This is a genomic window from Bradyrhizobium canariense (genome assembly GCF_018130465.1).
GTDB classification, from domain to species: domain Bacteria; phylum Pseudomonadota; class Alphaproteobacteria; order Rhizobiales; family Xanthobacteraceae; genus Bradyrhizobium; species Bradyrhizobium canariense_C.
This window is the reverse complement of sequence record NZ_JAFCKJ010000004.1, coordinates 1-112,993: the sequence shown is the minus strand read 5'-3', so window position 1 is coordinate 112,993 and position 112,993 is coordinate 1. Positions and strand designations below refer to the sequence as shown.

The window sequence follows — 112,993 nt, the reverse complement described above, 5'->3', positions numbered from 1 at the left end:
CGCCGTCACAATTTGCCGTTCGCGATCCGATCGCCCGAGGTGTCTCTACGGGTCCAATGACGGGTGCGAATGACTGGCGGAATACCCGTCGACCACGCCAAACTCCACAACTGGCATCATCCAATAGACCAGCTGCGATCCGGCAAACGCCGTCCTCAGCCGGACGAGCAGTTGCTCGGCGCCCACCTTCTTGAGGACGATCCGTACCAGCACCTGATCGGCATGACCCTTCACGCGTTCCGCCGGCGTCAATAATCGCACCGTCTCGCCGTGTCCGGCGGCATCGGATGCGGTGAAGCCGGGCACCAGATCGCTTTGCGCGGTGAGATAATCGAATAGTTCCTGGCGAAACTGGCGCGATGCAATCAGGGTCAGACAAACGAGTTCAGCAGTCATTTGGCAGCCTTCGCGACGCCGCCAAAGCGGCGATAGAGGATCGGCAGCAGAATGAGGGTCAACGCCGTCGACGACAGCAGCCCGCCGATCACCACGATCGCCAGCGGCTTCTGGATTTCGGATCCGGGTCCGGTCGCAAACAGCAGCGGGATTAGTCCGAGCGCTGTGATGCTGGCGGTCATCAGCACCGGCCGCAGCCGGCGCCTGGCGCCTTGGGTGACGATATCGTCTTGCGGCAGGCCGTGAGCGCGCAGCTGGTTGAAATAGGAGACCAGCACGACGCCGTTCAATACGGCGATGCCGAGCAGTGCGATGAATCCGACCGAGGCTGGAACGGAAAGATACTCGCCGGCCAGGACAAGGGCAAAGACGCCGCCGATCAGCGCGAAGGGAATATTGACCAGCACCAGCAGCGCCTGACGGATCGAACCAAAAGTGGTGAAGAGCAGAACGAAGATAAGCCCGATGGCGACCGGCACGACAATCGACAGACGCGCGGCGGCGCGCTGTTGGTTTTCGAACTGGCCGCCCCATGTGAGCCGATAGCCCTGCGGCAGCGTGATCTCCGCCGTCACCTTCTGCCGCGCTGCCTCGACGAAGCCCACCATGTCGCGGCCGCGGACATTGGCCCGAACCACGCTCATCCGGCTGCCGTCCTCGCGGTCGATCTTGACGGGGCCGTCGACCCGATGGATGCGGGCAACCTGCGACAGCGCGACGTGCTGTCCGGATGCCAGCGTCAGCGGCAGGCTGCCCAAGAGCGTCGGAGCCTCGCGGGTCTGCTCGCTGCCGCGGACCAGGATCGGCGTGCGGCGGCCATCTTCCAATGCGGTACCGATCGTTCGGCCCTCGATCTGGGTACGCAACGCGTTGGCAACCGCGTCCACGGTCAGGCCGAGGCGCCCGGCCTCCATCCGGTTGATCGCGATCGTATAATATTGCGCGCCTTCATTCAGCGTCGTGTACACGTCCTCGGCGCCGTCAATCCCGGACAGGATCGCCGACAGCCTGGCCGCGATCTCGTTCAGTTTTGCAATGTCGGGGCCGAAGAGCTTGACCGCTACGTCGCCACGCACGCCGCTGATCATCTCCTGCACGCGCATGTCGATCGGTTGGGTAAAGCTCAGCGACACGCCCGGAAACTCGGCGAGCACCTCGCGGAGTTGCTGCAGTAGTACCGACTTGTTCGACGTCTTCCGCTCCTCGACGGGTTTCAAGACCAGGAACGTGTCGCTCTGGTTGGGCCCCATCGGATCGAGGCCAAGTTCATCCGAGCCCGTGCGCGCGACGATGCCGGTGACATCGGGCACCTTGGCCAGGATCGCCGATTGAATTCTCGCATTGAGGGCGAGCGCTTCGTCGAGATTGACCGAGGGCAGGGTCTCGACGCTGACGATGATGTCGCCCTCGTCCATCGTCGGCATGAAGGTCTTGCCGAGCTGAGTATAGGCAAGGCCCGCCGCGACGAGAGCCACCCCGGCCGCGATCATCACCTTGCGCTCGTTGGCGAGTGCCCAGACCAACGCCGGTGCATAGAGGCGCGAGGCGGACCGGATCAGCCACGGCTCGTGATGCGGGACTGATTTGAGGAGAAACGAGGTCGCGACCGGAATCACGGTGAGCGACAACAATAGCGAGCCGGCCAGCGCAAAGATGATGGCCAGCGCTACCGGGATGAACAATTTGCCCTCGAGCCCCTGCAGCGTGAGCAGCGGAACGAAGACGATGATGATGATCAACACACCCGAAGCGACCGGCTCCAGTACCTCGCACACGGATCGAAACACGGTATGGACCAGCGGCGGCGGCGCACCGCTGGTCGCCTTGCTGAGGTTGCCGACGATGTTCTCGACCACGACCACCAGCGCGTCGATCAGCAGGCCGATTGCGATCGCAAGCCCGCCGAGGCTCATCAAATTGGCGGACATGCCGACGGCGCGCATGGCGATCAGCGCCATGACGATGGCGAGCGGCAGGCTGAGTGCGATCACCAGCGACGCCCGCCAGTTGCCGAGGAACAGCAGCAGCAGGACGACGACGAGGACGGTGGCTTCGCCTAGGGCGCGAACGACGGTGCCGACGGCACGGCCGACCAGCCGACTCCGATCGTAGAAGACGTTGATGGAAACGCTTTTCGGCAGCGAGGGCTGTAGTTCCTCCAGCCGCTGGCGGACGTCGTGCACGAGCTGGCCGGCGTTGGCGCCGCGCAGGCTCAGCACCAGTCCTTCGACCGTCTCGCCGCGGCCATCGATCGTGACGGCGCCATAGCGCGTCAGCGAGCCGACCTGGACCCGAGCGACGTCGTTGACCCGGATCGGGATGCCGTCGCGGGTGTCGACCACGATCGCGCGAATGTCGTCGATGGAGCGGATACTGCCCTCGATCCGGACCAGCGCGCTGTCTTCGCCCTGGTTGACGCGGCCGGCGCCGTCGTTACGGCTATTGGCCTCCACGGCGCGGCGAAACAATTCAGACGAAATGCCGCGCGCCGCCAGCGCATCGTTGAGCGGTACGATCTCGAAGGCCCGGACATAACCGCCGAGCGCGTTGACGTCGGCGACGCCCGGCACTGTCCGCAGCGCCGGGCGGATCACCCAATCGAGCAGCGTGCGCCGTTCCGCCAGCGACAGCTCGGGGCTGTCGATCGTGAACATGAACATTTCGCCGAGCGGGCTCGTGATCGGCGTCAGGCCGCCGTTGACGCCCTCAGGCAGATCGCGCGCAATGTTGGAGAGACGTTCGGTGACCTGATTGCGCGCCCAGTAGATGTCGGTGCCGTCCTCGAAATCGACAGTGATATCGGCAAGCGCGTATTTGGTCGACGAGCGCAGGATCTTCTTGTTCGGCAGGCCCAGCAATTCCAGTTCGATCGGAACAGTGATGCGCTGTTCGACCTCCTCCGGGGTGAGGCCCGGCGCCTTCATGATGATTTTCACTTGAACAGGCGAGACGTCGGGGAAGGCGTCGATCGGCAGGCCCGGTAGAACGACGAAGCCGGCTCCGATCAGCAACAGCACGCTCAAGCCGACAAACAGGCGCTGCGACAGCGCAAAGCCGACCAGACGTTCGAGCATCAATTGCCAGCTCCAAGGCCCACCAGAATGCCGCGCAGCGCGGAAATACCGCTGATCGCCACCTCGTTCTTGTCGCTGAGCTCGCCCGCGACCACCATGTGGTTCTGGTCCTCGGCAAGCAGCGTGACCGGGATCAGCCGGAAGCCGCCGTCGATGGCGACAAAGATCGAGGCGGCCTCGCCGCGCCGAACCACCGCGCTGTAGGGAACTTCCCAGGCGCTTTCGCCGGGGGAAAGAAAATTGATCCGTACCGCAGCGGTCTGTCCCGGACGCAGTTCACCATTATTGGGCAGTTCCGCCCGCACCAGCACCGTCTGGGTCGCAGCGTCGGTCGTTTCCGATACCAGCACGACGTGGCCCGGCGTCGCGTAACCTTCGACTTCCACTTTGGCACCCGTGCGAATGGCGCGGATGCTCGACCCGGGAATCGCAATCTCGGCCCATAGCGGCGACAGCCGCGCGAGCTTGACGAGCGGCGCCGATTGCTCCACCCGCTGGCCGGGTGAGATCGCAAGTTCAACGACCGTCGCCGGCTCGGGCGCCGCGACGGAAAGTGTCGCCGTGATCGCCACTTCATCGGTCAGGCGCGAAACATCCGCATCCGAGAGGCCGCTGAGCCTCAGCATCTGCCGGCGTTCGGCAACAGCAATGCTGGCCTGCCGCGCCTCGGTCTGGCTGGCCTCCACCACGCGCTGTGGCACCGCCTTGCCTTCGAACAATTCGGTGTTTCGTCGCAACTGCTGCGCAGCCAGAACGTCCTGCGCGATGGCATGCAGATAGTCGCGCTGCAGCGACACGAAGCTCGGGCTTTGCAGGGTGACGAGTCGCTGGCCCGAGGTGACCCGGTCGCCACGGGCCACCGATAGACCTGCGATCATACCGGCCGCCGGAGCACTAACGACCCACAATTGCGGCGTGGGGATCACAATCTGGGCCGGATAAGGCAGCGTCTGATCGGTTCGGCTGGAGACCGGATGCGTGACGCGCACGCCGAGGCTTCGCATTTGCGCCGGACTGACCTTTACCACGTCTTCCGCAAACGACGTGGTGACGTGGCCAGCCAGCGCGAGGCAGAGTATGGCGCAAGCCAACCGCCGTGGGTACGGATTCAGGATCACCTGGCAAAGATGCATCGGCAGAAAACTCAGCAAGAGATCATGTAGGCCGGCGGCGTCACGAAGTCGCGCGGCCACCCCCGTTCAGATATTCCGTGCACGCTCCCGCGGCTTGATTTCCATCAAACCGTCCTGATCCGTCGTGAGCAGTTGCGACTGGTTCGCGCCTGGTAGCTCCTCAAGCGTTGTCGAGTTGATCTGCGTCAATCACCGTTCGCCGCGGATGCGCGAAAAAGAACGTCGATGCCTTCAGACTCGGGAAGCAAGCCGTGAAGCCGGGTAAATTCGTTTCGACGATTGCAATTGCGCTGATGGGCCTGGCGGGCATGCTTCAGCCTGCATTGCCCCATGGCGGGGTGGCCGAGAATCGCTGGAATCCCGCGCATCTGCAAAATCTGGCGCCTGAAATTCGCGCCAAAGTGCAGAAATGGGAGGCCGCCTGCGGCGAGCCGCTCGCTGCCGCCCGGCAATTTGCGCTGTATCTGACTGTTCCCGGAGCGCGGTTCGTCGCCCTGCATTTCGATGATTTTCGATGCGGCAACAAATCGGTGCATTGCGACGCCACCGGCTGCCTGCACGAAGTGTACGTCGCGACCCATGGACGCTATCGGCGGGTGCTCGCCGTGCACGCCCGCGACATCCGCCTGATCAGCGATCAGGACACTGCCGCGGTCGAAATATCCGGCGTGAGCGGCAAGATCAGATCGCTCCGGTGGAATGGCGGCCGATTTGCCGAGTGATGGAGGTACACAGCTGACGACGCGTTACGTCGCACCTGTCTGATCTGACATAATCTTTGCGGCGCGGTCAGCTGACCCAAGATCGGCATAGACGATCTGCGCGGTCGCCGACGTCAGTTGCTGGCGACTTCTCGATCCAAGTCAACGAATCCTGATCACGTCCAAGCAAACTTCTAAAGAGGGGCCGACATGCAGCTCTCCAATTCAACGAAAGACTACGGCGCGATTCCGCAAGCTTTGCATTGGCTGACGGTCTTCCTCGTTGCTCTCGCTTGGGGGCTTGGAATTTTCGGCGACGTGCTGCCGAAAGGAGGCCCCCGTGATGCCGGCCTCTTTGTTCACATTTCCGCCGGGGTCGCGATCCTCGCTTTTCTGGTGGCGCGTGTGATCTGGCGACTGGTCGATCCGCCTCCGCCGCTGGAAGCGACCGAATTTGGCGCATGGATGGGCAAGTGGCTGGATTCCGCTTCCCGGATCGCGCACTTGGCCCTTTATGCGTTGTTGGTCGCCGTCCCAGTCGTTGGGATCATATTGCAATTTGCGCGTGGTGATGCGCTCTCGCTATTTGGCCTGGCTGAAGTTCCATCGCCATGGCTTAAAGATCGCGCCTTCGCCCACAATGTGAAGGAGGTCCATGAAATTCTTGCTCACGCACTGGTGATCCTCGCAGCCTTCCATGCGGCCGCTGCGCTAATCCATCACTTGGTGTTTCGTGATCGCACGCTGGTTCGCATGCTGCCCCGGAACGTCCGGCCCAGCTGATGGATTGGGACGCCGCCGCCGAACGTCCAATGATCGATGAGTTGCTTCTCGGAGTTGACCTGCCGGCGATGCGCGTGCGCAGTTCGCACGGCTCGGTGCGGGCGTTCTCTTACGCGATCGTGCCGTCGATCGAGCGGCGGATCACCCGCTGTACTTCTGCATTCGACAGAAACAGATCGTGGTTGATGATGCCCCAGCCTTCCGCTGACGCATCGACCACGCGTACGCCGAGCCGCGCGATGACGGCTTTTTCGGCGGCGCCTACCCTGGTCATTCCACCTGCGATCTGTCCCGACAGCGCCAGGGCGCGATCGTTCGTTGCGGCGATCACGGTGATTTTGCCCGCAAGCGGACCGATGCGCTGGATCGCTGACGAGAACACATCCATGTCGATATCAGGCGCGGCAAACACCACCGCGCCGATCTTGCTCGTCACTGTGTCGCCGTATCGCGCATAGAGCTGACGCAGGCTTTCGAGCGACAGCATGGTTCCCATGCTGTGCGCAACGATGTTCACGCGGCCGGTGCCTGGCGCCGACACGAGTGCGGTGAGCACGCGCTCGAACTCGTCGCGGGACCACATCGCACTGTCGCGGTCATAGGCATAGTCGAACAGTCCTGCCTTGGAAGGCCAGGAGAACACCATGGTCCGGCCGCGGAACTTGATCCCATCGGAGAGATGGGCGCCATCCAGCACCGCCGTCTCGAACGTCTGCTTGAAGCCGTGCACGTAGATCAGCACGTCTCCTCCGCCGGCCTGCGCGACGAGATCGCCAACGTCGGCCGACACCGGTTCGACCCGGTCAAGGCGCCAATCGCCAAGTCCAACTGAGGCCAGAGAAAGGCGGCTCTCGTCCGGCGCCACCAGCTTCGCCCGCGCGACTGTCATGGTCGTCGCGCGCTCCGGCCCGAACCAGGGCTTCGTGCGACCGCCGTTCACCGGCTTGCGCGTGGTGGTGACGAGCAATGTGGGGTCAAGGGATAGCGATGACGCGTCGAAACGCGCCCCGGTCGCACCCAAGCCGGCGCATCCGCCGAGCGCGAGGGCGGTCCCTGCCGACATAAATCCGCCGAGGAGAGCGCGGCGCGAAATAGAATGACGAGGGTCGCGTTGCAGATGACGTCGAGCGATCACACGAAACCTTTGGGAACTTTGTCCACCGTAGCGCCCCATCTAACTTCCTGAATGACAATGGGGGCGAGAAGACGGCGGAGCTGCTTCGCGGTGCATTGTATGGCCTTGGGTCCATCACCTCCGCGGGTCCGTCTAGAGTTACGTCGATTGGACCAATCGCCCGTCGGGCAAAACAGCTTCAACTCGACGTCAATCCCCTCCCGCAAAAATATTCCACTTTACCGAAATTCGGATTTGTCGTATGTGTCGGCCATCCCAGCCCACAAAAGGGGCGGTCGTACGTCGTCACGAACGCGGGCTGGGTTGCGGTGGACGCGGGCGGCGTTAAAGGCGGGATTGTTGCGTGCAGGGCGAGATGAACCTCGTGAGCGCGCTACGGACCGCATCGACGGACGGCGCCCAAGCTTTGCGGAGCCTTTGACGGAGCAGGGCCGTGCCCTGCGAAGCCTCTTGGCGAAGCAGGGTCAGCTCGCGTACGGCGAAACCGTGTGGTCCTGGCCGTCGTTGCTACGGTCAAGCCTTTGCGAAGGCGTCATTGCGTCAACCGGCGCGGTGCCGTGTATTTCGCGGAGGTGACGGAGGCAAGAAGGAACTCGTCTCCGGGGAGAGCGCGGCATAGGCCGTCAAACCATCGCGCAGGGAAGGCCTGGTCTCGGCTGCCCTGTGTCTCCCCTGTGCATTGCGTGTGCAATCAGTTCGCATGGGGGTTTTTATGGGTGCCAGCCGGCGCCCGGTCTTCCCTGCGCCCTTTCTTTGGAGAGGGTGTCGACAGAAGCATAGCTCGGGCAAAACTTGCCGCGAGACTGCAAGCGGCTGTCCACAATTTACCAGCGAAATGATCTTCCGTGCGAGCATGATGCGTCGGCTTCGGTGGAGGTGGTCGTACCTCCCGGAATCTGCCTTGATGCGAATTCAGCGCGGAGGAGTTTTGATATGAGCGGTTTGGTGATCTCTGGCGGCCGGGTGGTGGATCCCGCCAGCGGAATGGACGCCATCGGCGACATAGCGGTGGTGGACGGCAAGGTCGCCGCCGTCGGAACGGGGCTCGGAAGCGCGGAGCGGACGATCGACGCCACCGGGCTCGTGGTCGCGCCCGGCTTCATCGACCTTCATGCGCATGGCCAGTCGCTGCCTGCGGATCGCATGCAGGCGTTCGACGGCGTCACGACGACGCTCGATCTCGAAGCCGGCGTGCTGCCCGTCGGGTCCTGGTATGAGCGCCAGGCGCGGAAGGGGCGCGTGCTGAACTACGGCGCCGCCACCAACTGGGCTTTCGCGCGCATTGGCGCGATGACCGGCTCCAATGCGGAGAGCTCGCTGGAGGCGTTCGGCAATGCCATGCGCGATCGCCGCTGGATGGACAACGTGGCGAGCGATTCGGAGGTCGCCGGCATTCTCGATCGCCTTTCGCGCGGCCTGAACGAGGGCGGCATCGGCATCGGCATCTTGAACGCCTATGCGCCGGGCGCCGGCGTGCAGGAGCTGACCGCGGTCTGCCAGCTCGCGGCCGCGCAGGACGTGCCGACCTTCACCCATGTCGCCTACATGTCGCGCGTCGACCCCGAGAGCGCGGCGGAAGCCTATATCCGCCTGATCGGCTATGCCGGCGCCACCGGTGCGCACATGCACATCTGCCATTTCAACTCGTCGAGCAAGACCGACGTCGAGCGCTGCCGCGTGCTGATCGCGAAGGCGCAGGCGCAGGGCCTGCCCATCACGGTCGAGGCCTATCCCTACGGCACCGGCTCGACCGTGCTGGCGGCTGCCTTCTTCAGCGACCCCGAATTCGTCGAGCGCAACGGCACCGGCTACGATTCCGTGCAGCGGGTGACCGATGGCCATCGCTTCAGCGATCGCGAGGAGCTCTTGAAGGCGCAGGCCGAAGAACCGTCGTCGCTGGTGCTGTGGCACATCCTCGACACCGAGAACAATGCGCATCATCGCGACCTGCTCGACATGTCGGTGCTCTATCCCGGCGGCGCGATCGCCTCCGACGCGATGCCGTGGACGACGTCGGACGGCAAGACCTACACCGGCGACGCCTGGCCGCTGCCGGATGACGCCACCTCGCATCCGCGCTCGGCGGGCTGCTTCACGAAATTCATCCGCGAATGGGTGCGCGAGCGCAAGACCGTGTCGCTGCTCGAAGGCGTGCGCAAATGCGCGCTGATCCCGGCGGAGATCCTGTCGCAGAGCACACCCGCGATGCGCGCCAAGGGCCGGCTCACGAAGGACGCCGATGCGGACATCGTCGTGTTCGACTACGAGAAGCTCAGCGATCGCGCGACCTTCACGGCGATGAACCGCCCCTCCGAAGGCGTGCGGCATCTCATCGTCAGCGGCCAACCGTTGATCAGCGACGGCGTGCTGGATGTGGCGGCGCGGCCCGGCCGTCCCGTGCGCCGCCCCGTCGTCGGGGGCTGATCCATGCCGGTCCCCATTCTCCTGGTGACGGGCTTTCTGGGGGCCGGCAAGACCACTGTCGTGAACCATCTGCTGGCGCATGCGGAGGGGCGGCGGATCGCCGCAATCGTCAACGATTTCGGCGCGATCAACATCGATGCCGAGCTGATCGCGGGCGCGAGCGACGGCGTGGTCAGCCTCGCCAATGGCTGCATCTGCTGCTCGCTCGAAGGCGACCTCCTGCGCACGCTCTCGACGCTGCTGCGGCGTGATCCGAAGCCGGAGTACATCGTCATCGAGACCAGCGGCGTCGCCGATCCCGCCGACATCGTCCGTAACCTGATGGACCCCGTGATCCTGCGCGAGGCGCCGCTTGAGACCGTGCTCTGCGTGATCGACGCGGCGACATCGCCGGCCGCCCTTGAGGACGCGCTGCACCGTTCGCAGCTGCGCGTCGCCGACATCGTGGCGTTGAGCAAGCTGGATCTGGCGGACGAGGGCGCGGGCGCGCGGATGCGGCAGGCCATCCGCGCGCAGCGCGTCCCGGCCGCGGTGGTCGATGCGCAGCACGGCGAGATTCCGTCCGCGCTGCTGTTCCCCGCGACCGCCGATCGCGCCCCCGCGCTACGCGAGCCCGGACCGAAACGTCCGGCGGAGCAACGCTTCGAAACGCTGAGCTGGACGTCGGACCAGCCGATCTCGCTGCCGCGCCTGCAGCAGGCGATCGGTCGGCTGGCGCCAAAGCTGGCGCGGGCAAAAGGCCTGTTCGAGACCGTCGAGCAGCCCGGGCGCCAGATGGTGTTTCAATTCGCCGCCGGCCGCGCCACGCTCGCCCCCGGCGAAGCGCCGACGCCGGGCGTGCCGCGCGCACGCATCGTCTTCATCGCCGAGCTCGGGGTGCTCTCGAAGGCGGAGCTCGATGGGATCATGGAGACGTGCGTTGCGGATCGGTGAAGCTGCCGCCTCACGCAAATTGCGCGATGCCGTGGCCGACGGACCAGTTTTCCGCGGGCGCATCGAGCACGTTGATGAACACGTCCTCGGGGCGGATGCCCGGGTTTTCGCCGAGCAGGTCGGCGATCCGCCGGTACAGGGCCTGCTTCTGCTCAGGGGTGCGCGAGGCGAACACGGTGATCTGGATCAGCACGGCGTCGTCGCTGCGGTTGACGCCGTAGGCATTGCCGCAGCGGAAGTTCGCAGGCAAGAGCTCGCTGATGGTCATGAACTCGTCGCCTTCAGGGACGTTCAGTGCCTCGCGCATGGCGCGGTAAAGGCCGTCGAGGATTGCCTGCCGGTAGGCCTCCGGCTTTCCGGCGCGCATCGAGATGTGAAGGAAAGGCATCGCGAATTCCCCGTTGACGAAAGGAGGCGTCGGCCCCAATTTGTTTTTGACACAGCGTCTAGAAAACATGTTTTTGACACCGTGTCAAATATTCCCGACAGGAGCAGAGCTTGAGGCCGCGCGAGTTCAACCATGACGACGTTCTGCGCATCGCGTTCGACCAGTTCTGGCGCAAGGGCGTGCGCGGCACCTCGCTGTCGGACATCGCGCGCGACGCCGGTGTCCAGCGCGGCAGCCTCTACAACGCCTTCGGCAGCAAGGAGGCGCTGTTCCTCCAGGCTTATGAGCGCTACGCCGGCGACTATCTCGTCGCCCTGCAAAAGGCGCTCGGTGCCGGCTCATTGCGCAAGCGCCTCACCGCCTTCTTCGACCTCACCATCACGAATTTCCGCTCCGGCTCGCCGCCGCGGGGATGCCCGACCACGCGCGGATTGATGGAGCTCGGCGCGGCCGAAGGCGAGGGGCTGGATGAGGAGGCGCGCCAGGCCTTCGCGAACCTCGTCTCGCGCATCACCGCTCTGGTTCGGGATACATTGTCGGCGGGCGCCGCGCGCGGCGAATTCAGCGGCAATTCAGCGGCCGCGGCGCTGCACATCGTCACGGTGACGCGCGGCCTCGCGGTGCTCGAACGCGCCTTCGGCGACGAGCCGCAGCTGCGCAAGATCGCCGCCCACACCATCGATCTCGTGCTCGACAAGAAGGACCGCTAGCCGTCAGCAGAACGCGAGCGCGTTGACTGCCCTCGTTGTCGCAATCCCGTTCTCGTTGCCCACGAACTGGCTGACGGCAGACAAGAGCTCACCCGGCCGATTGCCGCGCGCCACCGCCAGCAGTCGCATCAATTCTGCCTCGTCCTTCGACAGGCGCCGGCATGAGGGCGGCATGAAGCACAATTGGCATGGCCGGCCGCTGCGCAGGATTCTGACGAGCGCGGCAACGCGTGCGACCAGCAGCGGGCTGTCGGCGATATCAGGTGCCTCGTCGGCAAAGCGATAGGCCGCCTCCCAGCAATCGGACGCGCCGGTGGCATAGGCCGCGCCGATGAACCGGAACAGCGAGAGCGTGACGCGGCAGAAATCATCGTAGCTTTCGACGCAGGGCCGCGTCGCAAGCGCGGCCTGGAGCGGACACAGCCGCGCCTGGCCGGCTTCGGTGACGGGCACAGAGCCACAGCTATCCTGCATCATGAACGATCTCGTCAGTGCAACGTCGGGCTTCCGACCAGCCAGGTCTTCATCGCCGTCGTCCGGTCATGGTCGAAAGACGGGACGTGTCGGTCGGGCAGGATGAGACCGGCCATGCGAAAGATCGTCGCAAGCCCCCGCACGGGTGCAAGAGCCCAATCGGCGCCGACCGGCGGCAGCCAGCATTCGAACTGCTCGCGCGCGATATCGTCGCGCTCCTTCTGTGCGGCGGCGATAGCCCGCAACATGCCGTGCTCGCTGTCGGACATGCGCGGGCAGGTCGGGCAATGTACGGCGATGGCCGTATGCGCCGTGCACGCAAAGATCTCGACGATGGATTCCAGCGAAGGCACGGCGTCGCCGACGCGAAAGTGGTCGTACACTTGCTGGATGTCAGCCGCGGTCGGAACGGCGCCTCCGCTGCGTGCCTTGGCCCGAAATCCCCAAATGAAGAGCCGCTCCGCTGCGCTCAGCGCGGGAGGGTCGAGGGACCCTGTCGATGTCGATTGATGCATTGAGCCTCTGGCCTCTGGCTGCGCCCACGCCACTTCCGGCGTTGCTGATCTGCGCTGATCGTTCCGCCAGGGCCTCCTGCAAGTCAACGCTCGCAGGGGCGATATCGAGGTCTTCTAGTTTTGAAGAACTTGCATCTCGGACACGGCCCACGCGGTTTTGGGGGGGATTTGGGGGAACCCGAATGCTTAAAGCTTTGCTAAGGGGCGCGGGATAAACTGGCATATCAGCCCTTCCAAATCTTGCGAGCACCGATGTTTTTCTCCCGCATCAGTTTCAAGCTGGTCCTGATTGTCGGCATCAGCCTCCTCGGCATGATCGCACTGGTGCCGATCGCGCTCTCGACCCTGCGCGCGCAGATGATCGCGGATCGCCAGACCAAGACGCAGCACATGGTCGACGTCGGCTACGGCATCCTGGCGCACTACCAGAATCTCGAGAGCGAAGGAAAGCTGCCCCGCGAGCAGGCGCAGGCCGCCGCGACGGCAGAGATCAAGAGCCTTCGCTACGACAAGGTCGAGTATTTCTGGCTCAACGACATGGCCGCGAAGATGATCATGCATCCGATCAAGCCCGAGCTTGACGGCAAGGATCTCTCCGAGATGAAGGACCCCACCGGCAACCGGCTGTTCTCGGGCTTTGTTGACGTCGTCAACAAGCAGGGTGCGGGCTTCTACAGCTACCTCTGGCCGAAGCCCGGCTTCGACCAGCCGGTCGGGAAAATCTCCTATGTGAAGGGCTTTGCGCCCTGGGGCTGGATCATCGGCACCGGTATCTATCTCGACGACGTCGACGCCGTCTTCCGCCAGAATGCGATGACCTTCGCCCTGGTGTGCCTCGTCGTGCTCGCGCTCGTGCTCGGCGTCTCCTTCGTGATCGGCCGCAGCGTGACCCGGCCGCTGGCGAAGATCACCGCGCTGACCGAGCGCCTCGCCGCCGGCGACAGTGCGTTCGATGTGCCCCATACCGACCGTCGCGACGAGATCGGTGGGCTCGCCAAGGCGCTCGCCGTGTTCAAGGACAATGCGTCGGCGGTCGGCCGGATGCACGCCGAACAGCAGGAGACGAAGCAGAAGGCCGACGAGGAGAAGCGCAAGACGATGACCGACCTCGCCGGCAAGTTCGAGGCGAACGTTCAGGCCGTCGTCCGCGACGTCTTCAACGAGGCGCGCGCGATGCAGCAGGCCGCGCAGGGCATGTCCGAGACCGCCAACAAGGCGACCGACCGTGCGAGCCTCGTCGCCACCGCCTGCCAGCAGGCTTCGAGCAACGTGCAGACGGTGGCCTCCGCTGCCGGGCAGCTGTCGTCCTCGATCACCGAGATCAGCCAGCGCGTCGCGCAGGCTGCAACCGTGGCCGACAAGGCCGCCGCCGACGGTCAGCGCACCAACGACACCGTGCAGGGGCTGGCTGCGGCTGCGCACAAGATCGGCGAGGTCATCGACCTCATCAACCAGATCGCCTCGCAGACCAATCTGCTCGCGCTCAACGCCACTATCGAGGCGGCGCGCGCCGGCGAGGCCGGCAAGGGCTTTGCCGTGGTGGCAAGCGAAGTGAAGTCGCTGGCGAGCCAGACCGCGAAGGCGACCGACGAGATCGGCGCGCAGATCTCGGCGATCCAGGCCGAGACCAACCAGGTTGTCGGCAACATCGAGAGCATTCGCGCCACCATCATGGAGGTCAACGAGATCTCCTCGTCGATCGCAGCCGCCGTCGAGGAGCAGGGTGCCGCGACCGCGGCGATCGCCCACAGCGTACGGGAGGCCGCCTCCGGCACCGACCAGGTTTCGCAGAACATCTCGGGCGTCACCGACGCGACGGCGGAGACCGGCCAGGCCGCCGGCCTCGTGCTGCAATCGAGCGGCCGGCTGTCACAGAAGCTGCAATCGCTGGAAGACGAGGTCAGCGCCTTCGTTGCGGGGGTGCGGGCGGCCTAGTATAGCAGGGGATGATCCAGAATTCCGATCGGCGCGCGCGCATCCTTCTGATCAATCCGAACAGTTCTGTGGCGACCACAGCGATGATGGTCGCCATCGCGAGGTCGACCGCCGTGGACGGCTTCGACATCGACGGCGCGACCGCAACGCGCGCGCCACACATGATCGTGACGCCGGATGCGCTGGATGCAGCCTCGGCCGAAGTTCTGGAGATCGCGCAGTCGGATCGGCATGCATGCGACGGCGTCATCGTCGCGGCGTTCGGCGATCCTGGATTGGCCGGGATCAAGGCCGCGATAAGACTGCCCGCGGTCGGCATCGGTGAGTCCTCGATGCTGGCAGCCGCCGAGAACGGCCGCCGCTTCGGCGTCGCAACCACGACGCCGCTACTGAAAGCGAAGATCGACGCATTGCCGGACGCGTTGGGATTGCGCTCGCGCTACACCGGCACGCGCTTCGCCGATGGCGATCCGCAGGAGCTGATGCGCGATCCGGCACGATTGCGCGCAGCGCTCGCCGGCGCCGTCGAGGCCTGCATCGCGCAGGATGGCGCGGAGGCGGTCATCATCGGTGGCGGGCCGCTGGGCGAAGCCGCGCGCGAGCTTCAGCCGATGTTCACCGTGCCGGTCATCGCGCCGATCCCCTCTGCCGTGGCGCGGATTATTCGCCTCATCACGGCGCGCGCGGCCGACTGATATTCCGGCCCGCGGGAACGGTCGTCGCGACCGGTGTCCTTGCCCTTGACGGCCTCGATTAAAGTGACGAAGCAGAACCATCGGGCCTGCCGACCCGCGCTTGGGCACGCGGGCATGGAGACGCTGCATGTCGTTCAAGAAGCTCCTGATCGCCAATCGCGGCGAGATCGCCATCCGCATCGCGCGCGCGGCAGCCGACGCCGGCCTCGCGACGGTCGCGATCTATCCCGCGGACGATGCGCTGTCGCTGCATGTGCGTGTTGCCGATGAGGCGGCGGAAATCCCCGGCCGCGGCGCGCGGGCCTATCTCGACATCGAGGCTGTGGTGAAGGCGGCGATGGCGTCCGGCTGCGACGCCGTGCATCCCGGCTACGGCTTCCTGAGCGAGAACGCCGCTTTCGCCAAGGCCTGCGCCGACGCAGGCATCGCCTTCGTCGGGCCGAAGGCCGCGGCACTCGAACTGTTCGGCGACAAGGTTGCGGCACGGCAACTGGCGAAGCGCTGCGGCGTGCCGATCATCGCCGGCACCAGCGGGCCGTCCTCGCTGGAGGACATCGCGGCGTTCTTTACCTCGCTCGGCAGCAACGCGGCGATTGTGATCAAGGCGATGGCGGGCGGCGGGGGGCGCGGCATGCGCGTGGTCGAGGGCGCTGCCGATCTCGCGGAGGCCTACGCGCGCTGCCAGTCCGAGGCCAAGGCCGCGTTCGGCTTCGACGGCGTCTATGCCGAGCGGCTGATCCGGCAGGCGCGCCATATCGAGGTGCAGATCATCGGCGACCGCCGCGGCGCGATCTCCCACCTCTGGGAGCGCGAATGCACCATTCAGCGCCGGCACCAGAAGCTGATCGAGGTGGCGCCGAGCCCGTCGCTCAGCGACGGCTTGCGTGGCCGTATCATCGAGGCGGCGAAGCAACTCGCTGTGGCCGCGTCTTACGACAATCTCGGCACGTTCGAGTTCCTGGTTGACGGCGCTGCCGAAGACAGTTTTGCCTTCATCGAGGCCAACCCGCGGCTCCAGGTCGAGCACACCGTGACGGAAGAAGTGCTCGGCCTCGATCTCGTCCGCGCCCAGCTCGCGGTCGCTGCCGGCGCCTCGCTTGCCTCGCTCGGCCTGGCGCAAGGCTCGATCCCGAAACCGCGCGGCTATGCCATGCAGCTCCGCGTCAACATGGAGACGCTGGACGAGCTAGGCGCGACGCACCCGACCGGCGGCGTGCTTACCGTGTTCGAGCCGCCGTCGGGCCCCGGCGTCCGCGTCGATAGTTTCGGCTATGCCGGCTACAAGACCAGCGCCGCCTTCGACTCGCTCCTGGCAAAGGTCATCGTGCATACGCCGGGTGAAGCCTGGCATGACGTCGTCGCCAAGGCCTCGCGCGCCTTGCGCGAGTTTCGGATCGACGGCGTCATCACCAACATCGCCTTCCTCCAGGCCGTGCTGGCGCATCCCGATTTCAGGGCCAACCGCATCGCGACAGACTTCATCGATCGCAACATCGGCAAGCTCGTCGAAGCCGCGGATGGCGCGGCTAAACCTCTCTATTTTGCGGCGACGGAGCGAAGCGGCGGCCCCGGCACCGAGGCGCATGCTGCACAGATCGTGCCCGAAGGCACGGTGATGGTCGCGGCGCCCCTGCAAGGTACCATCGTCACTATTCAGGTGAAGGAAGGCGAGGTCGTGCGCCCGGGCCAGCAACTCGCCGTGATCGAATCCATGAAAATGGAGCATCTCGTCATGGCCGAGCAGGGCGGCCGCGTCATGAAGCTCGTCGCCGGCGACGGTGTCACGCTGATGCATGGCGAGCCGATCATGTATCTGGAGCCGCTCGAGGTTGCGGCTGATGCGTCGGCAACGGAAACCGATATCGATCTCGACCATATCCGTCCCGATCTCGCCGAACTGATCGCGCGCCAGGCCAACACGCTCGACGCAAATCGCCCTGCCTCGGTCGAGCGCCGCCGCAACACCAATCAGCGCACCGCGCGCGAGAATGTCGCGCAGCTCGTCGACGACGGCTCGTTCATGGAGTACGGCAGCCTTGCGATCGCGGCGCAGCGGCGCCGGCGCAAGCTCGACGATCTCGTCAAGAACACGCCGGCCGACGGCCTCGTCATGGGCGTCGCGACCGTCAACGCCGAGAAATTCGGCCCCGAGGGTGGGCGCTGCATCGTCGTGGCCTACGACTACACCGTGCTGGCGGGCACGCAGGGCCACATGAACCACAAGAAGATCGACCGCATGCTGACGCTCGCGGAAGACTGGCGCGTGCCGCTGGTGTTTTATGCCGAGGGCGGCGGCGGCCGGCCCGGCGATACCGACCGGCTCGGCATGACCGGGCTCGATGGTCCGTCCTTCGTGCAGTTCGCAAGACTCTCGGGTCTCGTGCCGGTTATCGGCGTAGTCTCCGGCTATTGCTTCGCCGGCAATGCCGCGATGCTCGGATGCTGCGATGTCATCATCGCCACCAGGAACGCCTCGATCGGCATGGGCGGCCCCGCCATGATCGAGGGCGGCGGGCTCGGCGTCTATCACCCGGCCGAGGTCGGTCCTGTTACGTTCCAGTCGCCGAACGGCGTCATCGACATCCTCGTCGAGGACGAAGAGGAGGCGACGCGCGTTGCGCAAAAATACCTGTCCTATTTCCAGGGCGCCGTGACGGACTGGCAGGCCGCCGACCAGCGCCTGCTGCGCCGCGCGATCCCCGAGAACCGCCTGCGCGTCTACGACATCCGCAGCGTGATCGACCTCGTCGCAGACAAGGAGTCCGTGCTGGAGCTGCGCCGCGACTACGGTGTCGGAATGATCACCGCGTTGATCCGCATCGAGGGCAGGCCGTTCGGCCTGATCGCCAACAATCCGCGCCATCTCGGTGGCGCGATCGACGCCGATGCCGGCGACAAGGCCGCGCGCTTTCTCCAGCTCTGCGACGCCTTCGATCTGCCGATCGTCTCGCTGTGCGACACGCCCGGCTTCATGGTTGGCCCCGAAGCCGAGAAGACGGCGATCGTGCGCCACGTCTCGCGCATGTTCGTGACTGGGGCGAGCCTCACAGTGCCGCTGTTCGGCATCGTGCTGCGCAAGGGCTATGGGCTCGGGGCGCAGTCGATGATCGGCGGCGGCTTCCACGCCTCATTCTTCACCGCGGCCTGGCCCACCGGCGAGTTCGGCGGCATGGGCCTGGAGGGTTACGTCCGCCTCGGCTTTCGCAAGGAAATGGAGGCCATCGCCGACCCCGTCGAGCGCGAGACCTATTACCGCAACAAGGTCGCCGAGCTCTACGCCAACGGCAAGGCGGTCTCGATCGCCTCCGTATTCGAGATCGACAACGTCATCGACCCCTCTGAGACGCGGCGGTGGATCATGGCAGGCCTGCGGTCGGTGCCGAAGCCGCCGGCGCGGACTGCGAAAAAGCGGCCGTGCATCGATACGTGGTGAGGGCGGTGCAGCAATTCTGATTGCGCTTCGCCGCGTTCCCGGTTCCCGATTGACATCCCCGCCCGCGGTGCCAGACTTTGCACAATAATACAGGGTGGAGACGTCCGCGATGGCCAGCCTTTCGGCCTCGAACCATGTCGCCCGTGTCTTGTCCGTCGCCAATCAGGTTACAGACCGCTTGGCCGACGTCGATGCCTCTTCGCGCATTGCCAATTCCTGGCGGCGCTGCCTGGTCAGTCACAAGCTCGATCCCGCCCGTCAGGGGCCGCCGCAGACGCTCACCGAAGCCGAGATCCGGCACGTCGCCGAACCGATGGAAGAGACGATCCGGCTCGCAACACCGGAGCTCGACGATCTCGCCCGTGTGCTGCGCGATGCCGGCTATTGCGTCAATCTGGCTGACGTGAACGCAACCATGCTGTTCAGCCGCCTGCCCGGCGAAGCCGACGCAAGACTGTTTATGGACTGGAAGATCTACACCGGCTCGAATTTTTCCGAGGCCTTTGAAGGCACCAATGGGCTCGGCACCGCGCTTGCCGAGCAGAAGCCGATCCTGGTGCATCGCGACGAGCATTTTCGCGCGCAGTGGCACATGTTTTCCTGCGCCGTGACGCCGCTGTTCGACCAGGCCGGACGGCTCGCAGGCGCCGTGAACATCACCTCCTGCCGCGAGGACCTCGAACGCACCGCGCATCAGCTTGCGCTCGCGGTGACGATGGAGGCGACGCGGCGCATGGAGGGTGCAATCTTCCGCGGTCATTTCCGCAACGCCTGGATCGCGACCGTGCCGGGCGATGGCGGCAGCGGCCTGCTCGCCTATGACGACGATCGCCGTATCGTCGGCGCTTGCCGTTCGGCGCGCGCGCTGCTGGGTCTCACCGACGGCTTGATCGCATCTGGCATCGATCTGTCGCGCTACATCAAGTTCGACCATCCCGCCGCGCGCGACGCAGACGGCATCGTCGAGCTGCGTCGGGGCGATGGCAGTTCGTTGGGGCATGGCCATGTCACGCCGCCGCTGCGGGCGAGGGCATCGACCCGTCCGCTCGCGCCGCGCCGCGACGCACCCGTCGATCGCTTTGATGCGCTGCAGCGCCTCGCTGGCCGCGACCCCGGCCTGATCAAGAGCGTGAAGCGACTTAAGAGCATCGGCGATCACAATCTGCCGGTGCTGCTGCATGGCGAGACCGGCGTCGGCAAGGATGTGTTCGCTCGTGCCATTCACGCAGCCGGCAATCGCGCGCGCCACAACTATGTCGCGCTGAACTGCGCGGCGATGCCGGAAAGCCTGATCGATGCCGAGCTGTTCGGTTACGAGGCCGGCGCCTTCACCGGCGCGCGCCGCGACGGCTCGAAGGGCCTGATCGTGCAGGCCGACGGCGGGACGCTGTTCCTCGACGAGATCGGCGACATGCCGATCGCGCTGCAGACGCGGCTGCTGCGCGTGCTGGAGAACCGCGAAGTCTGGCCGCTCGGCGCGCTGAAGCCCGTGCCGGTCGACATTCGCCTGATCAGCGCCACCCATCGCGATCTCAGCCGCATGGCCGAGGAGGGCGCCTTTCGCACCGATCTTTATTTCCGTCTGCGCGGCATGGAGGTGCGGCTGCCGGCCTTGCGCGAGCGCGCCGACCGCGACGACGTCATACGCCGGATCGCGAACGAGGAAGCGCCGAACTGCCGGTTCTCGGTCGAGGCCTGGGCGCAGCTCGCGGCCTATCCCTATCCCGGCAACATGCGCCAGCTCCGGCATGTGCTGCGGCTCGCCGGCTGCACGGCGGAGGACGGCGTCATCACCGATGCCGACCTCGATCTGCCGCCGTTTGGTGGAAGGGCGGCGGAGCCGGATCTGGCAGCGGCCGAACGCGCCACGATCGTGGAGGCGCTACGCAAGCATGGCGGTCGTGTGACTGACGCGGCGCGCGCGCTGAGACTCAGCCGGGCCACGCTCTACCGCAAGATCAAGCAGTTGAAGATCGAGACGGCGCAGTAGGGTGTCGGTGGGAGTTCGCTCGCGCAGCGAACTCCACCTTCGAGGCGCGCGATCATCCGCGCCGCAGGCGATTCGGTGGATGGCGGCAGAGCCGAAGGGGTGAGCAACGGAACTAGCGTTCCTTCTGTCACACGAAGGAAGTGCTGATCGGCTCGCGGGCCAGCAGCAGCAGCCTGCGACCAGCGACATGCACAGGTGGCGGAATGAGTCAGCTTCAGCGGAGAGGGCGGCGGACCAACGACTGGGGTCGGCAGGGAGATAGTATGATCTGAATCAATGCTGATGCTCGGCTACCGCCAAAAATGGCCCATGTCATTCAATCCAAAGCGGGCTTTCAACATTCAAGTTACCGGAATTGCCGCTCTTGCCGTCAGCGTGGCCGCGCTCGCCTATTTGTTGTACTTCGTTTGGTGAAGGCCCTGTCAGGACACCGCACAAGAAACTCTTTCGGTTATTTGGTTTTGGCATAAGTTACTTGCCTGGGCAACGCATGTGCTTCCGGCCGATACAGTTTCGACTTTGTTGCAGCCGGCCTTTGCTGGCTGCGTTGACATTGGCATTTCTGCTTGCGGCGCTCACCGGCAGTCAAGCGGCTGATCCCGAGGTCAAACGCATTCTGATGCTGCAATCGTTCGGCCTTCGCTTCAAGCCATGGACCGATTTCGCAGAATATTTTCGGTCCGAAATGAGCAAACAATCGAAGGGCCCGTTAGACTTTCAAGACCACTCGCTTTTGACGGCTCGGCTGGATGATGACAAAGCCCTCGCGCCGTTTGTCGAATATCTGCACGCATTGTACGGGGCAAAGCCTCCCGACCTCGTTGTGGCCCTTGGTGCGCCAGCCGCCGAGTTCGTGCAGAGGTATCGCCCTCAGCTTTTTCCCAAAACACCAATGATGTTTACTTCCGTCGAGGCGCGCCGGGTCCAATACGACAAGCTGACCGAGTACGACACCGTGGCCGCTGCGGCTCATGATTTTCCGGCGGCCATCGAAACTATCCTGAAAGTTTTGCCCGATACGAAAGTGATCGCGGTGGTCAATGGGGCTTCTCCCAATGAAGCGTTTTGGCAACGGGTGTTCGAGCGAGAACTCGCACCATTCGCAGGGCGTGTTGAACTGCGATGGTACAATAGGCTTTCATTTGAAGACATCCTGAGAGACGCGGCACATCTTCCGCCTCACAGCGCTATCTTCTGGCATCTAATGAGCGTTGATGCGGCCGGTGTTACGCACGAGGGCACTACGTCCTTACACAGGCTCTCCGCTGCCGCCAGCGCCCCAATCTTTTCTTATCTTGATGGATTTTTCGATGGCTCGATCGTCGGCGGCTCCATGCATTCTGTCGAGAAGGGAATGGCCGTCGCAGCCACAGCCGCAATTCGCATTTTGAACGGTGAAAAGGCCGGCGACGTGAGGGTTGCGCCCAGCCAATTCGAGCTGCCAAGGTTCGACTGGCGACAAATGCAGCGCTTTGGGATCAGCGACAGCCACCTGCCGCCGGGCAGCGCGGTCTACTTCCGCGAACCATCCGTGTGGGAGCGATATTCGTGGCAAATCACATTCATTTTCGCAGTGCTTTTGATGCAAGCGGGGCTCATTTTGGTGCTCCTCCGCGAGCATCGGCGGCGGCAATTTGCTGAAGTGCAGTCACGACAGCGCATGGCGGAACTTGCCCATGTCAATCGTTTCTCGACCGCAGGGGAGCTGACCGCTTCGATTGCGCATGAAATTAACCAGCCGCTTGGCGCTATTCTCACCAATACCGAAACCGCGCGGGCGATTTTGAAGTCTCCAAAACCAGACATCAACGAACTGAACGAAATCTTGGGTGATATTCTTAAGGATGATCAGCGCGCCACCGAAGTTATCCGTCGGTTGCGAAGTCTACTGAAAAGGGCGCCGTTCGAACTGAAGAAATTCGACCTCAATGAAATCGTCCAAGAGACGATTGGCTTTCTATCGGCGCTAACCGTGGGTCGGAAATTCGGAATGGTCGACGTGATCACGCCGGATGCGCTACCGATTGTCGGAGACCGCGTCCAACTTCAGCAAGTCATTCTGAACCTCGTCATGAACGGGATCGAGGCCATGAAGGATGCGCCGAGCGAGAATCGCATCATCAGCATCCGGACTTCGCGCATCGATAAATTTTCCGAGCTATCCGTGTCGGATCGTGGACCCGGTATTCCGGAAGACAGGTTGAAACAGGTATTCGAGCCGTTCTACACCAGCAAGGCGGAAGGCATGGGCATGGGACTTTCCATCGTGCGTACCATTATCGAGGCGCACAATGGGGTCGTGTGGGCCGAAAACCGCGATCACGGCGGTGCGTCGTTCCGAATCAGGATTCCTCTATCCGGCGATGGTGCCGGGCCGACGTAGCCGCGTGTGGCTGTCCGCCCCTGCCGCTTGACGGGCAAAGATAAGAGGAAGCAACGACAACGATAAAATCTCGGGTCTATGCAACGTCGAAACCGTGAGCAGCCAATTTTAGCCGGCGCCCCTCTTGGCGAGGCGCGTTACTCTCGAAGTAAGCCGGACGGGCTCAGCGCGCAGCCCGAGCTCTATTACCAGCCGCGGTCCACTGCAGCAGCACCGAAACGTGTGCGCCGCAGTCGTGTCATGGAGCCTTCCCCGTGGCGCTAGGCAGACACTCGGTTGATCTATGTCAACATCAGCGATCCTTTAGCGCACACGCTGCGCGCTGCCGCATCTGACACGGCGCCCGTGCATCTGCTCCGCAGGCACGAATAAGGGAGGTCCGCCATGCGTCCAGTCAAGCGTGTTTCGATCAAGTCAGTGACTGTTTCCGGGATTGCTGCGAGCGCCCTGCTAGGCCTTGCAGGTCTCGCTCTCAGTCCGGCCCCGGCCAATGCGGTCGTATACTGCCAATACGTTGAGTATCCGGTGGGTTGCGTGGCCCGGGCAGGCGTCGTGCTCAGGCCCCGTCCGGTGGCGCGCGCTGCAGTCCGTCATAACGCTGGTGGCAATGCAAATGGTGGCGTCAATCGCGTTGGGGCGCGGCGGTAAATCGACTTGATTGCGGGTTGCCAGGAGAGGTCCCACACCGAGGGACGAGCAGTGCGCTCGCCGACTCTCTACGAAAAGTCACTCCAGCTCAGATGACGCGAGTCGAGATCGCCGACTGTGACGGTGCCGCGGATTTCGTGAGGGACGTGGAAGCTGCTGCGCAGATATACGAGCGGCGCCGCCCCGTCGGAGTGCGATGCGCCGCGCACCTCGCCGACAAAGATCGAATGCGTCGTCGTCTCGAATTCCTGTGCCAGCACGCAGTCGAACGCGGCGACCGCATCCGTCAGCACCGGCGCGCCGGTCACCCCGCGCGTCCACTCCCCGAACGCAAAACGGTCGTCGCCATTGACGCCCTTCTGGCCACTGAAAGTGAGCGCCAGGAGCGCGTGGTCCTCGTGCAGGAAGTTGATCGCGAAGGCGCCTTCCTCGCGGATGCGCGCATGGGCGCTGGCGTTGCGGTTGACGCAGACGATCAGGGAGGGCGGTGAGTCCGACAGTGAGCAGGCCGAGGTCACCGTCAAGCCCGTGCGCTTGCCGTGCTCGGCGCCGACCGTCACCAGAGCGACGGCGCCGGCGCACTGGCGCATCGCCTGCTTGAAATCCTTTGCGTCCACGCTCACGCGATGGTCTCCAGAAAGAACAGGTGCGGCACGATCGCGCCGCACCCGCGTCGGGTCAAGCCGCCTTCTGCGCGGAGCCGAGATGCTTCAGGCGCGGCATCACCTCGTTCCTCAGCAGCGACAGCGAGTGATGCCAGGCTTCAGCCTTGTGCTTGTAGTCGAAGCCGAACACCAGCAGCACGCCGAAGCCGCCGACCTCCTCGTAGATCTTCTCGATTTTCTCGGCGACGGTCGCGGGCGAGCCGACGATCCAGTTCCGTTTGGCGCAATATTCGACGGTGACGTCGCTATCGGGCACGTCGGGCGCGTGCTTCAGATAGTCCTTGAAGCCGAAATGGCCGAGCAGCGGCAGGAAGTACTCGCCCATCATCCGGCCCATCATGTCGCCGGTCGAGAGCCTCCACGCTTTCTCGTCGGTATCGGCGACGAACACCTCGCGCACCAGTCGCCAATCCGCGCGGTTCGGCTTGCGTCCGGTCTTGGCGGCACCTGCGACGACCGAATCCCAATGGCTGCCGACATAGGCCGGGTTGAGGTTGAGGCTCATCGGGATGAAGCCGCGCTCGCCGGCGAGCTTCAGTGTGTCCGAGTTCTTCGAGAGCCCGGCGACGCCGATCGGCGGATGCGGTGTCTGCAACGGCTTGATGTGGGGCTTGAGGAAGTCGAACATCGTGTCCGGCTTGGTCACCGTCCAGAATTTGCCCTTGTAGGTCCAGGGCGCGGGATCGCTCCACATCTTCAGAATGATCTCCAGCGCCTCGCGCGTCATGTCGCGGTTCTGTCCGCTCATGCCGTCGACGTTGAACATGGCCCAGTCGCTCGGCAGGCCGCTAGCCGCGACGCCGAAATTGAGCCGACCCTCGGAAAGATGATCGAGCATGGCGACGCGGTTGGCGAGCTCGGCCGGGTGGTGATAGGGCAGCAGGAAGCCGCCCGGCCCGATGCGAATATTCTTGGTCTGCATCAGCGCCTGTGCGATCAGCAGATCCGGCGTGGGATTGGGTTCCCAGGGCGCGGTGTGGTGCTCGCCGACCCAGGCTTCCTGATAGCCAAGCTCGTCGAGCCAGCGCATGACCTGCAGGTCCCAGTCGTTCCCTTCCTTCAGGCCGCACTCCGGCGGGTGCGAAGGCATCGTGAAATAGCCGATCTCCATGGGTTTCCTCATCTGATGTTGACGCGTCTTGTTGCGCGGTTCACGGACGTGAGCGGGAACGCTTTAGCAAGCTGTGTGCCACCGCTTCGCAAGCGGTGTGCCAGCGCGAGCGGCACCTCAGACCTGCGAGAAAAGGCTGGTTTGGGGCAACAATAGCCGATATCCCGGGGCGGACTTGCGGGGCCTCGTCTCATTGTCGCGAGACGGCGTCTTGGCGGTGAGACGAGGATACGCGTTGAGATGACTGAACCTGCCTATGTCGCGGTAGACTGGGGCACCAGCAGTTTCCGGCTCTGGCTGATCGACCGCGCCGGCGAGGTGCTGACCGAGCGCCGCAGCGATGAAGGCATGCTGGTGGCCGCGAAGGCCGGCTTTCCCGCAGTGCTGCAATCGCATCTTGCGGCAGTCGAGGCTCCCGACCATCTTCCTGTGCTCGTCTGCGGCATGGCCGGCGCGCGGCAAGGCTGGATCGAGGCCGGCTATGTCGACACGCCGGCGCGGTTGTCGGCGATCCTGAAGCAGGCCGCGCGCGTGTCCGGCGAAGTGCGCGACATCCGCATCCTGCCGGGTATCGCGCAGCGCGATACAAAAGCGCCGGACGTGATGCGCGGCGAGGAGACGCAGCTGCTCGGCGCGCTCGGTCTCGATGCCGCAGGTGAAGCGCTGGTCTGCATGCCCGGCACGCATTCGAAATGGGTGCGGGTGAAGGACGGCACGGTCGCGCATTTCTCCACCTTCATGACCGGCGAGCTCTTCAGCGTGGTGTCGCGCGAGACGATTTTGTCGCTTGCAATCGCAGGCGCCGAAGACGTCGAGGATGTCGCGAGCTTCCAGGCTGCGGTGAAGGCCGCGTACGAGGCCCCCGCCTTTGCCGCCAATTTTCTGTTCGGCGCGCGGTCGCGTCAGCTCCTGTTCGGGGGCACACCGGCCGCCGCGCGCGAAACGCTGTCGGGCACGTTGGTCGGCGTCGAGCTGGCGGCAGGGCTCTCCGGCGCGACGCCGAAAACTGGAATCACGCTGATTGCCTCGGGGCGGCTCGCGATGCTGTACAGGCTGGCTTTCGACGCGCTGTCGGTCACCGTGAACCCGGTCGATGCCGATGAAGCCGTCCGCCGCGGTCTGTCGATGGCTGCTGCCGCGATCTGGACGAAATGAGAGGACTGTTGAGATGAGCGTTCCCTTTCCGGCGATGAAGCGACCACTGGTCGCGATCCTGCGCGGCATCAAGCCGGAGGAAGCCGAGGCCATCGTCGGCGTGCTGATCGAGGCCGGCATGACCGCGATCGAGATCCCCTTGAACTCGCCCGATCCGTTCCGCTCCATCGCCTCCGCCGTCAAGCTCGCGCCGGTCGGCGTACTGATCGGAGCCGGCACCGTGCTGGCCACCGCAGATGTCGATCGCCTCAACGACGTCGGCGGCAAGCTGATGGTCTCGCCGAATGTGGATACGCAGGTGCTCACGCGTGCGCACCAATACGCCATGGTCACGTTGCCGGGCGTGTTCTCGCCGACCGAGGCGCTGCTCGCCGCGCGCTCCGGCGCATCGGGCTTGAAGTTCTTTCCGGCCAGTGTGCTCGGCGCGTCCGGCATTGCTGCGATCCGTGCCGTGCTGCCCGCGAACGTGACGATCGCCGCCGTCGGCGGCGTCTCCGACCAGAATTTTGCGGAGTATATCACGGGTGGCGTGACGGCGTTCGGGCTCGGCTCCAGCCTCTACAAGCCCGGCATGACGGCAACGGACGTTGCCGCTCGCGCAAAGTTGACGATCGCGGCCTACGATCGGGCGATTGCGAAAGACTGAGCCCGCAATAAACAAGCCGTGATGCCGTCACGGTCGCGCGTTATCCTATCTTGGTGCAGCAGCGAGACCAGGAGACCGACATGGCGATCAACAACGTGGCCGATCTGTTCGTGGCAACACTCGAACAGGCCGGCGTCAAGCGCATCTACGGCATCGTGGGCGACAGCCTGAATGCGCTGACCGAAGCGCTGCGGCGGCGCGGCACGATCGAATGGATCCATGTCCGGCACGAGGAGGTTGCGGCCTTCGCCGCTGCCGGGGAAGCGGAGATGACGGGCAGCCTTGCGGTATGCGCGGGCTCGTGTGGTCCCGGCAACCTGCATCTGATCAACGGCCTGTTCGACGCACATCGCAGCCGTGTTCCCGTGCTGGCGATCGCCGCGCAAATCCCGACCGCGGAGATCGGCAGCGGCTATTTCCAGGAGACCCATCCGCAAAACCTGTTCCGCGAGTGCAGCCATTATTGTGAGATGGTCTCCGATCCGAGTCAGCTTCCCTACGTGCTGGAAAATGCCATCCGCGCGGCGGTCGGCATGCGCGGCGTTGCCGTCGTCGCCATGCCCGGCGACGTCGCTTTCCGTAGCCCACCCAAGCGCGCGCTGTCGACGGCGCGTGGCCTTACGCTGTCGGCGCCGAAAATCGTGCCGCGGACCGATGAACTGAAGGCGCTCGCGGACCTCTTGAACGGCGCCGAGCGCATCACCTTGTTCTGCGGTCGCGGCTGCGCCGGCGCGCATGCGCCGTTGATGCAGCTCGCGGAAGCCTTGAAGAGCCCGATCGTGCATGCGCTGGGCGGCAAGGAGCATGTCGAATACGAAAATCCCTACGACGTCGGCATGACCGGCTTCATCGGCTTCTCCTCGGGCTATGCCGCCATGCACGCCTGCGACGCGCTCGTGATGCTCGGTACTGACTTTCCCTACAAGCAGTTCTTCCCGACCGATTGCCAGGTCGCGCAGATCGACATTCGCCCCGAAAATCTCGGGCGGCGCTGCAAGATCGATCTCGGCCTCGTTGGCGACGTCAAGCTCACCATCGAGGCGCTACTGCCGCTGCTCAAGGCCAAGACGCAGCGCAAGCATCTCGACGACGCGATCGCGCACTACAAAAAAGCACGCGAAGGGCTCGACTCGCTCGCCAGGGGCACGCCGGGAGCCAAGCCGATCCATCCGCAATATCTGGCGAAAGTCATCAGTGACCATGCCAGCGATGATGCGGTGTTCACCGCCGATGTCGGCACGCCGACGGTGTGGGCCGCGCGCTATCTCGACATGAACGGCCGCCGCCGGCTGATCGGCTCGTTCGTGCACGGCTCGATGGCCAACGCCATGCCGCAGGCGATCGGCGCGCAGGCTGCGCAGCCCGGCCGCCAGGTGATCTCGCTCTCGGGCGACGGCGGCTTCACCATGCTGATGGGCGATCTGATCACGCTGACGCAGATGAAGCTGCCGGTGAAGGTCGTCATCTTCAACAACGGCGTGCTCGGCTTCGTCGCACTGGAGATGAAGGCGGCCGGTTTCGTCGACACCAATGTCGATCTGGAGAATCCTGACTTCGCGGCGATGGCGCGCGCGATGGGCATCTTCGCGCGGCGCGTCGAGGATCCCGGCGAGCTTCCGGGGGCGGTGAAGGACATGCTGGCGCACGACGGGCCGGCGCTGCTCGACGTCGTCACCGCGAAGCAGGAGCTGTCGATGCCGCCGACCATCACGCCCGAGCAGATCAAAGGCTTCAGCCTCTGGGTCTTGCGCGCCGTGATGAACGGCCGCGGCGACGAGGTGCTCGATCTCGCCAAGACCAATCTGCTATCGCGCTAGCCCCGCTTCGCCGACGGCGCGGGCAGTCGCTCGTGGCGGTGCTGGAAGCGCTGCCAGTGCAGCACGATGCCGATCAGCAGAGCCGGGACGAAGCCGAGCGCAATCAGCCAGTGCGGCAGTTCTTTCGGGGAGATGAAGGCGATGGCGATGTCGGAGATCAGCCAGAGCGCGGCGAACATCACCGCGAAATCGGTGCGCGGGCAGCGCAGATAGTAGAACACGGCGGTGATGACGACGGCGGGTCCGATGGCGATGCCGATCATCACCGTCGTCAGCTCCTTCGGCGTCAGCGCGTCGAGCACCATCGCTGCCAGCAGCCAGAGCGCGGCGAACATGGCGACGATGTCGATCGGATGCCGCACGGACGGTACCTCGCGTGGAAACCGCGGTATCGTTGTAGGCGCGCGTGTCACCCGTCAAGTCCCAATGTGGCGAAGACCGGGCGTATCGATCCGCGCGGCGTTACCCGGCCCGCAGGCCTGTTGGTGCCTCATACACCTGCGGCTAGCCTCGTGCCACCTGTCAGGGCGCGCAAATTCGAGATTGCACCCTCGATGCGCCGGCATTCCGAGAGCTGCAGGTCGAGCAATCGGAGCCGGTTCTCGACACGTTCGAACTCGGACTTGGATGGCTGCACGTTGGTGGCAGAGCCCCATTTCGCGAGAGTTTCGGGTTCATCCAGAAGTCGCTTCACCCGCCGAACCAAACCGGTCCGCTCGGCGATCAGTCCGGAAATGACCGCATCAACGGATTCCGCGAGTAACGCAATCCTTGCGCCGTCGGTCGCGGCGTCGCGTTTCGAGGAGCGAGCAGAGAAGTTCGCGGCTGCGTGCCCCAGATCGGTCGGCATGATTCAACTGTTCTTGCGAGACGGCGAGGGCGACACGGCCACAAAAAGAATCCCGACATGGCAGCCGTCTATCCAGACAATCTTGGCCCGTCTGGAAACTTTTCCGTCCGGCGTGATCATGAGGAAGAACTCTTCTTTGCGCGCGCGCTCAGGCATTTCGCCACCGATGCGGAGTTTGGCGCCGCTGTCTGAGATATCATGCACCCGTGCATTGAGCGACCAAGTTCCGTCGATCGCGATGAGGGTAGTGTCATACCCATTATCAAACGCGACCCGTTTCCGGCGGCGCTTGTCCTGCATGCTCATGTGCCGCACTGCCCGTTGATCAAAGGCGATCATAAAGGGTCGCTACTTAAGCGCTGGTGAAAGGGACTATCGGTTTTCGGCACCTCCGGGAATCTACCGAGCATTGTCAGTGTGGCATCATGGCCTTGTATCGCGTCATCGCGATATCCGGGCCTAGTCCTGTTCCATGCCGGGCGTCGGCCGCAGCATGAAATGACCGAAGGCGGTGGCGATCGGCTTGTTCGCATCGTCCTGCCAGGCCCGCGCCTCGAAAGCGACGATGCGCCGGCCCTGCTTCACGATCGAGACATTGGCGAACGTGTCGAGCGCGCGGCCCGAGCGCAGATAGTTGACGGTTAATCCGATCGGCTTGGGCAGTGCAGCGACGCCGAGCTCGCGCGCCACTCCGAAGATCGCGGCGGTCTCGAGAAAGGCGCCGGTCATGCCGCCATGAATCGCGGGCAGGATCGGATTGCCGATGATCTTTGGCGAGAACGGCATTGTCAGTGTGTCGTCGTCGTTGACGCGAATGCCGAGGCAGCGCGCGAACGGACTGCTGGCGAACGGGCCATTCGGATCGTCCGGCGCCTCCAGCGACGGGATGCTGGGTGAATCCATCCTGCGGTCCGCGAGCATGTTGGTGCGGTTGGCGCCGATCATGAAGCAGGCGGTCGCGGTCGCCACCGGATCGTCCTCGGACTCCTGATAGGCGGTGGAGCGCACGAAGGCGATCGAGCGCGTGGTGCGGTAGCAGACCGAATGCGCCTTGATGTCGAGGCCCGGCGTTGCCGGCTTCTGATAGTCGATACGCAGATCGAGCGTCGCGATCGCGCTCGTGCCGTCGAGCGCGAGTTGCACGGCCATGCCGCAGCTCTCGTCCAGCATCGCGGTGACGACCCCGCCATGCAGCACGCCGGTCTCGGTGTCGCCGACGAAGACGGGCCGGTAGGGCAGGCTGGACCAGGCCTCGCCAGGTGCAAAGCGGTCGAGCTGGAGTCCGCTGATATGGCCGTAATCGGAGCGGCGGCCCTTGATCGCCTCGGCGAGTTCCTCGAACGAAAGTGTGGTCGGTGAGCTGGACATGACGACGTTCTAGACCAGTGTCGGGCGTGGCGCAAAACCCCGAATACGCGTCCCATGACAGGAGTGCCGGGGCCGGTTTGGCCTCGACAGGGCGGGCCGAAGCAACGATGGTGGGCGCCTCGTTCGCCCGACTAGCCGCAAGGAGTGCCCATGGCCGACCCCGAAACGCCCGCCACCAGCCAGGGGCCCGTCATCATTTCGAGCTCGAGTTCGGAGCGGGCACCGATCATCTATTTCGACGGTGCATCCTGCTTCGGCCACCACAACGGTGCGATCCAGATCGAGCTCGCCGCGAACCTCCTGATGCCGGTCGGCGCCGCCGTCAGGGTCGACGTCGTCCAGACCGCGCACCTGCGTTGCAGCGTGGCCGCCGCGCTGGCTCTGCGTGAAGCGCTCGAAAAGGCGCTGTCGATGTATCGGCAGGGCCAGCAGCAGCCGACGGAGGAAATTCCGACGGTGAAGAACTGATCGCCACAGCGTGATCACACGGGCCTTCATGGTTCGAGACGCGCCGGAAGGCGGCGCTCCTCACCATGAGGGTCAAGGATCTCGCCGCGAAACAACACCTCATCCTGAGGAGCCCGCCAAAGGCGGGCGTCTCGAAGGATGGCCGCAAGCACCTCGATTGTCGGACGCAGATTGCGTTCCTTCAGCCGACGTGCACCTTCGGCTTCCTGCCGCCGTTCCACTTGCCGTCGAGCGCGCGCTCGATCTGGGCGGCGAGTTGCAGCAAGAGTCCGTCATTGGCCTGCTTGGCAATCGCCTGGATGCCGAGCGGCAGGCCGTGGTCCTGCGTGGCCATCGGCATCGAGATCGCCGGCATGCCGCAGAGATTGGCGAGCGGCGTGAAGGCGAAGAAGCGCCAGAGATTGCCGAACCAGTCGAGCACGTCCGGGTTATCGGAGATGGTGAGATATTCCCTGGTGCCGACCTTCGGCGTCGGCAGTGCGGTGATCGGCGTCAGGATCACGTCCCACTGCTCGAAGAAGGCGCCAAAGGCGCGGGAGGTCGTGTTGAACACGCCTTGCATCTTCGCCCGCTCGGCGAAGCTCGTGTGCCGGCCGGCTTCCCAAATCCGGATGTTCATGGGCTCGATGAGATCTTCCGGCGGCCGTTCCAGCCCGCGCGCGGCGAGCATGTTGGAGATCACCACGGCAAAATTCGAGATGTAGCAGGTGGTCTGCGCCTCGAACGCGGCGCGGAAGTCGAGCTCGGGCAGGGCGTAGTCGACGTGATGGCCGAGGCCTTCGAGGAAGCGCCCGGCCTTCTCCAGCTCGGCCGCGATCTCAGGCGTCGCGGTGTAGTCGCCCCAGGTGTGCGACAGCGCGATGCGAAGCTTTGACGGATCGCGCTTGATCATCTCGGAATAAGGCTGCGCCGTGGTCCAGAACGGCATGAACTCGCCGGGCGCCGCCCCCCTTGCATGATCGACGAAGGCGGCGGTGTCGCGCACCGAGCGCGACTGGCAGCCCTGGATCGAGACGAGGCCGGTGAGATCGGACATGTGCGGCGCGAGCGAGAACACGCCGCGCGAGACTTTCAGGCCGATATTGCCGTTGACCCCGGCGGGAATGCGGATCGAGCCGCCGCCGTCGGTCGCATGTGCGATCGGCACCACGCCCGCCGCGACCATTGCGGCGCTGCCGGCCGACGAGCCGCAGGTGGTGTAGTCGGTATCCCAGGGATTGCGGGTGACATAGACGGCCGGATTGTCGGCCGAGCTGCATACGCCGAATTCCGGCGTCGTGGTGCGTCCGATCAGGTTCAGTCCGGCCTGGCGGAATTTACCGGTCAGGAACGTGTCGGCGCTGGCGCGATTGCCGCGCATCAACAGCGAGCCCATCTCCTGGAGCCGGCCCTTCATGGTCGGGCCGAGGTCCTTCATCAGGAAGGGCAGGCCGGCGAACGGGCCGGCGAGATTGGCGCCGTCCTTGGCCGGATCGGCGATCGCGTCATCGAACAACTCGACCACGCCGGACAGTGCCGGATTGACCTTGGCGACGCCCGCAGCGGCCTGGCGCGCCAACTCCTTCGCCGTGAGTTCGCCCTTGCGGACGCGCGCCGCCAGCCCCACGCCATCGTGCTGCGCCCATTCGTTCCAGCTCATCGGGAAAGTCATGCGATTCAAACCTCTTCGTGCGGCGCCATCTTAGTTTCGCACAGGAACACTTTAATCAACTGAGGCGGCGCGAAGGGCAGGGTTGCGCCGGATGGAGAGGTCGTTTGCAAGCCGTCGTTTGTAAGCCGCCGTTTGCAAGCCCGCATTGCATGCGCACGCATCAATTCGAGAGCTTTGCGATCACCGCAACCGGCCCACCGCCGGCGGGGCCCTGGTGCTCGGCGCCGCCGGAGACATAGACCGCGCCGGTGCCTGCGAGACCGGCAATCAAGCCGCCAACGGCAGCCCGGGCGTGGCGTGTCGAGCTGATATCGGTGTCTTCCAGCATGGTGTGGCGGAAGCCGCGCACGCTGCCATCAGGCGAGGCCTCGGCTTTGGCGAAGATGTTGACGAGCTCGCGGCCGGTCGTCGTCTGCGGCGCGGCACGGAGCCCAACGCTCTCCAGCGCCGCAAGCACCGCGGCGGCGTCGATCGCATCGCTCATCACGGCATGCCCGATCTCGAATTCGCTCGTCGAGGACATCGTGTTGCCGAGCACGATGACGACGTTGTGCATCAGCTCGATTCCGGACGAGGTCGAGGCGACCTTCGAGAACAGATCGTAGCGTCGCAGCACGTCCTCGTCGCGTATGTCGGTCGCGATCTCGCCGAGCGCGACCGCAACCCCGAGCGCGGAAGCGCCGCGCGAATAGGCCATCGAGCTGTAAGAGCTGGTCGTCGCCGTCTTGTTGCCGCGCGCGTTTGCCGCCGCGACGCGATCACTGGTGAGCAGCGGGCACTTGATCTGCACGAAGTGGACGTCGGCGGGATCGGCGATGCCGGCATCCTCCATCGCGGCCTTCACGGCGTCGGCTGTCTCCGTGATCTGCGCGGAGCGGCCGAGCTCTTCAGGGAGAAAATCCCGCGTGTGCGCCATGCCGATGCTCAGGCGCTTGCCGGAGATGCCTGCCGGGCGCTGCAGAACGTCCCGGCGCGTGAACACGGTGATGTGCGGGCTGAGCACGCCCTCGGTGCCGCCGGACATCACGAAAGCGATGCGTTGCTCGACCTCCTGCGGCGACAGGCCGAGCCGCGGCGCCAGCGCCGTGCACAGTGCGGCAACGGCATATTCCCGGGTAAAGTCGTTGACGCCGCCATTGCCTTCGGTCTTGCCGAGGATCGCCAGGATGGATGTCGGATCGATCGCCCCGGAGTCGATTATGCTCATGAGCCCAGAGACGTCGCCGGGGCCCCTGGTGGCGATCCTGATGACGCCGACCGATGTCGTCCGCATTATAGTCCTCACATGGAGTTCAGGAGCCCGGCGGACAAAACAGCCGCTGAACCGAGGCGCCTGTCAAGGTGTCGAGCAATCCCCATCGTCGTCCTGGCGAACGCCAGGACCCATTACCCCAGGGAGCAGTTTGGCGAAGGCTCGTCGTTCGGTATGCCTACCGCCCACAATCGATGAATCACGCGGTATGGGTCCTGGCTTTCGCCAGGACGACGGCGGAATATGTGCGCCCTCTGCGTCGCCCCCACGATTGTGGCGAGATCGCATCGCATCAACAAAAAATCCCTTGTCGACGGTCGTCTGCCGCACCTTGATGAATCAACCCCGATTGGTCCATAAGCGGCGTCCCGCAGCCGGTGGTTCGCCTCCGCGATGCGTGCTTGGATAGAGGGGTTCTCGCGTGGCAAATATCAACCAGAAAATTGCGCAGGAGCTTGGGGTTCGGGCGGAGCAGGTCGAGGCGACAGTGGCGCTGCTCGACGGCGGCGCCACGGTTCCCTTCATCGCCCGCTACCGCAAGGAAGCGACCGGTGCGCTCGACGACGCGCAACTGCGCACCCTGGAGGAGCGCCTGGGTTACCTGCGCGAGCTCGAGGACCGCCGCAAGGCCATCCTCGAATCGGTTCGCGAGCAGGGCAAGCTCGATGCCGCGCTGGAAGCCTCCATTCTTGCCGCCGACAGCAAGGCGCGCCTCGAAGACATCTATCTGCCGTTCAAGCCAAAGCGCCGCACCAAGGCGGAGATCGCCAAGGAAGCCGGCCTGGAGCCGCTCGCCAATCAGCTCATGGCCGAGCCCACCAACGATCCGAAGGTCGTAGCCGAAGCCTTCGTCAATGCCGACAAGGGCGTTGCCGATGCCGCTGCGGCACTCGACGGCGCCCGCGCCATCCTGGTCGAGCGTTTCGACGAAGACGCCGACCTGATCGGGAGCCTGCGCGAGGAGGTGTGGACCAATGCGCGCATGGCCTCCAAGGTGCGCGACGGCAAGAAAACCGAGGGCGAAAAGTTTGCCGACTATTTCGAGTTCTCCGAGCCGCTGACGAAGCTGCCCTCGCACCGCATCCTCGCGATGTTCCGCGGCGAGAAGGAAGAGATCCTCGATCTCCAGATTCAGGCCGAAGCCGAAGCATCGCCCCCGGGCGTGCCGAGTGCCTATGAGCTGAAGATCATGAAGCGGTTCGGCATCGCCGACCTCAAGCGCGCCGGCGACCGCTGGATGATCGACACCGTGCGCTGGGCCTGGCGCACCAAGATCCAGGTGCATCTCAACATCGACCTGCGGATGCGGCTGTGGAATGCGGCCGAGACCGAGGCCGTGCGCGTGTTCGCCTCCAACTTGCGCGACCTCCTGCTGGCCGCGCCCGCCGGCACCCGCGTCACCATGGGGCTCGATCCCGGCTTCCGCACCGGCGTCAAGGTCGCCGTCACCGACGCGACCGGCAAGGTGGTCGATACCGCCGTGATCTACCCGCACGAGCCCCAGCGGCAGTGGAACGAGGCGCTTGCGATCCTCGGCAAGCTCGCGCTGAAACATCGCGTCGAGCTGATCGCGATCGGCAACGGCACCGCCTCGCGCGAGACCGACAAGCTCGCGGCCGACCTCGTCAAGGGCCTGGCCGAGCTGAAGATGACCAAGATCGTGGTGTCGGAAGCCGGCGCGTCGGTCTATTCGGCCTCGGCTTTTGCCTCGGAGGAATTGCCGGGCCTTGACGTCACCCTGCGCGGCGCGGTCTCGATCGCCCGCCGTCTCCAGGATCCGCTCGCCGAGCTGGTCAAGATCGAGCCCAAGGCGATCGGCGTCGGCCAGTACCAGCACGACCTCGGCCAGGCCAAGCTCGCCAAATCGCTCGATGCCGTGGTCGAAGACTGCGTGAACGCGGTCGGCGTCGACGTCAACACCGCTTCCGCTCCGCTGCTTGCGCGCGTGTCGGGCGTCGGCTCCGGCCTCGCCTCGAGCATCGTGGCACACCGCGACGCCAACGGTCCGTTCAAGTCGCGCAAGGCGTTGAAGGAGGTGCCGCGGCTCGGACCCAAGGCGTTCGAGCAGTGCGCGGGCTTCCTGCGCATCGTCGGCGGCGAGGACCCGCTCGACGCCTCCGGCGTGCATCCAGAAGCCTATCCGGTGGTGCGCCGGATTCTCAGCGCCACCAAGAGCGACATCAAGGCGCTGATCGGCAGCAGCGACATCGTGCGTACGCTGAAGCCGAAGGATTTCGTCGACGAGACGTTCGGCCTGCCGACCGTCACCGACATCCTGCGCGAGCTCGAGAAGCCCGGTCGCGACCCGCGCCCGGCGTTCAAGGCCGCGGTGTTCATGGAGGGCGTCGAGGAGATCAAGCACCTCAAGAAGGGCATGATCCTCGAAGGCACCGTGACCAACGTCGCCGCCTTCGGCGCCTTCGTCGACATCGGCGTGCACCAGGACGGCCTCGTGCACATCTCGGCGATGTCCAAGACCTACATCAAGGATCCGCGCGAGGTGGTGAAGCCCGGCGACATCGTCAAGGTGAAGGTGCTGGACTTCGAGGTCGCCCGCAAGCGCATCTCGCTGACATTGCGCCTCGACGACGAGGTCGGCGCCAAGGAAGCGCCCGGCATGCAGCGCGATAACAGCTCGCGCAACCCCTCCCGCATGACCTCGTCGGCTCCGCGCAAGCAGGAATCCTCCGGCGGTGGAGCCCTCGCCGAAGCGCTGCGCCGCGCGGCCGAGAAGAACGGCGGCAAGCGGGCGTAGTCCTTAACCTCTCCCCGCTCTTCAGCGGGGAGAGGTCGGAGAGTCTCTGCGCGTTGAGCTGCTCGACATCTGCAGAGTTCAATCCACGTCGTCATTGCGAGCGCAGCGAAGCAATCCAGACTGCTTCCGCCCGGACAGCCTGGATTGCTTCGTCGCAAGGGCTCCTCGCAATGACGAGGAGAGCGTGAGGGACGCCTCCCTAACTCCGGCGTCAGAATCTGGCGCATTTGTAAGTTGAAGGAGACTGCGCCTTCTCCTCATCTGATCCTCCTCGCGCGGCAGCAATATCGCCGCGCAGCACGGAGGATGCTTCAATGGACAACAGGCTTCTTAAAGGCTTCACCGCGGTGACGATCGCGGCAGCGATGGCGCTCGCTTCGCCCGTTCTCGCCCGAGGTGGAGGTGGGGGCGGCGGCCATGGTAGTGGTTTCGGCGGTGGCGGCCATGGCGGCTTTGGCGGTGGCGGGCATTTCGGCGGTGGCATGCATGCTGGCGGTTTTGCCGGTGGGATGGGCGGTGCGCGCTTCGCCCATGTTGGCGGACCAGGGTTCGGCGGTGCACGCTTCGCGCATGCGGCGATCGGGCCACGCTTTGCCGGCGCCGGCTGGCACGGCCATCACGCTTTCGTCCATCACCATCATTTCCGTCGTTTCGCCGTCTTCGGCGCGCCCTATTACTATGCCGGCTACAATGACGGCTGCTGGCGCAGGAGCTTGACGCCCTATGGGTGGCAATGGGTCAATGTGTGCGGAGACAGTTGGTACTAGCATCGCCGTACCGCACCATTGTCGCGATCGTCATCGGGCGGTTCCGCTCAGCCCCGGAACGGGATAGTCTGGTGGCGATCGTCGCGCGGAGTTTGTCATGACCGGAGGTCACCGCCGTATCCTGGTCGTCGAGGACGATGCGGAAACCGCAGGCCAGCTCGTCGAGGAGCTGACGACCTCTGGCTACGACGTCGATCTCGCCGCCACGGGGCGCGAAGCCCTCAGCCACGGCGCCGCGCGCGACTATGCCGTGATCACCATCGACCGCATGCTGCCCGATATCGACGGCATCACCGTGATGCGCCAGTTGCGCGACGACGGCATCGCCGCGCCGTTCCTGATCATCTCCGCACTCGGCGAGGTCGACGACCGCGTGCGGGGCTTGCGCGCCGGCGGCGACGATTATCTCGTCAAGCCGTTCTCTTTCACCGAATTGCTGGCGCGGCTGGAGGCGCTCGGCCGGCGCAGCGACACCGTCGCCAAGGAGACGATCCTGCGGGTCGGCGATCTCGCCATCGACCTGATCGCGCGCAGCGCGAGCCGCCGCGGCCGGAAGATTCCGCTGTTGCCGCGGGAATTCCAGCTGCTCGAATATCTCGTCCGCAACGAGGGCCGCGTCGTCTCGCGTGCGATGCTGCTCCAGCATGTCTGGGATCTCCATTTCGATCCCTCCACCAACATCATCGACGTCTATGTCGGGCGCGTCCGTCGCAAGGTCGATGATGCCCAGGCCTATCCGCTGATCCACACCATCCGCGGCATCGGATATTGTCTCCGTGCTCCTGGCTAAAACGCTCCGCTCCTCGACCTTCCGCCTGGCGCTGATCGCGATCGCGGCGTTCGGGCTGATCGTCGCGGCGATCATGACCTATGTCTATTTCGGCACGATCGCCTATGTGCAGAGCCGGCTCGGCACTGTCGGCGACCACGACGGCTTCACGGGCACGATCGAGCTCGCAATGGCCGCTGTCGCCGTGCTGATGTTGGTGCTCGCGGGGCTCGCCGCGGTGCTGGTGACGCGCCGCACGGTCGGGCGAATCGAGGAGATCAACGCCACCAGTCGCGCCATCATGATGTCCGGCCTCGACCAACGCATTCCCCTGCGCGGCAGTCACGACGAGTGGGACCGCGTCGCCGAAAACCTCAACCAGATGCTCGACCGCATCGAGACACTGATGGGCGAGGTCAAGCAGGTCAGCGACAACGTCGCCCATGATCTGCGCACGCCGCTGACGCGGATGCGGGGCCGGCTGGAAAAGGCCTATCACGCTCCTCGCAGCGGCGAGGCCGACGCGGCGCTGATCGGCGACACCATCGCCGATCTCGACGCCGTGCTCGGCATGTTCGCCTCCATCACCCGCATCTCGGAGATCGAGACCCGCGCCCGCCGCAGCGCGTTTCGCACGCTCAATCTCGCCGAGGTCGCCGGCGAGGTCGTCGAGCTCTACGATGCCGCCGCCGAACAGGTCGCGACGCGGCTCAGCCTGGGCGGCGACCGCGAGGTGGCGATCACGGGCGATCGCGACCTCCTGTTCGACGCCATCGCCAATCTCGTCGACAACGCGATCAAGCACGGCTGCAAAGGCGGGCAGGTGACCGTCACTTGCCGCAGCGCCAATGAGGGGGCAGTGATCGCGATCGTCGACGACGGTCCGGGCATTCCGGCAGATCAGCGCGATCACGTGTTCAAGCGCTTCTACCGGCTCGAGCAGAGCCGCTACACCCCGGGTAACGGCCTTGGCTTAAGCCTGGTCGCCGCGGTCGCTCGCCTCCATGGCGCCGAGATTGCCCTGCACGACAACGCGCCGGGCCTGACGGTCCAACTCAGCTTCCCGCCGCACCCGCCCTAGAGTTCGATCACGCCGCGGCGTGCCGCATGAGCCACCGCATCGGTGCGGCCGGTGGCATCGAGCTTGTCGAGCAGCGAGCCGACGTGGAATTTCACGGTGTGCACGGAGATGTTGAGCTGACGCGCGATCATCTTGTTGGAGCCACCTTCCGCCATCAGCGCCAGCACGTCGAGCTCGCGCTGCGTCAGCGCGATGTCCGCAGGTCTGATGCGCGGATCGCGGCTGACAATCGCCGCCGCGGCCTTCTCGCCGGGGTCGGCGAGACGAAGCCCGGCGATATTGCCGAGCAGAGCCGCCAGGCGATCGGCGAGGGCAGGATCGTCGATCTCCAAAGCCAGCACGATCTCGGGCGCGATGTCCGCGCTCACGCCGCCGGCCTCTCGCCGATCGTGACCTTGAAGCTGACCGGCTCGCCGCCGCGGCGCGCCGCGACATCGACCACCGCGCCCACGCTCGCCGGACCCAGTGTCCGCGACAGTGCACGTACGCCGGACAGTTTCTGGTCGTTGACCGCCACGATGACGTCGCCCTGGCGGATGCCGGCCGCGGCCGAAGGGCCGTCCTTGTCGACATTCATCACCATCGCGCCGACGCCGTCGTCGAGCCGGACCGGCTGGAGCCCGAGGCCGAGATATCCGCGCGCAATGCGGCCGCGCGTCTCGAGCTGTGCCGCGACCCGCTCGATCGTCGCCGTCGGGATCACCAGCACACGCCTCGGGCCAAGCACGGCCATGCCGAAGGCTTCGCCCGATGCATCGAGTGCGAGGCCGCCCTGCTGGCTGGTGCGCAAGCGGATGTCGAGCTCGATCCGCGCGTCGATGTCGCCGCCGCGCAAGGAGCGCCAGCTCTTGCCGGACAGCGACACCATGCCGAGCGCGGCGCTCGGCGTATCGCGGTTGGTGGCGACGACGACCGACAACGCGCCGAGGGGCGGCACCGTTGCGGCCAGCTTGACCGGGGTCATCGCCGTATCGGCGCGCAGCAGTGCGATATCCGTCGTATGGTCGCGGCCTGCGATCGTGGCGGCCGCGGTGCTGCCGTCGGGGAGGCCGATCTCGACTTCCCCCTCGTCGGCCAGCGCCTCGTCGGCGGTGACGATCAGGCCGGGTTTCCAGACGAAGCCGGTGGCGCGGGAGCGATGCGAATGTACGGCGACGACGGAAGGCGCGGTGCGCGCCACCACGTCCGCGAGCGCGGACGACAGCGAGGACAGAGGAGTTGGGTCGGTCATGGGCGGGCTCCTGTAAGCTGCCCCCAATCTGGGATGTCGCGGCCAATTGTGAAACTGGCCGGATGGCCAGGAAAGTGACAAGGAAAGTGACCAGGAAAAACCGACCGGGAAAGCTGGTCCGTAAGACCACGGCCGACGAACATGTGATTGGGAGCCGCTCACGGGAACGTGTAGCAATCGGCCCGATCTTTGCGCCACACGGCCTCAAGCGTTTTTCAGCGAGCCTGACCGATGACCATCGACCTCACCCGCCGCACCCTGCTTCAACTCGCCGGCGCCACCTCGCTCGCAATGGCGGCTGCGGGCGCGGCGCGCGCGGAGGGCACGCCGCAGGGCGGCGGGCCGACCTATGCCAGCCGCACGCCGATGCGGGTCGGCATGGTGACGCTCCGGGTGAAAAATCTCGACAAGGTTGCGGACTACTACCGCGACGTCATCGGGCTCACCGTGATGGAACGCTCGGCAACTGCTGTCAGCCTCGGCACGGCCGGCATCACGTTGCTCGTGCTGGAGGCCCGTCCCAATGCCGAGATAGAGCCGCGCAACGCCGCCGGCCTCTACCACACCGCCTTCCTGATGCCGACGCGCAAGGACCTCGCGCGCTGGCTGGTGCACGCGGCCTCGCATCGGGTGCCGCTGTCGGGCTTTGCCGATCACCTCGTCAGCGAGTCGGTCTATCTCGACGACCCCGAAGGCAATGGCATCGAGGTCTATGCCGACCGCGATCCCTCGCAATGGCAGTGGAGCGAGGGCAGCGTGAAGATGGCCTCCGACGAGCTCAACATTCCAGACCTGCTGTCGCTGACCAATACGCGCGTTGCCGACTATGCGAGGGCGCCGGACGGCTTGCGCATCGGCCACATGCATCTGCGTGTCGGCGATCTCGCACAGGCGGAGAATTTCTACCACGGCACGGTCGGCCTCGACCCGACCCGCCGCCGCGGCGGCGCCGCGTTCCTGTCGTCGGGGCGCTATCACCATCACCTCGGCATGAACGTCTGGCAGAGCCAGGGCGCCGGCCAGCGCGACGATCAGGCTACGGGGCTCGCCTGGTTCTCGTTGGTGACGGAGAAGCCGGAACTGCTTGCCGCGCAGGACGAGCGCTTGCGCAAGGGCGGCGCGAAAGTCACGGCGCTTGCCAATGGCGTCGAGGCGATCGATCCCTGGGGCACGCGGGTGCGGCTGATCAGGGTTTGATCGCCGGCGCGAGCGTTGGTAATACCGGTCAGGCGCTGGCCAGTTTCCGGGATTCACACCTGACATGTCCGATTTTCGCGGCGTCTTCCCCTATCTCGTCTCGCCCGTCGATCCCGACGGCGTGGTGCGGACGAACGTGCTCGCAAAGCTCTGCGACGATCTGATCGGCGCCGGCGTCCACGGTCTGACCCCGCTCGGTTCGACCGGCGAGTTCGCCTATCTCAATGCCGCCCAACGCACCGCGGTCGTGCAGACCACGATCGAGGCGGCAAAGGGACGTGTGCCTGTCGTCGCGGGCGTCGCCTCCACCTCGACGGCAGACGCGGTGGCGCAGGCCAAGGCGTATCAAAAGCTCGGCGCCGACGGCATTCTGGCGATCCTGGAAGCGTATTTCCCGCTTGCCGATGCCCAGGTCGAATCCTATTTCCGCGCCATCGCGGATGCCGTGGACATCCCCGTCGTCATCTACACCAATCCGCAATTCCAGCGCTCGGATCTGACCCTCGACATCATCGCGCGGCTCGCCGAACATCCGCGCATCGGCTACATCAAGGACGCCTCGACCAACACCGGCCGGCTGCTCTCGATCATGAACCGCTGCGGCGATGCCTTGCGGGTGTTCTCGGCCTCCGCCCACATCCCGGCCGCCGTGATGCTGATCGGCGGGCTCGGCTGGATGGCGGGCCCTGCCTGCATCATCCCGCGCCAGAGCGTCGCGCTCTACGACCTCTGCAAGGCCGGCCGCTGGGACGAGGCGATGGCGCTCCAACGCCGGCTGTGGCGCATCAACGAGGCCTTCGCGCGCTTCAACCTGGCGGCCTGCATCAAGGCCGGATTGGCCATCCAGGGCTACGACGTCGGCGATCCCGTCCCGCCGCAGGCCGCTCTCACCGCCGATGCGCGCAAGGTCGTGGAAGCGGCCTTGCGGGAGCTTGCCTAGCCGCCCATAGGACGGCTTCGCTTCCGCTCGCCTATGCCCGACATGACGAATCCATGGTCCGGCCGCCCAAAACCGCGGCTGGTCTCGCCTGTCCCGATCCGCTAAAAGGCAGCCCGCATTTCAAGAGACCTCGAGGACCCCACGGAATGAACATTCTTCCCGGCAATTTGCGTTTCGGAACGGGGCAGCCCGTCAAGCGTTTGGAAGATCAGCGGCTGCTCACCGGGAAGGGGCAGTTCATCGACGACAAGCCGGAAGATGGCGCGCTGTGGTTGTACCTGCTGCGCTCGCCGCATGCCCACGCGAAGATCGTCTCGATCGACACCGGCGCCGCCACCGCGATGCCCGGCGTGACCGCGGTCTACACCGGCGCCGACCTCGTCAAGGACGACATCGGCGTCATCCCGACTTTGAGCATCTTCAAGCGCCCCGACGGCAAGCCGATGACGGTGCCGCCGCGCCGCCTGCTCGCCCACGAAATCGTGCGCTACGCGGGCGAGGCCGTGGCCGCCGTGGTGGCCTCCTCGCGCGCCGACGCGCAGAGCGCGGCCGAAGCGATCGTCGTCGAATATGACGTGCAGCCGGCGGTGGTCGATCCCGTCAAGGCGGTCCAGCCCGGCGCGCCCGTGGTGTGGCCGGAGGCGCCCGACAACATCGTCGGCGCGATGAGCTATGGCGATGCCGCCAAGGTGGACGAGGCTTTTGCCAAGGCGGCGCATACCGTCGAGCTCGATCTCGTCAGCCAGCGTCTCGTGCCGTCGGCCATGGAGCCGCGCTCGACCATTGCCGAGATCGACAAGACGTCCGGCCGCCTTCTGCTGCATGTGCAATCGCAGACGCCCGCCTCGACCCGTGACGTGCTGGCCGAGGCCGTGCTGAAGCGTCCGAAGGACAGCGTTCGCGTGCTGGTCGGCGATATCGGCGGCGGCTTTGGCCAGAAGACCAACCTCTATCCCGAGGACGGCATCGTCGCCTACGCCGCAACCAAGCTGAACAGGAAGATCCGCTGGCGCGGCGACCGCACCGACGAATTCGTCGGCGGCACCCACGGCCGCGATCTCACCTCGACCGCCTCTTTCGCGCTCGACGAGAAGGGAAAGGTGCTGGCCTATCGCGTCAGCTCGATCGGCTGCACCGGCGCCTATTCCTCGGGTGCCGCTAATATCATTCCGCTGGTGCTGGGGCCGTTCGTGCAGACCGGCGTCTACGACCTGCCGCTGGTGCATTTCGAGGTGAAGTCGGTAATGACCCACACCGCGCCAGTCGGTGCCTATCGCGGTGCCGGCCGCCCAGAGGCCGTGTTCATCGTCGAGCGCCTGTTCGACGCTGCCGCGCGAAAAATCGGCATGGATCCGCGCGCGATCCGGAAAGCCAACTACATCAAGCCGGCGCAACTGCCCTACACGAATGCGGCGGGGCAGGTTTACGATTCCGGCGCCTTCGCGCACATGCTTGACCGCGCCGTGAAGCTTGCGGACTGGGACGGCTTTGCCGCGCGCAAGAAGGCGGCGAAGAAGAAGGGCCTGCTGTACGGCCGCGGGCTCACCTCCTATATCGAATGGACTGGTGGCCGCGCCCACACCGAGAAGGTCAGCCTGCACGCGACCTCACAGGGCCGCGTCGTCCTGCATTCCGGCACCATGGCAATGGGGCAGGGGTTGCAGACCACCTACACCCAGATGATCTCCGACACGCTCGGCATTACCATGGACAAGATCGACGTGGTCCAGGGCGACACTGATCTGGCGACGGGCTTTGGCAGCGTAGGATCGCGTTCGCTGTTCGTCGGCGGCACGGCGGTCGCGGTCTCCTCCAACGATCTGATCCAGAAGGCGCGCGAGAAGGCGGCAAACGTGCTGGAGACCTCGATCGAGGACATCGAATACGAGGGCGGCATGCTCACCGTGGTCGGCACGGATCGCCGCATCAGCCTGTTCGATATTGCCGAGAAGGAGAGCGGCGCACAACTCAGCGTCGATTCCGAAGGCGAGGTCGACGGTCCCAGCTGGCCGAACGGCACGCATATCTGCGAGGTCGAGATCGACCCCGAGACCGGCGTGTCCAAGGTCGTGCGTTACACCACGGTCGACGACGTCGGTGTCGCCGTGAACCCGATGCTGGTGACGGGGCAGATCCATGGCGGCGTCGCGCAGGGTATCGGCCAGGCGCTGTATGAGGGCGTGTCCTATGATGCCGACGGCCAGCTGCTCACCGCGAGCTACCAGGACTACTGCATCCCGCGTGCGGACGACGTTCCGCCGATCGTGGTGACGCTCGACGATTCCGCGCCCTGCCGCACCAATCCGCTCGGCGCCAAGGGCTGCGGTGAATCCGGCGCCATCGGCGGGCCGCCCTGCGTCACCAACGGCGTGATGGATGCGCTCGCCGAGCTCGGCATCACCCAGCTCAACACGCCCCTGACGCCGCAGAAGATCTGGCAGGCGATCAGGGACGCGAAGGTGGGTTAGTTGTAGGCTACGCCGTCGCAGTAGTCACAATTGTCGTCCCGGCGAAGGCCGGGACCCATAACCACCGGATCCAGTTCGGCGAAGATTTGCAGTTACCAGCTCCGCGCTACAACTTCGTCACGGCGTATGGGTCCCGGCCTTCGCCGGGACGACATTGAGTTTGTGGCGCGCGCGTTACCAAATTGCTCGCTGGTTCAAATCCCCAGCATCATCTTCGCGATGATGTCGCGCTGGATCTCCGAGGTGCCGCCGAAGATCGTGTAGGCGCGGCCGTTGAGATATTCCGGTACCACCGTCAGCATCTCCTCCGGCATCGCCGGCTCGTGGTTGAGCTTGTAGAGCGGGCGCATCGGCTCGACCGCGAGGGCGTCATGGCCGATCACGTCGACGCCTAACCGCGTCACGGCCTGCCGGATTTCGCTGTTGCGCAGCTTCAGGATCGACGACACCGCGCCCGGATTCTGTCCGGTCTGCAACGCCGCGAGCACGCGCAGCTCGGTCATCTCCAGCGCGTCGATGTCGACTTCGACCTCGGAGATGCGCGTCGCGATGTCGGGGCTGTCGATGGCGCGGCCCGTCAGGTCCGATTCAGCGAGCTCCGCGATCGCCTTCAGCCCTTCGCGCAGCTTCGCTGACGCGATGCCGGAGCCGCGCTCGAATTCGAGCAGGTACTTGCCGTAGGTCCAGCCCTTGCCTTCCTCGCCGACGCGGTTCGCCACGGGAACGCGCACGTCGTCGAAGAACACCTGGTTGACCTCGTGGTCGCCGCCGATGGTGAGGATGGGGCGCGTTGTGATGCCCGGTGTCCTCATGTCGATCAGGATGAAGCTGATGCCGTCCTGCTGCCGCGGCCCGTCGCTGGTGCGCACCAGCGCGAACATGCGGTTGGCGTGGTGGGCATGCGTGGTCCAGATCTTGGTGCCGTTGATGATGTAGTCGTCGCCGTCGCGCACCGCGCGCGTCTTCAGCGAGGAGAGATCGGAGCCGGAGCCCGGCTCGGAATAGCCCTGGCACCAATAGTCCTCGCCGGAAAGAATCCGCGGCAGATAGAAGTTCTTCTGCTCGGGCGAGCCGAAGCCGATGATGACGGGCCCGACCATCTTCACGCCCATCACGTTGACGTTGGGCACGCCGGCGCGCGCGCTTTCGGTCTCGAAGATCCAGCGTTGCGCCGGCGTCCAGTCCGGCCCGCCATGGTCGACCGGCCAGCCCGGCGCGCCCCAGCCTTGGGCATGCAGCGCGCGCTGCCAGGCCATGCCGATATCGGGGTCGGAGAACACGGACGGCGTTAGCGCGGTCGCGCGCTTCATCTCGTCGGTGAGATTCCTGGCAATGAAACCGCGCACCTCGTCCTGGAAGGCGCGCTCCTCGGCGTTGAACGACAGGTCCATGATGCGTTCCTTGTATCAGGCAGGCACGGTGGTGCGGCCAAGCCGGGCGTGGCGGCCATAGTGGTGCGCGCTGCCGCCGAACAGCGTATCGAACGCGACCAGCCGCTTGAAATAAGCGCCCACCTCGAGCTCTTCTGTGACGCCCATGCCGCCGTGAAGCTGGATCGACTGCTCGCCGACGAAGCGCGCGGATTTTCCGATCTTCGCCTTCGCGCCCGACGCGGCCCGCGCGCGCTCGACCGGATCGGCGTCGACCTTCAGCGCGGCGCGCAGCGCCATCGAGCGCGCTTCGTCGACCTGCACCGCCATGTCGGCGAGGCGGTGGCGGATCACCTGGTTGGCCGAGAGCGGCCGCCCGAACTGCTTCCGGATTTTTGTGTACTCCAGCGTGGTGTCCAGGAGCACCTGCATGATGCCGACAGCCTCGGCACCGAGTGCGGCCATGGTGCGGTCGACGGCCCATTCGATTGCCGGCAGCGCGTCATGCCCATTGCCGAGCAAGGCATCCTCCGGCAGGTGCGCATCCGACAGCTCGATGTTGCAGGCCCGCCCGCCGCCGAGGCGCTCGTAGTCGGAGATCGCAACACCCGGCGCCGTCGCCGGCACCAGGAACAGGCCGATCCGTCCCGATGGCCCTCGATGATCGTGGATATGTGCGGAGACGATGATCTCATCGGCGGCGTGGCCGTCGAGTACCGCGATCTTGCTGCCGGCAAGGCGCCAGCCTTGCGCGGTCTTGGTCGCAGTCGTTGCGACCTTGGCAAGATCGAATCGCGCTGCGCGCTCGGAATGCGCGAGCGCGAGCTTCAACGATCCGTCCGCGATCTTCGGCAGGATTGCCTGCTTCTGCGCCGTGCTGCCGCATCGCTCGATCAACGCAGCGCCAAGCACGACCGTTGCGATATACGGCTCCGACACCAGCCCGCGGCCGAAGGCTTCAGCCAAAATGCCGATCTCGACCGCGCTGCCGCCGAGCCCGCCAAACTCTTCCGCGATCGGCAACGCCAGCCAGCCGAGCTCGGCGAATTGTTTCCACACCGCCGGGCTGAAGCCGAGCGGATCGTTCGCCATCTTGCGGCGGTGATCGGCATCGTAGCTTTCGGCCACGAAGCGCTCCGCGCTTTCGCGCAGCAGGCGTTGCTCGTCGGTGAGATTGAGATCCATCGTGTCTACTCCGCGGCCGCCGGCGGCTTGCGCACGGAGGGGTGCAGGCCGGATGGATCGACGATCATGCCGAATTCCTGAAGATTGTGCGCGTGACAGAGCTGATGCAGCGCAAAGGCCTGGTCGATTGCGGCCGGCTGGCCCATCACGTCAACCGAACGATTCACCGCCTCCTTGGTCAGCTTCAGCGCAAAGGACGGTTTTGACGCGATCCGGCGCGCCAGCGCCAGCACGGAGGATGACAGCTCCGTGCGCGGCACGATTTGGTTGACCATGCCGAGCTGGTGCGCCTCCTGCGCGCTCCACGCGTCGGCGGTGAACAGAAATTCCTTGGCCTTGCGCGGGCCGAGCTCCCAGGGATGAACGAACCATTCGACGCCGCAGACACCCATGGTGACCACGGGATCGCAGAACTGCGCATCGTCACTGGCGACGATCAGATCGCAGGCCCAGGCCAGCATCAGGCCGCCGGCGATGCACTTGCCGTGCACCTCCGCAATTGTGGGCTTGGCGAGGTTGCGCCAGCGCCGCGTGATCTGGAGATAGATCTCCTGCTCGCGCGCGAAGCGGCCATGGGCGTTTGATTCAGCGAAGCCGCCCCAATTTCCGATCGGCGGAAAATCGGCGCCTGCGGCATTCTTGCCGCCGGGGCGCAAATCATGGCCCGAGGAGAAGTGCGGACCGTTGCCGGCGAGAATGATCACCTTGACCGCGTCATCCTGCACCGCCTCATCGAAGGCGGCGTTGAGATCGTAGGTCATTTGCAGGTTCTGCGCGTTGCGCGCGTCGGGCCGGTTCATCACGATCCGAGCGATCGCCGGCTCCGGCCTCTCCACGAGGATGGTCTCGAACGAGGTCATCGCGTTCCCCTGGCGTTTCCGTCTTGGTATTATTGTTCCCTTGAGTTGACTATTACAGCCGGGATTAAGCAAGAGGCTTGCGTAAATCGGCTGCTTTTCGCGGCCTCGGCCTGGACGCAAGATGTCTGGCATCTCGCGCGCGCAATCTGGTAGCTTGCGTCCGATTCCACCGGGAGAAATTTGATGCGCAAGATCCTGACCGTGCTGGCGGCACTGGCCTCGTTGAGCCTCACCAATTGCGGTTATAACGCGATCCAGAGCGAGGACGAGCAGATCAAGGCCAACTGGTCCGAGGTCGTGAACCAGTATCAGCGCCGCGCCGATCTCGTGCCCAACCTCGTCAACTCGGTGAAGGGTTTTGCCCAGCAGGAAAAGGACGTGCTGCTCGGTGTCACCAATGCCCGCGCCAAGGTCGGCAGCATCCAGGCGACGCCCGAGGTGCTGAACGATCCCGCCGCATTCCAGAAGTTCCAGGCCGCCCAGGGCGAACTTTCCGGCGCGCTGTCGCGGCTGCTCGTGGTCACCGAGAACTACCCGCAGCTCAAGTCGGATGCGCTGTTCAAGGATCTGATGTCGCAGCTCGAAGGCACCGAGAACCGCATCACGGTGGCGCGCAACCGCTACATCAAGGCGGTGCAGGACTACAACGTCACCATCCGTTCGTTCCCGAGCAACGTCACTGCGATGATGTTCGGCTACAAGGAGAAGCCGAACTTCTCGGTCGGGAACGAGAAGGAAATCTCGACCGCACCGAAGGTTGATTTCAACCCGGCGCCCGCGCCGTCGAAGTAAGTGCGCACTGTTTTGCGAACGCGCTTCGCCCCACCCACCGCTGTCATTCCCCGCGAAAGCGGGGAATCCAGTGCGCCGCGGCTTCTCCGTATTCCGCTGTCGTCTCTGGAATACTGGATCGCCCGGTCGAGCCGGGCGATGACAGCGCGGTTGTGGCGCGCCTGTTCGACCTTCCCGTCGTATGTTGCGCTCGTCCTTGCAGTCTTCCTCGCCTTTGCACTCCCCGCTTCGGCCGACGTCGCCATACCCCAACTGACCGGCCGCGTGGTCGATCAGACCGGCACGCTCTCCAGCGGCGACATCGCCGCGCTGTCGCAGAAGCTGCAGGACTTCGAGACCCGCAAGGGCAGCCAGGTCGCCGTGCTGATCGTGCCGACCACCGACCCGGAGACGATCGAGCAGTTCGCGATCCGCGTTGCGGAGGCCTGGAAGATCGGACGCAAGAAGGTCGACGACGGCGCCATCCTCGTTGTGGCCAAGAACGACCGGCATTTGCGCATCGAGGTCGGTTACGGCCTCGAGGGCGCGCTCACCGACGTCACCTCGCGGCGCATCATCGATGAAGCCATCACGCCGAAATTCAGGAGTGGCGATTTCGCCGGCGGCATCACGGCGGGTGTCGACCGCATGATTCGCGTCATCGATGGCGAGCCGTTGCCGACGCCCTCGCGGAGCGTGAATTTCGGCGATTGGAACGACATCGAGCCGCTTTTTTACTTCCTGCTGTTCGGCCCGCTGGTCATCGGCGGCATCCTGCGCTCCATGTTCGGACGGCTGTTCGGTTCGGGGATAACGGGAGCGATCGTTGGTGTCCTCGCCTGGTTCGTGATCGGCTCCGCGGTCATCGGACTGGGCGTCGGCGTGCTTGGCGCCGTCCTGACGTTTATCGCCGATCTGTTTGGGGCGGGATCGGGCACGGGATCCTCGCGCGGCCGGTCGTGGTCGAGCGGATCGTCATCCGGCGGCTGGAGTAGCGGATCGTCATCGAGCGGTGGCTTCAGTGGCGGTGGCGGCAGTTTTGGCGGCGGCGGTGCTTCGGGGAGCTGGTAGGTCATGAGCATCAAGCGCATCACCCGGCATCTGCTCCAGCATCATTGGCGTGCCAAGCAGGTGTTCCCGAAGGGCGTGCTCGACCGCATCGAGCAGGCGATCAAGCGCGGCGAAGCCAACCATTCCGGCCAGGTCCGCTTCGTGGTCGAAGGCGCGCTGGACGGCGGCCCGCTGTTTCGCAACCAGCCGGCGCGCGGGCGCGCGCTCGATGTGTTCTCGCAACTGCGGATCTGGGACACCGCGCACAACAACGGCGTCCTGATTTATCTCCTCCTAGCCGACCGCGATGTCGAGATCATCGCCGACCGCGGTATCGATGCGAAGGTTGGCGCCGAGGGCTGGGAGAGCATCTGCCGCGCGATGGAAGTCGAGTTCAGGTCGGGGCAGTTCGAGCGCGGCGTGATCGGCGGTATCGAGGCGGTGTCCCGGGAACTGGCAAAGCATTTCCCGCCGCAAGGTCCGCATCGCAACGAGCTGCCGGATGCACCGGTGGTGATGTAGCTCCAGCGTCGTCCCGGCGAAGGCCGGGCCCCATACCGCGAGGTCTATCGATGGCGCGCGGTGCGAGTCTTGCACGAAGTCTTCGCCAATCTACTCTCTGGGGTTATGGGTCCCGGCCTTCGCCGGGACGACATTGTGGAAGCGCCATGCTTCGTTTCGCGAGCAGACACGCGGCCGTAGCCCCCTAATCATCCAGCTTGTTCAAATCCCGCACCGACTGCATGATCGGCTCGAAGTTCGAGCGCGCATCGAGCGCGTCGAACAGTTGCGCGGTGTCGTCGAGCAATCCATGCGACCTCGCAATCGCGATGCGGACGTCTTGCTGCGGTGTGTCCGACAGGCGCCCGTGCCCGGACAGCAGGATCTTCGAGTCCAGCCCCTTCAGCCGCTCCAGCGACTGGATGTAGTCGGCGATGCTGCCCGAGCCGAACACGCCGCCCATCACGCCGCCCGGCATGAGCGTGTCGGCGGCGAACAAAAGGCCCTTGTCCTGGTCGAACAGCGTGATGCAGGCCGAGGTGTGGCCCGGGGTGTACATCACGTTGAGGCGGAAATTGCCGAGGTCGATCAGATTGCCCTCCTCGAGCCAGATGTCGACGTTGATCGGCATGTTCGGCTCGTTGAACATTTTTCGCAGCATCGAGAAGTCGTCGCGCAGCATGATCTTGTTGGCGGCGAGGCGATGGGCGGCGACGAAGGTGCGGCGCTCGTTAAAGTGCCAGGTCGCGCCGATGTGGTCGAGATGCTCGTGGCTGAGCACCACCATGTCGATCTTCTCCGGCGGGCAGTCGACGAAGTTCAGGCATTCCACCATCGCCGCATAGTTCGAGGACAGCCCGGCATCGATCAGGATGGTCCGCGCCGAGCCGCGCACGAGATAGACGTTGGCGGCGCGATTGGAGAAACGGATCTGGTAGACGTCGTCCGCAGCCTGGATCAGCGAGCAGGTGTCGTTCTTCATCAGGATCGGAAAGGTCGTCGGCTTGCCGTCGCTCATGATTGGGCCGCCCGGTAGCTGACCGCGTTGGCGGCGCGCAGGCGCTTCGACAGCGCGTCCATCACCATCAGCGCAAACGCCGGCTGCTGGCTGACGAGATAGACGAAGCGGGCGTGGTTGACCCTCATCACCTTCGTGTTCGGCGCCGCCGCGATCGCGGTCGCCGAACGAGCGGAGCCGTCGATCACGGCCATCTCGCCGAAGAATTCGCCCTTGCCGAGTTTGACGATGCTGGTCTTGCTGGTGCCGCTGATCTTGGCGATCTCGACCTCCCCGCTGAGGACAACGAACAGTTCGCGGCCGGTCGAGCCCTCCTCGAAGATGATGTCATCGACGCCAAACTCGTTGATGCACTTCTCGATCGTCATGACACCCCCAAGGGCCTCCTGCGGCCGTTCTGGCTGACAGGACAATCATGTTAGCGGGGTAACAGGGCCGGGCAAACAGCCCGTTCGGCGGGAGCGGGGCCTGCCGCAGGGCAGCATCGGCTGACAATTTGTTGCACAGCGCCACACCGGTTCCACTTTCCCGGCCCAATTCGGCCCCGGATGAGTTCCTAAAATTTTGGTAAGCGGGTCCGCAGGTAAGGAATTCGCAAGCAATGAAAGTTACCAAAAGGTCAACCGAGACTGGAGTATTTGAGCCGTGAGCGAACCAATGCCCGAGCAGGCCGTCCAGGATACTGGCGTCGTCGAAGCCACCGCGACCGCGCCGCAGGCCGTCGAGGCTGCTGCCGGCATCGAGGCCCCCTCGATTGCCCCCGACCACGAGACGCCGCCGAAGCCCGATCCGATCAAGATTGAGCCGCCGCGGATCGAGGTGCCCAAGTTCGAGGCCAAGGTTGAGCCCAAAGCCGAGACCAAGTCCGAGCCAAAGCCCGGCAAGCTCATCGTCATGGCACCCGCGGAGCGGTCCTGGGACCGTGAGGAGTTTGCGCCGCATGTGAAGGCGGACGAGCCGCGCGAGACCGGCGGCAAGCGCCGTCTGTCGGCGATGGCCGCGGTGGTGGCGATTGCGGCCAGTGTCGGCGCCATCAGCGGCGCGCTCGCGACCGCAGGGATGATGCACTTCGCAGCGCCCGCGCCGGCACAGGTCGCCGACACCAGCGCGCTGGAATCCTCGGTCGCCCGGATCGATGCCGATGTCGTCGCGCTCAAGGCCAACGTCGAGCACACCTCCAAGACCGGCCTCGGTCAGTTCAACCGCACCAGCGACCGCCTCGACAAGCTCGAGAAGGCGCAGGCCGAACCGATGGCCAAAATCGCAAAGCTGTCCGAGACCGTCGACAAGCTCCGTGCCCCCCCGCCCGCGGCGCCCGCACAGGCCGCAGCCGCCGCCCCCGCCAGGGAGACCACCGGCTCGATCGCGCCGACCCAGGTTGCGACCGCAGCAGCTGCGCCGGCTCCCGCCGCACCCAAGACCGAGGTCGGCCGGCTGCCGACGGTCGAAGGCTGGGTGCTGCGCGACGTCTCCAACGGCGGCGCACTGGTCGAGGGCCGCGGTGGCCTCTACGAGGTCTATGCCGGCGACCCCATCCCCGGCGTCGGCCGTGTCGATGCGATCCGCCGCCAGGACGGCCGCTGGGTGGTCGTCACCAGCAAGGGGCTGATCGTCGCGCGCTGAGCGGCTCATATCCGACTTTCGAAGAGGCGCTTCACCACCATGTGAAGCGCCTTTTTGCTTGAATAGCCGTCCCTGCGCGGTGTTACCTAGAGCATGAACCGCGCGTTGCGAATTCTCGTTGCTGCCGCCGTGTTTTTCGGCGGCGTCGTGTCGTTGTTGGCCGCGGAGAATGCGCAGCTGGCGCGCGGCACGGCGATCACCGATCCAGATCTCCTGAGCGAGCTCGACCAGCACGATGCGCTCACGATCTCGCGCCTGTTGTGGCCGGAGCGGACCGCGAACTTTCCGCTGACGACCGATTTGATGTTCTCGTGGTTGTCGCAGCTCAAGGAGATTCCTCCTGCGATCGACGCGGAGATCGACCGCTACGTCGCCCGGCAGAGAGCGGCCTATCCGACCGAGACCATTGGCGTCGGCGAAGGCTTTGATGTGCAATTATTCGATCGGGCCAATCTGAAATCCCGCGACACCCGCTTCGTGCTGGCCGGCATCGTCAACCGCATGGACCGTGCCTATCTCTCGGAAGATTCTTGCGGCGAGATCAGGCTGATCTACCGTCTCGCGCGTTTCGAGACCAAGCCGGACGGCGGCAGGACAGCAACGCGGCTGCCGATGACGCTCAATCTGGTGATGAAGGCGCGCGATGCGCGGCAGACGGACGGGAACGGCAAGCCGATCACCTGCGCCGAGGTCGCGCGACGCTGGCTCGGCAATGGCGCCTGGCAGGGGCTGATCGGCAGCAGCTCTTATCCTTACGATGCGATGCTCGATCGCATCGAGACCAACATTCAGATCTCGGTTGCAGCGAAATCGGCGTTGCACGATTTCCGCTCCGACTATCTGCTCAAGGTGTTCAAGTACGACGCCGCTTCCAAGACGTTCGAGGAATCGACGTTGGAGAACCAGATCGACCGCGACCGCATTCTCGCCGATAATGATCTCCGGCGCGACTTCAGGGATTGGCTGCTCGCGCCCGATCATCTTCGCGATTTCGATCGCGGCACTGTGCTGATCCCGGAAAAATTCCTGGCCAAGGCTGCGGTGGTGCCGACGCCCGCCGGCCTCGATGCCTCGGCGTTGCAGCCGGAGTTCGGCATGATGCAGGGGGAAGGCAACGGAGAGGGGCAAGGCGAGCCGGTCTTCACCGACAGCGATGTGGTTGGTGCGTTGAAGCAAGCTGCTGCGCGCGGGGACATGCAGAACGTCCGCTCGGTCGCGGGCTTCCAGCGCCGCCTCAACGACGTCACCTGCGCCGGATGCCACCAGACCCGCGGCATCGGCGGATTTCATTTCCCCGGCGTCGATTGGCTTGCGGACAAGCCGTCCAATTCCACCATCGTGCCGGCCTCGCCGCATTTTCTTGGCGACCAGGTCCGCCGCCGCGACATCCTGACCGCGATTGCCGCAGGCGAACGTCCTGATTTTTCACGCGGATTTGCCAGCCGACCGCAGACCCGCGGCAGCAATGAGCTGGCCGGGACCGAATATCAGGACGGCTGGGGCGCGCATTGTTCCCTGGAAAATGCGGGATCGGGATCGGCCGACAGGAGTTTTACGTCATGGAGCTGTGCTAAAGGGCTGACCTGTCAGGCTGCCGCGGCCTCGCGCCGCATCGGCATGTGCTTCATCAAGACGCGTTAAGCCAACAAAGCGATTTGGATGACCCATGACGAATACGAGCGACGCCAACAAGGAGCGCAATCGCGAGATCGCGCAGAATGAAGAAGCCAAGCAGGTCACTGGCAGCATCCGCGTCAGCACCTGGGCGGTCGCGGTCGCCGTCATGATCGGCGGAATCCTGTTCACGTTCGGCTGGCTGGCGCTGAAGTAGTCGGCGCCCTCACGTCGCGTAGTTCGTCATCCGCTTGCCGGGCAGCAGCTCGTAGGCCGGCTGCCAGCCGGGGAGTGCGGCCATGCGGCCAAGCCAGGCGTGGATGGCGGGATGGCTTTCCGCGAAATCGAAGCCGTGCTCGTCGCTCGGATAGTGCAGATAGGCCATCATCGAGATATCGGCGACCGTCGGCCTGGTGCCGATCGCGAAGGCATTATGCTGGAGATGGCCGTCGAGAATGCCGAGGAAGTCCTCGAGCCGCCGCCGAAAATGCTTCAGCACCTGCGGGTCGTTGTTCTCGGTGAACGCCCGCATGAAGCGATAGGTCGCCATGTAGCCGGTGAGCTTGTGGTTGTCCCAGAACAGCCAGCGCAGCAGCTCGAAGTTTTCGTCCGCCGTCTCGGCGCCGAAACGGCCGTATTGCTCGGCGAGCTTCAGCAGAAGAGGCGCGGTCTGCGTCATCTTCACACCGTCGACTTCGAGCACGGGAATCTCGCCCATCTCGTTCACGCTCTTGCGCCATTCCGGCGTGCGCGTGACGCCGCCGCCAAAGTCGGTCCAGACCGGCTCGAACCTATCGCCGCAAAGCGTCAGCATCAGCGCCAGCTTGTAGCTGTTGCCGGATTCGGGAAAGTAGTGCAGGCGATAGCTGGGCATGGGACCTCGCGGATGTTGCCGTGAGGTTATAGCGAGATCATTCCTCGTCGTCATTGCGAGCGCAGCGAAGCAATCCAGCAATGCATCCGCGGTGGGATTCTGGATTGCTTCGCTGCGCTCGCAATGACGGGATTGCAGCAGCGTATCACCTAGCCAACCGCCCCCTTCGACCGCAGCTGCTTGATCGCGGCCTCGTCGTATCCCGCGCCACGCAAAATCTCGTCACTGTGCTCGCCGACGCCGGGCGGCTTGCGTGGCTGCACTTTCTTGGCGCCGTCGATCCAGATCGGGCTGGAGATGGTGAGCATGGTGTCGTTCTCGAACGGCACCAGAACCTCGTTGTCGAGCATCTGCTTGTCGTTCGGGATGTCGTCCAGGATGCCGACGATGCCGAACACCAGCCCGTTGCCGTCGAGAATCTTGCGCCATTCGGCGAGATCTTTAGTCGCAAAGGTCTCGTCAAAGATCTTGATCAGCTCGACCGAGCGGGCGTGGCGGTCGGGTTTGGTGGCGAAGCGCGGATCGGTGATGAGGTCTTCGCGGCCCAGACACCTGGCCAGCGTCGGAAACTGCTTCTCCTCGCTCAGCAGCGACAGGATCAGCCAGCGGCCGTCCTTGCACTGGTAGTGGTTGGCGACCGCGTTCAACGCGCGTTCGCGCGGCCGCCGCTCGGCGAACTTGGCGCCGCAGAGCTTTGCCTGCGCCAGCACGCTCGCCGCCCACACTCCGTTCGCCATCAGGTTGGAGGCGACATGCGAGCCCTTGCCGGTCTTTTCGCGCTGGTACAGCGCGGTGACGATCGCGCCGTAGAACGCCATGGCGCAGGGATGGTCGCCCATGCCGGCGACCGAGCGGGCCGGCGTCGTGTCGGTATCGGCGCGGACGAGGTCCATCAGGCCGGAGCGCGCCCAATAGGCGTTGCTGTCGAAGCCGGGCTTGTTGGCCTCTTCGCCCTTTTCGCCATACCCGGTGAAGGAGGCGTAGATCAGCCGGTCGTTGAGATGGGCGAGGTGATCATAGGTGATGCCGAGCTTGGCGCGCACCGGCGGCGGCATGTTGGTGATGAAGACGTCGGCCTCTTCCACGAGCTTGTAGAGCACAGCCTGCGCTTCCGGCTTGGAGAGATCGAGCGCGATGCTCTTCTTGTTGCGGGCTTCCAGCAGCCAGGCGAAATTATGCTCGCTGGTCGGATAGCCCGGAATGTTGGGCAGATTGCGGTAGGGATCGCCGGCGCCGGGCGGTTCGATCTTGACGACATCGGCGCCGAAATCCGACAGCACGGTCGCGGCTGCTGGCGCTGCGATGAAGCTCGCGCAGTCCAGAACCTTGAGCCCTGCAAAAATGCCCTTTTCCATCGCGGCGTTGCTCCCTCGCTCTTGTCGTTTCCCGCGCGCTGGAATTGGCGCGGGGCAAGTCGTGGCAGCATTAGACCGATGTTTTGCCGGGATGCAACGGCGCCGGGCGCAGGGCTCGTTGCAGTGAGCCGTCACCCTGAGGCGGCCGCTTCTTCAGCGGCCCTCGAAGGGCGACGGCCCGGCTGCATCAGGGCCGTTCATCCTTCGAGGCTCCCGGCGCGATGCGTGGCATCGCGCCACTCGCACCTCAGGATGACGGAACTGGTGCCCTGCATCGTCGCGAGGACGCGAGCCAAGCAGCCTCACTCATCCCCTGCGAGCAGGGCAGCGTTGCCGCCGGCTGCTGCGGTGTTGATCGTCACGGTCTGCTCGGTCGCAAAGCGCGCGAGGTAGTGCGGGCCGCCGGCTTTCGGGCCGGTTCCGGAGAGGCCATTGCCGCCGAACGGCTGCACGCCGACCACGGCGCCGATCATGTTGCGGTTGACGTAGATGTTGCCGATCTGGACGCGGTCGACGATGGCCTCGATCGTATCGTCGATGCGGGAATGGATGCCGAGCGTCAGCCCGTAGCCGGTGCGTTCGATGGCTTGCAGGACGCGTTCGAGATTTTCGGCACGATAGCGCACGACGTGGAGGATCGGGCCGAACACCTCCTCGGTGAGTTGGCCGGCCTCCTTGAGCTCGAAAATATGCGGCGCGACGAAGCAGCCCTCCGGCGCGGTGCCGGCAAAGTGCAGCCGCGCCTCGGTCTTCATTCGTGCGATATGCGCATCGAGGCGCCGCTTGGCCTCAATATCGATCACCGGGCCGATATGGGTCGCGACGTCGCTTGCGTCGCCGATCTTCAACTCGCGCGCCGCGCCCGCGATCATCTCGATCATGCGATCGGCGACATCCTCCTGCACGAACAGCAGCCGCAGCGCCGAGCAGCGCTGGCCGGCGGAACGAAACGCCGAGGTGACGACATCGTCTGCGACCTGCTCGGGCAACGCGGTCGCATCCGCGATCATCGTGTTGATGCCGCCGGTCTCCGCGATCAGCGGCACGATCGGTCCGTCCTTGGCAGCCAGCGCCCGGTTGATGCTGCGCGCGACCTCGGTCGAGCCGGTGAAGACGACGCCGCCGATATCGGGGTGCGCGGTCAGCGCGGCGCCGAGGCTGCCGTCGCCGGTGACGAGGTGCAGCGCGCTTGCGGGGATGCCGGCCTCGTGCAGCAGCCGCACCGCCTCAGCCGCGACGCGCGGGGTCTGCTCTGCGGGCTTGGCCACCACGCTGTTGCCGGCCATCAACGCTGCCGTGACCTGGCCGAGGAAGATCGCCAGCGGAAAATTCCATGGCGAGATCGCGACGAAGACGCCGCGGCCGCGCATGGCCAGCGCATTGCTCTCGCCGGTCGGGCCTCGCATCGCCACATCGGTGCCGAACAGCTTGCGGCCCTGCGCGGCATAATAGCGGCAGAAGTCGGCGGCCTCGCGCAGCTCCGACAGCGCATCGTCGAGCGTCTTGCCGCCCTCGCGTTGCAGCAGCGCGATGAAATGGGGCGCGCGGTTCTCCAGAAGATGCGCGGCCTGCTCCAGCGCCGCCGCCCGCGTGGCCGCCGGAGTCCGGCTCCAGGCGGCAAAGCCTGTGCGTGCAGCAGTCACTGCCGCGTTGGCCTGATCCGCCGTTGCATCGGCGATCGGCTTGAGGTCAGCCGTCTCGGCCTTGACCTCCGTCAGCAACCGGTCGAGCGCGGCGCGCGCGCCGAATTCGACGCCGCGCGAATTGCGCCGCTCCGGCGCGAACAGATCGCCCGGCAGCGGAATCTTGGGATGGGCCGCCTGCTGCGGCCGGACGATGGCATCGGCCGGACGTTGCAACAGCGCCGTAACAGGCACGCGATAATCGGCCGCCTGCGCCACGAAGGAGGAGTTGGCGCCATTCTCCAGCAGTCGCCGCACCAGATAGGCGAGCAGGTCGCGATGGCTGCCGACCGGGGCGTAGGTGCGGTAGGCGATGCCGGGGTGATCCTTGGCGAGCTGCTCGTAGAGCGCCTCGCCCATGCCATGCAGGCGCTGGAATTCGAAGCCGCCGTTCTCACCGGCAAGCTCCAGCACGGTCGCGACGCTCAGCGCGTTGTGGGTGGCGAATTGCGGGAAGATGCGTGGCCGCAGACTCAAGAGCTTTTGAGCACAGGCGACGTAGTTCAGATCCGTCATCGCCTTGCGGGTGAACACGGGATAGCCGTCGAGCCCGCGCTCCTGCGCGCGCTTGATCTCGGTGTCCCAATAGGCGCCCTTGACCAGCCGCACCATCAGCCTGCGGTCATGCGCGCGGGCAAGCGCATCGACATAGTCGATCACGTCGCCGGCGCGCTTCTGGTAGGCCTGGATCGCGAGGCCAAATCCGTCCCAGCCCGCAAGCGAGGGATTGGCGAGCGTTGCCGCGATCACGTCGAGGGACAATTCCAGCCGGTCGGCTTCCTCGGCATCGACGGTGAAGTTGAGATCATGGCCCTTGGCGCGCTGCGCCAGATCCAGCAGTTGCGGCACCAGCTCAGCCATCACGCGGTCGCGGCTGATCGCCTCGAAGCGCGGATGCAGCGCCGAGAGTTTGACGGAGATGCCGGGCCGGTCGGGCAGGGGATGGCGACCCGCCGCCTTGCCGATGGTCTCGATCGCGCTGGCATAGGCGTCGAAATAGCGCTTGGCGTCGGTGGCCGTGCGCGCGCCTTCCCCGAGCATGTCGAAGGAATAGCGCGGCCTCTCACCGGAGCGCGGCCGGGCCCGCTCCAGCGCCTGCTCGATGGTCTCCCCCAGCACGAAATGATTGCCCATCAGCCGCATCGCCTGGCGCGTGGCTGTGCGCACGGCCGGTGCGCCCAGTCGCTTCACCAGCCGGCCGATGGTGCCGTCGGGCGTCTCGCCGGGCTGGATCACCCGTGCCGAGAGGCCTAGTGCCCAGGCCGAGGCGTTGACCAGGAAGGCCGTCGACTTGGTCTCGTGGTGGATGAAGTCGCCCTCGCCGAGCTTGTCCTCGATGAACTGGTCGGCGGTGCGCGCGTCCGGCACGCGCAGCAGCGCCTCGGCCAGCACCATCAAAGCGAGCCCTTCCTTGGTCGAGAGCGCGAACTCCCGCAGCATGTCCTCGACCCCTCCAAGACCCCCGCCGAGCCGGTCGTCGCGCTTGCGGATGGCTTCGATCAGCCGGGTCGCGGTGCGATCGATCCGCGCCTCCTGTGGCGGGCCGAAATGCGCAGATGGCAAGAGGCGCGCGGCGATGCCGGCATCATCGGGCGCGTAGGGGGCGATGAAGGGAGGTGGAATGTTCGGCATGGCGTGTCCTGTGGCTCAAATCCAGGATAATGCCCGCGCTACCTTAGCTCGATAGACAATTTAGCTGATTTGGCTTAGAAAATGAAGCCGCCGAGCCATTTAGCCTTATAAAGTATGGAACTTGATCGAACCGACCGGAAAATTCTCTCGATTTTGCAGCAGGACGGGCGAATCGCCAATGTCGAGCTTGCAGAACGCATCGGGCTGTCTCCGACCTCGATCGGCGAGCGGCTGAAGCGTTTGCAACGAGAGGGCTTTATCGAAGGCTATGGCGCGCGGCTCAACCCGCACCGGCTCGGCCTCGGGCTCCTGGTGTTCGTCGAAGTGCTGCTCGACAAGACCACGCCCGACAATTTCGAGCGTTTTGCCCGCGCGGTGAAACTCGCGCCCGAAGTGCTGGAGTGTCACATGGTTGCCGGCGGCTTCGACTATCTTGTGAAGGCGCGGCTGGCGGACATGACCGCGTATCGACGCTTCCTCGGCGAGACCCTGCTGTCGATGCCGGGCGTGCGCGAGACCCGAACCTATGCGGTGATGGAAGAGATCAAGCGCGACGCACCATTGCCGGTGGACTAACGAAGTGCTGTCGCGATTGTCATTGCTGCGGCGTTGAACGGGCGGTCTTCCCGGGCAAATAGTTCTCCGTGTGCAATCGCAACGCCTGTCGTCGAATGCACCGACCGTCTTCTAAAATTCTCTTGGCCCGGCTCCCGGATCGATCCGGGAGTTAGCAAACGCTGGCGGGCTTATACTTTGAGGTTCTCTGCGGAGCTTTTGCCTCGGTTTGCGATCTCTTCATATTCCACCGTCTGTCCTTCGTTCAGGGACGACAGACCGGCTTTCTGCACTGCTGAGATATGCACGAACACATCCTTGCCGCCCGACGCAGGCTGGATAAATCCATAACCCTTCGTCGGGTTGAACCACTTGACCGTACCTTTAGCCATCACGACTTCTCCGCGGGTCTTCCTCCGAGATCTCGAACCGCCAGTCCCCGCCAACCGGCCGGTTCGGTCCTAATACGATACGCGGAATGTGGCTGGCTTGGTAGCTCAAACCACATCGGCATTTTGCCGAATTCCGCTCAACTTCGCGGCGTTTTTGCCGGTTTTGCCCGTTTCGCGGTCAATTGGTCCGCGCGCCGCGAACCATCCGTCAATAAGTCGCGGCCAGATAGTCGACGATCTTGCTGACATCGCCATCGTCGATCGGTGCGCCATAGACCTTGATCATCTTGGTCACCTCGGCCTGCCAGAAGCCCTTCTTGTCCTTCATCGGCGGCTGTGTGTTGATGTAGTCGGCGGAGTGGCAGGCGCTGCAATTGCCCTGCACGATTTCGAGATTGGGGCCTGGCTTGAAGGCGGCGACCTCGTCCGGGAGCTTGTAATTGACGGGCGCCGCGACCACGGCGCCGATGCCGGCCGAGAACGCGAGCGAGATGGTGAGAAGAGCGGTGCGCTGCATGATCATTCCCCTCAGGCCACGGTGACGCGGACGGTTTCGACGACGTTGCGTAGATAACCCGCCGGATTCCAGCGCGGCGTATCCGGCTGGGTTTCACCGCCATTGCCGGTGGCGCGCACCTTGAGCTCGTAGGAGCCCGCCGCGAGCTTCACCGGCAGCTTCCATTCACGGAATGAGTATTTGCCAAAATCCTTGCCGAGCCTGGCGTTGGTCCAGCTCTTGCCGCCGTCGGTGGAGACCGCGACCTCCTTGATGCCCTTGCCGCCATCGAAGGCGATGCCGCGCAGCGTCGTGCCGCCTGCTTTCAGCTTGGCACCGTCGTTGAGGCTGGTGATGAAGGAACGGATGGTAAAGCGATTGATCGGGATCGTCGCCTTCGGTGCGGTGCCTGGCTCGACCGCGTTGTTCGGCGTGTCCGGAATGCGATAGGCCGACTTCATCCAGAAGCCGTCATAGACATTGTCGACGACGGTGATCTCGTTGAGGTGCTTGACCCAGTAGGTGCCGTAATAGCCGGGCACGATCAGGCGCAGCGGAAAGCCGTTGAGGAACGGCAGGTCCTCGCCGTTCATGCCATAGGCCAGCATCACCTCGCCGTCGCTGGCGTGATCGATATCGAGCGCCTTGACGAAATCGGGCGTCTTGTCGCTGACCGGACCGTCCATGCCGTTGAAGGTGACCTGCTTGGCGCCGCTCTGCACGCCCGCCATCTCCAGCACGGCCTTCAGCGGCACACCGCGCCAGCGCGCATTGCCCATCGCGCCGTTGGCGAGCTGGCCGCCGGCGACGCGCGGATCCGAGAAGCCGCGGCTGTTGCCGGAGCACTGGTTGACGGCGACGATCTCGGTCGCCTTCATCTTCCTGATGTCCCTCAGCGACAGCTTGAGCGGCTTGTCGACCTTGCCCTTGACCTCAAGCGTGAACTTGTCGGGGTCGAGATTGTAGGGCAGGTCGGAAAGGTGATAGCGCACGAAGAACGCGTTATTCGGCGTGATCGGGCCGTCGTTGAACACCGAGAACGGCGTCTCGAGCTGCGGCGGGCGGCTCGTCAGGCCGATCATCGGCCGCTTCTGCGGATATTTCACCAAGGGACGTTCGCCATTGGCGAAGGGCAGGGTGACGGTGTCGAGTGCCAGCGCCTTGGTCGAGTTCAGTGCGGCCGAAATAGCGGCAAGGCCCGCTCCTTTGAGCAGGTCGCGTCGATCGAACATGTGGTCTCCTCCCGGAGCTTTTCGTTGGATCGCGGTCATCACCGCGATCCTGCGCTCATCTGTCGCAACGACCCGGATGAAGTCAATTCGTGCTTTCGCAGCAGGCCCATGCCGTTGCGTTGCAGCAAGCCGGTGTTACGCCGCGACGCGTTCGCCGTGATCGACGAGCGCCGACAGCTCCCTGGCGTCCGCGACGACGCGCACGGCCATCGGTTCGTCGCGGCCGCGGATCGCGACCTCCTGCTGCGGCAGTGCATCATCGGCAAGGCCCGCGGTGCGGCGGACTTCCTCCGAGACGATCGCTTCGCAGGCCAGTGTCTTGGTCATGTCCTGGAGGCGGGCCGCGACGTTGACGGCATCGCCCAGTGCCGTGAAGACGATGTGATCGCGATAGCCGATGTCGCCGATGATGACCTCGCCGCCATGGATACCGATGCCGAAGCGGATCGGCTGGCGCAGATCGTGGGCGAGGAGCTCGTTGAGCTCGTCGATATGCCTGGCGATCCCGGCGGCGGCCTTCAGCGCCTGCCGGCAGGCGGTCTGCGGATCGGCGGTCAGTCCGAACAGCGCCAGCATGCCGTCGCCGACGAACTGGTTCGGCTGGCCGCCATTCTCGATCACGGCCTGCGAGACGGCGCCGAGGAAGCGGTTGACGATGAAGACGGTGTCGAACGGCAGCCGCTTCTCGGCCAGTTGCGTCGAGCCGCGCATGTCCACGAACAGGCTGACGAGATAGCGCTCCTGGCCGATTCTGGCGGGCGTCGAGGCCTGCGCGCTCGACGACTGGGTATGCGAGGTGAAGAGCTGGAAGAAGGAGAGGTCCGATGTCGGCCGCAGCTGGCAGGCCAGCCTGATCGAGGGATCGCTGGTGCCGACACGGGTGAGCACGAACGCCTCGCGCTGCGACGGCTCGGGCAGGGTGCCATGATCGCCGATGACGCGGATGCGGCAGGTCGAGCAGCGGGCGCGGCCGCCGCAGACGCTGGCATGCGGCACATTGTGGCGCAGGCTCGCCTCCAGCACGGAGAGGCCCTTGGGGACGCGCACCGTCTTGCCGTTGCCGTAGGACAGCGCGATCATGCCACCGCGCCGCTCGCGCAAGGCGCGCGCGCCGCGCGCCAGCAGCGCCAGGGCGAGCAGTCCGAGATAACCGGCAGTGAGGCCGCCGGTGATGCGGTCGAGCGTCGCGGCCTCGGCAGCCGTGCCGACCTGGCGGCGCGTGAGATTATGCGTCCGCCATTCCCCATCGTCCGCTTCGACCTCGACGCTGCGGCCACCCTGGTAGACGCCCAGCAGCGCCAGCGTCGGGATCAGCACGGCCGCCGCGAGCAGATAGGGCGCCGCGCGCGTGAAGAAGGATTTGAGGCGGAGCCAGAAGAAGATGCCGATGCAGCCGTGCACCCAGGCGACGAGAAGCAGGATCGTCATCGGCCAGATACGGTTCGACGCGACGAAGAACAGATAGAGTTCCTGCGGATAGAGCTTTTGGTGTCCGTACAGCGTCTGGCCGAGCCGCACGCCGATCACATGCGCCATGACCAGCGCGGGGATGCTCAAGCCAAGCACGAGCTGCAGCGGCTCGACCGTCCGCCAGCGGAACTGCCGGCGCTGATACAGCGCATAGATGCCGAGCCCCATATGCGTGAGCGCCGCCGTGTAGAACACGATCGCGACAGGCAGGAACTGCCAGAACAGCGTGTGGTAGTAGACCCCGATCTCCATGGCATCGACCGAGATGTTGCCGAGCGCGTGGTTGAGGAAATGGCTGACCACATAGGAGAACAGGATGACGCCGCAGACCAGCCGCACCTGGCGCACGCTGATGGCGCGGACGAGTTCGGACATCTGTGCAGGGGCGGTGGCCATGATTCGCTTGTATCAGTTCACCAAGGAGAACAGCCAGCGTAGCGTTTAATTCCGGGGGTGGACAGCTGGCCCGATCACATGCGCGGTAGGACATACTCCATTGTCGTCCCGGATCGGCGCTTCGCTCGTCCGGGACGACGATCGAGTCGGGCGCCCCCCGCATTGACTCCCCCTCCCAGGTTGGCGAAAAGCGCGGCCGTGACGACAACTCCCGACATCACGATGCCCCCCGCCGGCGCGGCGCGCCGGCCGCTCGTCATGGCCGCGGCGATCATCGCCGCGATGACGCTGCTGCGCATCGTCTACGCCTCCGCAATCGAGCTGCGCACGGATGAGGCCTATTACTGGACCTGGTCGCAGGAGACAGCGCTCAGCTTCCTGGATCATCCCCCCGGCATCGCCTGGCTGATCCGGTTCGGCACCGCGATCTTCGGCGACACCACGCTCGGGGTGCGCTTCGGCGGCATCGTGACGATGCTGGTGACGCAGCTCCTGCTCGCCGATATCGTCCGCCGCCTCACCCACGACATGCGCGCCGTCGTGCTCGCGGTGTTGATGCCGGAGGCCGCGCTGTATTACGGCCTGCTGATGGCCAAGGTCGCGCCCGATGTCGCCATGATCCCGTTGGCGGTGGCGATGATGTGGTCCCTGGTGCGGCTTGCGCAGGGCGGCGACGGCCGCTGGTGGCTCGCGGCCGGCCTGTTCGCCGGGCTGGCGATGCTGTCGAAATTCACCGTGATCATGTTCGCGCCGGCGGTTGCCGCCTTTCTGCTGGTGCCGGATTGGCGCTGGCGCTGGTTGCGCAGCCCCTATCCGTATCTCGCGGTTCTGATCGCAATCGTCGTGTTCTCGCCGGTCCTGATCTGGAACGTGCAGCACGATTGGGCCTCGATCCGCTTCCAGGGCGTGCGCGCCACCACCAATTACGGCATCTCGCTCCGCACGATCGGGGATTACATCGGCCTGCAATTCGGTCTGGTCGGCTTCGTCATGCTCCCGGTGGTGCTGACAGGGGTGGTGCTGACGGCGTGGCGCGGCTATCGCACGCGCGAGCCGGTCGCGATTCTGCTGTCGACCGCGGTCTTGGTACCGTTTCTCTATTTCCTCTCGAAATCCCTGACCCTCCGCGTCGGCGACACCTGGCCGATGTTCATGTGGCCGGTCGGTTTTGCCGCCGCCGCCATCAACCTCACCATGCTGTCGCGTGAAAAATGGTCGGCGCGGATGATCAGGTCGTCGCTGTTCTGGGCCAACACGGCGGTGGTCTCGGGCGTCGCTTTTGTCGTCATCGTGTTCCTCTACTACGTCGCCGCGCCCTGGAATTTGCTCGGCAAGATCGATCCGATCGGTGCCGAGTCCGGCTACGAGCAGGTCGCGGCGCGCGCGCAGGCCGCGCTGGACGAGACCGGCGCGACCTGGATCGCCACCACGGACTACCGCACCTATGCCATGATGCGCTGGCTGTTCCGGGGCCGCGTGCCGGTGATCGAGATCAACGAGCGCGGCCGCTTCCAGGACTTTCGCGATCCCGGCCTGGACCGGATCAAGGGCCGCGCGGGCATCTATGTTGGCCGTGAGCCGGACAACCGCTCATCGCTGTGGGAGAACATCCCCGCCAAGCGTGAACCGCTTGGCCAGGTCGAACGACGCTGGCGGGGCGTTCTGACGGACACCTATGTGATTGAAAAGCTCACTGGCTGGACGCCAGAGCTGTCACCGCCGAAGGATTCTCCGCTGTTCCAGTGGCGCGTGCTGGCGGGGGAGTTCGCGCGGCGTACGCTCGCTTAGCGAGGCGAACGGATCGCTACTCCTCGTCCTTCTTCCGCAGCAGATCCGTTGCGAGATCCGATAGTTTCGGCGGCGGCAGTGCCGCGAACGGCAGCGGCCGTGTGACGTCGATCGCGGCCAGGCCCAGCCGCGCCGTCAGCAATCCATTGAGCACGCCTTCGCCCAGTCGCTGCGAGAGCTTTGCTGCAATCCCATGCCCGAGCATCTGCTGCACCAGGCTGTCGCTCGCGGCCATGCCGCCGGTGATGGCGAGATGAGCGATGACGTGGCGGAGCAGGCGGATCATGCCGAGCGCGCCGGGACGACCGCCATAGAGCCGGGCAAGCTGGCGGATCAGGCGCAGCGACGCCACGAACACGAACAACACGTCGATCAGCGCGCGAGGCGAAACCGCTGTGACGATCGAGACCTTCTGCGCGGCTGACGACACCAGCCGCCGCGCCTCCGTGTCGAGCGGCGACATCAATTCACGCTCGGCGAGCCGGATCATGTCGGCGCCGTCGATGATCTCGCCGGCGTGGCTCTCGAGCGCGGCGCGGGCGCGCGCGAGCTGCGGATTTTGATGCGCGATCTTGAGCAGATCCTGCACGATGGCGCGGCTCTCCTTGCGGTCGTCGCTGGCGAGGACGGCGGCTGCGCGCTGATGCAGCTTCTCGATGGTCGCGAGGCGCGCCAGTCCATACACTTCACGCCCGATCACCACCGCGAGCGCCAGCGCGGTGAGAAGCGCGAAGGCGAGGCCGACGAAGCCGAGGCTTTCGCTGCGCGCAAACAGGTCCTCCACCAGATGGACGACGCCAAGTCCCGTGCCGAGCAGCGTCAGCCCGGCAACGCCGGACCAGAACAGCGCGCCCCAGGGAAAGCCGCGCCGGGCTGGAAGCGCGGAATCAATTGGAACCGGCAATGTCGCCGGATCGTGCTCCGGCGTGATGTGGATGGTGCCGCGACCGAGCCGTGCCGTCTCATCGGCCTCGGTGACGACGACGCCGGGATCATCGAGCCGGAACGTCGCCGGCCGCCGGGGCTGGGATCGCTCGTTCATGACAGCTTGTCTCCGATCAGGAACTGCAAGGCACGGTCGAGGCGGATGTGAGGCAGCACCGGCTCGTCGGCCCCCTCGCGTTCGAGCTTTGGCGGACGGAAGCGCAGGAAGCGAAAATCGCTCTTCTCGGCGGCCTCGGTCGAGAGCCCGCGGAACGCGTCGGTGCCGTTGAACAGCGGCTCGGGATCGAGCGGCAGGTCGCCCGGAAAGGTCGCCACCTCGGTGTTGCCGTCGAAGAACTCGCCGCCGGCGCTTTCGCCCGCGGCCGGCGTTCCCAAAATCGACGGCAATTTGTCCCGGCCATGCGCGACCTGCGCCTCGCGGGTGGCGCGGACGGCAGCGAGCGCGACGACGTCGATCTCCGCGCCGGTATTCTCCGCGCGCGCAACGGCGCGGGTGACCGCGCGGCGCAGCACGGCTTCGAGCCGGTCGTGGCTGGAATGATGCAGATGATCCGCCTTGGTCGCCGCGAACAGGATGCGGTCGATGCGCGGCCGGAACAGGCCGGAGAGGAACGTGCTGCGGCCGATACGAAAGCAGTCGAGAATGCCCGCGAGTGCGGCTTCGAGATCGTGCAGCGCTTCGGGGCCGGAGTTGAACGCGGCGAGCGCGTCGGCCAGCACGATCTGGCGATCGAGCCGGGCAAAATGATCGCGGAAGAACGGCCGCACCACGACGTCCTTGTAGGCCTCATAGCGGCGCACCATCATCGCCCATAGCGATCCCTCCGGCGCCTGGCCGCCGGTCGGAACGTCGAGCGGCGCAAAGGTCAGCGCCGGTGTGTCGGCGAGATTGCCCGGCATCAGGAAGCGGCCGGGTGGCAGCAGGCTCATCGCAAACCGCTCGTCGCGGCAGCCTTGCAAATAGCCCCTGAAGAGCTTTGCGGCCGTAAGTGTCGCCTGCTCGTCCTCGCGCGCCTCGGGCTTGAGCGTTGCGAGATGCGCGTGCCAGTCCGCGGCAAGATGGACGCGCGGTGCCTCGCGCGAGAGCGCGAGACTTTCAGCGGACCATTGCTCATAGCTCTTCTGGAGCAGCGGCAGATCGAGCAGCCACTCGCCGGGATAGTCGACGATGTCGAGCGTCAGCGTGCGGTCGGCGCCGTTCCGGCGCTGGTAGTCGATGATGAGCCTGAGCTCGCTGATGTCGACGGTCGAACTCGGCCAGCGCCGCTCCTCGATCAGCGCGCGCAAATGGCTCTCATAGGCAAAGCGCGGCACGGCGTCGTCCGGCTGCGGCGCCAGATGCGCCCGCGCGATCCGCCCGGATGAATAGGCCTCGAATACCGGAAACCGCCCGCCGCGCGTCAGGCCGTGGATCAGCGCGGTGATGAACACCGTCTTGCCGGCCCGGGACAGGCCGGTAACCCCCAATCGCACCGTCGGGTTGAAGAAATGCTCGCCATAGTCGATCAGCGCCCTCGCCGACAGCCGCGCCTCTTCGACCATATCCTGGAAACTAAATGCCATATGAACGTTGGGAATCCCGGGCGGGCGGAAATGTGAGACTGTTCACAGAAGTGGCAATTGCGTGAAGAAAATCAAGCTTCATACTTCCACCGCCTTTGTCGGCAAATCAGCCGTTTGAACGACGCGCTGGTCTCGAAACACCCATACAAGAGGGTATTGCCTCACCTTGCGGATTGCCATGACCGTCTTCCAACTGAAACAACTCGCATCCACCTCCGTCCACGCCGCGGCCGACGCGGTCGGCTGGCATTACGACCGCGCCGAGTTGATCGCCGACGGCGTCATCCACGCGATCGGCGTGCTCTGCGGCATCATCGCCGCGACCGTGCTGGTGGTGCTGACGGTGCTCTATGCCGACGCGACCGACATCGTCGGCGTCTCGATCTACGTCGCCGGCCTGCTCTCGATGCTGGTGTTGTCGGCGACCTATAATCTCTGGCCGGTCTCGCCGGCCAAATGGCTGCTGCGGCGCTTCGACCATTCGGCGATCTATCTCCTGATCGCGGCGACCTACACGCCGTTCATTCTGGAGGTGAAGGACAGCGGGTTCGCGCTGGTGCTGCTCGCCGGCGTCTGGTGCGTGGCGATATCAGGCATCGTGCTGAAACTTCTTTACCCCGGCCGGTTCGACCGCGTCGCGGTCGGCATCTACCTCGCCATGGGCTGGAGCGGCGTGATGCTCTACGATTCCGTGGTCAAGGCACTGCCTGAACTGGTGCTGGGCTTCATCCTTGCGGGTGGCCTGCTCTACAGCTTTGGCGTGATCTTCCACGCCTGGCGGCGGCTGCGCTTCCAGAATGCGATCTGGCACGGCTTTGTCTTGGCCGGCGCGGCGTGCCATTATACCGCGGTGCTCGACCTCGTGTTGAGCTGAGCAAGCTCCGCGAAGCGGAATAAGCGGAACGGTATAAGAGGAGACGTCGCATGCAGGTGACCGGCAAGGTCGTGGTCGTCACGGGCGGCGCCAACGGCATCGGCAAGGCGCTGTGCGAGGCGTTTCACAAGGCTGGTGCGGCCAAGGTCGTCGTCGCCGACATGGACGCCGCCAACGCAAGGACAGTCGCTGCCACGGTGGATGGCGCGGCGTTCAAATGCGACGTCGCGCAGGAAAAGGACGTCGCCCACGTCATCGAGGAGACCGAGCGGCAGTTCGGCCCGATCGAATTGTTCTGCTCCAATGCCGGCATCGGCGGCGGTTTCGATCCGATGTCGGTCAATGCCGGCGGTGCGTCCGACGAGCCGTGGCAGCGAAGCTGGGCTATTCACGTCATGGCGCATGTCTATGCGGCGCGGCACCTGATTCCGCGCATGAAGGCGCGCGGTGGCGGCTATTTCCTCAACACGATCTCGGCCGCGGGCCTGCTGTCGCAAGTCGGCAGTCCGGCTTACTCCACCACCAAGCATGCCGCAGTCGGCTTTGCCGAAAACCTCGCGATCTCGCACAAGGCCCACAACATCCGTGTCTCGGTGCTGTGTCCGCAGGGTGTCGACACCAACATGCTGCGCGCGATCCCCAAGGGCCCGCAATCCGGCGACGGTGACCTCTCGCCCGAGCAGGTCGCCAAAGACGTGCTCGCCGGCCTCGAGCAGGAGACGTTCTTGATCCTGCCGCACCCGCAGGTGCTCGGCTACATGCGCAAGAAGACCGAGAATTACGACCGCTGGATCGGCGGCATGGCCAAGATCCAGGCCAGGATGCGCGACGAGTTCGGGACGTGATTTGACGGCATGCTGGTGGCAAGCTCGCGCCAAACAATCGGTGTCGTCCCGGCGAAGGCCGGGACCCATAACCACAGGGCAAAATTTGGCGAAGGTTGGTAGTTATTCGATACTAACACCCGCGCCTTATCGATAAATAACGCGGTATGGGTCCCGGCCTTCGCCGGGACGACACCAGTGGCTACGCCGCCGTCTGCGCCTCGTCCTCGTCGCGGCTCTGACGCAATGCCTGCGCATAGAGCATCATTCCTTCGCGCACCGTGCGCTGCTCGGCCTCCGTCAGCGCGGCAAGGGCGCCGCTCACCTGCTGGCGACCAAAGGCGTGCAGCGCCTCCAGCGTGCGGCGGCCCTTCGCCGTCAGCGACAACAGCTTGCTGCGTGCATCGGCTTCATCCGGCGTTTCCCGCAGCTCGCCGCAGTCGATCAGCTTGCGCACCAGGCGGCTGACGCTCGATTTCTCCAGCCGCAGGAAATCGCCGAGCTCGCCCGAATTCATCGGCCCGCGGATACCGATCTCCAGGATCGTGTGCACGGCCGACGGCGGATAGTCCGATGCCGCCACCGTCGCATCCATGAAGCCGAGCTCCCGCACCATCAGGCGCGAGGCCGCGCGAATGTCGTCGATCAGCGAAAGCCCGGTCATGCTTGACTCCACGCATATAGTTGTATCATACAACTATATGCGCGCAACGACGCGCGCAAGCGTTTTGGAGTGAGCCATGACCGGATCTTTGCCGACGGGCGAGCGGATGAGGGGCAAGGTCTGCCTCGTCACCGGCGGAGGCAGCGGCATCGGCCGTGCCACGGCGCTGCGGATGGCATCCGAAGGCGCGGAGGCGATCGTCGTGGCGGGCCGACGCGAAGCCGAGATCGAGGCGGCCGCCGCTGCGTGCCGCGAGCTTGGCGCGGACGCCATCGCGATCAAGGCCGACATCACGCGAGAGGACGACGTCGTGCGCCTCGTTGGCACGGCGGTCGAGCGCTGCGGCCGGCTCGACGTCGCCTTCAACAATGCCGGCTTCCAGGAGCGGCGCGCGCCGCTGGAGGAGCAGGGCACGGATGTCTACGACAGCGTGTTCGACACCAATGTCCGCGCGCTGTTCCTGTGCCTGCGCCATCAATTGCCGGTCATGCTCGCGAAAGGCCGCGGCAGCATCGTCGTCAACGCCTCCGTCAGCGGCGTGCGCAATCCCAATCCCGGCCTCTCGCTCTACTCTGCATCCAAAGCTGCGGCGATCTCGCTGACGCGTTCTGCTGCGATGGAGAACGCCCCACGCGGTATCCGCATCAACGCCATCGCGCCCGGCCGCGTCGTCACCGACATGATGCTGCGCGCCGGGGTCGGCGATGTCGCAACTGTCGCCGCCGGCCTGCCGCTGCGGCGGATGGGGAGCCCGGAGGAGGTGGCCGAGGCGGTGGTGTGGCTATCGTCCGACGCGTCGTCGTATGTCGTCGGGCATGTGCTGGCGGCGGATGGAGGATTTTTGGCTTCGTAGATTTGGTTGCCTGTCGCGGCAAATTCAGTGTCGTCCTGGCGAAAGCCAGGACCCATCACCCCAGGGGGCAGTCGTGGCACGGGGTCGGGGTTACCAATCTTCGCCAAACCGTCTGTCGTGGTAATGGGTCCTGGCCTTCGCCAGGACGACGTTGTGGATGCGCTATACGCTCCTAATGCTTCTGCCCGTACAGCACCGGCACCGCCGAATCCACGATCACCTCGACGAGGCTCGTCCCTTCGAATGCCATCCCGCGCTTGAGCGCCTCGCCCAACTCTGCGGCCTTCGTCACCCGCACCGCATGGCAACCCATGCCCTCGGCGAGCCGGACGAAATCGATCCCCGGCAGCTCCAACCCCGGCACGTTCCTTACCTGCATCACCTGGCTGAACGAGCGCATCGCGCCGTAGCCGGAATTGTTGATGACGACGATGGTGAGCGGCAGCTTGCGCTGCGCGGCGGTCCACAGCGCCTGGATCGAATACATCGCCGAGCCGTCGCCGATCAGGCACACTGTCCGTTGCTTTGGCTTGCCGAGCGCCATCCCCACGGCGGCGGGCAGGGAGTAGCCGAGGCCGCCGCTTGCCATGGTGTAAAAACTGTCCTGGCCGCGCATCGGCATGAACTTCTGCATCGCCGGCCGGTGCGAGGGGATTTCCTCGACCAGCGACGCGCCATCCGGCATCGCATGCGACAGCGAATGCAGCAGGAATTCGACCGGAAGCGGATCGGCGGCTTGCGGGGCCGGCGGCAGCGTTCGCCCCTTCGGTGCGGCCCGTTTGCTCTCCGGCAAGAGGTCGAGCAGCATTGCGAGCGCCGGCTTCATCGTCGCGATGATGCTGGTTCCGACCGGCGTCACTGCTGCGGTATCCGGGTCATCCGTGATCTGGAAGATCGTCGCGCCGCCATCGAAGATCGCGGCGTGGCCTTCGACGTGGAAGGTGAACACTGGCGCGCCGATCACCACGACGAGATCGTGCTCGCGCAGCGCGTCCGACAATTGCGCCGGCGAGGCATGCAGGAAGCCTGCGAACTGGGGATGGCGTTCCGGGAACGAGCAGCGGGCCGAAAACGGGCTGACCCAGACGCTGGCCCTGGCTTTCTCGGCCACGCGCATCATCAGGTCGACCGCACCGGCGCGATCGACGCCGGGGCCGACGACGAGGGCGGGGTGCCTGGCTGAACCGAGCGCTGCGACCAGCGCCTTCATCGCGTCAGCCTCGGGCCCGATCTCGCGGCTGACCTTGCGCGCTTCGACGGGAGCTGCCGCATGCGCCCAGTCGTCGACCGGGATCGACACGAAGGTCGGCCCGCATGGCGGCTGCATCGCGGTGTAATAGGCGCGCGCGATCGCGGCCGGCACGTCCTCGGGCCGCGCCGGCTCCACGCTGTACTTCACATAAGGCCGCGGGAATTCGGACGCACGCTCCGCATACAGGAACGCCTGCAAGGGCAGGATCGAGCGCGCCTGCTGGCCCGCGGTGATCACCAGCGGGGTCTGGTTGCGATGCGCGGTATAGATGTTGCCGAGCGCGTTGCCGACGCCGGCCGCCGAATGCAGATTGACGAAGCCGGCATTGCGCGTCGCCTGCGCATAACCATCGGCCATGCCGACCGCGGAGGCTTCCTGAAGCGCCAGCACGTAGTCGATGTCGTCGGGCCAGTCGCTCAGGAACGGCAGCTCGGTCGAGCCGGGATTGCCGAACACCCGATCGACGCCCAGGGAGCGCAGCAGGTCGAGCGTCGCCTGCTTCACGGTGACGGATTTGCTGCCGCTCTTGCCGTTCTTCGCCATGGTTTCCGTTCCCGAATGCTTATTGTCGTGGCGTCATTCCGGGGCGATGCGAAGCATCGAACCCGGAATCTCGAGATTCCGGGTTCATCGCTTTGCGATGCCCCGGAATGACAAACCTACCACACCGCGGTCCCCTTCATCGTCGGCTGCCCCTCCGCGTTCGCGGTCCACAGCTCCATGCTCTCGCCGCTGTCGTTGGCGTTGATGGAAAACTCCGTGCCTTCGAACAGCGGCCGCAGGCCGCGATAGGTGAATTTCTTCGGCGGTTTTCCGCCGCGCAGCTTCGCCGCCATCTCGACGATGAACGTCGCCTGCAACGGCCCGTGGAAGATCAGGCCCGGATAGCCCTCGATCTCGGTGACGTAGCTGCGGTCGTAATGGATGCGGTGGCCATTGAAGGTCAGCGCGGAATACCGAAATAGCAGCACGGGATCCGACACATGCGTCTCGCGATGCTGCGCCTTCGGCGGCGGAGGCGGGGCCTTGGCGGTCGCAGGCGTGTTGGTCGTCATCTCGCGATAGACGATGTCCTGGCGCTCGCGGATGGCGACGCCGCGCGGCGAGGAGATGCTGTGCTCGACGGAGACGAAGCACAGCGTGCCGGTCGAGCCGGTCTTCACCTGCACATCGGCGATGCGCGAGGTCCGCGTCGATTCATCGCCGACGCGCAAGGGCTGCAGGAACTCGATCTCGCCGCCGGCCCACATCCGGCGCGGCAGCGGCACCGGCGGCAGGAAGCCGCCGCGGGTGGGGTGGCCGTCGGGGCCGAGCATCGACATCGGAAACACCGGCTGCGCCAGGCACCAGTGCACCGTGAACGGCGCCGCATCGCCGGTCTTGGGCGCGCCGACCTCCTGGAACAGCGTCGCGCGCAAACCCTTCACGAGCTGCGCGGTGACGGTGTCGGTCGCCTCTTCGCTACGGCCGATCCATTGCCGCAAATGATCGATGTCGAGCTTTTCGGTCATGACGCCTCGCTCTTGGTATTACGATTTCTTGGCCGGTCGTTCGCCGATGCCGGGCACGGCACCATAGCTGCGCGTTTCGCCGACAATGATCGGCGCCGGCGCGGGATAGCTGACACGTCCCTGCGGCGTGTCGACCTCGATGCGGCGCAGATGCGGATGGTTGGTGAGGTCCGCCATGGTGTTGACCTCGGCAAAGGCGATATCGGCGTCGGACAGCCGCTTGAGCAGCTCATCGCGCGTCATCTTGCCGAAGGCATCCGCGACCGTCTTGTCGGTGAAGTCGCGGTTGCGCACGCGCTCGACCATGTTGGCGACGCGGGGGTCGGCGGGCAGATCCGGCTGGTCCAGCACTCTTGCGCAAAGCGTCTTCCACTCGCGCTCGCTCTGGATCGAGATCAAAATGTCCTTGCCGTCGCTGGACGTGAACACGCCATAGGGCGCGATCGAGGGATGGCGGAGCCCCATGCGCTTGGGCGGATTGCCGGCTTCCGAGTTGAGCAGCGGCACGGTGCACCAGTCCGCCATCACGTCGAACATGGAGATGCGGATGTCGGCGCCCTTGCCGGTGCGCCCGCGCCCGATCAGCGCCTCCAGGATCGCCGCATGCGCCGTGGCGCCGGTCGCGACATCGACGATCGACATGCCGACGCGCGAGGCGCCGTCGGGATTGCCGGTGATCGAGGCAAGGCCGCTCTCGGCCTGGATCAGCAGATCGTAGGCCTTGCGGTGCGCATAGGGGCCCTCGTCGCCATAGCCGGTGATCGTGCACGAGATCAGCCTGGGATAGTCCTTCAATAGCCGCTCGCGCGAAAAGCCGAGCTTGTCCATCGAGCCCGGCTTAAGGTTCTGGATCAGCACGTCGGCGCTGGCAATCAGCTTCTCAAGCTCGGCGCAGCCTTCCTTGGTGGCGAGATCGACCACCGCCGATTGCTTGCCACGGTTCAGCCACACAAAGTAGCTGCTCTGGCCCTTGGCTGCCGCGTCGTAGCCGCGGGCGAAATCGCCCTCGGGCCGCTCGATCTTGATCACCTCCGCGCCGGCATCCGCCAGGCGCGACGAGCAGAATGGCGCCGCCACCGCCTGCTCGACCGCAATCACCCTGATCCCGTCCAGTGCTCCCATGGCGCGGCCTCAGTACGAGCGGGGCATGCCGAGGACGTGCTCGGCGATGAAGGACAGCACGAGGTTGGTCGAGATCGGCGCGACCTGATAGAGCCGCGTCTCGCGGAATTTGCGTTCGACGTCGTATTCCTCGGCGAAGCCGAAGCCGCCATGGGTCTGAACGCAGGCATTGGCCGCTTCCCACGACGCATCGGCCGCGAGCATCTTGGCCATGTTGGCTTCAGCGCCGCAGTCGAGCCCGGCCTCGTATTTGCGCGTGGCTTCCTTCACCATCAATTCGGCCGCGCGCATCGCCGCGTAGGCCTTGGCGATCGGGAACTGGATGCCCTGGTTCTGGCCGATCGGCCGGCCGAAAACGCTGCGCTCCTTGGCGTAGTTGGTGGCCTTGGCGATGAACCATTTGGCGTCGCCGACGCATTCGGCCGCGATCAAGATGCGTTCGGCATTCATGCCGGAGAGAATGTAGCGAAAACCCTTGCCCTCTTCGCCGATCAGATTTTCCGCCGGCACCTTCATGTCGGTAAAGAACACTTCGGTGGTGGCGTGGTTCATCATGGTGCGGATCGGGCGGATCTCGAGGCCGTTGTTCTTGGCCTCACGCATGTCGACGATGAAAACGGAGAGGCCGTCGGTGCGCTTCTTGACCTGATCCTTCGGCGTGGTGCGCGCCAGCAGGAGCATCAGGTCGGAATGCTCGGCGCGGCTGGTCCAGATTTTCTGGCCGTTGACGATGTAGCCGGCGTTGCCGTCCTTGCGCGCGAAAGTCTTCAGCGAGGTGGTGTCGGTGCCGCTGGTCGGCTCGGTGACGCCGAAGGCCTGCAGCCGCAATTCGCCGCTCGCGACCTTCGGCAGATATTTTGCCTTCTGCTCGTCATTGCCGTGCCGCAGCACGGTGCCCATCGTGTACATCTGGGCGTGGCAGCCGCCGCCGTTGCAGCCTGCGCGCTGGATCTCTTCGAGGATCGCGGCAGCCGCCGAGAGCTTGAGCCCCGCGCCGCCATATTCCTCGGGGATCAGCACCGAGAGATAACCGGCCTCAGTCAGCGCATCGACGAAGGCCTTCGGGTAGGCCATCTCACGGTCGAGCTTGCGCCAGTATTCGCCGGGAAACTGCGCGCAGAGCTTTGCGACGGCTTCGCGGATGTCGGCGTGATCTTCGGTGTGGTGTTCTTCACTCATGGCGTTTCCCGTTGGGTGCGGCAGTTAAGATAACGCCGGCCGATCCTCTGGCGTTGTGAAAACAATGCCAGCCCCCTATGCTCATTTGCTATAGCGTATGGAGTAGCCTTCCAGGATTGGCAAGCATGGATTTCCGTCAACTCAGGACCTTCAGTTGCGTGGCGGAGCTCGGCAGCCTCTCCAAGGCGTCCGACACGTTGCGTGTGGCGCAGCCGGCGCTCAGCCGGCAGATCAAGCTGCTGGAACACGAGCTGCGCGCCGAATTGTTCACCCGCAATGGCCGCGGCATGGTGCTCACGGATGCCGGCCGTCTCCTGCTCGCGCGCACCTCGGGCATCGTGCGGCAGATCGACCAGATCCGCGACGACATCCAGTCGTCCAAGGGGCCGCCATCCGGTCAGGTCGTGCTCGGCCTGGTTCCGACCGTGAGCTGCGTGCTCTCGGCGCGCTTCGCGCGGCGCTGCGTCGAAAAGTTTCCCGGCATTTCGCTGCGCATCGTCGAGAGTTACAGCGGCCATCTCGTCGAATGGCTGCATCGTGGCGAGATGGATCTCGCCATCCTCTACGGCCGCTCCGCCGACCTGCATCTCAACGTCGAGAGCCTCGGCCGCGACAACATCGTCGCGGTCGGCCCGCGCGGCTGCGGTCTTGCGCGCAAGAAGAGCGTCGACATCGGCTGGCTGCTGCGGCAGCGGCTGGTGCTGCCCAGTCATTCCCACGGCCTCCGTGCGCTGATCGAGCACGCGGCGGCGCAGCGTAAGATCAAGCTCAACGTCCAGCTCGAGGCGGATTCGTTCCGCGTGCTGACGAGCCTCGTCGAGGAGGGGTTAGGCTTCGCGCTCTTGCCGCCGTCCTCGGTCCACGGCGAGGTCGCGGACGGGCGGCTGGAAACCGCCGTCGTCTCGAAGCCGATGACGCGCGAGCTCATTTTCGCCTCTCCGATCGAGCGTCCAGCCTCGACGGCCTCGCTCGCCGTCACCGCACTTTTGCGCGAGGAGGTCGCCGCCTGCCGCAAGGACGGCGTGTGGGACATCAAGTTGGCTTGAGCGCCGGTGCTTTCTTCGCCTCTCCCCGCTTGCGCGGAGAGGGAGCGCGCCGAGCGCGTGGTGAATGCTTAGGACACAAGCTCGCGGCCGGCCCATCGCATGTCGCGCGAGCTGTCATGCCGGAATTTTATAGCTGAGCTGCGCCATTCAATCCTCATCCTGAGGAGCGCGTCTTCGCGCGTCTCGAAGGATGCAGGCCCGGCTGGTGGCCTCGCCCTTCGAGACGCGCGCGAAGAGCGCGCTCCTCAGGGTGAGGGGATGGAGCTGAACGTGCCGCGATCTCCGTGCCGCCGCTACCCCGGAATCCTCACCGGCAGCGACTCGTACCCCTTGATGAAGCTCGAATAGATCCGCTTCGGTTCGCCCACCACCTCGATGCGGTCGAAGCGCTTGAGCATCTCTTCCCAGACGATCTTGAGCTGGAGCTCGGCGAGGCGCATGCCGACGCAGCGGTGGATGCCGAAGCCGAAGGAGAGGTGGGTGCGCGGCCGCTGCCGGTCGATGATGAACTCGTTCGGCCTCTCGAACATTTCTTCGTCGCGGTTGCCGGAGACGTACCACATCACGACGCGGTCGCCCTTCTTGATGTGCTTGCCGCCGATCTCGGTGTCGGCAAGCGCGGTGCGCCGCATATGCGCCAGCGGGGTCTGCCAGCGGATCACCTCGGGCACCATGGAATCGATCAGCTCGGGATTGGCGCGGAGCCTGGCAAACTGCTCGGGGTTCTCGCTCAGCGCCAGCACCGAGCCGGTCATGGTGTTGCGCGTGGTGTCGTTGCCGCCGACGATGAGCAGGATGATGTTGCCCATGAGATTGTCGGGGTCCATGAAGCGCGTCGCGTCGTTGTGCGCCATCAGCGACAACAGGTCGTTGCGCGGCGCGGAATTGACGCGCTCGTTCCAGAGCTTGGACATGTACGCATAGCATTCGTCCATCTCGCGGCGGCGCTCTTCGGCCGACGCAACGATGCCGCTCTTGGGCAGCGCGGTCGCGACATCGGACCAGCGCGTCAGCTTGCGCCGTTCCTCCCAGGGGAAGTCGAACAGGGTGGCCAGCATCTGCGTCGTCAGCTCGATCGAGACGCGCTCGACGAAATTGAAGGTCTCGTTGCGCGGCAGATTGTCGAGCACGGTCTGCGAGCGCTGGCGGATCAGTTTTGCCAGTTCGTCCAGATGCGTCGGCGTGAACATCGGCGACACCGTCTTGCGCTGCGACGAATGACGCGGCTGGTCCATGGCGATGAAGCTCGGCCAGTCATAACCTTCCGGCACGTCGCGGATCCCGATGCCGCCGAGCGTTGAATCGGAGGAGAACAGGCCGTGATTGGTGTCGACGTGCATGATGTCGTCGTACTTCACCACCGACCAATACGGCTCGATCGGCGCGTTGGTGCAGTAATGCACCGGCTCTTCCTTGCGCAGCCGTTCGAACCATGGCCACAAGGTGTCGTCCTGGAACAGCCTGGGCGCGCCCGGGTGGAACTGCGCCAGCGGTGTCGCATAGGCCTCCTCGCGGGCCCTGCGCATGCGTTCGGCCTTGTCGGTTTTGACCGGAGTCTGAATGTTCATGGCGGTAGCTCCAGTGTTTGTCTTTCTCGGCCTCTCCCCGCGTGCCGGGAGAGGCCGGAATTCGAGCGAAGCTTGAATTCCGGGTGAGGGGGGACTCTCCGCGATTCGGCTGTCACCGTTCCCGTGGAGACTCCCCCACACCCCAACCCTCTCCCCGCAAGCGCGGCGAGGGGGCTCCTTACATCACGCCGCAATCTTCACCGGCAGCGTTTCAAGACCCTTCACGAAACTCGAATAGACCCGCTTGGGTTCGCCGACCACGTCGATATGATCGAATCGCTTGAGGATCTCTTCCCAGATAATCTTGAGCTGGAGTTCGGCAAGCCGCAAGCCGACGCAGCGGTGGATGCCGAAGCCGAACGAGAGATGCGTGCGCGGGCGGGCGCGGTCAATGATGAATTCGTAGGGCTTTTCGATCGCGTCGGCGTCGCGGTTGCCCGAGACGTACCACATCACGACCTTGTCACCTTTCTTGATCTGCTTGCCGCGGAACTCGAAGTCCGCAAGTGCGGTGCGGCGCATATGTGCCAGCGGCGTCTGCCAGCGGATCACTTCGGGCACGAAGCTGTCGAGCAGCGCGGGGTTTTCGCGCAGCTTGCGATATTGCTCCGGATGCTGGCTCAGCGCGTCGAGCGAGCCGGACATGGTGTTGCGGGTGGTGTCGTTGCCGCCGACGATCAAAAGGACGAGATTGCCGAGGAAGTTTTTCGCGTCCATGTCGCGCGTCGCGGCGCCATGCGCCATCATCGACAGGAGGTCGCTCTTCGGCGGCTGCTCGATGCGCTCCTTCCACAGCCGCGCGAAATAGCCCGCGCATTCGTTCAGCTCGGCCTGACGCTCGTCTTCGGTGGCGACGAGGCCGTCGGGGCCGGGAATGGTGGTCGCGATATCAGACCAGCGCGTCAGCTTGCGGCGGTCCTCCCAGGGGAAGTCGAACAGCACGGCGAGCATCTGCGTGGTGAGCTCGATCGAGACACGGTCGACCCAGTCGAACACCTCGCCGCGCGGCAGATTGTCCAGGCACTCGGCCGAGCGCTTGCGGATGTTGAGGGCGAGATTGTCCAGATGCGTCGGTGTGAACATCGGCGCCACGGTCTTGCGCTGCGCTGCGTGGCGCGGCGGGTCCATCGAGATGAAGCTCTCGCGGCGCAGATCCGGATCGATGTCGCGGATGGTGATGCCGCCGAGCGAGGAGGCCGAGGAGAATACCGAATGATTGGTCTCGATCTCCATGATGTCGTTGTAGCGCGTCACCGACCAATACGGTCCGAACATCGAGTCCTTGCAATAGTGCACGGGATCTTCGCGGCGCAGGCGATCGAAATAGGGCCAGAACGTATCGGTCCTGAACAGCTCAGGGTCGCCCGGATCGAACTGCTCCAGCGGCAGTGATGTTGCGCGTGCGCGTAACGCGTCGAGCTTCGCCGCGCTTTCGATGGTCCCATGCATGACCGCTCTCCCTGACATGAACCGCGCGTTCTCGTTGAATTCTGCGCTGCGGTATTTGATTTGCAATTACAGCCGGTTGTCTGCGCCGGAGCAAGGGAGAGTTTTGCCACATCCAACCTTCGCGAGAGCGTCGGGCGGCCGTCACACCGCCGCGTGAACGTGATCTTGCGCACCCCGTTTGGCGAGGAATCGTGCAAGAAATCGACTGGAATCGAGCCAAATCGAACCCGCCCATCTTGGGGATCGACTAATCTCTGATCTATAGTTTGATCGAACCAGGTCCGCACCCCGAGGTTGCCGCCGTGAACGACATGCAATGGGCCCCCATCGGCTCCGAACCCTTACCCCCGCCGCTGCCGCCCACGCGGGTCGATTTCACCGGCAACCGCACCGAGTTTCGCAAATTGGTCACCAAGGGTGCCCTGCTGGAGCTCGTCACCTTCGGCTTCTACCGGTTCTGGCTCGTCACCGACATCCGCCGTCATCTGTGGGCGAACACCGCGATCGAGGGCGACGCCGCCGAATATACCGGCCGGGCCAAGGAGCTCCTGGTCGGCTTCCTGTTCGCGCTCGCGATCCTGGTGCCGATCTATCTCGCCTATTTCCTGGTCGGCATCGAGTTCGAGCGCTGGCAGGGCTTTGCCTCGACGCCGCTGTTCATCAGCTTCTACGCCTTCGGCCAGTTTGCGATCTATCGCGCGCGGCGCTATCGCCTGACGCGCACGGTCTGGCGCGGCGTGCGGTTCTGGATGGACGGCTCGGGCTGGGCCTATTCGTTCCGCGCCATGCTGTGGGGCTTGCTGGTGTTTCTGACGCTTGGGCTCGCATTGCCGTGGCGCGAGGCGTCGCTCGAACGCTACAAGATGCGGCACACGCATTTCGGTGATCTGCGCGGCGACTTCGAAGGCGACGGCTGGACGTTCTTCAAGCGCGGCTGGTGGCTGTGGCTGCTCAGCCCGATCGCGCTGGTCATCTTTCCGCTCGCGCCGTTCTTCTATGCCCAGTTCAAGGCGCGCGAGTGGCGCTGGTGGCTCGACGGTATCCGCATCGGCGGCGTGAGCGTGTCCTCGGATTTGCCGACCAATGCGTTCTACGGGCTGTACTGGAAGGTGATCGGCTGGTGGATGCTGCTCTCGGCCATCTTCGGCGCCTATATAGGAGGGGGCACCTTGCTCCTGGTCAAGCTGACCGGCCTTCCCGCCGAGCAGGCGTTCGGGCCTGACAATGCCGCCAAGAGCATTCCGATGCTGGTGATGATGGTCATCGGCTATTTCGCGGTCGCTCTTGCGGTGAACATCATCATGCGGGTCTATCTCCAGCGCGATCTCTGGGCCAAGGTGCTGCAGACCGTCGAGGTGCACAACATCGGGGCCGCGGCGGACGTGCGCGGCAGCGGCGAACTCGCCAGCGCACTGGGCGAAGGCTTTGCCGACGGACTCGATGTCGCGGGATTCTGAGCTGTGAGTGACGTATTCGCCGAAGCCCCGGCGCAGTCCGCAAAGCCGACGATCTTCTTCGACGGCGTGTCGAGCCGCAGGCGGCAGGTGGCGCTGACGCTCGGCGACGCGCTCGAGATCCTCGAAGAGGGTGGGGCGCCCGTTCGCTGGGCCTATGCCGACATCCGCCGCGCCGACAGCCCGGCCGGCATTTTGCGGCTCGCCTGCGTTTCCGCGCCGCCGCTGGCGCGGCTGGAAATCCGCGATGCTCTGCTCGCGTCAGAGGTGACCGCCCGCTGCGCACGGCTCGACGACCACCAGACTTCGCGCCGCGGCGTCGCAAAAATCGTCGGCTGGTCGATGGCTGCCGCCGTCTCCATCGTCTGCGTCGTGCTGTTCGGCGTGCCGCTCGCTGCCGACCGCCTCGCGCCGCTGGTGCCGAAGCCAATCGAACGGCGCATCGGCGATGCGTCAGAGGTTCAGGTGAAGACCATCTTCGGCCGCAATGTGTGCGAGGATGCGGCGGGCAAGGCCGCGTTCATCAAACTCGTCAATCGGCTACGCGATGCCGCCGGCCTCGACGACGATTCCATGACCGCGGGCGTGCTGCCGACCCCGGTGCCGAACGCGTTCGCGCTGCCGGGCGGCAAGGTCTTCGTGCTGAAGGGCCTGCTCGACAAGGCCGAAAGCCCGGACGAGATCGCCGGCATCCTCGCCCACGAACTCGGCCATCTCAAGCATCACGACAACATGCGCGGCCTGATCTACAACGGCGGCACCTCGTTCCTGATCGGCCTGCTGTTCGGCGACGTCACCGGCTCGAGTGCCGTGATCTTCGCCTCGCGCAGCGTGGTTGAAGCGTCCTATTCGCGCGAGGCCGAGACCGCTGCGGATACGTTTGCCATCGAGATCATGCACAAGCTCGGCCGCTCGCCCAAACCCGCGGCCGAACTGATGTTTCGCATCACCGGCAAGGAGGGTGGCGGCCTCACGTCGATCCTGGCAAGCCACCCGCTCACCGAGGATCGCCTCGCGCGCATGACGAAAGAAGATCGCCCCGCCGGCGGCCCGGCGCTGCTGGCGGATAAGGAGTGGCAGGCGCTGAAGGATATCTGCGGCAGCGGGAAGATTTGATCGCCATGCAGCTCAGGCCCGGCAATCTCGTCAAGCACAGGAGCGGCGGCCCGATCATGGTCGTCGACCGCGAGGTGTCTCATTCGTCCAATGAGTCGCTCGTGAGTTGCTCCTGGGTTGAAGCTGGTCAACGGCACTCTGCCTCCTTCAAGGAGGACTCGCTCCAAGCGGTCAACGGCGACGGCTCGCCTCGGGACTACGACGCGGAGACGTAACCCCTCTGCGTCTCTTACCGCGTCCCGTAAGCGCGGTCGCCAGCATCGCCGAGGCCCGGCAAAATAAAACCGTTCTCGTCGAGACCTTCGTCGACCGCGGCGGTCCAGATCGGGACGTCCGGATGCAGTCCGCGCAGCCGTTCGAGTCCCTCCGGCGCGGCGATCAGGCAGGCCAGCCGGATATCCTTGGCGCCGCGCTCCTTCAGCCGGTCGATTGCGGCCACAGTCGTGTTGGCGGTCGCGACCACCGGCGTCACCACGATGGCGAGCCGCTCGCTGAGATCGGATGGCGATTTGAAGAAATATTCGACCGCCGCAAAACTGTGCGGTTCACGATAGAGCCCGATATGCGCGACGCGCGCGGTCGGCACCAGATCCATCATGCCGTCGACGAAGGTCGTGCCGGCGCGCAGCATCGGTACGAATACCAGCTTCTTGCCGGCGATCTTGGCCGAGTGCATTCGCGCCAGCGGCGTGTCCACCACGACATCGGCGAGCGGCAGGTCGCGCGTCACCTCGTAGCACAAGAGCATGCCGATCTCCTTGATCAGCTCTCTAAACGATTTGGTCGAGATCGATTTGTCCCGCACCAGAGTCAGCTTGTGCTGCACCAGCGGATGATCGACGATCGTGACGCCTTGCATGACGGGATGCTCCTGAAATTGATCGATGCGCAATGCGACGCGTCTGGATCACGCGCTAGAAAACGGTCCCGTCGCTGATCACCTTGAGCGGCGGTGCGCCGTCGGGGCGGCGCGCGAAGGCGATGGCGCGGCCCGCGGCCCAGGTGCCGCCTTCCAGAATGCTGGCGAGCGGCAATGTATCGGGCGTGCGGCCGAGTTTTGCGCGGACCAGTTCGGCAAACCGGTCCAGCAGCGCCACGGTCAGCGCGCGCCACTCGACGACGAGCAGGGAGTCCACCGCATGCGCACGTTCGGCGTCAGCGGCGTCGCGCAGGCGCAGCACCTCGTGATCGACGAACAAGCCGCCATTGCGATATTCTGCAAGCCCGGTCAGGCCGTCGATGTCGGTGACGTCAAGTCCGGCGCGCTGGAGCGGCTCGATCAGCGAGTAGCTCAGCCATTGCGACAGCTTGTGCAGGGGTACGAGACCCGCGGTCGCATCGTCGGCCTTGATCGCCGGATGGCGCCAGCAATCGCCGAGCGGAATCCCGGCAAGCTCAAGCCGCGACGGCCAGATCGGTCCGAGCTGGTTCAGCACTGCGGACAGGATCGCGGGCGCGGGAACCGCGCCGCCATTCGCCTGCGCCGCGATGTGATCGAACAGCCCGCCCGGCCGCGGCGTGTCGTGCGAGCCGAACACGTCCGCCCGCTCCGCCACCAGCTTGCCCAGACGCCGCAGCAGATCGGTCCGCCCCTCGAGCCCGAGCAGCGGATTGGCATCGCTCACCTGAAAGGCTGATGTAAGCGCGGCAAGCGGCAGTTGCGCGAGCACGTCCGCATCGGCCCTGAACGGCGCGCGCGTATCGCCGGAGAAGAGACCGCTCGCGAACATGTCGAGACTTGCGATCGCAAGTCCCTCCGATCGGCCGATGCTTTGTCCCGTCACGGCGTCGCGGTATCGCCACGCCGCGCCGGCGCCGGCATCGAGCAGCACGCTGACGATGGCAAGGTCGAACTCCGCGCGCGCCCGCGCCGCGCGATCGGGCCATGACGCCGTGTCCGCAAGCCGCGCCCAGCGGTCGACGCCGCCAAGCACAAAATGCCGCCAGCGCGCGTGGAAGGGAATCTCCAGCGTCGGATAGGCCTTGCGCGTCACCGCGAGAACGGCGTCCGCAACGCCGTCCATGCGATCGAGGTCGATCGTGAAGTGGCTCAAGCCGCCGTTCAGGCCGATCTGGAGCATCTCGCCAGCACGCGCGCGAACCGCTCCTGCGCTGAGCAGCGAACGGGCCTGCAATTCCAAAGCGTCTGCCATCAATTGATCAGTATTTTTCCAGCGAACGCCCGACCACGCCGTTGACGTCCTTCTCGGGCGCGATGTCGTCCGAATAATAGCCTGCGGCCTTCTTCGCGGCGATCTCGACATGGGCGTCGGCCGGGATCAGCTCCAGCGGGATCGGCACGCGCTCGACGATATCGATGCCCTGCGAGGTCAGCGCGTCGTGCTTCATGTCGCTCATCGAGAGGAAGCGGTCGATGCGCTTCAGGCCCAGCCAGTGGATGGTGTCGGGCATCAATTGCTGGAAGCGCGCGTCCTGGACGCCGGCGACGCATTCGGTGCGCTCGAAATAGGCCGCGGCCGCGTCGCCGTCCTCCTGGCGCTTGCGCGCATTGTAGACCAGGAATTTCGTGACCTCGCCGAGCGCACGGCCTTCCTTGCGGTTGTAGATCACGAGCCCGAGCCCGCCCTCCTGCGCGCCGCGCGCGGATTCCTCGATGCCGTGGATGAGGTAGGGCCGGCAGGTGCAGATATCGGAGCCGAACACGTCGGAGCCGTTGCACTCGTCATGCACACGGCAGGTGATCTTGGTGCGATGGTCCGGCAGTTTTGTCACATCGCCGAACATGTACACCGTGGTGCCGCCGATCGGCGGCAGGAACACCTTCATGTCCGGCCGGGTCACCAACTCGGGGAACATACCGGCGGTCTGCTCGAACAGCGTGCGCCGCAGCTCGGTCTCGTTGGTCGCAAAGCGTTCCGCAAGGCCGGGCAGATACCAGACCGGATCGATCGCGATCTTCACCACCGACACGCTGCCATTGGCGTGCACGACGTCGCCGTCGGCGCGCAGGCGCTTGGCGGCAAGCGCCTCGCGGATCTCCGGCAGGTCCAGCCGCGCCCGCGTCACCGCGATGCTCGGGCGGATATCGACGCCCTCGGCGATGTCCTTGCCGAAATTCTCGGCGACGAGATGGCCCCAGGGATCGAGCGCGACGATCTTGGCGGGATCGCTCCATTGCGGAAACGGCCCGATGGTCGCTGCCGGAAAGGTGTTGGTGAGATCGGGACGCCGGATCGGATCGAGCGCGCCGGCGGACACTGCGAGCGCGCGGTACATCGCATAGGAGCCGCCATGGCTGCCGATCACGTTGCGGTCCTGCGCGCGCGACACCGTGCCGATGATCGGCCCGCGGGCGCGTGCGTCGGCGGCGCCCCAGTGGATCGGGAAGGCGGCCTTCCGGCCCGGCTCCGGATGGGAGGTGAGGCGGATGTGGTCGGTACGGTTCGCGCGGCTCATGACCAAACTCCTAAAAAGCCAACGGCCCGCCGCTCGGACGGGCCTGGCTCGTCGCGCTGCCGATGCGGAACACCGGCGGCGCGAGCTCAATCCAACATATTGTAGCGGGCAGTCGCGACAGACAAGTTAATCGTGCTGCGCGAGGCGGGGCGGTTCGCGGCCAAATTCCCGTCATCGGCGGGCCGGCCGGACCTGCGTGAGCACCGCAACCTCGCGCTGGCCGGCCTCGCCGTTCTGCCCGCGCGATCTGTCTAAGGGGCTGAAGTAGTTATGGTTTTCATTTTTTCAAGGGGCGCTGCATGGTTGGCGCGCCTGGCGTCGAGTTTCCGGACAAAACGTGTCATCAAACCCAACGTGCAGATCGCCTTTGCCTTACCGCCTTCCTTATCGCCTTTCTTGGAGACCGCCATGCCCGCCGCCAGCTACATCGATCCCCGCAACGGACAGCTCTATCCGCTGGACCAGCCGCGCTGGTGCTCGGACGAGCGCACGCCGCTGCTGGTGACGCCGGGGGCGGGGATGTCGCGGGAGGAGATCGAGCCGCGCACGCGATCGCTCTGGCGCTACCGGGCGGCGCTGCCGGTCGAGATCAAGACTCCGATCACGCTCGGCGAAGGCTGCACGCCGCTGGTGCAGCAGGCCTGGGGCGAGCTGCGCCCGTTCTTCAAGCTTGAATGGTTCAACCCGACCGGCAGCTTCAAGGACCGGGGCTCCTCCGTGATGCTGTCCTTCCTTCGACAGATTGGCGTCGACGCCATACTGGAGGACTCGTCCGGCAATGGCGGCTCGTCGATGGCGGGGTTAGGTGCCGCCGGCGGCATGCGCGTGAAGATTCTCGCGCCTGCATCGACGTCACCGGCCAAGATCGCGCAGGTCCGCGCCTATGGCGCGGCCGTGCAGCTCGTCGAGGGCCCGCGCGAGGAATCGGAGGCCGAGGCGATCCGCCAGTCGCAACAAACCTTTTACGCCAGCCACAACTGGCAGCCGTTCTTTCTCGAAGGCACCAAGTCGCTCGCCTATGAGATCTGGGAAGATTTCGGCTTTCGCGCCCCCGACAACGTCATTGTCCCCGTCGGCGCCGGCAGCTCTCTGCTCGGTTGCGCCTTCGGCTTCCGCGAGTTGCGCAAGGCAGGCCAGATCGCAAAGCTGCCGCGGCTGTTCGCGGCGCAGCCCCAAAACTGCTCGCCGATCGATGCGAGTTTTCAGGCGGGCGTCGACACGCCTGTAGCCCGCGAGGTGAACAAGACCATCGCCGAAGGCACCGCGATCAAGCATCCGCTGCGCCTGCGCGAGATCATCGGCGCGTTGCGCGAGAGCGGCGGCGGCACCGTCGCGCTCACCGAGGATGAGATCGTCACCGCGCTGCGGCGTCTTGCGCGGCAGGGCCTGTTCGCCGAGCCGACCAGCGCAAGTGCTGCCGCGGCGCTGGAAAAACTATCCGCCACCGGTGCCATCAAGGCGAACGAGACCACGGTCGCGGTCCTCACCGGCACCGGCCTCAAGGCCGCGACCACGGTTGCCGATCTCGTGAAATAGTAGGATGTGGCGATGAACGGGTAGGATGGGTAGAGCGAAGCGAAACCCATCACCTTCATTGCCGTCGAAGCAGTTTGATGGGTTTCGCTTCGCTCTACCCATCCTACGGATGTGATCCGTCGGCGTTTCCAGGCCGGCCCCGGAGTGTAAAGACCCTAATCCTTCAAATCATTCACGCGCTTCACCCACATCCTCACATCCGCGAGCACGTCGGGCAGCACCGCCTTGACCTCCTGCACGGTCATGCCCGGCTTGATGCGGGGATCGTAAAGCAGGTTGAGGATGTATTGGTCGTAGACGTCGAAATAGCCCATCGAGACGTTGTCGTTGAACATGGTCCAGGGCACGCTGCTGGTGTCGTTGATCGGGCCGAGCGATTGCAGCAGCTCCTCATAGGCGCAGTCGAGGAAGGTGAAATCGCCGTTGTCGACGGTGAGGATGACGTCGGAATGCTCGATCTCGAAATTGTCGTTCTTGCGGAAGCCGGACAGGCATTGCGGATCGAGCGAGGTGCGGATCTCGCGGGCCTTCTCCGCACCGTAGAAGCTCGAGATGGTGCGGAAGAGATCGCGGTCGCGCACGAGCTTCACCCGCACATTCGCCGCCTCGCTGGTGTCGATCATGGCGATGTCGAGATGCTGGACGCGGTTGCCGATGTCGGCCACGACCTTCGCGAGCTGCGCCTTGCGGTCGGCGCGGTCGCTCTCGGCGAACACGCGCACCGGCCCGTCGAACTTGCGGATGCGGTCGACACGACCGGCAAGGTGGTATTCGGCGCCGAACGCCGTCTTCAGAAAGCCATCGACGATCTCGCCGTCGGTAAAACTCTTCTTCTCGGCGCGCTGGCGCGAGGCGACCGCGGGCAATTCGCCCGCGACGGCGATGGTAGCGGTGTCAGGGGCGAACGCTAAGGTGGCGAGCGCCAGCAGGGCGATACGAATGCCGGACGAAGGCGGGGCCAATGCGCTCATTGCCAGGCGACGCTGCCGTATTCGCGTCGCGCGCACAAGACCGCATATTCACGCGCCCTGCGGGTTCCCGCAGTTCGCCCGCCGGCTAGTTGTTCAGCACGACCACGGTGGTGCCGACCGAGACGCGGCCGTAGAGGTCGCTGACGTCCTCGTTGGTCATGCGGAAGCAGCCCGAGGAAACCGCTTGGCCGATCGTCTCCGGCTCGTTGGAGCCGTGGATGCGGTAGAGCGTCGAGCCCAGATACATCGCGCGCGCGCCAAGCGGATTTTCGACGCCACCCTTCATGTGACGCGGCAGGTCCGGCCGGCGGGCCAGCATCTGCGACGGCGGCGTCCAGTCCGGCCATTCCTTCTTGGCGGTGATCCTGTGCACGCCGCCCCAGCGGAAGCCGTCGCGGCCGACGCCGATGCCGTAGCGCAGTGCCTGGCCGTTCTGAAGCACCAGATAGAGCCGGCGCTCTGAGGTGTTCACCACGATCGTGCCGGGGGCGTAATTGCCGTTATACATGACGGTGGTGCGGGGGACCGGGCTCGAGCCGCCGCGGAAGAAATTCGGGCCGCCGCCCATGATGTCGCGCGAGTCGAACTCTTCGGCGAAGGCGCCGCCGGCGGCAGCCGACAGCAGTGCGATGGCGGCAATCGGCGCGGCAAAAAACCGGATCATTGTTCCCCCAGCAAAAAATCGATTCAACCAGGGTCACAGGCCACATTTGCGGACTTTCCGCAAGCCACGGCCCCGTGAGGGAGGCATCCTTAATGAAGGAAGTTACCAAATCGCAACCACGCCAATTTGGCGAAAAGCATTAGCCAAACCGGCGCATCGCCGCGCGGGGCAGGGCGGCGATGCCGGCTATTGCTTTGACGAGACGAGCGAACAATGATTGATCGGACGGATTATTGGACATTGCCGGTTGCGGGAGCTGACGGATGAACGGTGCGGAAAGTCTGGTGCGAACGATGGTCAAGGGCGGGGTCGACGTCTGCTTCTCCAACCCCGGCACCTCCGAGATGCATTTTGTCGCAGCGCTCGACCGCGTGCCCGGCATGCGTTGCGTGCTCGGCCTGTTTGAAGGCGTGGTGACCGGCGCCGCCGACGGCTATTTCCGCATGAAGGGCACGCCGGCCTCGACGCTGCTGCATCTCGGTCCCGGTCTCGCCAACGGCCTTGCCAATCTGCACAATGCCAAGAAGGCGAATTCCGGCATCGTCAACATCGTCGGCCAGCACGCCGTCTACCACATCGCCTACAACGCGCCGCTGACCTCCGACATCGAGGGCCTGGCCCGGCCGATGTCGTCCTGGGTCCGTACCTCGCCGAACTCCAAATCGGTCGCCGCCGACGGTGCCGCGGCGATCGCCGCCGCCAAGAGCGCCCCGCCGCAGATCGCGACCCTGATCCTGCCCGCCGACACCGCCTGGAACGAAGCGGACGGCATCGCCGAGGTCCCCGACGAGCAGCAGCGCGCGAGTTATTCGCCGCAGGCGGTCGAGCAGGCCGCAAAGATCCTGCACGGCGACGGCGAGGGCACGCTGCTGCTGATGACCGGCAGTGCGCTGAGCGAGCAGGGCCTGGCGCTGGCCGAGCGCATCGCCGCCAAGACCGGCTGCACCGTGATGGGCCCGACCTTCCGTCCCAGGATGGCGCGCGGCCGCGGCCGCTTCTCGATCGATCGCATCCATTACGTGATCGAGAACGCGCTGCAGATGCTGGCGAGGTTCCGCCATATCGTGCTGGTCGAGTCCGACGATCCCGTGGCGTTCTTCGCCTATCCGAACAAGCCGAGCATCCTCAAGCCCGAGGGCTGCGACGTGCATCGCATGACCTCCTGGGGTGAGAATTCGGTCGCCGCGCTGGAAGCTCTTGCGGGCGCGGTGAAGGCCAGCGCGAAGGACGTCAAGCCGCAGCCCGTGCAGGAGCTGCTCAAGCCGACCGGCGCACTGACCCACGCCTCGATCGCGCAGTCGATCGCCTATGCGATCCCGGAGAATGCGATCCTGGTCGACGAATCGCTCACCACCGGCCGCGCCTTCTTCCCGCCGACGGCGGCGGCTGCTCCGCACGACTGGCTCCAGAACATGGGCGGCTCGATCGGCTTCTCCACGCCGCTCTCGATCGGCGCCGCGATCGCCTGCCCGGACCGCAAGGTGATCTGCATGGTCGGCGACGGCAGCGCGATGTACACGATCCAGTCGCTGTGGACGCAGGCCCGTGAAAACCTCAACATCGTCACCATCGTGTTCGCCAATCGCATCTACCAGATCCTGCGCGGCGAGTTCGACAATGTCGGCGCCGGCGAGCCCGGCCAGCGCGCCAACGACATGCTGAAGCTCGACCGGCCGACGCTGGATTTCGTCGCGCTGGCCAAGGGCATGGGCGTGCCCGGCCGCGCCGTCACCAACGCCGACGAGTTCAACAAGGCGCTGGCCGAGGCCGTCGCCGAGCCCGGGCCGCGGCTGATCGAAGTCCAGATGTGAGGTCTGGTCGATCGCGCCGCGAATTCCGGCCCTCACGTAGCCCGGATGGAGCCAACGGGTCGGCGCAAAGCGCCGCCCGATGACAGGCTCCGCGTAATCCGGGACGCCGTGCGTTTTGCGAGACCCCGGATTGCGCTACGCTCCATCCGGGCTACTCACGACCGAGCCCGGAGGCACGATGCAGACCGAGCTGAACAAGGTGATCGCGGCGCTCCGGGACTTCTACGCGCACGAAGCATTCCTGTTCGAGAAGGACATCGGCGAGCGCGCGATCACGCACCGCTTCGCCGTCTATCTCGAGCGGCAGTTCTCAGGCTGGGCCGTCGATTGCAATTACGACCGGCTCGGCGAGCGTACGCTGCATTTGCCGCACGGCACCATCATCTCGACCGACGATCATCTCGGCAAGTCGATCTACCCCGACGTCGTCGTGCATCAGCGTGAGATCCCGAACAACCTGCTCAGCGTCGAGATCCGCAAGGCGAGCAATCACACCTCGCTCGAGCACGACCAGCACAAGCTGAGAGCGTTGACCGACCAGGATGTCTGGTTCGCGTACTGGATCGGCGTGCTGCTGGTGCTGGACAAGCAGCATGTGACGATGTCGGAGGTCTATGTCAGCGGCGTCGTCGATCAGCCGCTGTCACTCTGGTTCGCGACGCGGCTGGAGGAGAGCGGTCTCGCGGCCACCCGTTAGGGCGCGTATTCATTCGCGTCAGATTTCGAGTACCAAGCGGAAGTCGCCCCGCCTGACCGGCATCGACTGCTTATGGGCCCGTTGTGGCCCCCTTGCACAGCAAGTCGAGCACGTGCCCCCCTGCGGGCTTGGATCACGCCGCGGGTCTAGCGTGAGGGATTGCGGCTTAGCTCCTTGATCCTGCCGGCGGCGTCAAACGCAAAAAGCGCACTCATGACACCAGCATTGGTGATGTAGGATAATGGTCCCGTCATTGTGCGAGGGATTGAGATCGTCCAACTTGCCTGCCGGAGGCGATCGGAGGCGATCGATCCAATAGGTACGAAGTGCCTCGCGGCTGGTGATGGTTTTGACGCCGCCGCCGCAGCCGCTCGACATAGATTTCTAAGATCGCCTCGATATTGCCGGCGCGGTAGGCCTCGAGCCAGTCAATCGCAACTGCCATCGGGCAAATGGCATAGTTCCTTACCCAAATACCATCACAGCGGTTCCAATGTCGATCTTGCCCCGCTAAGCCCCTTTCTTCATTCGATTAATTGTATTTTAATATCTCGCCCGGCCTCGGCCATATGCCATAGTACGTAGATGACCGGGCTGAGGCAGGGTCCATGCTAGACGTGTCTGCGAAGCAGAGCATCTTCAAGCGCGACCGGCTTGTGATCGTAGATCGACAACCGATCGTTCTGCAGGGCCTGAAATCGATATTCGCAGCACAGCATGACTTCGACGTTGTCGCATCATGCAGCGGTAGGACAAGCTGCCTCGAAGCCATTCGGAATTTGAACCCCGACGTCGCGCTTATTGCCGACAACCTGCCAGATCTGACGGCAGTCGAGATCCTGGCGATTGCGAAAGCTGAGAAGCTTCCCACGCGCCTGATGTTCTTTACCGAAGCCGAAGCCAACCACGATCTAACCGCAGCGATTGCTGCGGGCGCCTGCAGCGCGGTTTCGAAGTGCGCCTGCCCCGACACCATGCTGCGATTACTGCGGCTGTTGACGAAGCACAATGTGTCGCCGACGCATTTCGATCTGGCGCCAACAGGCAAGGAAGCTGACGGCGTCGGCAAAAACGAAAACATGCTGGAGCTGTTGACACACCGGGAACGTCAAATCGCACGACTGGTGTCAGAAGGAATGTCGAACAAGGAGATCGCGTGCCGGCTAAACGTTTCACCAGGGACAGTCAAAGTACACCTGTGCAATATATTTCAGAAGCTTGAGATCACCAACAGGACTGTGCTCGCTACCCTCGCGCTGTTAAAGCATCCCTCCGGCTTCGGCACACTCGCGCTGGCCTTTCTGGCGGTCGCCATTGCGGACGAACTCAAGGCGTCGGAAGCGAACGATATGCTTCCGGATGACGACAGCATCGGCCACGCGGGAGAGCACGCCGGAGCTGAGCCCTGGAAAAAAGCCATTCTCCGGCACCTCGTCGCCGGGGAATTCGGCGAGACGCTCCCGCTCAGCCAGGGAGACTTTTTGGCCAAGCTGGGCCAAGCCGCGAACACCGCGGCGGCAATGGAAGCGCTGCGCGTGGCTGAGGAATCCGCAGGTTCGAAACCGTGGAAAAACTACGGTCCCGTTGGATCGAGCACGCCCAATCTCCCTGCGTCTCCACTACGAGGAACCAGCTTCACACAGACTGGAGGTGACCTGACCGCGGAACATCAAATCCCCCGGCTCGCCTCCAATCCGATGTCAAGTCAGGGAGGGGATGGCACCTTCGCCACTCTCGCCGGTGCGTTGATCTACGCACTGGACGACCCCCATCTCGCCGTGCAGTCGCGTGACCTAGGTCAAGGTTCGATCGACACCTTCGTGGCCGTCGCCGGAGAGAATGCGGCCACAAAGCTCGCCGCGATCACTCATGCCGACGTCAATCATGTAGACAACTCAGCCCCGGGCGTCCCTTCGCACGATTCCCGCCTGTCTTCCGCGCATGTGACCACCGGAAACGAAAGCGTCGCTGGAGAAGACGCTCGGAGCCTGGTGAGTCATGGCGCCGAGGGTGACACACTCCGAAAATCCGTTGGCTTGGTCGACGCCGGTGTTGGCGGATACAGCCGCGATCAACCGATGGGCGGCGGCAACGTTGATGGGAACGTTGTTCATCGCTCTCCGACCGATTCCAATTCTACATCTTCCCACTCCGCCTTTGATTTCGCATCTGGGTCGAGCAGGATCAATCTTGCGGCCTTCGGAGCTCTTGCGTGGCTGCATGTGACAGCGGCAACCAAGTCTATACCGCCACATACCCTCGCCTGGATCTACGACGCCGCAAGCAATGAAACGGTCGTCTATGTGAATCCGACCGATCGGGTCCTTGATATCCGGGATCGTGGCGTGCTGGAAATCCATCTGCAGGGGATTGTATCGGTCGCGGAATCGGATTTCGTCGACCACCGAGAAGGCGCAGCTGTCGCCATCACCTTGGAGAAGCTCGAAGAAGCGCTGACATCGGCGAGTGCCATCGATGAGACTGTTCTGAGCAAGGACAATGTCCAGGCCAGCATCGAGGCGAGCGAGAGCACGCCCGGGACGGCTGGAGTTTGGGCCATTCTGGCCGACGACGGCTTCAGGTTCCAGTTCGGGCAGTCTCGGAGCAGCTTGGGGGGGACGGCAAGGTTCAGAACCTCCACGAGCGATTCGGCGGATGCAGCGGAAAAGAGCGATGGTGCATCTGGCGAGTCGGTTCGCGTATTGTCGATCGAGCCTGCTCAGAGCGCGACAGCTGCGGCAGTTGGAAATCTCACATCCAAGAGTGAGCCGACCAAACCGGACACCGGCGTTTCGTCGACTGGGCTGAACGAGATCGTCCAACCGAGCGTCGCAGCGGCGGACAGCGCGGACCGCGGTAACTCGCAGCACGCTTCGGAGTCGGGGTCTGCAAAGGCCGCAGCCACGGAATCGACTGAAGCTGGCTCCAAACCGGACAACGGCGTCGGCAATGGCGCCGAGCATGACGCTTCGGCTTCGGACGCTCCGCGAGGGGTAGCGAAGGAGGCAAAATCAAACGGAGTCGAACACGGCAACTCGGAGCACTCAAACTCCGCGAACGCGCCGGACCCAGCCGAGAACCTCGCATCGAGCGTTGCAGCGGCCGACAGCGCGGACCGCGGTAACTCGCAGCACGCTTCGGAGTCGGGGTCTGCAAAGGCCGCAGCCACGGAGTCGACTGAAGCAGGCTCCAAACCAGGCAACGGCGTCGGCAATGGCGCCGAGCATGACGCTTCGGCTTCGGACGCTCCGCGAGGGCCAGCGAAGGAGGCAAGATCAAACGGAGTCGAACACGGCAACCCGGAGCACTCAAACTCCGCGAACGCGCCGGACCCAGCCGAGAACCTCGCATCGAGCGTTGCAGCGGCCGACAGCGCGGACCGCGGTAACTCGCAGCACGCTTCGGAGTCGGGGTCTGCAAAGGCCGCAGCCACGGAATCGACTGAAGCAGGCTCCAAACCGGGCAACGGCGTCGGCAATGGCGCCGAGCATGACGCTTCGGCTTCGGACGCTCCGCGAGGGCCAGCGAAGGAGGCAAGATCAAACGGAGTCGAACACGGCAACTCGGAGCTCTCAAACTCCGCGAACGCGCCGGACCCAGCCGAGAACCTCGCATCGAGCGTTGCAGCGGCCGACAGCGCGGACCGCGGTAACTCGCAGCACGCTTCGGAGTCAGGGTCTGCAAAGGCCGCAGCCACGGAATCGACTGAAGCGGGCTCCAAACCGGACAACGGCGTCGGCAATGGCGCCGAGCAACACGCTCCGGCTTCCGACGCTGCGAGCGCGTCGGCGGCAGTGAAGACGGCAGACCCGGCCGCCGTGGAGCACGGCAATTCGGGGCACTCAACCGCCGTGAACGCACCGGAAGCAGCCGAAACCGTCGATCCGAGCGTTGTAACCGGCGCTAACGCCGAACGCGAAAACTCGCAGCACGCTGCGCAATCTGCAACCGCATCTGAAGACGTGCAGCCGGCTAAAGCTGCGTTCGAGACAGGCAGCACCGATCAAGAACCGGTGTTCCGCTTCGATAGCGAGCCAGCTCCTGCCACTCTCGTCGTGGTATTCGAGCTTAAGGATCTTCATGATCCGCTCGATCCGCACACTCCGCCCGGTCAGAAAGAGGACCTCGCGGTGATCTTCAAAATGGTCCCTACTGCACCGGACGAACACGCGGCCAACCACGGCGGTAATAGCCCGCATCACGGCATTGTACCTGCGCCTCATGACTTGCTGATTTGAAGCGTGGCATCGTCATTGACTGAAACCAGGGCGACCGCGAGGGTCCGATGTTGAGCAGGCGGCCGCCCGCGTAGGTCTCACTGGATGCCGCAGCCCCTCACCCGGATCGCCCTGGCCGAGCGCGTAGGCGACGAGGTCCTTCAGCGCGAAGCTGGAGCCGGTCACCGGCGTCCATTGCCGGTCGAGCGACAGCACGGTTCCCGTCTGAGCGACATCGCTTCGAAGTTTCTTAAATTTTACCGGGTACCTCTCTTGGGCATGGTGACCTGGGAAAAGATATGAAGAAGCGGGCCAAGCGCGGAAAGACAGAGACGCTCGCACTCCCAATGGCCGGGAGAGTTGCGATTGGCGCCCTGGCTGTCGCCGCATTGGGGTACGGTTTGCTGTCTGGGCCGATGAGCGTGCAAACGACACGAAAACCGTCCGCGCACGAGGCCCAGGCGTCGTCAACGCCGGTTTACGTGTCACCGCCTGTTCGTCTACCAGCGCCAACTCCGGCTTCGGCTCCCGCCCCCGCGCCTCTGGTCGAACCGCCAAAAGCCGCTGACGGTCCCGGAGCATTGGTTCGGCAGGTGGTTGACTACGCCAGCCGCCAGCCTCCGGGCACCGTGATCATCGATACCAAAAACACATTCCTCTATTTCGTTCTGAACGATGCGCAGGCGCTGCGCTACGGCATCGGTGTCGGCCGCGAAGGTTTCACATGGTCCGGTGAGCAGACTGTGGCTCGTAAGGCAGAATGGCCGGATTGGCATCCGCCTGTAGAGATGATCGGGCGTCAGCCTTATCTGCCGCGGTTCATGGCCGGCGGCCCCGGCAACCCGCTCGGCGCCCGGGCGATGTATCTGGGCGAGACCGAATATCGCATTCACGGCACCAACAACCCCGATACGATCGGGAAGAAGGTTTCGTCCGGTTGCATCCGGCTGACCAATGACGACGTCACGGACCTCTATGAGCGGGTGAAAGTCGGAGCGAAGGTGATCGTGCTGCCGGCAACCGCTGCCCGCCGACCACTCCAGCCAGCGCCGGCCGACGCCGCTTTCCGATTGCCGGATCCGGCATCGCTGTCGAAACGGCTCTCGGCAGCCAACGCGCAGATGCCGTCATCCGGACCGAAGATCGCCGAGGTCAGGTAACTCGGTCCGACGGAAGCGGATTGCTTTGAGTCATCATAACCCAAGCGCGATCTCGGCCCATTTTAAGATGCGGTCGCTATTGAGGAACGACAGCACCGCCGGCTCCAGTGACGCGGTCGCGCCCGGTGCGAGCAAAGCCGTCGCGGCCACCATGTCGCAGCGCTGATTGAAGGCGAGTGAGAGCGCGGCCTTGGGGTTCCCCTCAATGCGATATGCCCGGCTGCGGCCACGCATTGGACCGACGACGATCTCTCGGCCGGCTCCCATCGGCGTTGCCTTCCCAATCAGCGCCAGGTCGCCCATCTGCTCGAGGTCGCCGTCGTCGGCAACGCCGGTAGCGCAATTGCAAAAGCCGAGCTTGGCGCGAACGTAGAGCTGGACTTCGCCGCCGCAATCCGCGGCTTTGCACCGGAACGCCTTTCCTTTCCCCCAGGGATCCGCGCCGAAAGGCCAGTCGATTTCCGTCCACACCGGGCGGACCTCTCCGGATGCCGCTGTTGCGCGTGCCGGTTCACCGGATCGCGATATCCATACCGCAGCAGCTGAGCAGAGCAGTGCGGTGGCTGCGCTGATTGCAACGAACTTGCTTGTGAGGCGCATGGAAGTGCCGCGACATCTTTGCTAGTTCTGAGCCATCAACTTTCGTGCGGCCGCGAGGTCTTCTCGCGATGAGTCGCCATTTCTCGCCGTTTCGACGACTTTCGCGTAGTACTGACGGGCCTTCACAGCATCCCCCGCTTTCTCGGCCGCGTGAGCGGCGCCGATCGTCGCGCCAAAGCGGTTCGGCTCCTTGCGCATGGTGCCTTCAAACGCGGCCAATGCCTCCGTCGCCATGCCGCGTTCGAGCAGCATGGTCCCGTAGAGCTCGCGTGCGGGGGCAAGCGGACCCGGCGTCACGATGGATTTTTCGGTCTTGTCTTCGGCGTCGGCGGCAAGGCGCATCGCTTCCAACGCATCGGCCTGTTTCCCCAGGGCGTTGAGCTGCCAGGCTGTGGCGACCTGCCGCTGAATGTCCACGATTTCGGCCCAATAGGCGTCCTTGTCCTGCTGCAGCTTGTCCCGCAACTCCGCCAGCTTGGCGATGTCCGCCGTTGCTGCGTCTGCATTGCCGGAGCGCGCGGCGCCAAGGGCGCGGGCGAAATAGGTGATCGCATCGACATAGGCAAACCGGCTCGGCTCGACCTTCAGCGCGGCAGCGCCCTGCCAATCACAGCGCTCGACCATATAGCGCGCCTGGCTGGCCGCTATCGCGTAGGGACCGGCGCGGACAGCCGGCGCATAGCCCGTGGTCGCAACCATGTCCGCGATGACGTCGCTGGCTCGGCTGTCCTGCGCAAGCTGGAGCAGGGCGTAGACCATATAGTCGTCGGCATGCAGCTGCTCGCTGGGGTCCTTGCCCTCCTTGGCAGCCTTGGCGGAACGGCTATTGGCGTCGATGGATTCGTTCCAGTAGCCGACGCGCGTGAAGATGTGCGACGGCATATGCAAGGCGTGCGGTGCCGCCGGCGCGATCTCGGAATAGCGCTTGGCAGCGTCGAGACCTTGTTCTGCGATCGCCGGATAGTCGTAGAGGTGAATCAGGTAATGCGCGACGCCGGGGTGCCGCGGCTGGCGCTTGAAGATCGGCTCCAGGATAGCAGCGCCCCTGAGCTGGTTGGCATAGGTCTTGTCGTTTGGTGACGCCGTGACATTCAGCGTGATGGCGTAGGCGATCTGCGCCTCGTCATCATCGGGATAGCGCGCGGCGACGGCTTCGGTTGCCTTGAGATAGGACTGCGCGCGCTGGCCAAACGTCGTCTTTTCGTCGCCCGAATAGAAAGCAAGCAGCGCGTCGATATAGTCGCGTTCGCGTTCGCTCTTGGCGCCGAGTGCCTTGGCCTTCTGGAGCGCGGCGAGGCCTCCGGTGAGGTTTTCCTTCGGCGCGGGAAAATGCGGATTGTACAGCAGGCTCAGGGCAATACCCCAATAGGCGATTGCGCATTCCGGATCGGCCTGCAGCGTCTCCTCGAAAATCTCTTTTGCGGGCCGGTACCAGAACGAATGCTGATAACGCATGCCGCGATCAAAGCGGCGCTGCGCCACCTCGTTGCAGGAGGTCTGGAAGTGCACCTTGCCGAATTGCTCATCGGTCGCCTCCTCCGCGCGTGCGGCAGGCGTGCCGGAAATCGAGCCTAGGGTAGCGAGGGCGAGAAGAGAGACGGTTCTCAAGGCGAGCGCGCGCATCGGCCCCTCCGTTTCTGTTCAGAATAAATTTTGTCAGATGGCGCCGATAAAACCGAGGGCGCCGAAATTCGTACTGCTGAGATTGGCAATGGCAATGGCGTTGTTGAAGGATTTCTCCATTCGCGATGCGAGTCAACAGGAAGCGGACGGATTTGTGTTAGGGAAGCACGCCTGTCAGGATCTCTCCGCCCGCGCGCGAAATCGTAAGACGGATGGCGAAGCGTAGTCCGCCATTAGAGGGGGCGATCTGCCGCCGTAATACCGGCACGCGCTGCTCGACGGTCCACGCACCGAGGCGACGCCCGGCCACTCCGGAGGCGCGCTGCGGACGGGTCAAATCCCTCACACTTGCCGGAGTCGCGTCCGGGAGCTGACTGATCTTTAGCCGCCTCGCTGCGGGCTGGGAACTCGGTCACCTCGCCCCGTCGGCGCCAGGTGAACCACAAGGCCGCTCGCATGACACGAGCGGCCTTCGTCATCGTACATCACTCGCTCAATGCAGCGGATCGCCCTGGCCGAGCGCGTAGGCGACGAGGTCTTTCAGCGCGAAGCTGGAGCCGGTCACTGGCGCCCAGTTCGGGTCCTGCGACAGCACGGAGGAATTGTCGCCGAACATCATGCCGAGGAAGACTTCGGCGACGATGCGACCGCCGACGGGGCCGAGCTGCGGCGTCTTGACCGTGGCGGGTCCACCGGTGGCGGGGATTGCCATGTCGGTCAGGTTTTGCCGCGCCTCGGCCAGGATGTAGGTCCAGAGCGGGCAATTGCCGGCGAACACGCCGTTGGCGATGGTTGCGATCCTGGTTTGTGGATCGCCTGCGCCGGGCTCGTCGACGGCCTTGCCGATGATGATCTGATCGTCCGTCAGCGGCGTCAGGTTCATCGCCCTGGCGACGGCCTGGCCCGAGGGCAGGCCGAGCCGCCAGCTGCGCTCGAGATTGCGCAGCGCGAGCGACGACGGGTTGGACGCGACTTCCGGCGGCAACTTGCGCAGCGGGTCCACCAGCGAGGCGTCGATGCGGTAGGCGAACTGCAGCCGCCGCTTGTTGTCGGGGTTGGTGTCGTCGTCCTCGACGCCGTAAGCGCGCGTGTCGAGATCGATGAAGCGGCCCCAGTCCATGGCGCGTCCCGGGCCCATGGCGCGGAAGCCGGTCAGCGCGTTGTGGTCGGGATTGTTGGGATCGGGGAAGATCTGCAACAGCATGTTGGCCGCATCGTTCAGCCGGTAGCCGGGGCGGATCATGGAATGGCCGAGCCGGTAGGCCGCGACCGAGAACTCGACCGGCATGAACGGATAAGTCTTCCAGTGATAGTGGGCGAGCTTGCTGCGGTCGTATTGGCCCGCGGTCTTCAGCTCGTCCAGCACGCCGGCGTTGACGATGCGCGGCAGAAAGTCGTTCAGCACCACATACTGATAGTGGAATCGGACGCGCTGCTGCACCTCTTCGAACGACAGGCTGTCATTGTCGTCGACCATGCGGTTGTGAAAGCGCAGCATCAAGGCCTGGAACTGCGAGACGATGCTGTTCTCGTCGTTGCGGGGATCGCCGATCAGCGCGCGGCCCTTGAAGCGCGGCAGGTCGCTGGCATCGGGCACGCCCGCGCCGGTGACCTTCTCGCCGAGGCGGAACTTGATGCCGTCATAGATGTAGGGCTGGTCGTTGGGACCGCGGCCGTAGAGATTGTCCAGGTCGAGCGCCGGCGTGCGGAAATCGACGAGCCCGTCGGGGTCCTGCTGTTTGGTCAGCGAGCTTACCGGATCGAAGGTGATGTCGTGGTCGATGAACTGGCCGAAATAGGTATAGAGCGCGGGAATGCCGCTCTCTTCGGCGTCCGGCCCGTCCTTCGGTCCATCGAAATCGGCGACCATCTTGTCGGCCAGCGCCGAAAGATTCGCGACATTGTCGGCGGCGTTCGGGCCGAATGTAGCCGGTGCGAGCTTGCGGAACATGCGGCCGAAGCGGCCTTGCGAAAGCGACGAACGCGTTGCGTTCAGACCGCGCGGAACAATTGCGTGGCGGCTGCTCATTGAAACACCTCCCTGAAAAGTCGAATGGAAAGATCGGGCTAAAGTTTCTCGCGCTGGGGTTTGCAGCCTAGGCGCGATCACGCCTGCCACGAGCGAGATGGATCACAATTGCCCGGTATCGAAATTTTCGGAAGGTGCGCCTTGGCCCCTCAAGCCACGGCTGCGCATCGTGAATTTCTCCGTGGCGATGACGGATAACATTCTCGTCATCGACGGACGCAGGCGGCTTCGCACGGTTTCAATTCGCGAGGGGCGTCGGCGAAGCGGACGCCTTCACGTGAAAATTGTGGCGGCGCGCGCGTCATGCGCGCACGCCGCGACGTCGTCAGTAGGCGCGCTGCTGCGAGAACGCGTAGCGCGGGTTGATGCCACAATAGGCCGACGTGCCGGAGGCGGTGGCGAGGCACTGCTGGTAGCTGGCGAACTGGCAATTGCCGGGGTAACCCCACGAGCGGCCCTGGATGCAATATCGATCGTTCGCAGGATGTGCCTGGGCGGCCGGGGATGCTACGGCGATCAGGGCCGCGAGCGATGCGAGAGTGAGGATGGTGCGACGCATTTCAGTCTCCTTCGAGAGCGAGTGGATAGGACGATCAGCCGAGGTCTATGTTCCAGGAGCTCGTCTGACGCATGGTCATGCCTGTCTTGGTGTCGGCGGAATGCCTTGCCGTTCGCGATGAGGTACATCATGACGCAGCCGGCCTCCGGCAATGTGATCTCGGCCACAGTTCGCGACGGGGTTCCGGCCTATCGTGAGCGGACTTGCACGCGTCGATCCCGGAGAACTACGCTTGCCTTATTCGGATCAGGTATTTTGGAGGTTCTAATGCAAAGGTCATACTTGCTGGCTGCGACAGCCGCACTGGCGCTTCTCATGCAAACACCGCTCGCGCTGGCGCAGGGCGCACCAGCCGCCGGTGGAACCGCGGCGCCTGCGGCGACAACCACCGCGCCGGCAGCGACGACGACGACAGCGCCGGGCGCAACCAATGACGCTTCCAGCCAGCCGACCGACTCCAAGAAGAGTGCGTCGAAGAAGCCGGCGAAGAAGAAGATGACGCGGCAGCAGGAGATCGATCACTCGGTCGACAGCGGCACGGTGCCCGCGCGCTACCGCAGCTCGGTGCCCAAGCAGTACCAGCAATACGTTCCGTTCGATAAGCAGTGACGGATCGCACGGCGGCGCGACGTGATCGGGCATCGCGCCGCCGGTGCCATCGTGTGACGGACTTGAAAATAGGACCTTGGCCGGACGGAATCCGGCCGTACATCCCCAGTGGCGGTCCGTGCGAGCGGTGCTAGGGTAGGCCGAAGCCTGGGGGGAGTAATGAGTGACGACGTGAAGGATGCTGGCCTTGTGGCCATGATCAGCAGCATCCTGGGAGGCAACAAGCGCGCCGCAGACAGTGTGGCACCGCCGCCTCTCGTCGAGGTTCCTCCGCCGACAGCGCCGACGAACGGATTTGAGCCGGTCGAGCCGTCCGCCCCCGATACGCCGCCCGCCAAACCCGAGAACAAGCCCGAGAGCGAGTCCGAGAACGCGCCCGATGCGGTGCCGGCTGCCGCGAAGTCAGCCGAGTTGCCAGCGAAGATCGCCACGACGCCTGATGGCAAGCAGTTATTGCCTGCCGAGGCGATCGCCGATCTCGTCCTGGGCGAGTTGCGCAAGATGGAGGATTTTCCGGCGACCGGTGCCTCCGTCACGGTCTACGGTTACCGGCACTGGAACGCGATGATCACCTTCGCGCCGTTCTCGACCACGTTCCGGAATGCAACGCGGTTCCGCCAGGCCATGCCGGACATCGTCTTCAAGCTGCGCCGTTTCGTCGAACTTGAGATATGATCCGGGATAAATGCCAGCTTCTGCCCGGCGCGATTCCTCGCGGCGTGAAGCCGCTGGCCGTGAGCCCGAACAGTTCGACAGGATCTTCGACTTGAGCGTTGCCTTTACCAAAGAAGAGAGCGCGGAAACCGCCGCCGAGACGTTGTTGCCGGATCGTCCGATCTCGCCTCATCCGAACCTCGTGACGGAAGCAGGCTTGCAGGCGTTGCAGGCGCAGCTTCAGGACGCCCGCGAGGCCTATGAAGCCGCACAACGCATCGAGGACGTCAACGAAAAGCGCCGGCAATCGGCGGTGCCCTTGCGCGATGCCCGCTATCTCACCGAACGGCTGCGCACGGCGCAGGTCGTTCCGGCCCCAGCCTCGACCGACACCGTCGCCTTCGGCAGCATGGTGACCTTCAGCCGCGCCGATGGCCGGGTGCAAACCTATCGCATTGTCGGCGAGGACGAAGCCGACCCGAAGGCCGGCTCGATCTCGTTCGTGGCGCCGGTGGCGAAGTCGCTGATGGGGAAGGCCGTGGGAGATGTCGTTGGATCGGGCGCGCAAGAGATCGAGATTTTGTCGATTGGGTAGGGGGCGTTTATCGATGGTCTCCGCCGTGTCCGCGAAGCAAAGCCCGATGGCTGAATGAGACGGTTTCTGTCGGGAGCCTTGCCGTTCTACGCGCTGGCCGGATTGGCCATGTGCATGTACCTCGTCCTGTACAAGACGGACCTGTTCGACCTGAACGCCATCGTCCAGGATGCGACCGGTTCAACATGGTTTCCGGTCTTCATCTTCGTCTGCGTGCTGCTGGAGTCGGTCTTCCCGTACTTCGGCTATTTTCCCGGAACCGCCCTCATCCTGATGTCCGTGGCGCTCAATCCTAGACCTGCGGATGTCTCCGTGTTCATCGTGGCGTGGCTGGCCATCATGGTGGGCGCCGTTCTGAGTTACGGACAGGCACGTTTCTTCAGACCGCTCCTGCAGCGGGTTGCATCGAAAGCGGCACTGCACCGGTGTGAGTCCCTGCTCGACGCCTATGGTCGTTACGCGCGCATTGCCCTGTTCGTTCATCCCAACGCTTGCGCGATGTACTTCACGGCACTCGGACTTCTCGGCCGGAACCTGACGCGAGAGCTCGCCTATCTCAGCGTGGGCGCAGCAGCCGCTGTCGGCATTCTGTTCGTTGTCGTGACCAGGCTCGTGTCGTCCGTAGGCACCACCGATGATGGCGAATTGCAGGTGCTGCTGGCGGCAGCGCTGGTCGCCATCGGGACCCTGGTCGGTCTCTACGCGGCCTGGCGGCCGGCGCGGGCCGCTTGATCCGCCATCAGACTTCAGCCCCCGCGACGATGCCATCATGCCGGTGTTTTGCCCGACGGAGCAAGCGAATTCGGAAAATGCGTATCCTATCCGCAGCGGCTCGCACGGGCGCGCATCGCGCGGTGACGCCTTCGCGCAGCGCAGGCGCGGTTACGGCAAGCGGACCTTTGCCAAGCCCATCGCCTTCGCTGATCTGACGAGCCGTTGATCGAACGTCAGGAAGGCATCGCAGGAAACAGCCCGCCCAAGGTGAAGCGAATCGGCAAAATCCATGCCGTCGTCCATTCGATCCAGAGCAAACGCGACCAGCCCGGGATCCTCGAACACGACGTTTGCAAGCCCACCGAAACTCCGAAGCGCTTTGCACACGCGTTTGGCGTCAAAACCATAGGCGCTGCGCAAAACCCATTCAGTTTCCAGCATCACCGTCGTGCTGACGAAGACTTCCTCACCGTCGATGACGGCTTTGGCTTTCTTCGATTGCTGAGGATGATCGCCCGTGAGGTAGCGAACAACGAGATTGGTATCAATCGCGAGCATGGCGTCGTCGCGCCTCTGCGGCGATACTGGCCTCCATCTCTTCCACGCTCTTTGGCTTGCCCCGATAGGGTAGCGACGCGAAGACATCCGCCGTCTTGGCCGGCGGGAACAGCGAGGCCGGCTTGAGAAGCACGCCGTCCGGCGTGCTCTCGATCGTGAGCTGCGTGCCCGCCCGCCAGCGGCGCTCATCACGGATGGCCTTCGGCAGGACGACCTGGCCCTTGGTCGAGACGGTCGTTGTCAGCTTGTCGGAAGCCATGCCGTCTCCTTGGTAAGACCAAAGTAAGATAAGGTGGCCTCCTGCTTCAGGCAAGGGCGGGCAGCTTTCGACCGCCGCGGACAATCCACGTCATGCCGGTGTTATCCGACGAATCAAAACATTCGGAAAAGACGTAACCCCTTGATTCCGCTCGCGTCGGGTACTGTGCATGGGGTTGTTTTCGACATTTTTGATCGAGACGGTCCCCGACACGCCTGCAGGCGTCGACGATGGGGCCGCAATCAGCAGGGTTCAGGAAGGTGAATGGTGGGCGCACAAGGGATCGAACCTTGGACCTCTCCCGTGTGAAGGGAACGCTCTCCCGCTGAGCTATGCACCCGAAACCATCATGCAGGCGACCCGAGTTTCGGCCGGCCGACGCTTTGGAGCCCGCGATTTAGAAGTGCGGGCCGAAGGTGTCAAGTTTCGAGGCGCCCCAAGACGTTAAAAGCGGCCCGAAAACCTTGCGCAGACCAGGCAATCCGGCGGTGAGACCGTTTTGGGACCGCTTACGCGCCCTGCTGGCGGGCGCGGGAGGCGTGGGCCTGGAGCGCGCGGATGCGTTCGGCGAGTGTTCCGCCGCCTTCGGGCAGGGTGCCTGCGGCCGTGCCATTGGTCGCGGCGTCATTGGCCGGGCGCGGCGCCGGCCTCGGCGGCTGACCGGCCTCGGCCGCAAGCAGAGCCTCGATCGGCGAATTCGGGCCTTCGAGCTGCATCGCGAGCTTGGCCACCTCGGCGGCGATGTCGTTGATGCGCTCGCGCAGCAGCGCGTTCTCCATCCGCTCGGTCGCCCAGGAGCTCTCGGCCTGTTGCTGGATCGCGTTGATGTCGCGCTGGAGCTTGGCGCGCTCGTCGCGGGCGGTGCGGAGCTGCTCCTCCAGCGCGGTCTTTTCCGCGCGGATCGATTCCATCGCGGCCGACGACTTGCCGCCGCTCAAGGCTGCGATCTCGACGCGCAGCTCCTTGACGGTGCGCTCATTGACCTCATTGGCCTGGCGGAGCTGGTTGTTCTCATAGTCGCGCTCGGCGAGCAGCTTGCCCTGCGTGGCGAGGCGCCCTTCGAGATCGCCGACGCGGCCCGACAGCATCTCGGCTTCCTTCACCTGCACGATGAGCTGGCGATCGAGATCGGTGACGCGCTGGCTCAGGTTCTCGACGCGGCCGCGGGCGTCGCCAAGCTCGCGCGAGGCGGTCTCGGAGTCGGTACGCTCCTGCGCCAGCCGCGCCTGCGTCGCGGCAAATTCCTTCTCGGCGTCGCCGACGCGGTACTTCAGCTCCTCGATCTGCGCACGTACCGCGACCAGCTCGACCTGACGGCTCTCCGCCATCATCGAGCGGTCGGAGAGTTCGGAATTGATTTTTGCGAGCTCGCCCTGCTTGTCGGTCAGCGCGAGCTCGGCGGCGCGCAGGGCTGCGGTCTTGGTGTTGAATTCCTCTTCGGTGGCGCGGAGCTGCTCCTTCACCGCCTTCTCGCGCGCCTCGAGGGCGAAGATCGTGGCGTTCTTCTCGCCGAGCTCGATCTTCATGCGGTTGATGGCGTCGCTCTTCTTGCCGAGCTCGGCGAGCTGGCTCGTGGTCTTGTTCTTGAGCTGGTCGACGCTCATCTCGAGGCGTCGCGCTGACATGGCGAATTCGGCGCGGAGCTGGTCCTTGTCGGCCTGGATCTCGGCCATCGACAACGGCGTGGCGGCCTCGAGCCGGCGCGTGGTCAGGCGCACGGCGCGGTTATGCACCAGCGGCACGATCGCAAGCCCGCACAGCATCGAGAGCAGGAAACCGATCGCCAGGTACATGATCGGCTCGACCATGGGCCAGAACTCCGAAAGCTAAGGAAAAATTTACCAACGACATTGCATGCGGGGCCGGCAAAAAGCCAGCCCCGACATGTCGTTAACCTTGATCCGTCGCCGGAGGGGAAAGCGGGACGCTAGAACGGGTTCCAGGTCGCGCGCGGGGTGAATTTCAAATAGCCGATATTGGCTCCGAGCCGCAGGCCGAGGCCCGAGCGGATCGGCACCAGCACGATGTTGTTGGCGGTGAGCGCCGTCATGCCGAAGCCGCCGATGATGTAGGCCGAGCCGTCGAGGCCGGCGAAGCGCTGGTAGATCGCGTTGGTGGCGGGCAAATTATACACCAGCGTCATGGTGCGCGCGCCGTCGCCGCCCCAGTCGAAACCGAGCGAGGGGCCCTGCCAGTAGACGCGCAAATCACCGGCGTTCTTGGTGTAGAGCGTGCCCTCGCCGTAGCGCAGGCCGGCGACGAAGGCGCCGGAGCCTTCCTCACCGAGGATATAGCCGTTGGGCAGGCCCCATTGGCTGACCGCCTTCTCGATGATCGAGGCGAGACCGCGCGAGACGTTGCCGAAGAAGCGGTGGCCGGCGTTCACGAGTTCGTCCGGCCCATAGGTGCTGGGCGTCGGGGTCCGCTGCGGCGGCGGCAAATTGGGCGGCGGCGGCTGCTGGGCGGCGGCCGGCACGATCAAGCCGACCATCGCGGCAAGCGCGACTGCGGCAAGGCGTGATGCGAAAGTCATAAAAGAACCCCTGGTATCGAATCCGGTCGCTTCCTTAACCTGACGCCAACAGGCGCGGCTCTAGGTTGCGCCGGATGTCCCCTCGACTCGGATGTTATCCGCAGCAACTATGACGGCACAACGGCAGGAAGCCAGCCCTTTGCGCCCCGGAATTGCCTTGATCGGCCTCCTGGTCTGCCTGCTGTCGGGCATTTGGATCGTCTGCCCGGGGTTGCCGGCGCGGGCGGCCACCACCGAGCGGATCGTCGTCAACCGGTTCAGTGGCGTGGCGATCGAGGGCTTCGACCCCGTGGCCTATTTCGTCGATGGCACGGCCGTGCAGGGGACGGCGGAGTTCGAGGCGAACCTGTGGGCCGCAGTCTGGCGCTTTCGGAACGAGGGCAACCGGGCCTCTTTCCTGGCCCATCCCGAGGTCTACGGGCCGCAGTTCGGCGGCTACGATCCGGTCGATATCGCCCGCGGCGTCACCATCGCCGGTAACCCCCGTTTCTTCGCGATCGCGGCGCAGCGGCTCTATCTGTTCAGCCGGGAAGCCAATCGCGACGCCTTCGCCGCCAATCCCGAGCGCTTCCTCTATGAGGTGGGCAAGCGCTGGCCGGCCCTGCAGGACAAGCTCAGCCAGTAGCGGCTTTACGACGTCAGAGGTCTCGCCGCTTGCGGGTCACCCCAGGCGATGAACTCCGGGATGATGAAGCCGCTGTCGTGCCGCTCACCGAAGCGGAGCGCGCCGCCCTCGCCGTCGGTCACGCTGCCGCCGGCCGCGGTCACGACCGCGTAGCCGGCCCCGACGTCCCATTCGCAAGTGGGTCCGAAGCGGGGATAGATGTCGGCACTGCCTTCCGCGATCCGGCCGAATTTCACGGCCGAGCCGACTGTCTTCCTGACGGCGTTGGGCCGGTGATCGATGAAGGCCTCGGTTCTGGGATTCCCATGCGAGCGGCTCACCGCGGCGATCCAGGGCTCGCCCAGGGGCGGCAGCTTGCGGGTATGGATCGGCTCGGCAGCGCCGATGGTCGCGCCGTCAAACCTGACCCGCTCGGCGCCCCGACCGACGATGCCGCGCCAGAGCAGCCCGAGTGCGGGCGCACTGACGATGCCCAGCAGCGGCACGCCCGATGTCACGAGGGCAAGGTTGACGGTGAACTCGTCGCGCCCGGCGACGAACTCCTTGGTGCCGTCGAGCGGGTCGATCAGGAAGAAGCTTTCGCGGAACGGCGGCGAGGCGAGCTGGGTCCGCTCTTCCGAGAGCGTCGGGATGTCGCCCGCAAGCTGCGCCAGCCCGTCCGCGATGATGCGGTCGGCGGCAAGGTCGGCCTCGGTCACCGGCGAGCCGTCCTGTTTGCCGTCGATCCGCATCGCCGTGCGGTTGACCGCGAGGATGGCTTCGCCCGCCTTTACCACCAGCGCGGTGAGCGGCTCCATCAGGTGGGAGGCGGCCGCGCCGTCGATGATCCGCTTCACCTGCATGCCTCATTCATCGGCAATTCCATCCCTACTCGAGTGATTCGCCGCGGCATTAGGGCCGCTTCGAACCGATCGCAAGCTAGCTGCCACGGGCTTGCGAATGTTAGAACCCGCGGCATTCGTCAAGCATGCGTGATTCGCCGCGTCCGCGCCGTGTAATTCCAGGAACCCTTTATGTCTGACGCTTCGTCACCCGCTACCGTTACCGCTCCAGATGCGCTCGAACTCGCTGCGCTGCTGTGCTCGCGGGTTTGCCACGATCTCATCAGCCCTGTCGGCGCCATCGTCAATGGGCTCGAAGTGCTCGACGACGATCCCAAGCCCGACGACCGCGAGTTCGCGCTCGACCTGATTCGCAAGAGCGCGAAAACCGCCTCCGCCCGCCTCCAGTTCTGCCGCCTCGCTTTCGGCGCGGCCGGCTCGTCCGGCGCGCAGATCGATCTCGGCGATGCCCAGACCATGGCGCGCGGCCACATCGAGGACGGCAAGTGCTCGATCACCTGGAATCTGCCGCGGATCCTGATGCCGAAGAATCGCGTCAAGCTGCTCCTCAACATGCTGGTCGTTTCGCAACATACGATCCCGCGCGGCGGAGTGCTGACGATCGATCCGATCGGCGAGGGCGAGACGATGAGCTTCCGCATCACCGCGACCGGACACAATGCGCGTCTGCCGCAGAACATCTCCGAGCTCCTGAGCGGCGAGCGCGGCCCTGCCGCGGATGCGCACGCGATCCAGCCTTATTATACGCGGCTGTTGGCAGAGGCCTGCGGGCTCACCGTGAGGCTCGCGCACGAAGGCGAGGCCATCACCATTATCGCTTCGTAGACACGCCGCCGCTCTCAAACGTTAATCGAATCTTTACAAGGCGCTTCGGCTTGTCCGGAGCGCCTTATCTCTTTGTTGGTTCCGTTCTTTTCCACATACTCAACCATTATTAAACGCTTTGCGGTGAAGCTGGCCCCATTCCGAAATGGCGCATCACGTCTTGTGCGCGCCCTCCCTGTATGAAGGCCTGTTTTCATGGATGATCTGTTGCGGGAGTTCTTGACGGAAACCAGCGAGAGCCTGGACACCGTTGACAATCAGCTGGTGAAG

100 protein-coding genes and 1 tRNA gene are annotated in these 112,993 nt (G+C 64.8%); 48 read left to right on the top strand and 53 right to left on the bottom strand.

Going from position 1 to position 112,993, the window contains the following annotated elements; all coding sequences use genetic code 11:
- Positions 1-45: 45 nt before the first annotated feature.
- From JQ591_RS13780 to JQ591_RS13770, 3 genes are read right to left on the bottom strand one after another with little or no spacing between them, the layout of a single operon-like run.
- Positions 46-396 carry a DUF3240 family protein gene (locus JQ591_RS13780; RefSeq protein ID WP_211396554.1) on the bottom strand — a complete coding sequence of 117 codons (351 nt, stop codon included), beginning with the start codon at positions 394-396 and terminating at the stop codon, positions 46-48.
- A complete protein-coding gene (locus tag JQ591_RS13775; protein WP_211396553.1) occupies positions 393-3,470 on the bottom strand; it encodes an efflux RND transporter permease subunit in 3,078 nt (1,025 codons plus the stop codon). The genes JQ591_RS13780 and JQ591_RS13775 overlap by 4 nt, the downstream gene beginning before the upstream one ends.
- Positions 3,470-4,603: an efflux RND transporter periplasmic adaptor subunit gene (locus tag JQ591_RS13770; protein ID WP_211396896.1), complete on the bottom strand. Its 1,134-nt coding sequence runs from the start codon at positions 4,601-4,603 to the stop codon at positions 3,470-3,472. Before JQ591_RS13770 ends, JQ591_RS13775 begins: the two co-directional genes overlap by 1 nt.
- 251 nt (positions 4,604-4,854) lie before the next feature.
- On the opposite strand from JQ591_RS13770, the gene JQ591_RS13765 reads away from it, so the two are divergent.
- Entirely contained in the window at positions 4,855-5,325 is a 471-nt protein-coding gene (locus tag JQ591_RS13765; RefSeq protein WP_211396552.1) for a hypothetical protein, read from the top strand.
- 189 nt (positions 5,326-5,514) lie between these two features.
- Positions 5,515-6,087 (top strand): cytochrome b, encoded by a 573-nt coding sequence (locus tag JQ591_RS13760; RefSeq protein ID WP_211396551.1) that lies wholly within the window; start codon positions 5,515-5,517, stop codon positions 6,085-6,087.
- Between the two features lie 109 nt (positions 6,088-6,196).
- Here the strand turns inward: JQ591_RS13760 and JQ591_RS13755 are convergent, their stop codons facing one another.
- Positions 6,197-7,150: an alpha/beta hydrolase gene (locus tag JQ591_RS13755; protein WP_249136952.1), complete on the bottom strand. Its 954-nt coding sequence runs from the start codon at positions 7,148-7,150 to the stop codon at positions 6,197-6,199.
- 1,005 nt (positions 7,151-8,155) lie between these two features.
- Here JQ591_RS13755 and JQ591_RS13750 point away from each other — a divergent pair.
- Entirely contained in the window at positions 8,156-9,646 is a 1,491-nt protein-coding gene (locus tag JQ591_RS13750; protein ID WP_249136951.1) for an amidohydrolase family protein, read from the top strand.
- 3 nt (positions 9,647-9,649) lie between these two features.
- Positions 9,650-10,579 (top strand): CobW family GTP-binding protein, encoded by a 930-nt coding sequence (locus tag JQ591_RS13745; protein WP_211396549.1) that lies wholly within the window; start codon positions 9,650-9,652, stop codon positions 10,577-10,579.
- 10 nt (positions 10,580-10,589) lie between these two features.
- Here JQ591_RS13745 and JQ591_RS13740 read toward each other — a convergent pair whose 3' ends face one another.
- Positions 10,590-10,967 carry a tautomerase family protein gene (locus JQ591_RS13740; protein WP_211396548.1) on the bottom strand — a complete coding sequence of 126 codons (378 nt, stop codon included), beginning with the start codon at positions 10,965-10,967 and terminating at the stop codon, positions 10,590-10,592.
- A 110-nt stretch (positions 10,968-11,077) separates the two neighbouring features.
- Between JQ591_RS13740 and JQ591_RS13735 the strand changes: the two genes are divergently transcribed.
- A complete protein-coding gene (locus JQ591_RS13735) occupies positions 11,078-11,677 on the top strand; it encodes a TetR/AcrR family transcriptional regulator (protein ID WP_211396547.1) in 600 nt (199 codons plus the stop codon).
- Positions 11,678-11,680: 3 nt separating this feature from the next.
- On the opposite strand, the gene JQ591_RS13730 is transcribed toward JQ591_RS13735, so the two are convergent.
- Positions 11,681-12,154, bottom strand: coding sequence for a hypothetical protein (locus JQ591_RS13730; RefSeq protein ID WP_211396546.1), 474 nt, complete (start codon positions 12,152-12,154; stop codon positions 11,681-11,683).
- Between the two features lie 11 nt (positions 12,155-12,165).
- Positions 12,166-12,534 carry a hypothetical protein gene (locus tag JQ591_RS13725; protein WP_249136949.1) on the bottom strand — a complete coding sequence of 123 codons (369 nt, stop codon included), beginning with the start codon at positions 12,532-12,534 and terminating at the stop codon, positions 12,166-12,168.
- A gap of 384 nt (positions 12,535-12,918) precedes the next feature.
- Between JQ591_RS13725 and JQ591_RS13720 the strand changes: the two genes are divergently transcribed.
- From JQ591_RS13720 to JQ591_RS35285, 7 genes are all read left to right on the top strand, one after another.
- Positions 12,919-14,601, top strand: a complete 1,683-nt coding sequence (locus JQ591_RS13720) for a methyl-accepting chemotaxis protein (RefSeq protein ID WP_211396544.1) — start codon at positions 12,919-12,921, stop codon at positions 14,599-14,601.
- Between the two features lie 11 nt (positions 14,602-14,612).
- A complete protein-coding gene (locus tag JQ591_RS13715) occupies positions 14,613-15,296 on the top strand; it encodes an aspartate/glutamate racemase family protein (protein ID WP_211396543.1) in 684 nt (227 codons plus the stop codon).
- Positions 15,297-15,423: 127 nt separating this feature from the next.
- Entirely contained in the window at positions 15,424-18,729 is a 3,306-nt protein-coding gene (locus tag JQ591_RS13710; protein ID WP_211396542.1) for an acetyl-CoA carboxylase family protein, read from the top strand.
- A 109-nt stretch (positions 18,730-18,838) separates the two neighbouring features.
- Positions 18,839-20,719: a sigma-54-dependent Fis family transcriptional regulator gene (locus tag JQ591_RS13705; protein WP_211396541.1), complete on the top strand. Its 1,881-nt coding sequence runs from the start codon at positions 18,839-18,841 to the stop codon at positions 20,717-20,719.
- Between the two features lie 276 nt (positions 20,720-20,995).
- Complete coding sequence (locus JQ591_RS13700) at positions 20,996-21,133, top strand: hypothetical protein (protein ID WP_211396540.1); 138 nt, start codon at positions 20,996-20,998, stop codon at positions 21,131-21,133.
- 76 nt (positions 21,134-21,209) lie between these two features.
- The gene (locus JQ591_RS13695; protein ID WP_211396894.1) at positions 21,210-23,102 is read left to right on the top strand and encodes a sensor histidine kinase; all 1,893 of its coding nucleotides are present in this window, start codon (positions 21,210-21,212) and stop codon (positions 23,100-23,102) included.
- Between the two features lie 384 nt (positions 23,103-23,486).
- Entirely contained in the window at positions 23,487-23,750 is a 264-nt protein-coding gene (locus tag JQ591_RS35285) for a hypothetical protein (RefSeq protein WP_249136947.1), read from the top strand.
- 68 nt (positions 23,751-23,818) lie between these two features.
- Here JQ591_RS35285 and JQ591_RS13690 read toward each other — a convergent pair whose 3' ends face one another.
- Both JQ591_RS13690 and JQ591_RS13685 read right to left on the bottom strand, forming a co-directional pair.
- Positions 23,819-24,373 carry a flavin reductase family protein gene (locus tag JQ591_RS13690; RefSeq protein ID WP_211396539.1) on the bottom strand — a complete coding sequence of 185 codons (555 nt, stop codon included), beginning with the start codon at positions 24,371-24,373 and terminating at the stop codon, positions 23,819-23,821.
- Positions 24,374-24,428: 55 nt separating this feature from the next.
- Positions 24,429-25,526, bottom strand: a complete 1,098-nt coding sequence (locus tag JQ591_RS13685) for an LLM class flavin-dependent oxidoreductase (RefSeq protein WP_211396893.1) — start codon at positions 25,524-25,526, stop codon at positions 24,429-24,431.
- 240 nt (positions 25,527-25,766) lie between these two features.
- Here JQ591_RS13685 and JQ591_RS13680 point away from each other — a divergent pair, with 240 nt between their 5' ends.
- From JQ591_RS13680 to poxB, 3 genes are all read left to right on the top strand, one after another.
- Positions 25,767-26,681, top strand: coding sequence for a 2-dehydro-3-deoxygalactonokinase (locus JQ591_RS13680; RefSeq protein WP_211396538.1), 915 nt, complete (start codon positions 25,767-25,769; stop codon positions 26,679-26,681).
- A gap of 13 nt (positions 26,682-26,694) precedes the next feature.
- Positions 26,695-27,327 (top strand): 2-dehydro-3-deoxy-6-phosphogalactonate aldolase, encoded by a 633-nt coding sequence (locus tag JQ591_RS13675; RefSeq protein ID WP_211396537.1) that lies wholly within the window; start codon positions 26,695-26,697, stop codon positions 27,325-27,327.
- Between the two features lie 80 nt (positions 27,328-27,407).
- Positions 27,408-29,144, top strand: a complete 1,737-nt coding sequence (gene poxB / locus JQ591_RS13670) for a ubiquinone-dependent pyruvate dehydrogenase (protein WP_211396536.1) — start codon at positions 27,408-27,410, stop codon at positions 29,142-29,144.
- On the opposite strand, the gene JQ591_RS13665 is transcribed toward poxB, so the two are convergent.
- The 4 genes from JQ591_RS13665 to JQ591_RS13650 all read right to left on the bottom strand — a co-directional run bounded on the left by JQ591_RS13665 (position 29,141) and on the right by JQ591_RS13650 (position 31,362).
- Positions 29,141-29,506, bottom strand: coding sequence for a hypothetical protein (locus JQ591_RS13665; protein ID WP_211396535.1), 366 nt, complete (start codon positions 29,504-29,506; stop codon positions 29,141-29,143). The genes poxB and JQ591_RS13665 overlap by 4 nt on opposite strands.
- A gap of 128 nt (positions 29,507-29,634) precedes the next feature.
- Complete coding sequence (locus tag JQ591_RS13660; protein ID WP_211396534.1) at positions 29,635-29,994, bottom strand: hypothetical protein; 360 nt, start codon at positions 29,992-29,994, stop codon at positions 29,635-29,637.
- A 3-nt stretch (positions 29,995-29,997) separates the two neighbouring features.
- Entirely contained in the window at positions 29,998-30,300 is a 303-nt protein-coding gene (locus tag JQ591_RS13655) for a PilZ domain-containing protein (RefSeq protein WP_211396533.1), read from the bottom strand.
- 153 nt (positions 30,301-30,453) lie between these two features.
- Positions 30,454-31,362, bottom strand: coding sequence for a PaaI family thioesterase (locus tag JQ591_RS13650; protein WP_211396532.1), 909 nt, complete (start codon positions 31,360-31,362; stop codon positions 30,454-30,456).
- 150 nt (positions 31,363-31,512) lie between these two features.
- On the opposite strand from JQ591_RS13650, the gene JQ591_RS13645 reads away from it, so the two are divergent.
- Complete coding sequence (locus tag JQ591_RS13645) at positions 31,513-31,830, top strand: hypothetical protein (RefSeq protein ID WP_211396531.1); 318 nt, start codon at positions 31,513-31,515, stop codon at positions 31,828-31,830.
- A gap of 181 nt (positions 31,831-32,011) precedes the next feature.
- On the opposite strand, the gene JQ591_RS13640 is transcribed toward JQ591_RS13645, so the two are convergent.
- Both JQ591_RS13640 and JQ591_RS13635 read right to left on the bottom strand, forming a co-directional pair.
- Entirely contained in the window at positions 32,012-33,481 is a 1,470-nt protein-coding gene (locus tag JQ591_RS13640) for an amidase (RefSeq protein ID WP_211396530.1), read from the bottom strand.
- Positions 33,482-33,641: 160 nt separating this feature from the next.
- A complete protein-coding gene (locus JQ591_RS13635; RefSeq protein WP_211396529.1) occupies positions 33,642-34,754 on the bottom strand; it encodes a ring-opening amidohydrolase in 1,113 nt (370 codons plus the stop codon).
- A 400-nt stretch (positions 34,755-35,154) separates the two neighbouring features.
- Here JQ591_RS13635 and JQ591_RS13630 point away from each other — a divergent pair, with 400 nt between their 5' ends.
- The 4 genes from JQ591_RS13630 (at position 35,155) to JQ591_RS13615 (ending at position 40,105) form a co-directional block, all read left to right on the top strand.
- A complete protein-coding gene (locus JQ591_RS13630; RefSeq protein WP_211396528.1) occupies positions 35,155-37,488 on the top strand; it encodes a Tex family protein in 2,334 nt (777 codons plus the stop codon).
- 314 nt (positions 37,489-37,802) lie between these two features.
- Positions 37,803-38,255, top strand: a complete 453-nt coding sequence (locus JQ591_RS13625) for a hypothetical protein (protein ID WP_211396527.1) — start codon at positions 37,803-37,805, stop codon at positions 38,253-38,255.
- A 97-nt stretch (positions 38,256-38,352) separates the two neighbouring features.
- Entirely contained in the window at positions 38,353-39,045 is a 693-nt protein-coding gene (locus JQ591_RS13620) for a response regulator transcription factor (protein WP_211396526.1), read from the top strand.
- Positions 39,032-40,105, top strand: coding sequence for a sensor histidine kinase (locus JQ591_RS13615; RefSeq protein WP_211396525.1), 1,074 nt, complete (start codon positions 39,032-39,034; stop codon positions 40,103-40,105). Before JQ591_RS13620 ends, JQ591_RS13615 begins: the two co-directional genes overlap by 14 nt.
- Here the strand turns inward: JQ591_RS13615 and JQ591_RS13610 are convergent.
- Together JQ591_RS13610 and JQ591_RS13605 are read right to left on the bottom strand one after the other, a co-directional pair.
- Entirely contained in the window at positions 40,102-40,473 is a 372-nt protein-coding gene (locus tag JQ591_RS13610; RefSeq protein WP_211396524.1) for a response regulator transcription factor, read from the bottom strand. The genes JQ591_RS13615 and JQ591_RS13610 overlap by 4 nt on opposite strands.
- A complete protein-coding gene (locus JQ591_RS13605; RefSeq protein WP_211396523.1) occupies positions 40,470-41,336 on the bottom strand; it encodes a S1C family serine protease in 867 nt (288 codons plus the stop codon). The genes JQ591_RS13610 and JQ591_RS13605 overlap by 4 nt, the downstream gene beginning before the upstream one ends.
- 231 nt (positions 41,337-41,567) lie before the next feature.
- On the opposite strand from JQ591_RS13605, the gene JQ591_RS13600 reads away from it, so the two are divergent.
- From JQ591_RS13600 to JQ591_RS13590, 3 genes are all read left to right on the top strand, one after another.
- A complete protein-coding gene (locus JQ591_RS13600) occupies positions 41,568-42,533 on the top strand; it encodes a VOC family protein (protein ID WP_211396522.1) in 966 nt (321 codons plus the stop codon).
- Between the two features lie 64 nt (positions 42,534-42,597).
- Positions 42,598-43,473, top strand: a complete 876-nt coding sequence (locus JQ591_RS13595; protein WP_211396521.1) for a dihydrodipicolinate synthase family protein — start codon at positions 42,598-42,600, stop codon at positions 43,471-43,473.
- Positions 43,474-43,619: 146 nt separating this feature from the next.
- Positions 43,620-45,941 carry a xanthine dehydrogenase family protein molybdopterin-binding subunit gene (locus JQ591_RS13590; RefSeq protein WP_211396520.1) on the top strand — a complete coding sequence of 774 codons (2,322 nt, stop codon included), beginning with the start codon at positions 43,620-43,622 and terminating at the stop codon, positions 45,939-45,941.
- A 194-nt stretch (positions 45,942-46,135) separates the two neighbouring features.
- Here the strand turns inward: JQ591_RS13590 and JQ591_RS13585 are convergent, their stop codons facing one another.
- Genes JQ591_RS13585 through JQ591_RS13575 form a run of 3 tightly spaced genes read right to left on the bottom strand, consistent with a single transcriptional unit; the run spans position 46,136 to position 49,356 of the window.
- The gene (locus tag JQ591_RS13585) at positions 46,136-47,332 is read right to left on the bottom strand and encodes an acyl-CoA dehydrogenase family protein (protein WP_211396519.1); all 1,197 of its coding nucleotides are present in this window, start codon (positions 47,330-47,332) and stop codon (positions 46,136-46,138) included.
- Between the two features lie 15 nt (positions 47,333-47,347).
- Entirely contained in the window at positions 47,348-48,496 is a 1,149-nt protein-coding gene (locus JQ591_RS13580) for an acyl-CoA dehydrogenase family protein (RefSeq protein ID WP_211396518.1), read from the bottom strand.
- A 5-nt stretch (positions 48,497-48,501) separates the two neighbouring features.
- Positions 48,502-49,356 (bottom strand): enoyl-CoA hydratase, encoded by an 855-nt coding sequence (locus tag JQ591_RS13575; RefSeq protein ID WP_211396517.1) that lies wholly within the window; start codon positions 49,354-49,356, stop codon positions 48,502-48,504.
- 183 nt (positions 49,357-49,539) lie between these two features.
- Between JQ591_RS13575 and JQ591_RS13570 the strand changes: the two genes are divergently transcribed.
- The 3 genes from JQ591_RS13570 to JQ591_RS13560 all read left to right on the top strand — a co-directional run bounded on the left by JQ591_RS13570 (position 49,540) and on the right by JQ591_RS13560 (position 51,699).
- Positions 49,540-50,148 (top strand): LemA family protein, encoded by a 609-nt coding sequence (locus JQ591_RS13570; RefSeq protein WP_027520238.1) that lies wholly within the window; start codon positions 49,540-49,542, stop codon positions 50,146-50,148.
- Between the two features lie 138 nt (positions 50,149-50,286).
- Positions 50,287-51,198 carry a TPM domain-containing protein gene (locus JQ591_RS13565; RefSeq protein ID WP_211396516.1) on the top strand — a complete coding sequence of 304 codons (912 nt, stop codon included), beginning with the start codon at positions 50,287-50,289 and terminating at the stop codon, positions 51,196-51,198.
- A gap of 3 nt (positions 51,199-51,201) precedes the next feature.
- On the top strand, positions 51,202-51,699 hold the full coding sequence (locus JQ591_RS13560; protein WP_211396515.1) for a TPM domain-containing protein: 498 nt from the start codon (positions 51,202-51,204) through the stop codon (positions 51,697-51,699).
- A 184-nt stretch (positions 51,700-51,883) separates the two neighbouring features.
- On the opposite strand, the gene JQ591_RS13555 is transcribed toward JQ591_RS13560, so the two are convergent.
- Positions 51,884-52,696: an MBL fold metallo-hydrolase gene (locus tag JQ591_RS13555; protein ID WP_211396514.1), complete on the bottom strand. Its 813-nt coding sequence runs from the start codon at positions 52,694-52,696 to the stop codon at positions 51,884-51,886.
- On the bottom strand, positions 52,693-53,064 hold the full coding sequence (locus tag JQ591_RS13550; RefSeq protein ID WP_211396513.1) for a Crp/Fnr family transcriptional regulator: 372 nt from the start codon (positions 53,062-53,064) through the stop codon (positions 52,693-52,695). Before JQ591_RS13550 ends, JQ591_RS13555 begins: the two co-directional genes overlap by 4 nt.
- 289 nt (positions 53,065-53,353) lie before the next feature.
- On the opposite strand from JQ591_RS13550, the gene JQ591_RS13545 reads away from it, so the two are divergent.
- The 3 genes from JQ591_RS13545 (at position 53,354) to JQ591_RS13535 (ending at position 56,150) form a co-directional block, all read left to right on the top strand.
- Positions 53,354-54,319, top strand: coding sequence for a hypothetical protein (locus JQ591_RS13545; protein WP_211396892.1), 966 nt, complete (start codon positions 53,354-53,356; stop codon positions 54,317-54,319).
- 93 nt (positions 54,320-54,412) lie between these two features.
- On the top strand, positions 54,413-55,960 hold the full coding sequence (locus JQ591_RS13540; protein ID WP_211396512.1) for a hypothetical protein: 1,548 nt from the start codon (positions 54,413-54,415) through the stop codon (positions 55,958-55,960).
- 25 nt (positions 55,961-55,985) lie between these two features.
- Positions 55,986-56,150: a hypothetical protein gene (locus JQ591_RS13535; RefSeq protein WP_211396511.1), complete on the top strand. Its 165-nt coding sequence runs from the start codon at positions 55,986-55,988 to the stop codon at positions 56,148-56,150.
- A gap of 9 nt (positions 56,151-56,159) precedes the next feature.
- On the opposite strand, the gene JQ591_RS13530 is transcribed toward JQ591_RS13535, so the two are convergent.
- The 3 genes from JQ591_RS13530 to putA all read right to left on the bottom strand — a co-directional run bounded on the left by JQ591_RS13530 (position 56,160) and on the right by putA (position 61,476).
- Complete coding sequence (locus JQ591_RS13530) at positions 56,160-56,807, bottom strand: glutathione S-transferase family protein (protein ID WP_211396510.1); 648 nt, start codon at positions 56,805-56,807, stop codon at positions 56,160-56,162.
- A gap of 149 nt (positions 56,808-56,956) precedes the next feature.
- Positions 56,957-58,162 (bottom strand): CaiB/BaiF CoA transferase family protein, encoded by a 1,206-nt coding sequence (locus tag JQ591_RS13525; protein WP_211396509.1) that lies wholly within the window; start codon positions 58,160-58,162, stop codon positions 56,957-56,959.
- Between the two features lie 302 nt (positions 58,163-58,464).
- The gene (gene putA, locus JQ591_RS13520; RefSeq protein ID WP_211396508.1) at positions 58,465-61,476 is read right to left on the bottom strand and encodes a bifunctional proline dehydrogenase/L-glutamate gamma-semialdehyde dehydrogenase PutA; all 3,012 of its coding nucleotides are present in this window, start codon (positions 61,474-61,476) and stop codon (positions 58,465-58,467) included.
- Between the two features lie 114 nt (positions 61,477-61,590).
- Between putA and JQ591_RS13515 the strand changes: the two genes are divergently transcribed.
- The gene (locus tag JQ591_RS13515) at positions 61,591-62,052 is read left to right on the top strand and encodes an Lrp/AsnC ligand binding domain-containing protein (protein WP_007596520.1); all 462 of its coding nucleotides are present in this window, start codon (positions 61,591-61,593) and stop codon (positions 62,050-62,052) included.
- 170 nt (positions 62,053-62,222) lie between these two features.
- Here JQ591_RS13515 and JQ591_RS13510 read toward each other — a convergent pair whose 3' ends face one another.
- The 4 genes from JQ591_RS13510 to JQ591_RS13495 all read right to left on the bottom strand — a co-directional run bounded on the left by JQ591_RS13510 (position 62,223) and on the right by JQ591_RS13495 (position 66,017).
- Positions 62,223-62,423, bottom strand: coding sequence for a cold-shock protein (locus JQ591_RS13510; protein ID WP_007596519.1), 201 nt, complete (start codon positions 62,421-62,423; stop codon positions 62,223-62,225).
- 208 nt (positions 62,424-62,631) lie between these two features.
- Complete coding sequence (locus JQ591_RS13505; RefSeq protein ID WP_211396507.1) at positions 62,632-62,940, bottom strand: cytochrome c; 309 nt, start codon at positions 62,938-62,940, stop codon at positions 62,632-62,634.
- Positions 62,941-62,951: 11 nt separating this feature from the next.
- The gene (locus tag JQ591_RS13500; RefSeq protein WP_211396506.1) at positions 62,952-64,151 is read right to left on the bottom strand and encodes a molybdopterin-dependent oxidoreductase; all 1,200 of its coding nucleotides are present in this window, start codon (positions 64,149-64,151) and stop codon (positions 62,952-62,954) included.
- 135 nt (positions 64,152-64,286) lie between these two features.
- Positions 64,287-66,017, bottom strand: a complete 1,731-nt coding sequence (locus tag JQ591_RS13495) for an adenylate/guanylate cyclase domain-containing protein (RefSeq protein ID WP_211396505.1) — start codon at positions 66,015-66,017, stop codon at positions 64,287-64,289.
- Between the two features lie 222 nt (positions 66,018-66,239).
- Here JQ591_RS13495 and JQ591_RS13490 point away from each other — a divergent pair, with 222 nt between their 5' ends.
- Entirely contained in the window at positions 66,240-67,805 is a 1,566-nt protein-coding gene (locus tag JQ591_RS13490; protein WP_211396891.1) for a glycosyltransferase family 39 protein, read from the top strand.
- A gap of 16 nt (positions 67,806-67,821) precedes the next feature.
- On the opposite strand, the gene JQ591_RS13485 is transcribed toward JQ591_RS13490, so the two are convergent.
- Positions 67,822-68,847, bottom strand: coding sequence for a YcjF family protein (locus tag JQ591_RS13485; RefSeq protein WP_211396504.1), 1,026 nt, complete (start codon positions 68,845-68,847; stop codon positions 67,822-67,824).
- On the bottom strand, positions 68,844-70,313 hold the full coding sequence (locus JQ591_RS13480; protein ID WP_211396503.1) for a YcjX family protein: 1,470 nt from the start codon (positions 70,311-70,313) through the stop codon (positions 68,844-68,846). The genes JQ591_RS13485 and JQ591_RS13480 overlap by 4 nt, the downstream gene beginning before the upstream one ends.
- A gap of 178 nt (positions 70,314-70,491) precedes the next feature.
- On the opposite strand from JQ591_RS13480, the gene trhA reads away from it, so the two are divergent.
- Positions 70,492-71,187 carry a PAQR family membrane homeostasis protein TrhA gene (gene trhA, locus JQ591_RS13475; RefSeq protein WP_211396502.1) on the top strand — a complete coding sequence of 232 codons (696 nt, stop codon included), beginning with the start codon at positions 70,492-70,494 and terminating at the stop codon, positions 71,185-71,187.
- Between the two features lie 50 nt (positions 71,188-71,237).
- A complete protein-coding gene (locus JQ591_RS13470) occupies positions 71,238-72,032 on the top strand; it encodes an SDR family oxidoreductase (protein WP_211396501.1) in 795 nt (264 codons plus the stop codon).
- Between the two features lie 181 nt (positions 72,033-72,213).
- Here JQ591_RS13470 and JQ591_RS13465 read toward each other — a convergent pair whose 3' ends face one another.
- Positions 72,214-72,675, bottom strand: coding sequence for a MarR family winged helix-turn-helix transcriptional regulator (locus JQ591_RS13465; RefSeq protein ID WP_211396500.1), 462 nt, complete (start codon positions 72,673-72,675; stop codon positions 72,214-72,216).
- A gap of 76 nt (positions 72,676-72,751) precedes the next feature.
- Between JQ591_RS13465 and JQ591_RS13460 the strand changes: the two genes are divergently transcribed.
- Positions 72,752-73,528, top strand: a complete 777-nt coding sequence (locus JQ591_RS13460) for an SDR family NAD(P)-dependent oxidoreductase (protein ID WP_211396499.1) — start codon at positions 72,752-72,754, stop codon at positions 73,526-73,528.
- Positions 73,529-73,700: 172 nt separating this feature from the next.
- Here JQ591_RS13460 and mdlC read toward each other — a convergent pair whose 3' ends face one another.
- From mdlC to JQ591_RS13440, 4 genes are all read right to left on the bottom strand, one after another.
- A complete protein-coding gene (gene mdlC, locus JQ591_RS13455; protein ID WP_211396498.1) occupies positions 73,701-75,323 on the bottom strand; it encodes a benzoylformate decarboxylase in 1,623 nt (540 codons plus the stop codon).
- A gap of 116 nt (positions 75,324-75,439) precedes the next feature.
- Positions 75,440-76,291, bottom strand: a complete 852-nt coding sequence (locus JQ591_RS13450; RefSeq protein WP_211396497.1) for an FAS1-like dehydratase domain-containing protein — start codon at positions 76,289-76,291, stop codon at positions 75,440-75,442.
- A gap of 18 nt (positions 76,292-76,309) precedes the next feature.
- On the bottom strand, positions 76,310-77,413 hold the full coding sequence (locus JQ591_RS13445; protein ID WP_211396496.1) for a CaiB/BaiF CoA transferase family protein: 1,104 nt from the start codon (positions 77,411-77,413) through the stop codon (positions 76,310-76,312).
- Between the two features lie 9 nt (positions 77,414-77,422).
- A complete protein-coding gene (locus tag JQ591_RS13440; RefSeq protein ID WP_211396495.1) occupies positions 77,423-78,592 on the bottom strand; it encodes an acyl-CoA dehydrogenase family protein in 1,170 nt (389 codons plus the stop codon).
- A gap of 125 nt (positions 78,593-78,717) precedes the next feature.
- On the opposite strand from JQ591_RS13440, the gene JQ591_RS13435 reads away from it, so the two are divergent.
- Positions 78,718-79,638 (top strand): LysR substrate-binding domain-containing protein, encoded by a 921-nt coding sequence (locus tag JQ591_RS13435; protein ID WP_211396494.1) that lies wholly within the window; start codon positions 78,718-78,720, stop codon positions 79,636-79,638.
- A gap of 293 nt (positions 79,639-79,931) precedes the next feature.
- Here the strand turns inward: JQ591_RS13435 and JQ591_RS13430 are convergent, their stop codons facing one another.
- On the bottom strand, positions 79,932-81,206 hold the full coding sequence (locus JQ591_RS13430) for a cytochrome P450 (RefSeq protein WP_211396493.1): 1,275 nt from the start codon (positions 81,204-81,206) through the stop codon (positions 79,932-79,934).
- A 183-nt stretch (positions 81,207-81,389) separates the two neighbouring features.
- Positions 81,390-82,655: a cytochrome P450 gene (locus JQ591_RS13425; RefSeq protein ID WP_211396492.1), complete on the bottom strand. Its 1,266-nt coding sequence runs from the start codon at positions 82,653-82,655 to the stop codon at positions 81,390-81,392.
- 311 nt (positions 82,656-82,966) lie between these two features.
- On the opposite strand from JQ591_RS13425, the gene JQ591_RS13420 reads away from it, so the two are divergent.
- Together JQ591_RS13420 and JQ591_RS13415 are read left to right on the top strand one after the other, a co-directional pair.
- Positions 82,967-84,112 carry a YjgN family protein gene (locus tag JQ591_RS13420; protein ID WP_211396890.1) on the top strand — a complete coding sequence of 382 codons (1,146 nt, stop codon included), beginning with the start codon at positions 82,967-82,969 and terminating at the stop codon, positions 84,110-84,112.
- Between the two features lie 3 nt (positions 84,113-84,115).
- Complete coding sequence (locus JQ591_RS13415; RefSeq protein ID WP_211396491.1) at positions 84,116-85,225, top strand: M48 family metallopeptidase; 1,110 nt, start codon at positions 84,116-84,118, stop codon at positions 85,223-85,225.
- Positions 85,226-85,454: 229 nt separating this feature from the next.
- Here JQ591_RS13415 and upp read toward each other — a convergent pair whose 3' ends face one another.
- From upp to JQ591_RS13400, 3 genes are read right to left on the bottom strand one after another with little or no spacing between them, the layout of a single operon-like run.
- A complete protein-coding gene (gene upp, locus JQ591_RS13410; protein WP_211396490.1) occupies positions 85,455-86,084 on the bottom strand; it encodes a uracil phosphoribosyltransferase in 630 nt (209 codons plus the stop codon).
- A gap of 55 nt (positions 86,085-86,139) precedes the next feature.
- Positions 86,140-87,378, bottom strand: coding sequence for a URC4/urg3 family protein (locus JQ591_RS13405; protein ID WP_211396489.1), 1,239 nt, complete (start codon positions 87,376-87,378; stop codon positions 86,140-86,142).
- A gap of 7 nt (positions 87,379-87,385) precedes the next feature.
- Entirely contained in the window at positions 87,386-88,642 is a 1,257-nt protein-coding gene (locus JQ591_RS13400; RefSeq protein ID WP_211396488.1) for a GTP cyclohydrolase II, read from the bottom strand.
- 408 nt (positions 88,643-89,050) lie between these two features.
- Here JQ591_RS13400 and JQ591_RS13395 point away from each other — a divergent pair, with 408 nt between their 5' ends.
- On the top strand, positions 89,051-90,178 hold the full coding sequence (locus JQ591_RS13395) for a threonine synthase (protein ID WP_211396487.1): 1,128 nt from the start codon (positions 89,051-89,053) through the stop codon (positions 90,176-90,178).
- A 155-nt stretch (positions 90,179-90,333) separates the two neighbouring features.
- Here JQ591_RS13395 and JQ591_RS13390 read toward each other — a convergent pair whose 3' ends face one another.
- Both JQ591_RS13390 and JQ591_RS13385 read right to left on the bottom strand, forming a co-directional pair.
- Entirely contained in the window at positions 90,334-91,149 is an 816-nt protein-coding gene (locus JQ591_RS13390; RefSeq protein WP_211396486.1) for a DUF2927 domain-containing protein, read from the bottom strand.
- An 85-nt stretch (positions 91,150-91,234) separates the two neighbouring features.
- Positions 91,235-91,813 carry a L,D-transpeptidase gene (locus JQ591_RS13385; protein ID WP_211396485.1) on the bottom strand — a complete coding sequence of 193 codons (579 nt, stop codon included), beginning with the start codon at positions 91,811-91,813 and terminating at the stop codon, positions 91,235-91,237.
- Positions 91,814-92,076: 263 nt separating this feature from the next.
- Between JQ591_RS13385 and JQ591_RS13380 the strand changes: the two genes are divergently transcribed.
- The 4 genes from JQ591_RS13380 to JQ591_RS13365 all read left to right on the top strand — a co-directional run bounded on the left by JQ591_RS13380 (position 92,077) and on the right by JQ591_RS13365 (position 99,698).
- Positions 92,077-93,624, top strand: coding sequence for an acetolactate synthase large subunit (locus JQ591_RS13380; RefSeq protein WP_211396484.1), 1,548 nt, complete (start codon positions 92,077-92,079; stop codon positions 93,622-93,624).
- Between the two features lie 178 nt (positions 93,625-93,802).
- Entirely contained in the window at positions 93,803-94,321 is a 519-nt protein-coding gene (locus JQ591_RS13375) for a hypothetical protein (RefSeq protein WP_211396483.1), read from the top strand.
- Between the two features lie 608 nt (positions 94,322-94,929).
- The gene (locus tag JQ591_RS13370) at positions 94,930-98,559 is read left to right on the top strand and encodes a LuxR C-terminal-related transcriptional regulator (RefSeq protein ID WP_211396482.1); all 3,630 of its coding nucleotides are present in this window, start codon (positions 94,930-94,932) and stop codon (positions 98,557-98,559) included.
- A gap of 278 nt (positions 98,560-98,837) precedes the next feature.
- Positions 98,838-99,698: a L,D-transpeptidase gene (locus JQ591_RS13365; protein WP_211396481.1), complete on the top strand. Its 861-nt coding sequence runs from the start codon at positions 98,838-98,840 to the stop codon at positions 99,696-99,698.
- Between the two features lie 33 nt (positions 99,699-99,731).
- Here JQ591_RS13365 and JQ591_RS13360 read toward each other — a convergent pair whose 3' ends face one another.
- The 4 genes from JQ591_RS13360 to JQ591_RS13345 all read right to left on the bottom strand — a co-directional run bounded on the left by JQ591_RS13360 (position 99,732) and on the right by JQ591_RS13345 (position 104,509).
- The gene (locus tag JQ591_RS13360; protein WP_249136939.1) at positions 99,732-100,169 is read right to left on the bottom strand and encodes a hypothetical protein; all 438 of its coding nucleotides are present in this window, start codon (positions 100,167-100,169) and stop codon (positions 99,732-99,734) included.
- A 150-nt stretch (positions 100,170-100,319) separates the two neighbouring features.
- Positions 100,320-101,921 carry a hypothetical protein gene (locus JQ591_RS13355; protein WP_211396479.1) on the bottom strand — a complete coding sequence of 534 codons (1,602 nt, stop codon included), beginning with the start codon at positions 101,919-101,921 and terminating at the stop codon, positions 100,320-100,322.
- A gap of 493 nt (positions 101,922-102,414) precedes the next feature.
- On the bottom strand, positions 102,415-103,950 hold the full coding sequence (locus tag JQ591_RS13350) for a peroxidase family protein (RefSeq protein WP_211396478.1): 1,536 nt from the start codon (positions 103,948-103,950) through the stop codon (positions 102,415-102,417).
- Positions 103,951-104,275: 325 nt separating this feature from the next.
- Positions 104,276-104,509, bottom strand: coding sequence for a DUF3551 domain-containing protein (locus JQ591_RS13345; RefSeq protein WP_211396477.1), 234 nt, complete (start codon positions 104,507-104,509; stop codon positions 104,276-104,278).
- Positions 104,510-104,776: 267 nt separating this feature from the next.
- Here JQ591_RS13345 and JQ591_RS13340 point away from each other — a divergent pair, with 267 nt between their 5' ends.
- The 4 genes from JQ591_RS13340 to JQ591_RS13325 all read left to right on the top strand — a co-directional run bounded on the left by JQ591_RS13340 (position 104,777) and on the right by JQ591_RS13325 (position 107,099).
- The gene (locus JQ591_RS13340; RefSeq protein WP_211396476.1) at positions 104,777-105,118 is read left to right on the top strand and encodes a hypothetical protein; all 342 of its coding nucleotides are present in this window, start codon (positions 104,777-104,779) and stop codon (positions 105,116-105,118) included.
- 159 nt (positions 105,119-105,277) lie between these two features.
- Positions 105,278-105,793 (top strand): hypothetical protein, encoded by a 516-nt coding sequence (locus JQ591_RS13335; RefSeq protein WP_211396475.1) that lies wholly within the window; start codon positions 105,278-105,280, stop codon positions 105,791-105,793.
- Positions 105,794-105,884: 91 nt separating this feature from the next.
- Complete coding sequence (gene greA, locus JQ591_RS13330; protein ID WP_211396889.1) at positions 105,885-106,367, top strand: transcription elongation factor GreA; 483 nt, start codon at positions 105,885-105,887, stop codon at positions 106,365-106,367.
- A 54-nt stretch (positions 106,368-106,421) separates the two neighbouring features.
- Complete coding sequence (locus JQ591_RS13325; RefSeq protein WP_211396474.1) at positions 106,422-107,099, top strand: hypothetical protein; 678 nt, start codon at positions 106,422-106,424, stop codon at positions 107,097-107,099.
- Between the two features lie 150 nt (positions 107,100-107,249).
- Here JQ591_RS13325 and JQ591_RS13320 read toward each other — a convergent pair whose 3' ends face one another.
- From JQ591_RS13320 to JQ591_RS13300, 5 genes are all read right to left on the bottom strand, one after another.
- Positions 107,250-107,639, bottom strand: a complete 390-nt coding sequence (locus JQ591_RS13320; RefSeq protein ID WP_211396473.1) for a type II toxin-antitoxin system VapC family toxin — start codon at positions 107,637-107,639, stop codon at positions 107,250-107,252.
- A complete protein-coding gene (locus JQ591_RS13315; protein WP_211396472.1) occupies positions 107,626-107,898 on the bottom strand; it encodes an AbrB/MazE/SpoVT family DNA-binding domain-containing protein in 273 nt (90 codons plus the stop codon). The genes JQ591_RS13320 and JQ591_RS13315 overlap by 14 nt, the downstream gene beginning before the upstream one ends.
- Before the next feature lie 265 nt (positions 107,899-108,163).
- Positions 108,164-108,238 (bottom strand) — tRNA-Val (locus JQ591_RS13310).
- A gap of 169 nt (positions 108,239-108,407) precedes the next feature.
- Positions 108,408-109,706, bottom strand: a complete 1,299-nt coding sequence (locus JQ591_RS13305) for a hypothetical protein (RefSeq protein ID WP_211396471.1) — start codon at positions 109,704-109,706, stop codon at positions 108,408-108,410.
- A gap of 119 nt (positions 109,707-109,825) precedes the next feature.
- Positions 109,826-110,431: a DUF1134 domain-containing protein gene (locus tag JQ591_RS13300; RefSeq protein ID WP_211396470.1), complete on the bottom strand. Its 606-nt coding sequence runs from the start codon at positions 110,429-110,431 to the stop codon at positions 109,826-109,828.
- Positions 110,432-110,570: 139 nt separating this feature from the next.
- On the opposite strand from JQ591_RS13300, the gene JQ591_RS13295 reads away from it, so the two are divergent.
- Positions 110,571-111,056, top strand: a complete 486-nt coding sequence (locus tag JQ591_RS13295; RefSeq protein WP_211396888.1) for a YHS domain-containing (seleno)protein — start codon at positions 110,571-110,573, stop codon at positions 111,054-111,056.
- Between the two features lie 5 nt (positions 111,057-111,061).
- Here JQ591_RS13295 and JQ591_RS13290 read toward each other — a convergent pair whose 3' ends face one another.
- Positions 111,062-111,898 carry a 3'(2'),5'-bisphosphate nucleotidase CysQ family protein gene (locus JQ591_RS13290; RefSeq protein WP_211396469.1) on the bottom strand — a complete coding sequence of 279 codons (837 nt, stop codon included), beginning with the start codon at positions 111,896-111,898 and terminating at the stop codon, positions 111,062-111,064.
- A gap of 171 nt (positions 111,899-112,069) precedes the next feature.
- On the opposite strand from JQ591_RS13290, the gene chpT reads away from it, so the two are divergent.
- Entirely contained in the window at positions 112,070-112,723 is a 654-nt protein-coding gene (gene chpT / locus JQ591_RS13285; RefSeq protein ID WP_211396468.1) for a histidine phosphotransferase ChpT, read from the top strand.
- Positions 112,724-112,993 lie beyond the last annotated feature (270 nt).

What these genes read in the sequence shown, in the direction of transcription:
- JQ591_RS13780 (WP_211396554.1), bottom strand. Translation starts at nt 396, where the DNA reads ATGACTGCTGAACTCGTTTGTCTGACCCTGATTGCATCGCGCCAGTTT.
- JQ591_RS13775 (WP_211396553.1), bottom strand. Translation starts at nt 3,470, where the DNA reads ATGCTCGAACGTCTGGTCGGCTTTGCGCTGTCGCAGCGCCTGTTTGTC.
- JQ591_RS13770 (WP_211396896.1), bottom strand. Translation starts at nt 4,603, where the DNA reads ATGCATCTTTGCCAGGTGATCCTGAATCCGTACCCACGGCGGTTGGCT.
- JQ591_RS13760 (WP_211396551.1), top strand. Translation starts at nt 5,515, where the DNA reads ATGCAGCTCTCCAATTCAACGAAAGACTACGGCGCGATTCCGCAAGCT.
- JQ591_RS13755 (WP_249136952.1), bottom strand. Translation starts at nt 7,150, where the DNA reads ATGTCGGCAGGGACCGCCCTCGCGCTCGGCGGATGCGCCGGCTTGGGT.
- JQ591_RS13750 (WP_249136951.1), top strand. Translation starts at nt 8,156, where the DNA reads ATGAGCGGTTTGGTGATCTCTGGCGGCCGGGTGGTGGATCCCGCCAGC.
- JQ591_RS13745 (WP_211396549.1), top strand. Translation starts at nt 9,650, where the DNA reads ATGCCGGTCCCCATTCTCCTGGTGACGGGCTTTCTGGGGGCCGGCAAG.
- JQ591_RS13740 (WP_211396548.1), bottom strand. Translation starts at nt 10,967, where the DNA reads ATGCCTTTCCTTCACATCTCGATGCGCGCCGGAAAGCCGGAGGCCTAC.
- JQ591_RS13730 (WP_211396546.1), bottom strand. Translation starts at nt 12,154, where the DNA reads ATGATGCAGGATAGCTGTGGCTCTGTGCCCGTCACCGAAGCCGGCCAG.
- JQ591_RS13720 (WP_211396544.1), top strand. Translation starts at nt 12,919, where the DNA reads ATGTTTTTCTCCCGCATCAGTTTCAAGCTGGTCCTGATTGTCGGCATC.
- JQ591_RS13715 (WP_211396543.1), top strand. Translation starts at nt 14,613, where the DNA reads ATGATCCAGAATTCCGATCGGCGCGCGCGCATCCTTCTGATCAATCCG.
- JQ591_RS13710 (WP_211396542.1), top strand. Translation starts at nt 15,424, where the DNA reads ATGTCGTTCAAGAAGCTCCTGATCGCCAATCGCGGCGAGATCGCCATC.
- JQ591_RS13705 (WP_211396541.1), top strand. Translation starts at nt 18,839, where the DNA reads ATGGCCAGCCTTTCGGCCTCGAACCATGTCGCCCGTGTCTTGTCCGTC.
- JQ591_RS13700 (WP_211396540.1), top strand. Translation starts at nt 20,996, where the DNA reads ATGCTGATGCTCGGCTACCGCCAAAAATGGCCCATGTCATTCAATCCA.
- JQ591_RS13695 (WP_211396894.1), top strand. Translation starts at nt 21,210, where the DNA reads ATGTGCTTCCGGCCGATACAGTTTCGACTTTGTTGCAGCCGGCCTTTG.
- JQ591_RS35285 (WP_249136947.1), top strand. Translation starts at nt 23,487, where the DNA reads ATGCGTCCAGTCAAGCGTGTTTCGATCAAGTCAGTGACTGTTTCCGGG.
- JQ591_RS13685 (WP_211396893.1), bottom strand. Translation starts at nt 25,526, where the DNA reads ATGGAGATCGGCTATTTCACGATGCCTTCGCACCCGCCGGAGTGCGGC.
- JQ591_RS13680 (WP_211396538.1), top strand. Translation starts at nt 25,767, where the DNA reads ATGACTGAACCTGCCTATGTCGCGGTAGACTGGGGCACCAGCAGTTTC.
- JQ591_RS13675 (WP_211396537.1), top strand. Translation starts at nt 26,695, where the DNA reads ATGAGCGTTCCCTTTCCGGCGATGAAGCGACCACTGGTCGCGATCCTG.
- poxB (WP_211396536.1), top strand. Translation starts at nt 27,408, where the DNA reads ATGGCGATCAACAACGTGGCCGATCTGTTCGTGGCAACACTCGAACAG.
- JQ591_RS13660 (WP_211396534.1), bottom strand. Translation starts at nt 29,994, where the DNA reads ATGCCGACCGATCTGGGGCACGCAGCCGCGAACTTCTCTGCTCGCTCC.
- JQ591_RS13655 (WP_211396533.1), bottom strand. Translation starts at nt 30,300, where the DNA reads ATGAGCATGCAGGACAAGCGCCGCCGGAAACGGGTCGCGTTTGATAAT.
- JQ591_RS13650 (WP_211396532.1), bottom strand. Translation starts at nt 31,362, where the DNA reads ATGTCCAGCTCACCGACCACACTTTCGTTCGAGGAACTCGCCGAGGCG.
- JQ591_RS13645 (WP_211396531.1), top strand. Translation starts at nt 31,513, where the DNA reads ATGGCCGACCCCGAAACGCCCGCCACCAGCCAGGGGCCCGTCATCATT.
- JQ591_RS13640 (WP_211396530.1), bottom strand. Translation starts at nt 33,481, where the DNA reads ATGACTTTCCCGATGAGCTGGAACGAATGGGCGCAGCACGATGGCGTG.
- JQ591_RS13635 (WP_211396529.1), bottom strand. Translation starts at nt 34,754, where the DNA reads ATGCGGACGACATCGGTCGGCGTCATCAGGATCGCCACCAGGGGCCCC.
- JQ591_RS13625 (WP_211396527.1), top strand. Translation starts at nt 37,803, where the DNA reads ATGGACAACAGGCTTCTTAAAGGCTTCACCGCGGTGACGATCGCGGCA.
- JQ591_RS13620 (WP_211396526.1), top strand. Translation starts at nt 38,353, where the DNA reads ATGACCGGAGGTCACCGCCGTATCCTGGTCGTCGAGGACGATGCGGAA.
- JQ591_RS13605 (WP_211396523.1), bottom strand. Translation starts at nt 41,336, where the DNA reads ATGACCGACCCAACTCCTCTGTCCTCGCTGTCGTCCGCGCTCGCGGAC.
- JQ591_RS13600 (WP_211396522.1), top strand. Translation starts at nt 41,568, where the DNA reads ATGACCATCGACCTCACCCGCCGCACCCTGCTTCAACTCGCCGGCGCC.
- JQ591_RS13595 (WP_211396521.1), top strand. Translation starts at nt 42,598, where the DNA reads ATGTCCGATTTTCGCGGCGTCTTCCCCTATCTCGTCTCGCCCGTCGAT.
- JQ591_RS13590 (WP_211396520.1), top strand. Translation starts at nt 43,620, where the DNA reads ATGAACATTCTTCCCGGCAATTTGCGTTTCGGAACGGGGCAGCCCGTC.
- JQ591_RS13585 (WP_211396519.1), bottom strand. Translation starts at nt 47,332, where the DNA reads ATGGACCTGTCGTTCAACGCCGAGGAGCGCGCCTTCCAGGACGAGGTG.
- JQ591_RS13580 (WP_211396518.1), bottom strand. Translation starts at nt 48,496, where the DNA reads ATGGATCTCAATCTCACCGACGAGCAACGCCTGCTGCGCGAAAGCGCG.
- JQ591_RS13575 (WP_211396517.1), bottom strand. Translation starts at nt 49,356, where the DNA reads ATGACCTCGTTCGAGACCATCCTCGTGGAGAGGCCGGAGCCGGCGATC.
- JQ591_RS13570 (WP_027520238.1), top strand. Translation starts at nt 49,540, where the DNA reads ATGCGCAAGATCCTGACCGTGCTGGCGGCACTGGCCTCGTTGAGCCTC.
- JQ591_RS13565 (WP_211396516.1), top strand. Translation starts at nt 50,287, where the DNA reads ATGACAGCGCGGTTGTGGCGCGCCTGTTCGACCTTCCCGTCGTATGTT.
- JQ591_RS13560 (WP_211396515.1), top strand. Translation starts at nt 51,202, where the DNA reads ATGAGCATCAAGCGCATCACCCGGCATCTGCTCCAGCATCATTGGCGT.
- JQ591_RS13555 (WP_211396514.1), bottom strand. Translation starts at nt 52,696, where the DNA reads ATGAGCGACGGCAAGCCGACGACCTTTCCGATCCTGATGAAGAACGAC.
- JQ591_RS13550 (WP_211396513.1), bottom strand. Translation starts at nt 53,064, where the DNA reads ATGACGATCGAGAAGTGCATCAACGAGTTTGGCGTCGATGACATCATC.
- JQ591_RS13545 (WP_211396892.1), top strand. Translation starts at nt 53,354, where the DNA reads ATGCCCGAGCAGGCCGTCCAGGATACTGGCGTCGTCGAAGCCACCGCG.
- JQ591_RS13540 (WP_211396512.1), top strand. Translation starts at nt 54,413, where the DNA reads ATGAACCGCGCGTTGCGAATTCTCGTTGCTGCCGCCGTGTTTTTCGGC.
- JQ591_RS13535 (WP_211396511.1), top strand. Translation starts at nt 55,986, where the DNA reads ATGACGAATACGAGCGACGCCAACAAGGAGCGCAATCGCGAGATCGCG.
- JQ591_RS13530 (WP_211396510.1), bottom strand. Translation starts at nt 56,807, where the DNA reads ATGCCCAGCTATCGCCTGCACTACTTTCCCGAATCCGGCAACAGCTAC.
- JQ591_RS13525 (WP_211396509.1), bottom strand. Translation starts at nt 58,162, where the DNA reads ATGGAAAAGGGCATTTTTGCAGGGCTCAAGGTTCTGGACTGCGCGAGC.
- putA (WP_211396508.1), bottom strand. Translation starts at nt 61,476, where the DNA reads ATGCCGAACATTCCACCTCCCTTCATCGCCCCCTACGCGCCCGATGAT.
- JQ591_RS13515 (WP_007596520.1), top strand. Translation starts at nt 61,591, where the DNA reads ATGGAACTTGATCGAACCGACCGGAAAATTCTCTCGATTTTGCAGCAG.
- JQ591_RS13510 (WP_007596519.1), bottom strand. Translation starts at nt 62,423, where the DNA reads ATGGCTAAAGGTACGGTCAAGTGGTTCAACCCGACGAAGGGTTATGGA.
- JQ591_RS13505 (WP_211396507.1), bottom strand. Translation starts at nt 62,940, where the DNA reads ATGCAGCGCACCGCTCTTCTCACCATCTCGCTCGCGTTCTCGGCCGGC.
- JQ591_RS13500 (WP_211396506.1), bottom strand. Translation starts at nt 64,151, where the DNA reads ATGTTCGATCGACGCGACCTGCTCAAAGGAGCGGGCCTTGCCGCTATT.
- JQ591_RS13495 (WP_211396505.1), bottom strand. Translation starts at nt 66,017, where the DNA reads ATGGCCACCGCCCCTGCACAGATGTCCGAACTCGTCCGCGCCATCAGC.
- JQ591_RS13490 (WP_211396891.1), top strand. Translation starts at nt 66,240, where the DNA reads ATGCCCCCCGCCGGCGCGGCGCGCCGGCCGCTCGTCATGGCCGCGGCG.
- JQ591_RS13485 (WP_211396504.1), bottom strand. Translation starts at nt 68,847, where the DNA reads ATGAACGAGCGATCCCAGCCCCGGCGGCCGGCGACGTTCCGGCTCGAT.
- JQ591_RS13480 (WP_211396503.1), bottom strand. Translation starts at nt 70,313, where the DNA reads ATGGCATTTAGTTTCCAGGATATGGTCGAAGAGGCGCGGCTGTCGGCG.
- trhA (WP_211396502.1), top strand. Translation starts at nt 70,492, where the DNA reads ATGACCGTCTTCCAACTGAAACAACTCGCATCCACCTCCGTCCACGCC.
- JQ591_RS13470 (WP_211396501.1), top strand. Translation starts at nt 71,238, where the DNA reads ATGCAGGTGACCGGCAAGGTCGTGGTCGTCACGGGCGGCGCCAACGGC.
- JQ591_RS13465 (WP_211396500.1), bottom strand. Translation starts at nt 72,675, where the DNA reads ATGACCGGGCTTTCGCTGATCGACGACATTCGCGCGGCCTCGCGCCTG.
- JQ591_RS13460 (WP_211396499.1), top strand. Translation starts at nt 72,752, where the DNA reads ATGACCGGATCTTTGCCGACGGGCGAGCGGATGAGGGGCAAGGTCTGC.
- mdlC (WP_211396498.1), bottom strand. Translation starts at nt 75,323, where the DNA reads ATGGCGAAGAACGGCAAGAGCGGCAGCAAATCCGTCACCGTGAAGCAG.
- JQ591_RS13450 (WP_211396497.1), bottom strand. Translation starts at nt 76,291, where the DNA reads ATGACCGAAAAGCTCGACATCGATCATTTGCGGCAATGGATCGGCCGT.
- JQ591_RS13445 (WP_211396496.1), bottom strand. Translation starts at nt 77,413, where the DNA reads ATGGGAGCACTGGACGGGATCAGGGTGATTGCGGTCGAGCAGGCGGTG.
- JQ591_RS13440 (WP_211396495.1), bottom strand. Translation starts at nt 78,592, where the DNA reads ATGAGTGAAGAACACCACACCGAAGATCACGCCGACATCCGCGAAGCC.
- JQ591_RS13435 (WP_211396494.1), top strand. Translation starts at nt 78,718, where the DNA reads ATGGATTTCCGTCAACTCAGGACCTTCAGTTGCGTGGCGGAGCTCGGC.
- JQ591_RS13430 (WP_211396493.1), bottom strand. Translation starts at nt 81,206, where the DNA reads ATGAACATTCAGACTCCGGTCAAAACCGACAAGGCCGAACGCATGCGC.
- JQ591_RS13425 (WP_211396492.1), bottom strand. Translation starts at nt 82,655, where the DNA reads ATGCATGGGACCATCGAAAGCGCGGCGAAGCTCGACGCGTTACGCGCA.
- JQ591_RS13420 (WP_211396890.1), top strand. Translation starts at nt 82,967, where the DNA reads ATGCAATGGGCCCCCATCGGCTCCGAACCCTTACCCCCGCCGCTGCCG.
- upp (WP_211396490.1), bottom strand. Translation starts at nt 86,084, where the DNA reads ATGCAAGGCGTCACGATCGTCGATCATCCGCTGGTGCAGCACAAGCTG.
- JQ591_RS13405 (WP_211396489.1), bottom strand. Translation starts at nt 87,378, where the DNA reads ATGGCAGACGCTTTGGAATTGCAGGCCCGTTCGCTGCTCAGCGCAGGA.
- JQ591_RS13400 (WP_211396488.1), bottom strand. Translation starts at nt 88,642, where the DNA reads ATGAGCCGCGCGAACCGTACCGACCACATCCGCCTCACCTCCCATCCG.
- JQ591_RS13395 (WP_211396487.1), top strand. Translation starts at nt 89,051, where the DNA reads ATGCCCGCCGCCAGCTACATCGATCCCCGCAACGGACAGCTCTATCCG.
- JQ591_RS13390 (WP_211396486.1), bottom strand. Translation starts at nt 91,149, where the DNA reads ATGAGCGCATTGGCCCCGCCTTCGTCCGGCATTCGTATCGCCCTGCTG.
- JQ591_RS13385 (WP_211396485.1), bottom strand. Translation starts at nt 91,813, where the DNA reads ATGATCCGGTTTTTTGCCGCGCCGATTGCCGCCATCGCACTGCTGTCG.
- JQ591_RS13380 (WP_211396484.1), top strand. Translation starts at nt 92,077, where the DNA reads ATGAACGGTGCGGAAAGTCTGGTGCGAACGATGGTCAAGGGCGGGGTC.
- JQ591_RS13375 (WP_211396483.1), top strand. Translation starts at nt 93,803, where the DNA reads ATGCAGACCGAGCTGAACAAGGTGATCGCGGCGCTCCGGGACTTCTAC.
- JQ591_RS13370 (WP_211396482.1), top strand. Translation starts at nt 94,930, where the DNA reads ATGCTAGACGTGTCTGCGAAGCAGAGCATCTTCAAGCGCGACCGGCTT.
- JQ591_RS13365 (WP_211396481.1), top strand. Translation starts at nt 98,838, where the DNA reads ATGAAGAAGCGGGCCAAGCGCGGAAAGACAGAGACGCTCGCACTCCCA.
- JQ591_RS13355 (WP_211396479.1), bottom strand. Translation starts at nt 101,921, where the DNA reads ATGCGCGCGCTCGCCTTGAGAACCGTCTCTCTTCTCGCCCTCGCTACC.
- JQ591_RS13350 (WP_211396478.1), bottom strand. Translation starts at nt 103,950, where the DNA reads ATGAGCAGCCGCCACGCAATTGTTCCGCGCGGTCTGAACGCAACGCGT.
- JQ591_RS13345 (WP_211396477.1), bottom strand. Translation starts at nt 104,509, where the DNA reads ATGCGTCGCACCATCCTCACTCTCGCATCGCTCGCGGCCCTGATCGCC.
- JQ591_RS13340 (WP_211396476.1), top strand. Translation starts at nt 104,777, where the DNA reads ATGCAAAGGTCATACTTGCTGGCTGCGACAGCCGCACTGGCGCTTCTC.
- JQ591_RS13335 (WP_211396475.1), top strand. Translation starts at nt 105,278, where the DNA reads ATGAGTGACGACGTGAAGGATGCTGGCCTTGTGGCCATGATCAGCAGC.
- JQ591_RS13325 (WP_211396474.1), top strand. Translation starts at nt 106,422, where the DNA reads ATGAGACGGTTTCTGTCGGGAGCCTTGCCGTTCTACGCGCTGGCCGGA.
- JQ591_RS13320 (WP_211396473.1), bottom strand. Translation starts at nt 107,639, where the DNA reads ATGCTCGCGATTGATACCAATCTCGTTGTTCGCTACCTCACGGGCGAT.
- JQ591_RS13315 (WP_211396472.1), bottom strand. Translation starts at nt 107,898, where the DNA reads ATGGCTTCCGACAAGCTGACAACGACCGTCTCGACCAAGGGCCAGGTC.
- JQ591_RS13305 (WP_211396471.1), bottom strand. Translation starts at nt 109,706, where the DNA reads ATGGTCGAGCCGATCATGTACCTGGCGATCGGTTTCCTGCTCTCGATG.
- JQ591_RS13300 (WP_211396470.1), bottom strand. Translation starts at nt 110,431, where the DNA reads ATGACTTTCGCATCACGCCTTGCCGCAGTCGCGCTTGCCGCGATGGTC.
- JQ591_RS13290 (WP_211396469.1), bottom strand. Translation starts at nt 111,898, where the DNA reads ATGCAGGTGAAGCGGATCATCGACGGCGCGGCCGCCTCCCACCTGATG.
- chpT (WP_211396468.1), top strand. Translation starts at nt 112,070, where the DNA reads ATGTCTGACGCTTCGTCACCCGCTACCGTTACCGCTCCAGATGCGCTC.